The following is a 112,685-nucleotide window of genomic DNA, read 5'->3' on the forward strand; positions in this document are numbered from 1 at the left end:
AACAAAGTAGCCGCTACTTAGTAGCGGCTACACTAGATGAACGCCTGGAAAACCAGAGGTCCTCTTTAAGACGATAAAATTAGTAAAAAATCTTAACCTGACACTTGGTCCTTATGACAGTACCTTGCGCCAGATGCGACTGGTTCAAGTCTTCCGACCGAAGGGAGGGCGACTTGGACCTGTCTCTCTAATGGCAGTCTTCAGACTGGCGAGGCTCCCGCAGATGTAGTCGAAACAAGTCCCACCCATCTTGCATTGATCCAACTACGTTGCTGTTCCGGCGTGAGGAATGTCCAGGCTACGATGCGGCTTATCTTATTTCCGTGAGCCATGGGAATCGTTTTTACTTCAATAGCTTTCGCCTGTTTAAGGGCGGTATAAACGCTTTTAAGATTGGACGATTTAGAAATCAGCGTAGAAAACCAAAAAACGGACGATGAAAACTGTTTGCTTTCGCTGATCATTTTCTGTACGAACTTTTCCTCGCCGCCTTCACACCACAACTCGGTGTTCACACCGCCAAAGTTCAACGTTGGTTTAGTAATTCGTTTATTCTTCAGGTTGCTCAATTTACGAAGCGATCCTGATTGGGCTTCCTGCAAGGAGGCATGAAAGGGCGGATTACAAATGGTTAAGTCAAAGTACTCATCCTTTTGAATAATGCCCCGGAAAATATCCTTTGCATGCGGTTGTAAGCGAAGCTCCAGCGTCTCTTTCAGATGAAAGTTGTCCTCCACTATTTTATGAGCCGATAGAATGGCCGCCGACTCACTATCTGATCCGACAAAGGACCAGCCGTATTCCTTGTTTCCAATAATAGGATAAATACAATTTGCTCCGACGCCAACATCCAGGCATTTTACCTTGGGGCCCACTGGAACTGTTCCGCTATTGCAGCTTCCTAACAGATCGGCTATATGATGCATGTAATCGGCTCTTCCCGGAACGGGGGGGCACAAATAACCCGACGGAAGATCGTAGCGATCGATGTCATAGTAATGTTTCAACAACGCTTTATTCAGCATGATTACCGCAGCTGGATTTGAAAAGTCAATCGACTCATCCTGATACTCATTCAACCGGACGAATGGACGCAATGCAGGAAAGGTAGAAATGAGCTCGGCGAAATTATAACGCTGGCGATGCCTGTTGCGCGGATGTAAACCGGGCTTTTCGGTTGGATGTTCTTTCTTTGGTTGATTTTTCAAAACATACCAAGATAGTCACCAATCACGTCGTATACTTCTACGGGCATCAGCTCTTTCTTTGACAGGGCCTTGTCGGTGATCAGCACAGGGCGCGCAGAGACAGGAGTATTTACGCGGCCGTGCGAGCCTTTGATGAGCGTGGCATCCAGGGGAATGACGTCCATGACGTAACGAAGCGCCGCTTTTTTACGCAGCAGCTTGTAGGCCGCGCGTAGCTTGGAGGACATAAACATCTCGACGGGGTCATAGCCGGGTTTCTTGAAGATATCGACAGACCGTGCGAAATCCGGTGCTTTGCTGTCGTCCATCCAGTAGTAATAGCAGAACCAGCTGCGAGCGTCGGCCATGAGTACCAGGTCGCCGGAGCGTTCGTGATCGATGTGGTGAGCCTTTTGTTCCTGCTTGTCCAGCACGAGCTCTACGCCGGGTATTTTTTCTACCACGCTTTTTACCTTACTGACCAATGCAGGGTCTTTGATATAAATATGCGCGATCTGGTGATCGGCCACGGCAAAGGCTTTGGATGCCCCGGCATCGAGCAGCTCCAGGCCACGCTCGACGCGGATGCCCAGCCAGTTGTTTTCACGCAGCACCCGGTTGATGTACACGGGGCGATCGACATTGGTAATACCATACTCGGACAGCAGCATGATGCGCGCACCGGCGTTGGTATAATGTGTTACGAGTTGTTCCACGACACGGTCTATCTCTCCCAGCTCTTTCGCGATAAGGGTGAAGTCCTGCCCGAACTTCTGCAAGCAGTAGTCGAGGTGTGGCAGGTAGATCAGCGTGAGGGTGGGGTTATATTTTTTATCGGTGATCACCGAGGCATCGGCGATCCATTGCGTGGACTTGATGTTGGCACCGGGTCCCCAGAATTGAAACAGCGGGAAGGTGCCGAGTTCTTTTTGCAATTCATCGCGCAACGCGGCCGGCTCGGAATAGCAGTCGGGCATCTTACGGCCATCGGCCAGGTAGTTGGGCCGTGGTGTTACAGCGTAATCGGCGGTGGAGTACATATTATACCACCAGAACATTTTGGAGACGGTGAAGGTAGGATCGAGGCGTTTGGCTTTGTCCCAAATCTTCTCGGCCTGCACCAGCTTGTTGGACTGTTTCCAGAACTTGATCTCCGAGTCGGTGTGATCATACCAGCCGTTGCCCACAATGCCATGCTCGCTGGGCCATTTGCCGGTCACATACGTAGACTGCACCGCTGTGGTTACCGCGGGCAGCATGGGTGCGATGGTCTGTATGAACTTGTCTTGAGTGTATTTTTTGAGGAATGGGGTGTGGTCGCCGATCAAGCCGGTAGACAACCCCACGATATCGATCACTACGGTTTTCTGCATGTCTTTAGTCTTTCGTTATGGATGATTGATAAACCCAATCACCCACTCCATTTCGCGTATGATGGATTCGGACAACGGGACTTTAAGTGCTTCCGGCAATACTTCCCAGGTATAGGTTTCCACTTCCAGGTGGCCTGTGAACGGTGTCGTTCCCTGTATCTTCAGCACCTCCTGTATGTCTTCCTGCGTGGAGCGCAGCAGCCCATAGTCCTGAATGAACAGGGGTACGTGAAAGTGCGAGCGCCACGCGCGTGTATCGACGTTGTCGGCATCGGCCAGTGCTTCAGGCAGGTCGGGGTAGCGCTTGAGCGTTCCATCGTCCTGGCGGGCCACGACCTGGTGCAGGTAGGTCGATTCGTTAAACTGGCGGAATGCTTGCACTACAGCAGCGCGTTTGTCTTTGTCTGCGGGCATATCGGCTTTCAGCGCGGCGCTGATCTGGATCTTGCCGGTTTTTATTCTCTTTTCACGCAGCTGCCGTACAACGGTGGCATGGTCTTCATATCCTACAGCAAAATGGCACACGTCATAGCAGAGCTGCAGGTGGTCGCGTATGGAGGCTTCTGCCGCGGTGGCGTCCATGCCGGCGTGTTGCTGTAAATACGTCTTGCCCATCGGCAGCAGGTATTGCTCGTACCAGTCAAAAAACTCCGGACCGCTTTCCAGCAGTCCATCGGGCTCGGGCTCGATATCCAGGTGCAGCAGCTTGCCGGTGTCACGACGGATAGCCGCCAGGTGACGAATAACCTCCAGGATCTGCCCGGTGGTCTTTTTAAAGACTTCCGAATATTGCGTAGCGGGATGCCAGTATTTATACGACAGTGGCGAAGTAGAGATGCCACCTTCCATCCCGGTGGGTACGAGTACCTTTAGGATATCAAACAAACGTATCGTATAGGCCAGGCGTTCGGGGGTGGTCCAATCGGGCGCGTGTACCTGGTCTTTTACCTTGGTGTGGTGAAATCCTCCGTAGGGAAAACCATTCATGGTAAACACGTAACAATCTTCCTGTCGCAGCCAGTCCTGAAACGCGCGCAAGGCCTCGGGCGCTTGTAGTGTAAGGCTGGCCTGATGCGACAGGCGCAGACCGATGCCGAAGGGGGCGTCGGCGCTGATGCGTTTTTTTATGCCGGGTATATTCTGCCGGAGCGCTGCAAAGTGATCTTCCCAACTTTCGCCGGCGTGTATGTTGGTACAGTAAGTCAGATGTCCCCGGGGTGTCTGCATGGTCGTTACTTTTTATTCTTCAGCCATTCGCTGGCTTGTTGTATCAGAGCACCATCCATTTCGTGTACTTCTTCGCCGTGGCCGATGCCTTTGAGCAGTGTGATGGTGAGCTTGCCACCGAGGTGCTCACGAAACTCTTCGAGGCCTTTAAGCAGCGGACTGCCGGCGCCGGTCACTTCCAGTAGCGGGTGCGTAATGGGCAGGCCCAGGGTCTCAATCACCTGAAGGATCCGATCCATCGCCTCGCGGGTGAGTCGTCCGCTCAGGTGTGAGTATACCGTATCGAGGGCGATACCGATGGCGACGGCCTCGCCGTGGCGTATGTTGAACTTCGCCAGTTGCTCGAGCTTGTGCGCACTCCAGTGGCCGAAGTCGAGCGGCCGTGACGATCCCTGTTCAAACGGGTCGGCACTGCGGATGTGTTGCATGTGCAGGTCGGCGCAATGCTTCACCAGGTATTGCATAGCGGGCATATCACGCTGCGCGAGCTTCGCCGCATTGTCAACCAGCCACTGAAAGAAAGTAGCATCCTTGATGAGCGCCACCTTGATGGCTTCGGAGATGCCCGAACGCCAGTCTACCTCCTGAAGCGTGGTCAGAAAATGATAATCGTTAAAGACGGCGACGGGTGGTGCAAACGTGCCGAGGAAATTTTTCTTGGTGTAGAAGTTGATACCGTTTTTCACCCCTACCCCCGAATCATTTTGCGACAGCACCGTCGTGGGTATGCGGATGTGGCGGATGCCCCGGTGCGATACCGCGGCTGCGTAGCCGGCAAGGTCGAGGATGGAGCCGCCGCCGATGGCAACGAGGTAGGAATGGCGGTCGATCTTATAATCGTTTACAGCGTCGACGATCTTGTAAAACAATTTCTCGTCGTTCTTGGCCGCTTCACCGCCGGGAATGATCACTACGTCCTCCACCAGCTGCACGCCGGCTATAGTCTTGAAATAGGCCCTGATATCGTCGAGCAGGCGTGGGTGATGAGACACTACCTGGTCGTCGAGCACAAAGAGTACCTTGGGTGGTATTTCGGATCGTTTTTCAACAGTCAGAAACTCCCGGAACCCGGGATTTTCAGTGCTGAAAAGATGTGTGGTGAAAAATACTTTGTAATCAAACCGGACACTGAATGTCTGCTGCAAAAACTCCATAGATAGATCCCCTCCCTAATGCGGGGGCTAAAATTAGGAAAAATCACGATCCTCGGCCCTACCGTCCATGGCAAAATCCGGCGGCTGGCAGATGTCAGGTGACGGCGAACAATTTGGCCATTGCAATCGATACCGGCAACAGCAAAGCAATGATGATGGCCAGTAAAATGGCCCCCGTGGCGGCAGCCCAGGCGGCATTCATAATAATCAGTGCCAGTACTCCGGCTTTGACCGCCTTGCCGATATTGGGGCCGATGGGCGCGCGATAGGCACGAACCAGCGGCGGAAAGATCAATATGATCAACAGCACCAGGAATACGAGCGCATAATAGGCATGGTTGGCGATCGACCACGTGACGATGGCCAGAATAACAACTCCATATAACCCGCCTGCGGCGAGCATCGTATTACTTTTGCCGCCGTGTACTTCTCCCCGGCTGATCATGGTGATGGCAGCTATATAAAGTATTGGCGCGACAGCGAGGAAGCCAAACTGTGCTATCACTTCGGGTACCAGACTCATGCCCAGCAAGAGGTCGAGTCCACGACAGAGGCCCATGTTTACAGGGCCAAGAAAGCTGTGGTGTTTACCCCACTTGTCATACACCAACGCGGCGACGGCAATGGCCATGGCGATTGCCCCTGAAAGGGGTGAAAACATAAAAGCCGCTGCGATGCCTGCGAGAAGTAAGATGCTGCCCAGCAGTGCAGCTTCTGTCCCGGAGATCAACCCGCTGGGTATGGGGCGTTCCGGACGTTCCACCCGGTCGAGCGCGGCATCGAACACGTCGTTGAATACCACACCGCCACCGTATAACCCAACGGTGGAAAGTACCAACCAGTACAAGTATTGCGAAGAAGAAGGCTGTTCACCCACGACTGCAAATCCCGCGATCGCCGCACCGGCCAGAATATCCGACACAGCGGTAACAATATTGGCCGGGCGCATGAGGCGCAGATAGCCTATGAGTTTTTTCATGTTACCGGATAATGAGCGAATCTTTGTCTACACGGGGCTGCTGGCCTCCGCGCAATACCGTGTTACCCTCGAACTTCTGGCTCTGGTCGATCTGCTGCGCGCTGGTAAAATCAGCCTCGTTCAGCTGGCCGCTTTGGCCAAAGGCTGTGATGGCATTTTTGTATGTCACCAGGTGAATGGCTTCGTCGTTGATACCGTGTTGTTTCATGAGTGCCGCGGTCTTGGGCACGGCCAGCGGATCGCTGATGCCCCAGTCGGCGGCGGAGTTGATCATGATGCGGTCGGGGCCATATTTTTTCACGACCTCTACCATACGCTCGTTGCCCATCTTGGTAAAAGGGTAGATCGTAAATGCTGCCCAGAAGCCACGCTCCAGTACTTCCTGAACGGTCTCTTCATTGTTGTGATCGATGATCACCATACCGGCAGGAAGGCCACAGTCGAGCGCGATGTCCATGCTGCGTTGGGTGCCGCGCTTTTTATCGCGGTGTGGTGTATGTACCTGCACGGGCAACGATGCTTCTTTGGCAAGCAACAGTTGTGCGCGGTAGAATTTCTCCTCGGCTGCTGTCTGGTCGTCAAAGCCGATCTCCCCTACGCCCACCACACCTTCCTTGTAAATAAAAAGCGGTAGGATTTCCATGACCTGCTCGGCGAGTGGTTCATTGTTGGCTTCGCGTGAATTGAGGCCGATGGTGCAATAGTGTTTGATGCCGAACTGCGACGAGCGGAAACGCTCCCAGCCGATGAGACTGCTATAATAATCTTTAAAAGTAGCCACTCCGGTACGCGGCTGCCCCAGCCAGAATGCGGGCTCGATCAATCCTACCACGCCGGCGTCGGCCATGGCCTGGTAGTCGTCGGTTGTGCGCGAGGTCATGTGCACGTGCGGGTCGAAGAATTTCATGCCTTTGATGCTTTCGAGGTACAGGGGCATCTCGACGCGAGGCTCAAGATTTCTTTCGGTCAGTTCGTGGCTGCTGCACATAGTCGTATGTTTTAAAGATTCAAAGTTCAGGATTCAGGATCGAATATTCAAGGTCTCCCGGCGAGCTTATCCCACGTCATACCGCTGTCGAGGATGGCTTTGAGATCGACGGCTTTGTCCACGAGCTCACGGGCGGGTGTATAGTGGCTTTGCGCACAGGCCAGGGCCGCGGCTTCGCGCTCCGCGTTGATCTCGGAGTACGCGATGCGTTGTATGTCGGGAAAGATGCGATCGTCGATGAAGCTGCCGACGCAGCGCCACTGCATGGGAGGTACAGGCCGGTGGGCAGCCCAGCGTTCATGCGCAAAATCGGAAAGTGTATAGGCCAGTGTTTGATTGGCGCGCGCGTCGAGACCGATGATGCGGTGAATAGGTTTTTCGGTAAAGATGGCTTTCAGTACCAATTGATTCCAGGCGGGCTCGTCGAGGTTTTCGGCGGCATAGGGATTGTCGCACATGATCGACTCCAGCACATCGCCGATATTGTTGCGAATACCTTCGGCACAACGCGCACGCCACGCGGCAGGATAGGCCAACAACGGTAACGCCGAGTATAGCGCCACCAGCTCATTCATTTCGGCGGTCGGAAAAAGATGCTCGATAGCGGCTATATACTGATCACGGTTTGTGGCGTCCAGGAAGAGCATCAGCCACACGCGACTGAGGCGGTCGATCGTCCAGTGACGGATGATTAATCCGGGCCTGATCGTTTGCAGCGTTGTCTGTTCATCCTCGGAAAGCATCAGCGATTGTTTACCCGTCTTACGCGGCATGGCAGAAAAGCCAACGACAAATTGTTGGGTATTCGCGGGGGCTGAAACCAGCGAAGCACGTTCCTCCAACCAGGCCCATGCATCTGCGGACAACTGGCGGCGTAAATAGGTGGCCAGTGCGGCCTGCAGCTTTTTTACATCGTAGGTAAAAACACCGTGTTCTATCTTCTCTTCCTTCGCGGGCATGGCGCAAAGCTAAGAAAAGACGTTCATAACAAATACTGATAAATATCAACGTCCGGCGCTGTTTACGTAACTCGCTGGCTATCATCCATTCATCGTTCTGCGTGAACAAACCATGCAATATACTCCTCCAGTTTGAACGATAGATAATACGGGAGGTTAAGGAGCAAATACTCTTTGTTATTTTGTGTTTGTATTTTATCGACGCGCAATTGCCCTGGATAGCACCTGACGGCGAAATGATGATCGACACGGTCCATAAAAAGATGAAGGGAGCGTAATGCGCCTGTCGGAGTCGATTTCACTTCCACCGGAATCAACATATCTTCAAACTTAACGACATAATCGACTTCTGCCGCGCTCGCTGCTTTATCACGTACCCAAAAACTCAGTCCATGAAGTACTTCAAACCGCGAGGCCAGAATTTCCTGCCCAACGATATGCTCCGCTATCATACCCTTATAAACCACTTCAAGGTCAGTAGCCCCAAGCACAGATTTCTGGAGACCTGCAAAATGGTTTAGCATGCCGGTGTCCAGAACATGAAGGCGAGGAGACTTTTTTAAATCAGGGCGGATCGGCAATTCCGTGTGGACTGTCGGATAGACCAAATTAATGAGCATCGCCTTCTCGAGTGTTCGCAAAGCCTCTCCTACTTCCCGACGGCCATACATAGAATTTCCAAAACCCTGGAATTTTATTCGCGAACCCGCCTCGATATAGACGGCTGTAATAGCGTGGCGAATGATCTGAGTTAAGTTCACATTACGCGCATACTTCTCAACGTCGTTACTATAGGATACGATGAGAGATTCGTAAATTCTCGTCAAAGCTCCAAGATCTCTATTTTCCGCATAATGACTCACAACCTGAGGCATGCCACCAATCAACGCGTAGGTATGAAAAAGCTGCAACAACTTATCATGGGCGAAGTCATTTCGTGGCACGATGTCAAACTGGCTCGCGGCAGATGACTCGCCCATTGCACCCAGAAACTCATTGAATGACACCGGACGAATAACCAGATACTCAACACGCCCTACCGGCATATTGACCGATTCATCCAAAACGGTTTCGAGCAGCGATCCGGCAGCAATAACATATAAATCGGGGAACTCCTCGTAGAAATACCGGAGCAGTCCGATGGCCCTGGGCTCTTCCTGAATCTCATCTATAAAAATTAGCGTATCCTTAATGCTCCGATCCTTATCCTTCAAAAAGAAGAGTGCTTCCGTGAGTCTTTCGATGTTATCAAAATCACGGAACGGCTTGGCATCTTCCGACTTCTCGAGATTCAGGTAAATAAATTGTTTGAATGATTTGGCAAAAAGCCTAACCGCCGTAGTCTTTCCAACTTGACGAGCACCCCGTAAGATTAAAGGTTTCCGATAGGGACTCCCTTTCCAACTTCTGAGCTGATTTTGAATATTTCTAGAAAACATTGTTCGGAAACAGGCCCAATTTTTAGAGGGATTTGTTTGGTTTTAGGCCCAAGTTATGTCATTTTTTGTTCGATTTTAGGCCCAAGTTGGTAATTTTTTGTTCGATTTTAGGCCCAAGTTATGCCATTTTTTGTTCGGTTTTAGGCCCAAGTTGAGTCATTTTTTGTTTGGAAATAAGGGCAATTAGCGCAATTTTTTCAAAAAAGCCCCGTATTGATTCAATTTGGCCTGCCTATTAACAAAAAGCACGACATCATTTTCCTTCCGTTACCTGCCGAATCACGCGGAGCCAGTTTAAGCCAAGAATCTTTTTGATCCGCTGATCGCTATACCCCAGCTTTTGCATCGCGATGGTTATCTGCGGATAATCACTGATGTCTTTCATTTCGTGTGGCAGCTCAGGACCGCCATCTAAATCCGAGCCGAGCGCGATGTGATCTTCGCCCACTAATTTTACGCCATAGTCGATCACTTTCGCCAACTGATCGACATGCATCCAATATTCGTCAGGGATGGTCCCTCTGAAATTTAGCGGCACTTCCTTCGTCAGTTCCTTGTCTACGTCTTCAATGGTTTGGTCGGTAACCTGTGCCGTAAAGATTCTCGGGATGGCTGGTTGAGGAACAGGTTGTGCCTTGATGGGATTGTTCGGTTTCTGCCACTCCCAGTATTTGGGATTGTTAAACAGGCTGCCGAAGTGAACACCGATCACGCCGCCTTTCGCTGCGATAGCCTTTGCCGCTTCGTCTGTAATGCAGCGAGGATGATTGACTATTTTGTTGAAGCCGCCGTGGCTGTAGATCACGGGGTGGCGACTGGCCGCTACTGACTGAAGAATGGCGTCGTTGGATGCGTGCGCTACGTTGATCACCATGCCGAGGTCGTTCATTTCGTTGATCACCGCTTTTCCGTGATCGTTAATGCCACCCCAGGTATATACGTCGTTGCAGGCATCGATAAACGCGTTGGTGGTGTTGTGGGCGGTCAGCTGCATAGAGCGCAGGCCGAGTCTGTACAGGGCGCGCAGCAGGTTCAAGTCGCCATGAAGATCATAGCCGCCTTCCAAATCCAGGAACGCAGCGATTTTTCCTTTCTTGTTGATTCGTTGTATGTCGGATGCGGTTAGCGCCAACTCGATAGCATTGTTATTCTTCCTGATCTGATCCAGGGCCAGCTCCACCACACGAAAAGTATTCTTGATCTCAAACCTTCCGGGGTAATAGTGTTCGGGAGTATACACCGAAAAAAACATCGCGTCCACACCGCCTTCTTTCGCCCGTGGGAGATCGACATTCCCATCCGGGTATCGCTGGCCGATATCGGTTTTCAGCAGCAGCTCACGGGTCATGACGTGGATATGCCCGTCCATGACAAACGCTTCGCGATGCAGCGCGGGCATGGGCTTATCCTGCGGGATCAACGGAAGGCTATTTTCAGCGACAGGAGTAGATAACAATGATCGTATGGGAAAAACACCACCGGCTACCGGCAAAAGTGTTAAGCTCTTAATAACGTCTCTGCGTTTCATTCTTTATAGTGAAAGTTCTGTAATCATGCGAGGAAGCCTACTCCGCAAAGCCCCGGATATAGGGAGTATTCGGCGGCCGCTCGCCTTTGCTAAACTGAGCGCCGCGTGTGGAGTGGTAGCGCATATTCATAAACGGCGTCTCTATGCGGCGACCGATTGCGGAGTAACGACCGTTCTCCCAGTTTGATTCCATGTTGTAGGCCACAATCCCTGTGGACAGAAGCAACCGCTCCGCATTAAATGGTTCCTGTTTGGTCACCATCATCTCGGTAATCCAGTGTGGTTGGGAATTGGAGGCGTGATACTGCGAGAAGGGACCAGGCCAGCCAGGCATCGAGACGATCGTCGGGTCTTTACGCCCTTCGATTTCAGCAGCGTAGGTCCACGTCACATCCCTGCCTGAATAAACTGCCGCTTTCGTGCCATCATTATATTCAACGATGCAGACGTTCGGTGAGGCGATTTCCTGAAAGTGCCCGGGCTTGAGGTCAAAACTCGTCCGTACGGATTCTAGCAGCCTCGCCGCCCAGGGATTGCGTTCGGTCCATTTCCATGTTTCGGGGCCCCGAATACACTGCACCGACCTGACGCCCGTCTCACCCCCCTTACGGCGTTCTACAAACGCCTGTAACACGTCGACACAGTGGAATAGGGCTCCCTCGTCAGCAGCATCTCCCACCACGATCGATGCTTTTATGGGCGTATCTATAGCAAGCTCTATCTCGGGTTTCCGGAAGTAAGTGGGTATGGAGGAACCACCGGTCAGTGGAAAATTCAGCGCACGGGATTTGTCAAACATCCACTTCGCTTCGTCCCAACTGATGGAGAGGTGCTTGTCGTTAAACACCGGCACCGAGCGCTTGCTTTGCTCGAACACCCGGACAACCTGCTGGTAGATCCACCAGCGTGGCAACATCCACTGTCCTTTGAGATTGGTGGGGTATTCTCCGTGTTCTGCGACGATGACAACACCATCCACGGCAAGCTCCTTCTGCCCTAGCGTGACGGCTTCCCCGACGGTCTGGAAGATCGGAATGTTTTTCGATTTGCATATTTTCTGACCCAGGCCGCTTTCTTCAAGCTGATGGATATAAACGGACACAACGTCCACGCGCGAAGGCGTGTGAGCGCCCTCCCACCAATAACCGTCCAGCAGCTTGGTGATGATCCAGTCGGCATGAGATCGGGGAGCACCCCAGTAGGTAACGAGACAGGCGATACGCGGCCTTTTTTGCGCGGGCTGCGGAGACGCATCGGCTGCGATACCCGTTAACGATGCCAACCCGGCCATACCCGTCAGTCCGAGCATTTGACGGCGTGTCAATTTCTGAAATTCCATGAAGTAAATTAACGAAATCCTGGATTAAACCATTTCCTCCGAATTGCCATTCGTGAGATCCATTAATAGATGATTTTAACAGACAATTGATTTAGACAATCTTGCTATTAACAGCATACGAAAGCGCCTCTGCTATCGTACTTACATTCAAACGATCGAAAATCTGTCTGCGGTAGTACTTCACGGTATCGGGACTGACAGATACTTTTTCGGCGATCTCCTGGATTGACAAACCCTGCGCGTACAGATGCAGGACCTCTATTTCCCGCTTTGTAAGTTTGGGTTTTTCTGATGTACCCCAGACTTTATCTTTCAAATCCAACTCCCAGATTGTATCAGAGCCCTGTTTGTGGATGCAGACATTACCCGGACTTTTATGATGCGAAAGAGAAACCACACACATTGCCTTCCACATCTTCTTTTCCCGGGTAAGAAGCAACGGTGTAAGTTTATGATTGATCAGGATCTTTCTACCATCGCGATTGACCAGATAAAAATCGTACGTAATGCTGTATTGTATTTTTTCTTCGCCTGGCAGATTTTCAAAGAAATCAAATCCTGCTTCATTTATACTATGCAGCAACTTCAAATCGCTTTCAGGAACGTTCTTAAAATAAAAGTCATACCCCAGCGCCATAACTTCCGCAGATGAATATCCGCATAAAAACAACGGATTTTCTGAAACGTACTCAAACGTCATCGTTTCATAGTTAATGACATAGATGCTCTCGTAGGTTAATCGGGCAAAAGCTTTTACTACCTCCAAATAATCATTTTGTGCCAGGCGCTCATCATCCGTTACTTTTCCGAGGTGATTCCTGGTCAGCAGGGTTGAGTTATTACTATTTTTCATTAAAAACGGCAGGGTTCAAAACAAATCTACACTAAAGTGTAGGCTTTAAAAACCGTTTTGTGCGGACTTTTGGAATGAGAAGCGTCTCTACGCGGACAATCACGGTGGATCGCTAACCCCTATAACCTAATAACACGATGAATTGCAGGAATTGCAATGCTTCCATGACCGGCGATTTTTGCCATCAATGTGGTCGCCCGGTACAAATTGTCAGAGTTGACTGGCATTACATTGTGCATGAAATTCAGCACGTTTTACATTTCGAGAAAGGCATCTTGCATACCGTGCGGGAATTGCTGCATAACCCCGGGCCCAGTATTCATACATTTATCACGGTTGACAGAAGCAGGCTTGTGAAGCCGGTGCTGTTCATTATAGTAACCTCCTTGATCTATTCCATGATCGATCATTTCTTCCATATTGAACAGGGATATATTGACTATCACGACGCCAGGGATTCTGCCACCGGCCAAATTCTTAACTGGGCTCAGAATCATTACGGTTATGCCAATATCGTCATGTGCGTATTCATTGCCTTTTGGCTAAAACTCATTTATAAAGCGCATGACTACAATTTCTTTGAAATCTTAATTCTGTTATGTTTCATCATGGGAATGGGCATGCTGATATTTTCTATTTTCGCCATTTTCGAAGGGTTAACGGGACTACCCGTCATGAAAATATCGGGCGTAGTGGGAGTATCCTATTGCACCTGGGCTATCGGACATTTTTTTGATAGAAAGCGTGTAGTGGGCTATTTAAAGGCGCTCGCTTCCTACCTTTTAGGAATGGCTACTTTTTCTATTTCCTTGATGCTTTTAGGCTTTTTGGTTGATTTAATAATACGTTGAATGGATGGCAGCACGTCCGTAACGTAAACTATATTTTATCAATTTTGACTTATGTCAAATTAAAGACAACTGAAGAGAAATAGTTTTGTCAGCATGGTGGCCTGTATTTAACGGGTTATTCATTCAACCATTTTACAAGCCTAATCAATCTTTTCATTGACTACAGAAACCAGCAAAACCCATATCGACGCATTTGAATATCGAAAAAAGGTAAGACGAACACTCTATATTTCAGGATTAACGCTGGTTAATGCCATCATCGTCGGGTTTATTGCAAAAGGATTGGTGTTGCTGATCTCACTTTTCACACAACTCTTCTTCTTCGGTAACTTCTCCTTTCACGAGGTTTCGCCATCGGAAAACTCGTTGGGGTATTGGATCATCCTTATTCCGTCACTCGGCGGATTAATTGTCGGCCTAATGGCACGATTCGGTTCTCCCGCTATTCGCGGACACGGTATTCCGGAAGCGATGGAAAAAATAGCCAAAGGAGAAAGTAAAATCCATCCGCTGATCACCTTACTGAAGCCGCTTTCGGCCGCAGTCTCTATCGGCACAGGCGGACCCTTCGGTGCAGAGGGGCCTATTATTTCAACGGGGGGTGCCCTCGGTTCATTCTGTGGACAAACGCTTCATATCACCGCGCAAGAGAGAAAGGTTCTACTTGCTGCCGGGGCTACAGCAGGCATGACCGCCATTTTTGGAACTCCGTTTGCGGCAATCCTCCTGGCCATCGAATTACTTCTGTTTGAATTCTCATCGCGAAGTTTTATTCCGGTAATGATTGCCTGTGTCACGGGAGCATGCATGCACTTCCTGCTGTTTGATTTCACACCGACATTCCCGATGCCCGAGATAGGTCAGGTTTCAACAGGGTCAATCGTTGCCTACTCTATCATTGGTTTGATTATCGGTTTTGCTTCTGTAATCGTTACAAAAGCCATTTATTTCGTTGAAGATTTATTCGAACGCCTGCCCATACACTGGATGTGGTGGCCGGCCCTGGGCGGAATTGCTGTTGGAGCAATCGGAATATTTGCCCCCGATACACTCGGCGTAGGGTATCAAAATATAACACACTCACTCTCCGGTCAACTTCCCATTACCATCCTTATTTCCCTTTGCTTTTGGAAATTTGTTTCATGGGCGATTGCCCTGGGTAGCGGTACGTCGGGCGGTACGCTGGCGCCGTTGCTAACCATTGGAAGTTCCTTGGGATGCTTGTTGGGTATGCTCGGCCAACATTATTTCCCTGAGGCAAACATCACTCTTCCGCTTGCTGCACTGGTTGGTATGGCTGCGCTCTTTGCAGGTGCCGCCAGGGCGTTATTAACATCGATCGTATTTGCCATGGAAACGACCATGCAGGAGAGTACCTTGCTTCCGCTTATCGCAGGCTGTGTTGCATCGTACCTGGTTTCTTTCATATTGATGAAAACGACCATTATGACCGAGAAAATTCACCGAAGGGGCATTAAACTACCTGATAGCTATTACCCCGATCTCCTGGAAACGCAATGCATTCGCGATATCATGCCCATTGAAAATACGACACCCATAATAGCAGGGTCATTAACCGTTGGAAATGTTAAAGCGTGGTTACAGGAAAATAGAGCTGCGCATGCCCACAACGTATTTATAGTGGCCGACGATATAACAAAAGAAAAGATAGGTATCATTTCAAAAGAAGAACTATTTAAGCATACAGCCGATACAAATGCAGTGCAATCGTTGATCACACACAAGCTTCCTTCTTTATATAGCGATAATTCTTTGCAACTGGCGGTCGAGTTTATCCTAAAAACAGGTCAGGATACGCTATCGATCGAAGATCGCGCGTCTCGCAAGTTCCTTGGCGTTGTATCGAGCAGAGATATACTGCATGTTTTTGAGCAACGACTTAAAGAAGAGAATGACAAAGAGAAACACATCCATATGAGCGCAAAAGCCCGGGCGGTATTTCGCGATGGTATAAACCTGATCCGAAAGAAAAGCAGAAGATGATATGATTAAAACAGCCCATTCAACGACTTCTGAATCCTTTCTTCCTGAGCGGGGCCTTGTATAATAATGGTTCGTCCTCTTACCGAGATATACTTCTCATCTCTAAGAATTTTCAATAGCCTGGCAAGGGTCTCGTTTGAAGTTCCAATCAACGCAGCCAAATCAGCGCGTGACAACGTAATTTCCACGGGCCACTTTTTCTTTGCCCGATATTTTTCAGTCAATATCAATAGATTCAAAAACAACCTTTCCTTAACAGTTCGATGCTTCAAATTCGAAATGGTATTTACCCAAACGGTAAATTCATTGCTTAGAAATTTGAGAAGCATATTGGAAAGCCGGGAGGACTTATCGAGTGCCAGTAAAAATTGCTTTTTGGGAATAAAGGATATTCTACACTCCTCCATGGCAGTAGCGGTTACCGGATATCTGTCGCCGCATAAAAGCGGACGATACCCAATGATCTCACCTTGAACATGAATATTCATGATTTGCTGCGTTCCCTCAAAGGTTTCCTGATAAATCTTAATTTTCCCTTTGTCCAGGATAAAAACACCCTTAGGGTACACCCCTTCGCTATAGATATTGTCTCCTTTTGAATAGTGTTTTTGAACTATAGACTGTTTCAGAAAATCAATGTCATCTCCGCTGAGCAATTCCCCTATGGAATTGTTAATAAAATAGAATCTGGATAAGTCCATTGCAGCACAAAATATCCTCCAAGCTATTTTTGCCGGCTTAGAAAAGCAAACATTATCAATTAAACGCCAGGGTTTTTCCCTGTCGTTTGAAATCCCTACTGGATGAAATCCACGTAGCCTTGCCATGGAAAATGCCCCAGCGGGATTCCCAACTAAAACCGGGCGATTGATGATAATGAAAAATGTCTTATTTTCGCGCCCGCAATGAAGAGGATCATCGAATACAGGCGGCTTTTGGGTGTTGATAAATCCGCCGATTTAAAAGAATTGAAGGCCATTTACCGGAATTTCATGAAAGATTGGCATCCGGACAAATTTCAATCTGACGAAGAGAAAGCCGCCGCGGAGGAAAAAAGTAAAGCTTTTATTGAAGCTTATCATTTTTTAGTGAGCATAGCCCCCGAAACACAGGCACAGAAGCTGGAGGAATATACAGCATCTATCACGTCTTCCAGAATAACAGATCTTCAATACAAGGGCACGACACTTCAGATCTATTTCGCCGATGGCAGCGCGTACGAATACTTCGGCGTGCCCCGCAATATCTACCTGAAATTCGTGAACACCGATTCTCCCGATCGTTTTGCCCGAAGACACATCTACCACGCTTTCATCTACAGAAAAGCAACCAAGGCCGTGGAGGCTTAAGGTGTGATAGCGCAAGGCATAGCTTGCCCGCCAGCGGATGGTCTACGCCCGTTTCCGAACAAGCCGGTCGTGCGAAACATCGCTTACAGCTAAAAAACCGCCTATACCTGCGGTACGATTCTTGAATGTTCTTAGCAAAAACATGATCATGAAATCGTTTGTATCCCCCATGCTTGTCGCAGCGGCGTTGATCTTCGCCTGCACAAACCTATTGGCTCAGAACAAGAAAATCCTGGTGGACGTGGGACACGGCCAGCGGTTCTACAGCGACCCCGCCGACAATATCTCGACCGAGCTTGTCCCCACCGATAGACTGAAGTATATGACCGGAGAGCTCGCGAAGAATGGCGCAGCACACCATGCTTCGCTAGGCTACGTGAAGAAGACCATTTCTACGGATGCGCTCGCCAAAGGTGATCTGCTTTTTATCCATGCCCCTTCCGTGAAGTATTCCCCCGACGAATGCAAGGCTATCGAACAATTCATCAAGAAAGGCGGATCGTTGTTTATCGTAATGGAAGAGGACTATTGGGGCACGCTGGCACAGGTCAACCTCAACGACATTGTTACGCCCTTCGGTATCACGTTTAAATCCGACAACCCTAACAGAGCCTCCGGAGGACATTCCAACCCGGGAATAGTTACGAAAACGAAATATTCCATTCCCATGCACGGGGCACGTCTCGTGGAAGGTGGCAAACCTTTCGCCTATAGCGACGTGTCGGATGAGAACCCGTTTGGCGTCTGCGCAGAAATAACCGGCGGAGGCAAGATCGTCGCGATGGGCGAAGGAATGGTATCGTTATATATGACCAGCTGGCAGGGAGTCGATAATTACCAGTGCGCTGAATTTATGGGGGATACTATTGGGTGGTTGTTGAAGTAACGGAATCACCTGTCAAAACTTCCACCACGTCCATCACTGATTAATAATTCAACACGCCTGTTTTTCTTTCGTCCTTCATCCGAGGTGTTTACTGCCAGGGGTTTTGCACTACCCATCCCGAACGTCTCTACGCGATTGCTCTCAACGCCATTCCTGATCAGGTATTCTGCCACCACTTCCGCACGTCTTTTGGACAACGTAAGATTATGCCCTTCATTTCCGGTATTGTCGGTATGACCCGAGATTTTTACAGCTCGTGCAGGGTGCAAAACCAGGTAATCCACGATGGGCTTGAGTGTTGCAAAGTGCTCACTTCGCAGGGTTGACTTGTTTGTCTCAAACAGGAGCTCTGCCCCCAGCACGATGAGACTGTCCGCTTTGATTGCCGGAGCAGGCTCGGCGGAGACCGTATCCATAACGACGGGCCTTGCTTCACGCAATGCAGGTTTGCCTTTGTACGATGAATCGCTTTGGATCTTTTTGTAAAGACCTTTCTTCGCGTTCCGCGCCACCTTTTTCTTAAACTTCTTAAAACTAATAGGTCGCAGTGACGCAGAGTGTCCTGATTGTATCCGGCATAGCTTACGGAAACACAGTACCTTGCCGAAGATAGAGTGACGTGCGTTCTTGTTTGCCCGTTTCAGTCGCTCCTTATTCGCACCGGCAAGGTGAGATACCATCAGTGGCATCTTTGGATTGCCGTACTCTCGCCCAACATTTTTAGGCGGGCCAATATCCTGAGAATTCACATAAAAGAACCCGAATAACAAAAATGACAGGAGAAGTGCTTTCATGCAGGCAGTACGTGACAGTAAAAGAAGGCGCTAATACTTACCATGCCAATCACTCACTTATTCCAACGGGGCACCGGTATACTTTCGTGAAATTTAAACGTAAAAATCAGAGCTGTATTGTTACAGAGGTAAAAGGAGGCCCGCGCGTTTTGATTTCCCCATAATGTTAGTTTTCTTTAGAACCGATCCCTTCACCAGGAACCGTACGCATGGATTTTTCATCAGTAAGACTTGTCGCCTCCGATATGGATGGCACCCTTCTCAACACCAAACACGAACTAAGCCCCGATTTCTTCACAATATTCAATCGAATGCGGTCGAAGGAGATCTTATTCTCCGCTGCCAGCGGAAGGCAGTACCAAAACCTCTATAACTGCTTTCCGGGCATCCAGGACGAAATCATATTCATTGCCGAGAACGGCAGTTATGTGATGCACCAGGGCAAAGAGCTCCACATCCAGCCAATGGATCGGGATCTTACCCGGGATCTCCTGAAACGCATAAAAAAACTTCCGAATGTACTGGCGATCCTTTGCGGTAAGAAAAGCGCCTATATCGACAACGACGACCCTGCCTTTGTTGGACGTCTGTCGATGTATTATGACGAATACGCCATCGTAGACAACCTCGTAAACGTCGATGATGACGAGTTTCTCAAGATCGCTATCTGCGACCTATCCGGCGCCGAGCAGAACAGTTATCCTCACTTTTTGGAATACCAGCATGACCTGCAGATAAAAGTGTCTGGTAACGTATGGCTCGACCTTTCACATAAGCTGGCGCACAAAGGAAAGGCGCTCGACGTCGTACAGAAAAAATTCGGAATCGGCTGCGAGCACACCATGGTCTTCGGCGATTACCTCAACGATGTTGAAATGATGGGCGAGGCACACTTTAGCTTTGCCATGGAAAATGCGCACCCTGAAGTGAAGAATGTAGCCAGGTTTACCACACACAGCAACGACAATCGCGGCGTATTGAGCATTCTGGAACAGCTGTGATTTCTTTTGCCTTTCACCGCTATCGCAACAATGGCTTCAGATTGGTTTTGAAGTACCCGGCACTGTCCCGGATGCTCTGCATCGAGCTCACCGCGAAATTGCCACCCTGCTCCAGGAAATAGTACTGAAGCCCCGACAGGGAAGCATACGGAAGGATGGTTGTATAATCGATCGATCCGTTGCCAAGTTCCGTGTAGTCGCGTGTTTTTCGATCCATATCTTTGATGTGCCACATCACAAAGCGGCCGGGCTGTTTTTTAAACAACTCCGCAGGCGTAAGTCTGGACGAGTGCATAACCCAATACAAATCGAGCTGAAGTTTTACCAACGATGCATCCGTATCAGCCAGCAACACATCGTATCCATTCACGCCATGCTGGTCTGTAAACTCATAATCGTGGTTGTGGTATGCAAAGCCCAGGCCCGCCTTGTTTACCTGTTCGCCGACCTGATTCAGCTTTTGTGCCAGTAGCTTGAACTTGTCGATCGCCCGTGATTCCGGATCGAGCCATGGCCAGGTGATGTATTTTTGCCCCAGGGTCTTCGCCCCCTGGATGCACTGGTCAACGTAACGACGCAATGCGTCCTCTGACTGGTTGAAGTAACGATAGAAGTCATAATGCCCGCTACTGGTGGTCAGCTGCAAGCGATCCAGCATGCTTTTAAATGCCGACGCATCTATACCATAGTATTTAGCGGCCTCCGGCTCAAATCCGTAGGTTTCCAGGTCCTGGTATCCAAGGGACGCCACCGCTTTCAGCGTGCCATTCAGATCTTTGGCGAGTGCATCCCGGATGGTAAATAATTGCAAGCCCATTTTCAAGGGTTTGTTGGCTCCGACAAAGGCATGCGACAGCAAAGGCACACCTAAAGCCATGGATGAGTTAATGATAAAATTCCTGCGGTTCATAATAACAAGGGTTGTTCCTTAAAAATACAACGAGTTCATGACATAGCATTGTCAGACCTGCCGTTTAATAAATTGTTTCAGCCGCTCAATAATTCCACCCGCTCATCATGATAGTCCCGGACGGTTTCGACGCCGGTGCTGCTTTCCTTTACAATTACATCAACATTTATTGATCATGGACTCTACGTAGCATCATTCGGCGGCGACCTGTCTGTAGGCCTCCAGGTATACCTCATCTCTGCATCCAGTATAAAACGTTAAATCCGAACAACTATGATCAAACTCAATTTATATGTCAGGGGCATTGCCATGCTATTCTTCTGTTTTGCTCATGACAACACCGCCATAGCACAGATAACATGGCCGCAGGGGCAACTCCTCCCCTCCTTTCCGGCGACAGCCCCAACGCAGGATTTAATCAATTGGGGGCCAACCAGTGTTCTCGGCAACATGACCCGCTGGGAAGCCGAAGGTACTTCACTTGGTCACAAAACCGGACGCCTGGAAACCGACGGCTGGCTTTGCCAGACAGGAATTGATGCTCCGAATGAGCACATGATCTACGGGCCTTATGTCAACAATGTACCAGCAGGACCTAACATTGCCGAGTTTCGGATGAAGATCGATAACAATACTGCCAATAACGATCCGGTGGTTGATATCGATGTTAGAAATGCCACGACCGGGGCAAGCCTGGCGTTTCAAACGGTCACCCGCCAGCAATTTTCCATCGCGGCAAACTACACAAGTTTTAGATTGCCCTTTACAATGCCGGCCAATAATCAATCCATTGAATTACGTGTCTATTGGCGTGGGGGTGCCTATATAAAGGTAGATTGGGTTGGCGTACAGGCTGACAATACGGTGGGTGAGCAACTCCTGTTCACTTCATTGAAAGGAATTGTGAACCGTACCCAACCGCGTATTTTCTCGTACGAAGGTGATGCTTTTGCGGAAGGACCCTATACCTGGTTGCAATCACTGGGATTGACGTGGACTGAAGTCGCTAACAGATGGTCCTTGATTACGAAGTACCGTAGCGAATTAAATGGGTTGATTGTATACGATCCATCCCAGATACACACCGTCAACCTGGCAACGATGTTAGCGAAAGACAGAAAAGCACTCATTGTTTCTCCTGCATTCATATCGACGTTAACAGCCGCACCGTATAACCTACCCGTGCTCATGGACTTGCGCGGACAGTTTACCAGCAAGCTGCACGTGTACCAGACACTCTTCAATACCTACTGGCCAGGCATTGATCACCGGCTATTGGTTGGATTGAGTCCGGAAGCACATGTACTGGGCATGCGTGAATATGCCGTCGCATTAGGCGCCGCAACGATCTGGCTCGACCCAAATGTGGCCGGCGAAAGTGAATTACTGAACAGCTTTTTATCGTCCATGCCCGCGGGTGCCAATTTTATGGGCTGGTGGCCGGAAGAGGGTGCCGGTGTAACGCGGGCATCCCAGTATGGTATCGCTACGGTTGCAAGCGATTATGCTACTAATCTATCGGTTCACAGTGGCATGCCCAGGACCATTACTAGTAAACCCATTCCTCCGAAACCGGCCCTGCAAAACAAGATCTACGTAGCCTTCATCTTAAGTGACGGCGACAACCTGCAGTATGTCGAGCACCTGATGCGCAAGCTATGGGCCAATCCAGATCGCGGCTCCGTGCCGATTGGATGGACTGTTTCTCCAGCCATGGTAGATGCCATGCCCGGCGCACTAAACTTCTATCATCAAACGGCTACTAACAACGACAACCTCATTTCGGGGCCTTCCGGTTATGGCTACGCTTATCCAAACAATTTCCCAAACCAAAGCTCGCTCGATCAGTTTGTTGCCAAGACTGAAGAGTACAACCGCCGGGCCGGGCTGCGGGTGCTTACTGTTTGGAATACCATCACAGGGGGTATTAACCAAAACGTTGGACAAAGCTACGCTACGTATGCGCCATCACTCCTTGGCTTAACAGCGCAAAATACTGGCGGTCCACTTAGTATATACAATCAAAGTCTTCCCAGTTTTCCACTTTCGTGCAACTACTGTTGGAATGAACAAAACATACAGGAGCACATTGCCAATGCTGCTGCGGGATGGAATGGCTCCGAACCCCGGTTCATCATTATTCAGTCTCAGCCATGGCAGGACATGAAACCCAGCAATTTTAAGAACGTTGCCAATTCTCTTAGTGCTGATTATGTGGTGGTACGTCCGGACCATATCTTCCAGCTCATCCGGGAAAAGAATGGGCTCCCCACGGATCCAGGTCCCGCCAGGTTAGTTACCGTGTACAAAGATTGTAACTATGGCGGCACTTCTACGGGACTCGACGTAGGCGACTATAATTTGACGCGCCTGAGATCATTGGGCGTTCAGGATGATGATATTTCATCCATACGACTCACGCAAGGGTTTAACGTTATTTTATATCAAGATGATAATTTTACAGGCGGTTCCCTTGCCGTTAATTCCGACTTAAGTTGTTTTGATGGTACCTGGAATGACAAAGTTACTTCCATTCGAATACTTGCCAACACGCCCGCCTCCACGCTGATACAAGCCGAAAGCTACTCCAACATGAGCGGTGTCCAAACCGAAGCAACAACCGACACCGGTGGAGGACTGAATGTGGGCTATGCCGATACGGGCGATTGGATGGCCTATAGCAACATCAATTTCCCGACCACAGGTGCTTACTTACTAGAATACCGGGTGGCCAGTGCGGTAAACGGAGCACGAATCTCGGCTGACCTGAATGCGGGCACCACGCCGTTGGGCGCACTCGATGTGCCCAACACGGGGGGATGGCAAACCTGGCAGACGATATCGCACACGGTGAATGTGAATGCAGGAACGTACAATTTCGGCGTCTTCATCCAAAACACCGGCGTTAACCTCAACTGGATCAGGGTTACCAACGTAGGGACAGGAGCAACCGCGAGAGCAGCTTCACCCAACATAGAAAAAGAGGCGACGGCAACTTTCGGATTATATCCAAACCCTGTTGAAAACACGCTTTATTTCAGCACTGCTATGAAAGGAGCAAACGTGAGCGTTGCCAACCTTCAAACAACGGAGGTGCTGTCAGAAACACGGGTGGATGAAAATGGACTGGACGTCTCGGCATTGAAACCAGGACTTTACTTTGTTATTCTCAACAAGGATGGAAACAGAACAGTAAAGCGATTTGTCAAGAAATAATTAAAAGAAAGAGGCTGTCAAACGGACAGCCTCTTCAAAATACGAACGCCAAAATGGTTACACGTTCCTAAAAATGAGAGCTTAAAGGCTTCTTCCCAACCCAGCCCAGTCAAACCCGCTATCGGCACGATTATGCTTCAACGCAGGAATTTGCGTCGTAATAATCACGGTCGTGCCAGCGATATCGGTCCTGTGATGTTGAGGAATCTCTTGCTTCACCCCTTTTACCATGGTGAATTCAGCACGCTCAAAAAATTCCTGAAAGGATCGCTTCAACTGGTTAATATTGTTCATGCCGTAGAATAGAACTACCCGGGGGGTATGCTCCTGAATTCTACTCAGTATAGTTTGCACCCGTTGCTGATATACCTGTTCCTCGTATAGCTTTCGTGTTTTAAGCATGCTCTTCTGCGGAAGATCGAGCCAGCTATAGTACCAGGCATGGTTGTGTGGACTGGGTAATGGATACAATGCGATTAACGCCTCGGAAGCACGTGCGAAATCATTCTTTTGGTAGTGAAGAAGATCCGGAAGCTCTCTGCCCTGATAACCATGCGCAAACGCGATCAGGTTTTTCCAGATGCCATGCAATACTGCATGGTCACCGAACCTGTAATCGTGGAGGGTGGCGAACAAGTTCGCCCGTGGCCCGTCCGTCCGGAAGGCTACATGCCGGTATAGGTCACGAAGATCGCACAGCACGGGAGATTCAGCAGGTTTCAGGTTATAGAAATAGTCAAACTTCTCGGCAACCTCTTCCGGCAGATCACCGCCACCTTCCTCATAGCCTACAAACCACACCGGTGCGTCCCAGGATCCGAATCCATAAAAGCTCTCAAGCCAGTATTGGAGGGTGTGCTCTTTTATCAGCATACGGGTAAATCTTTAGTTCCTGCCGGTCATGGCTTTCCCTTGATTGCCCTTGCAATCGCCTCGAGATGCTCGTTAAACGAGCTCAACTGTATCAGCATCTGACCCGACGTGTCGCCTTCGCTCAGCATTCCAAATTTGTTATTCTTCACAAAGATCTCCTTAATTTGCCTCCAGCGCGCTCCTTCCTGATCGTTGAGGAAACCTGCAATTTCTTTTAGTCGAAGCAGGTTAGCTTCTGCATCCGATGTCAGCGTTTGAGATTCACCGTCGTAATGGGAAAGAATCAATGTATTCACTTCGTCAGGATTCATAAGCGGCACAATTTTACCCGCCATCTTATTCATATTCCGATATGACCCTTGTAACTTGAAAGCAGGCTCGGTACGGTATGCATCTTTCATGGCAGCGCTCGCAATATACTGTTGATTCACGAGCATCACCACATCCCGAATCCGGATGATGTTCCTGAGCACCGCGATGGCGTCGTCTATCTCCTGCCGGTTATAATTTCCTTCCAGTTCCGGCAACAGCTCACCGTTCGTTTCGACATAACTGATAAGCTTGTACAAATCATCAAAACTGCGACTACTGATATGCTGCAAATACCGATTCTCCGCCACGCAGTTTTCAATCAAACTCAATCTGAACAGTTGATCGGTATTGCCGATCACATCTCCCAGGTTATAGACATCGGCACGGTTCGCCAACATGTCCGGGATCTTAAACTGCTCGCCACTCTCTGTATATGGGTTGCCCGCCATCACCACGCAGAAACGTTTTCCGCGCAGATCATAGGTTTTGCTTTCGCCTTCAAAAATGCCATCCATTTTCCGCTGACCGTCGGCGAGGGATATGAACTTCTGTAGAAACTCCGGACTACAATGCTGGATGTCGTCGACATACAACATCACGTTATCGGCCATTTCAAAGGAAAGGTTTATTTTCTTGAGCTCTGCCCGCGCGCCTGAAGTCGTCGCTTCCTGCGGATCAATGGATGTGATACTGTGCCCGATGGTTGGACCATTGATTTTCACAAAGTGAAGCCCCATCGTTTTTGCCAGGTACTCCATCAACGTCGTTTTACCATAGCCCGGTGGCGATACCAGCAGCAACATTCCCATCCGCGCAGTGCGTTTATCGTCGCCTGCCGCACCGATCTGCTTGGCCAGGTTGGCGCCGATCAACGGAAAGTATACCTCGTTAATGAGACGATTACGCACAAACGAGCTCAATACTTTCGGCTCCAGCTCACTGATCTTCAATTGCTGGCGATATTCCCGTACCAATTGCTCTTTGAGCTGATTAAAAGAAGTAAATGCAGGAACAACCGCGTCAAAATAACTGCGCATCTTCCTCAGAAAGTGATGAAAGTTTAAGGTGTATTGACCATCACTTTGTATCACTGCGTGTGTGCCTTTTAAGGCAACAAGATCAATTGAGTCCGCCGCCGCTCTTTCGCGGTAGGCATGATCCTTAAAAAGAAGCAGGCAAGCTGCTTCATCGACATATTGCACGTCGCCGGCATCCGGTTGCGTTTGAAGAAATGCGTGCAGCCAGCTTTGGATTATATAAAATCGCTCTGCAGTATCGAAACCCGAGCTATTTACCTCTTGTAAGAACAATCCTGCCCTTTTCTGTGCGTGCAAATATCCTTCGAACGCTTTTTTGAGATGCAGCGCCTGTTGACTGCCCGTAAAAAACTTACCGGTTGAAAGCTCTAGATACAAATACTGCGCTACATCCTTTGCGCCTACTGATTCATACACAATTTTCGACTGCAAGAATCGCGATGATAATTCTTCTTCTACGAAACTTGCACGCTTGCTTTGAGGAAAACTCTCTTGTATGGAATAAGCAGCGGTAATCAATTGTTGAAGCTTATTCTGTGAAGCCTCGTCCAGGCCAAACCAGAACAGTTGAGCGGCCACACGAACGGCAGGAGAAAACTGCAGGATGCCTAATTCTGCCTGAAGTTTTTTAAGTCCCTGGTAGATAACCGCAGCATCGGTATTATGAACGCCTTTGAGATATGCGGCTGCATAATCACGTTCTGTCCGGTCATTCAGAAAAGTTTCATAGCTCCAGGGCTCATGATGCTGGAGACTTTCGAGATAAGTTTGATACGCAAGATATTCAGAACGATAGATCTCCCTGTTTTCAGATATCAATTCCTGCTCCCAGATGGCTCGATGCTGATAGAGCGATTCGGCGGCCACCTGCTTATAGAAGCTGGTCCCCAGGAGATGAAAATATAAGCTCTCATTTCTGCGAATGATTGTCAGATCCAGCACTTGCTTATTGACAACAAACTTGTAATTACCGAGTGCAATTATATTTTGGCCATCAACAAAAAGGTCCGTCTTGTCTTTGAGATTTCGCAAAGCAGTTTCCTGTGCGACTTTCACAAGATTCTCCAGGTTTTCTGCTTTCGCTACGTCGCCCAAATCTTTTAAATCGCCCATCAGGTTACGTACCTTGTCTACCATCAGGTCCGTAGAAAAGAATGCGTAGATACTTTCCTTATCGTTAAACGACTGGGCTTTATTCTCGATGTTTTTTAGCACCCGCAAGCCAACCTGTTCCAGTGCTGTTGTGCGCTTGTTCAGCTGCGCGATCAGCATCTCCTTCTTGCCATTGAAGGCTTTGATTACTTCGTCGCGCTTATCTGAAATTTTAAGAATAAATTCATCAAAGTCGGCAAACTTGCTCTCGAGGTCTTCCACCTGAATACTCACCTTCGTAAAATATTCTTCACACTTTTCAGGCGATGTCGAAAGATCAAGGAAATTTACAATGCTTTGATCCAGTAATGTAAGCTGCGCATAAAACTGACCTGTTGACTCCTGCGTTCTCAATGCGGTGGTGATACGTACCACTTCTGCTTTCACTTCGTTCAGTGATGCAAAAATCAGTGAGATCTTTTCAACGATGCGCGTGGTTTGCGTCGTGTCTTCAATTTTCAGGCTGTTCAGAATATCGATAAGCATTTCCAGTCCATTGGAAATCTCTTTTATCGCCAATTCTACGGGCTGAGCGTCTATCACTTTCGCAACACCGCTCGCGGCTTTCCTGAGCGCAGCAACTTTTGCCTCATACGGCGCCAGCGCCTCCTCTTTCAATAAAAAAGCAACGGTATCCTGTGAAAGTGAGCTATTATATTGCGCGAGCGTCTCTTTCAGTTCCTGAACCGCATTCGTGTCAATATACCGAACGTTCTGCAGATCGATAACAGCACCCTGCGTACTCCTCGTTGCCGCAAGCAGGTTTACAAGTTGATCCAGTGACGTGATGGTCGCCCCTTTTATGTCGACCACCAGCTGGTCCACTCGCTTTTGCGTCGCCACGAGATTGTCCTTCGCGTGCTGGCGCTGCGTTTGCACCTTGGCAAACTCATCTATCGCGGTGTTTGCAATATTCCGGATGTTGGTCAGTGGAGTCGCGAGATCGAATGTGCCTTCATCCTTTAACCAGAAATAGGAATCGACAATATCGTTCGCACGTTTATGTACGTCCTCGTAAAGATCTTCGTAGCTATCTTCCTTTTGTAAGAGCTGTATGATCTCCTGGCTTTCGCTCATCGCACTTACGATATCCTTATTGCCGATCTTATACAGCACATTATTGCTCATCGCTGTATTTTCCTGAAGCGTAGCGGTATACGGGGTTTGCCAGATTTGCACCTGGTGATGCCTTACCGCTTCATTCTCGGATCTAAAATATACAAGCATCCCATCATTAAATACCGTAAAGCCATTACAGATGATCGGCGTCTCCACCTTTTGCGCAATCATATTGTATGACATTAACACATAGGTATTTGTCTGCTTCTGATAGAATACATAGAGAAAGTCCTCACCATTAGGAGAAGCAACGCTACTATTAAATTCCAGCTCCGATACCTGTAGCTCGAATATTTTGTGTTCTCCATTTTGCAGGTAATAACCATTCGGAAAGATTATCCCCTGGTTGTCCGGCAGCAGAACGCCGGCGTCGAGCAGACTATTGATGGGAAGAACCTGTTTCGTCCGCACATTAAAAACGTAGGCGCGAAAGCCCTCCCCATAGGGCTTTATTTTGACAGGGATGAGATTCCCGAGGTCTGCATAGTGATATTCCGCATCATCCAGTTGCTGGTCTTTATTCGAGACGGGATCAGAATAAACTCCTTTCCCGGAATCTGTATTGTTTTCAACCTTAAACGTAATATCACCATGAAGCGCCTCTATGAAAACTTTGTCTAAAATCGAGATATGCGGATATAAACCCAGTCGGCGATTGTTGAGGTCGGTTTTAATCCAATCGAATTCATGTTGTGGCGCTTTTTTTACTTCATGAATACTTCTGTCGTCGACATAGACCAGCTTCTCGTCTTTGATCAACCATTTAAAAGCTTTTCGGTCGTCAGGGCTTTTGCTGGTTTGAAAAACCATGAACAGATGGTTCTCTGTCTTGACAAATTTGGCAAAGATTGAATCCCGGTAGTACTTGTAAAGATTGCTGAAGTCCGTGATAAAATTCTCGTCTTCAATTAATGTAAGCGGCTCCGGGCCGAAATGATCACCCGTGAATTTATAGATACTGAAAACATCGCTGAGCTTGATGTTTTCACGCAAACCAAAATGGACGTTGTAACCGAAGAGAGTAAGATCACCAAATGCCATAATACCACGCGGTACGCCGCTGTTGACAGTGGTAATACGTTGGTTGGCGATCAGCTGAAATCCCGTGGAATTGAATATAACCTTGCGGGCATCATTCAGCCTGGCCAGTCTTTCGATTAAATTCAACCGTTGCTCTTCCAGGCGCTTCCGGATGATCTCATATGTCCCGGAATCCAATCCAATATTTGTATTTTCAGTACCTGCCATTGCGAAAAAAGATAAACGTTACATCCGCGTAAATTGCTGCCGTTCGAATCGGCTGAACTGCGACCTCCACCGACTCCCGATTCATGCTTATTGATCCCCGGCTCAACAGAGACCCCCGATGATCGACGTACTACAACTTCCTGTTAGACAATCCCAAACTATTTGCCAGGTTGGCGAGGTTCAGCAGCGATGGACGATCCTCTTCCGAGCTGTTCTGTTGCATTTTCAGAATCAGACTTGAAATGGTCAGGTTTTTAATATCGTTCGTGGTGATATTGTACTTATCGGCAAAGTCGCGGATGCGACCTAACAGATCACCACCATTTCCTCCTTCACCCAACAGCGCAGTTTTGATCTGTGTTGCATTTTCACTTTCGTTGATCAACCGATCGAACCCTTTCGCGTTCGAAATCTGGTTGACAATATTCTGGAAAAACATCGTTTCACCACCCACAATATCAATCTTGGCAGACTTCAACGCTTCTCCCAATATCGTGGCCTGTGCATCGGCAATATGCTTCTGAATATCGATCTGCGCGAGCGCGATCTCCTTTTCTTTCGTGAGGAGCAACTTAAACTCTTCATGATCTTTTCCAACAGCATCCAGCTTCTTCATCGCTTCTGCTTTTTCCTGGATGCCGGCAGCTTCCGCCAGAGCCTTTTCTTTCGTCACTTCAGCTTCCGATAAACCTTCCTTCCGTTTCGCTTCTGCAATTTTCTCAATCACCGTCGCGTCAACGATACCTTGTCTTTCTACCGCTTCTGCTTTGGCTATCATAACTTCTGCTTCAGAAAGCCCCCTTGTTGCTTCCTCACGTGCCTGGGCGTCGGCCAGTATTTTACGTGCTTCTGCCTGTTTCACCGCGGCTTCTTTTTTAGCGTCCGCATCAATCACCAATTGTTTTGCTTTTTCCTCCGCGGCCTTCTTTTCAGCCTCTGCAGCCTTTACGGTATAGATCAGTTTTTCCTCGGCCTGTTGGCTGGCCTGTGTGATCCCTACTGTCTTATTACGTTCTACCTGACGGAAAGCCTCCAGGTCTTTTACCCCCTGTTGCTCTTCCACCACACCTTTTTCAAGGCGCACACGGTCGCGAATGACATCCTGGATGTTCTTACGTTCCACTTCCACTGTTTTCTCCTTTTCAATTTGAGCCAGTGTTACGATCTTTTCGCGCTCGGTAGCTTCCAATGCGCGATCCTTTTCTACACGCTCAGTTTCCACCGCCTCTGTGCGTTGCTTGTTCTTTTCCGCAATGATGATCTGACGTAACTTATTCTCCTCCTGTACGGCAAGAGATTCCTCCGTTTTGATCCGAACCGTCTCAGATTTTAGTCTTTCCTCTTCTCTTACCTTAATGATCTCGGCTTGTTCGCGTGAGCGCACATTATCAATTTCTCTACGCTGTTTCTCTTCTTTTTCGGCCATCTGGCGTTCCAATTCCAGGATGGATTCACGGGCCTCGACGTCTTGCTTCTTGATCACTCTTTCTTCCTCTCGTTTGATCAGATTGGCCTTTATGTTCTGCTCTGCTGTAAGCTCGGTGATCTTCTTAATACCCTGTGAATCGAGGATGTTTTGTGGGCTGAGAAATTTCATCTCTGTCTGCTCGAGGAAATCAATAGCGCAGTCGTCGAGGATATAACCGTTCAGGTCGGTTCCTATAATATTCAGGATTTCAGTTCTGAACTCGCGACGCGCTTCATACAACTCGATAAAATCGAACTTCTTACCTACCGTTTTTAACGCTTCCGAGAATTTCGCTTCGAAAAGATTGCGAAGTGTTTCCGTATCGCTGGCTCTTTCCGTACCGATAATCTGGGCTACGTTCAACACATCATCAGCGTTCTTATTTACGCGAACGAAAAATGCCACTTTGATATCAGCACGGATATTGTCTTTACAAATAAGACCATCTTGCTCCAGGCGGTCGATCTGCAGTTTCTTTACGGAGATATCCATGATCTCCATTTGGTGGAGAATAGGAATGACATACATTCCTTTATTAAAAGCAACGTGACCACCCCCCACGCCCGTGCGCACAATTGCTTTTCCTTGCGGAATCTTTTTATAGAAAGTCGCAAAGGCAAAGAGAACAATGAAAATAAAGAATACTATTCCACCAATAAATATTAAACTAATGCCGCCAAGTAGGTCCATAGATAGATTTTAAAGTTAGATTTTTGAGAAAGGTGTTTCTATATAGAGTAATGTCAATCAAACGATATTGGAGAGGTTGATCTCTGGGACCACCAGGTAAAATTTTTTATCGGCCGATTCGCCGGCAATCATCACTTCCGAATCATATTCGATCGAGTCGCCTGTTTTGCTTTGTACGTTGATGCGGATAATATCGTGCTCTATCTTTACTTCCGCTGCTCCGATCTTATCGCCGGAAATGGTACTTCGCATCCGGGCAATCCTTCCCAGAAGCTCCTGAGGTTCTTCACCATTATACCCCATAGCATGATAAACTTTGACCAACGGCCTGGTGGCATACCGCGTAATGACATACGCGACAAAAAAAGCAGGTATAAGAACGAATACAGATTTCCAGCCCCAGCTTCCCAAACCCAACGCCACCGATGACGTTAACGTAATGATCCAGGCAAGGAATTTAAAAACGGAATATACTACCATGAAGGGCACTTTCCCGATGTTCACAAATTCGAGTGCCTTCTGCAAAAAAGGCTTGTCTGCCACGGCATCATCCGTGTCAGTATCAACATCCGTATCTACATCTGCCCCGTGCACGGGAAAATCGCTATCAACTCCGGAATCTCCAAACAGATCTCCCGCGACGAATGTAGTTATCCAATAAATAGCGGTTATTCCCGTGAGAATGGTCATGATGGCATTACTCAACGGATGAAACAGCAGGTCTGTCATACTTGATATCGGTAGGTTGAATGTTAAGATTTTATGATATCCCTAATTTGTCTTTGATCGCCTGAAGGTCTTTCTCAATAGAGAATGAATCGTTTTTTAACAGGCTGTCCAATTCATCTTTCTTACTATTCTTATCACGGGATATTTCACCGTAGGCTTTCGAGAGTGCTTCCTGATCTTCTACCTTTGATTTCATACGCTCGAGCATGCCAATTATTCCGTTGCTATCGACATGGGCCAGTTGTTTGTTTACTTGTACCGTTGCATTGCTAACGTTCAACCTGGTCTTCAACGTCCGCAACTCTTTTTCCCACTTCTCCATATTCTCCTTCAGAATTTCGGCATTGCGCTGCATCTCCCTGGAAGATTGCTGCAACGCAACCGCTTGCAGCCCGAGCTCTTCTGACTCTACAGAATATCTTTTATAGAGCGACAACGCTTCACGGGCAAGCTCTTCCGCCTTGCCCAGGTCTACCTGCCCGGACTGTGCTTTTTGCATGATCAATATAGCTTTTTCGGCATAACTTTTCGACTCCTGCTGGCGGTGAAGCTGATCATTTTCTGTGCGAATAGCCAGGGCCTTTACTTTGGCATAGGCCTCCGTTGCTTCTGCAAGATCTGTGCGCAGCTCACGAAGGCCCTGCTCCGTCATTTTAATGGGATCCTCCATTTTATCGACAGCGGCGTGAATTTCCGCCTGTCCTATTCTGAAAAGCCTTTTGAAAATATTCATGACTGATAATTTTTAAGTTAAAAACAATCGTTGCGTCAAAATTATAGCTTCGAAAAATCGATGATCTGCTGAGAGAACTCGCTCAATAATAAACCAAGAGAGTTTAAAGCACTCTCAAATTCATTAAAGTCGATATTCTGAAGCTGCATGGTATAACGGAACAGCACCCGATCGCCTTCTTCGTTAATGACAAAGGCGCCGTGAATAGTGTCCCTGTTTTTTTGCAGCAGCCTTTTGAACATGTCCATGCTGTCTTCCCGAAAGGAGAAGAGAAACTGCTCCATAATAAGGATAGGAGGCGCGACGCCAAGGATCAAATTATGGATACCGTCGGATGGATTATCGATCTTGAGAATGCCATGCTGTTCATTCTTATACAGTATTCTGCAATTAAGCCTCCGTGCGAAATCTTCGATGGTCTCAAAATGGTTCATGAGCATAGTTTCTGCTGACTGAACAAATCTATCGACTAGTTTTCAGAATTGCAAAAAATATTAGCATTGTGATAATGAAAATTACAATTATCTTTGACAGGAATGACAAAGATTGGCGCCAATATCAAAAAGATCAGAACGACCAAAGGGCTTAGCCAGCAGGCGTTTGCGGACTTATTTGAATTAACCAGGGGTAACATCTCCTCCTATGAGGAAAACCGGGCGGAGCCGAAAATCGAAACCGTTATACAAATTGCCAATTATTTTAGCATCCCCCTGCATCAATTTATTACGGAGAATCTCTCCATACACGAAATATTGAAATATAACGGCGATAAGCTGATCGAGGATGAAAATCATATCATAAATCTTCAGCTCCGGCAGGTTCCATTCATGAATGATGCCATTTATATGAAATGCTGCTATCAGGAATTGCCATTTAATGATTGGAATAGTTTTCCGAAGCTGATCTTGCCGGAGGTAAACAATCACAATATGTTCGCCTTGAGCTTTAATCCCAACATCGCTCGCCACGAATCGCTCCCATCCTATCAAATGAACGACGTATTGATTTTCGAAGAGTTAACCCAACAGAATATCCACCTCTGTCAGCACAAAACCGGCCTTTTTACTGCCGAGCGCGAGATCATGATCGGCCAGTATGAAATGAAGGACGAAAAAGTTGACCTGGTCTTAAATGATTTCAAGCGGGAGCGATTCGATTTCAAGTCCGCACGGCGATTCTGGAAATTGTTTGCAACCTATCAGCATGAGAAATAAGACATTCGCAACGAGTTTGAGGCGCTGAGCCCTTTCGTTTTCACATATAACTTCCTGCGGTTATATTTGTCTGTATACGAAGTCAACAATGACACAGGCAACAAAAATTTCAGTAGCATCTCTTCTTCTGACACTGGTCCTTCATACCACGGGCTTGTTTGCACAGTCCGGTGGCACCTATCAAAACCCTTTGCGGGTGACATTTGGAGATCCCTATGTACTGCAAACAAAAGGTAGATATTACATGTATGGTACCGGCGGTGGTGCTAAAAATGGATTTGCCGCCTATTCCTCAGCCGACCTGGTAAACTGGAAAGACGAGGGTCAGGTGTTTTATGCAAGCAATCACCATGGCTGGAGCGACTCCACCGCTGCCTGGGACGGGGCATACTGGGCGCCTGAAGTATACGAATACAATGGAAAGTTCTACATGTTTTACAGCGCGCAATGGAAGCAGAACCCCAACAACGAGCTGGAGAATTTTCGCATCGGAGTGGCCGTGGCCGATAGCCCGACGGGACCGTTCATCGACCTGACCAATAAGCCTGTTTTTGATCCGGGCTATCCTGTCATCGACGCCAATGTACTGTTCGACAAAAGCGGCAAAATTTACCTGTACTATTCCCGTTGTTGCTATAAGCACTCCGTGGAAAGCGAAGTCGCTGCCTGGGCCAAACAAAAGGGATGGTTCGATACCATAGAGGAAAGCTGGGTCTATGGCGTTGAGCTGAAACCCGACTTCAGCGGCGTGATCGGCGAGCCCGTGCTGCAATTACGTCCGCCCGTAAAGATGGACGATAAGCAGGCTGACTGGGAAAGTCGCTCCGTGACTTCAAAAGAAGTGAACCGCCGCTGGACAGAGGGCTCGGTCATTTTCAAAAAAGGAGATACCTATTACATGATGTATTCCGCCAATTATTTCGGGGGAAAGAACTACGCCGTGGGATATGCCACGTCGAAAAGCCCGCTGGGCCCGTTCACCAAAGCAACCAACAATCCGGTATTGCAGAAAGACACAGAAAACGGCGGCGTGGTGACCGGGACGGGGCATAACAGTGTGACGTACTCACCCGACGGAAAAGAGATGTTTTGTGTATATCATGCCCGCACGTTGGCGACAGGCGAGGAAAGGGTCGTTTTTATCGATCGTATGAAGATCTTAAACAACGGAACGCTTGTTGTGGACGGGCCTACCACCATACCGCAGACGGCGCCGGGAAGCAGATAGCTGATTCGCTCTTTTTCACTGCGAGCTATCTTCAAGAAGGGACATTGCTTTTTCTTCCGTTACTTCAAAGTTCCATTCGTTTTTCGGCATCACAGCCACCACCGGCCCCCGTTTGCAGTGATCTGTACAACCGGTCTTGATGACCTGTACTTTTCTTCTCAAACGTTGCTCTTTCACTGTACTCTTCAACCGCTTATAGAGGTGCTTGCTGCCACGTTTTTTGCATTTGCTTCCGCAGCATACATAGAAGACGCAATTCGGGGTACGAGAAAATTCCTTCGACACGTGCCGAAGTTAAGAACTGGGCAATGTCTTCTCCAAATTTTGCATCCGGAAATACGGCTTCAACGCCGAGGGTAGGACCGCGGAATCCGCTCCAACTCGCCTCCTCCAAATACCTCGTCCAGCTTAAGCTCAGGCATGTGCACATAACCGATATGACACCCGCATGTCTGATTCGAACAATCCCTTGGAAATAGATTGCCCGTGAAATCGCCTTCGTAAATATTACCGATCTTCTCTTTGATAAAGTGACAACGATACATATTTCCATCGCCATCAAGGCTAAATACACTTTCACCGGTACGGCATGGCCTCCCCAGACTTGCGTGGCGTTTCACATTATAACCAAACAACGGGTCGATCTGTTGAAGAAGATCGATGTCTACAGCGTTATAGTAGTAGTCCCTTTGCTTGTACGCATTCACCCAAAGATATATGTCTTGCACCAATTCATTACGGAGGTGGCGAATTTCATCCAACGACTCTTTGAATCCGACCACGCCCACACTATACTGCACCCCCAGGGCATCGAGCTCCCGGCATTTGGCGACAAAGTCGGCCCGCGAGATCTGCGTTGGATGATAGGTGGTCCACAATGCCACAGTCGACTTGTTTGCCTTCTCCAGCCAACGCGTGCTGCACGTGAGATTCGTTTGGATCGCTACTTTTCGAATATTCTCCAGATGGCTCAGCTCCAGGATAGCCCGCTGATAGTAATCACGGATTAACGCTTCCCCCCACGGCGTGAACAGAACATGGAACGTATGCTCGGGATGCTGACGGACCCATGCAATAAACCGGCCGAGCTTGCGCGCGTCATCGGCTAGTTCGGCCCGAGTATTTTTAGTTTTGGCAAACGGACAATAGTCACACCCATAGTTGCAGCTGGATAACGGACCACGATATAATATCGAGAAATTCATCGCAGCTCGTATTGGTTCATCAAGGCCTGTATGCCGGGTGAATACAGCCACGGACCAATGCTGTCTGACAGCTCCATGCCTACCTTCGTAAGCCGCAGCCTGCCCTCGGCATTGACGGCCATCCCAGCATCGAGAAGTTGACAAAGCTCCGGGAACTCCGCAAGGGCATTCGCACCAAACCGGCGATTATACCGCGCCAGGTCCAGACCGTCACCATGCAGAATCGATTTAATAACATCGCGTCGCTTCTGCTCGTCTTCCGGCAGCGATATACCATACCGTACTTGCCCAAACTCATCACTTGTTTCCTGGAGATAGCTGCCGATGATATTCTTCACACCTTTACGACCGACGGCATACTCCGTGGAATAGTGAACAGATTGTGTATACGACCGTGCGCCGGAACCGAGGCCCACCATGCCGTCTTCCTGGCAACAATAGGTAACAGCATTGACAAGGCTCGATGCTGTCTTCTTTCGAAACATGCGCATAGAAACTTGATCATAGCCGTGTTCCAGCAGATAGTCACGCCCCTGGCGATAGCGTTCCAGCCGAAAATTGTCCCAGCTTAATCCCATCTTATCCAGGCCGGTAAGGGGGCGCACGTAGAGTGGGTAAAGATAAATCTCTTCGGGTTCATATTCCAGTGCGGTCTGTAAGTTGATCTGCCACGACTCCGGCGTCTGCCCCGCCCCGCCGTAGATCATGTCTATATTCATCGTCTCGAACCCTTCCTTCTTAATAGATGTGAGCGCCCGGTGTACCTCGTCACGGTGCTGTGGGCGACCAAGAAGTTTAGTCTCGTTGTCGAAAAAACTTTGCACGCCCATACTAATGCGGTCAACGCCTTTGGCGTGCAGGTAACGCAGCTTATCCGGTGTAATCGTTTTGGGCGAGACTTCAAACGATACAGGTATACGTTGCGTATCCGCGCGCATGGTATTCTCAATAATTGCAAAAAGCTTTTCCAACTCGTGCTCGTGTAAAAAGCTCGGTGTACCTCCTCCTATGGCCAGTTGAGCATACGTAGCTTCGCCGAGGGCTGCGCTGACGACCGTTGCCTGCCGTTCGAGCGACTGAAGGTAGGCAGCAACCTGATCCTGCTCCGGATTAGCCATCGTGAAAAGGTTGCAGAAACCGCAGCGCATTTCGCAAAACGGTATGTGTACATAGAGAAACAGCGATGATTTATCTTCGCGAGCCCATACATCGCTGAGGGAACGGGCCGGCGAAAACTCGCGATAGGCCGTCTTGTGCGGATAGGAATACGCATATCCCGCATAAGGATTGGTTGTTATAGTATCTGCTTGAGCGATCATGCACGTTTCTTTAACACTATATGGGCGTATGGCACCGTCAATACCGACGGGTGTGATAACCGGTGGCCGGTATAGCCATCTTCACCATACGCCGTGCCATGGTCTGCGCACAAGATGGTAAAGGTGTCACCCCGCGCACGCAAGGCATCGACGAGCACCGGAAGTTGACTGTCTACATAACGGAGCGCGGCGGCATGCGTCGTCAACGAATCCGTTGCCGGGCCGGGCTCGTAAAAGTAGTTGGGCTGATGGATCGCCGAAATATTGATGAACAGGAAAAATTTTTCATTGGCCGCCAACTGCTTTAGCCACCGCGCCGCAAAGGTAAATTGATTTCTGGTAGAATTGGGGTCTGTTACACCAAACTGCGGTTCCCAGTAGCTTTCTTCAAACAGCGACGGCAGCACCTGCCCCAGCGGTGTCTTTTTATTAAAAAAACCAACGCCGCCAATACACGCTGTGCGATAGCCGCCGGCCCGAAAACCCGATACGATGTCGGGTGTGTCAAATACAAAGGTATTGGCTGTTGTGGTCTCGCTTCCTTCGAAACGCGCGGCAAACAAGCGCTCGTGCCTGCCCGGGCGCGCGGGTGTGGGCAGGAAACCGGCGAAGAAGGCCTGGTGCGCAGCAAAGGTGAAGGTGCCGGGCGTATGTCGCTCCTCCCACCCGTGTGGTATCCACGCCGCCAGGTGCGGTGTAAGCCCCGCGTGGAACGACTTCACGGCGATATCATAGCGCAGGCTATCAAAGGTCAAAAACAGCACAGAAGGGTTTCCCGTGAGATCTTTCATGCCTGGCATACGGGTGACAGAGTAAATAATTTATCAATAGATACCAGGGTCATATCGGGCGGTGTGGACAGCACCGAAGCCGGTAAGGAATGGCTCACCCAGCAGGTCTTCATGCCTACCGCCTGCGCACCGGCCACGTCATTTAGTGGATGATCTCCAATGAAAAGAATATCATGGGCCGCCAGACCAAGATTGTGCACCACCAGGTCAAAGATCCGGCGTTCGGGTTTTTCATACCCGCATTCTCCACCGATGTATATAGTATCGGGTAAGAAACTGCCGCTGAGTCCAGCCGCCACCAGTTTGGCCCGCTGTGTTCCGCCCTGACCGTTGGAGATCAGTCCGGTGCGGTAGGAACGCCGCAGCGATGCCAGGAAGTATACCACAGCCTCGTTGCGCGTGATACACGCCGCGATAGCCGCGGCCAAATCGTTCGCAATATCCCCCGTTGTACCGGCCAGGCCATACGTACTTTGTAACCCCGAGCAAAACGTCACGCGGTCCAAATGTCCGCTATTGTCCCGCGTCAGGATCTGCGGAATATGTGTGGCATATTGACTCTCCGGAAGATCGGGCACACGGGCACGCAGCCAACCTGGCAACGCCTGGCCTAACGCTGTATCGCGATCGATCAACGTATTGTCCAGATCAAAATAGATCGCCTTCACGGTATGAAATAACTCAGGCAGCATACATCCATTCTTTTAGCGTGGCCGTATAGGTGTCGTGGCCATGGACATTGGTCAGTCCGGGCAGCAGGTCGCCAAAGGCGTTGATCTCCAGGACGCGGGGCTGCCCAAAGCCTGCCGGGATCAGCACATCCACCCCCGCATAGAACGCCCCGTTCAGGCTGCGTACGGCTGCCTCCGCGCAATGCATCGCCTGATCATAGCATTGGCTCCCCAGGCGCTCGCGCAAATTAGATACCGGGCCACGTTGATTCCCCAGGTGCAGGTTAGTGATCGGACCGGCGCTAAGCCTCGGCAAGGTAAACTGCGCCCGGCCATTGATGACCACCACGCGCAAGTCAAAAATCTTGCCCTGCAAGGAAGCTTTAGGAATCCATTCCTCCACCACCGCGCCCTCGCGCAGGATAAAATCGACCAGTATTCGAATATCGGTACGATCGGTATAGCGACGTACTTTCAAAGAATTGTACAATTTCACTTCTCCCGCTACCCGCTCCAGGGCGATTGGCGCAAAGATTTCCTCCCGATGCCCTTGTGCGCGGTAGGCGAGTACACCCGAAGCAGAAGAGGCATGCGATGGCTTGATAAACAGACGCCGTCCCCGCTCCTCCTGTATCTGCTCCCGCAGGGCATGATAACTGACCAGTTCCGGCAACAAACGTGGAATTGGAATCTGCCGATCCTGCAGGTGGCGTTGACAACATCGCTTATCAAACATCAGGCGTATAGCGTCAGGGGTATTCAGCATGCTACAACCACTGGTCACGGCAGACTGCTGTATTTGCCTTAACACATGGCCAAAACCCAGGAACCATTGTCTTAAAAAACGTATCCGGCCATGATCGGGACGGAGGTTGCGCGCATCCACTTCGGAAATGCGTCCGGCATTCCCTGTATGTACAATATCGGCACCGCGTGCGATAATCCGACGCTCTACTTCAAAATTCTCTCCCGGAGACTCGATGCGCAGCAAAGTATTCGGCCCCAGGGCGTCATCTAGTACATGTTCATTTTCCAGAATGGATGTATATGCAATACGTTGTGGCGCGGCAAGACCAAGGCCACGAGCAGCATTGCAAAACAGGTCTGCTCGCCGGTTTTCAGGATTGCACACGACCACGATATTCATCACAGCAGGTATTACTCGGCTACTTGTATATAACGATGGCCTTCATCATCCTGCTGGCGATCCTTCAGATTGACCGCAATCCCAAGTTTCTCCAGCTGGTTGCAAACTTCTTCTGAAATAAAATGATAATGAAGATCGAGCAATTTCAGTTTGCCGATGGCAGGGCTTTGCAGCAGCGCTTTGGCACCATCGTCCCCCAGCGTACCCATCGATAAATCGAGCACGTCCAATTGATTGACGATCGGCGCCGTACTGAGCGCCCTGGCAAGGTCATCTGCGATCACGCTGTCGCGCAGCCCGAGGTAGCGCAGCCTGGTGAAATTAGCGCCCTGGAATACGGAATCAAAATCGGCTGCCGTGGAACCAAAACCATATTCATCAGAACCGAGCCATAGCTCCAGGTGCTCCAGATTAGGCAGATGGGCGCTCACCACTTCCGTGACAACGCCGGGCGGTAGGCCACCCGTTTCAATAATCAGATGTCGTAAGCCTGTATGTTGTAGCGATTTTCCCAGACTCAGCTCATTGCCGCCGCGTACGCGGAAATACTCCAGGGCAGGATAAGCCTTCAACACTGCGCTAAGGTCGCACTGGTTGATCCAGGAGATCTCATATTCTTCATACGTAATATCGCCAATAAACAAGGACTTCAATTTGGGAAGCTTCGGCGCCGCGTCGACAAGCGCCTGGGCGATCGCCGACGTATCCCCACCTTCAAAATCGAATGCACCAATGATGAGCTCTTCCACCTGGCCAGCGTTGGCATCCTGGATGAAGTCACCAATCATGTCGGGGATGTTTTTTCCGTCTTCGAAGCCGTCATAATCTAACCGCAGGCGGTATACGGTAGATTCCAGGTTGCTAATGCCGGTCTGGGCATCGAAATCCTTCACGGACTTGCCGTTCAGGGTGGTAAGGTTATCAGAAATCATAGACAAAATTAAGTAGCTCGTAATATACTAAAATCCAAACTTCTTTTGCTTCAACCGATTTTTTCAAAACGTTCCGGCACACCGTTGTGAACCCTGCCGGTCACCAGGCATTTGAAGGCTCTGTCGTACTTTCTAGGCGGGCTCAAACAATTCAATCTTGTTCCCCTCTATATCCAGAATGTGAACAAACTTCCCATAGTCATACGTTTCTACCGTATCCAGGATCATCACACCTTCTTTTTTTAATTCTTCTACGAGTGCTTCCAGGTTCTCAACCCGGTAATTAATCATAAAATCTCCGGACGAGGGCTCAAAGTATTTGGTCTTGTCTGAAAAAGGGCTCCATAGCGTATATCCTTCCTTTGTAGAATCCGCCTCCTCCCGCCAATCAAACTTCGTTCCGTATTGTTCAGCACCAAAACCGAGATGAGTTTGATACCATTGTTTCATTTTCTCCGGATCTTTACATTTGAAGAAAAATGCCCCCGATGCCTGTTACTCGTTTCATTTTTTAATTGTTCTTTAGTGTTGTTAGCCAAAATTGAATTGAATGCGAAACCAAAACCGAAATGATGTCGCCAAACAAATTCACTGCATTTCGATCCGGTCTTACCATTGATTCCTTAAATTTAAACGTTCTAAAACAATATCCAACGGAACCTAAACATCCCCAAACGAACAAATCCAAACAGATTGAAACCTCCCATGAACACCAGGCTTCAACGATTCGCCCAGCTGGTTTTTTACGGTAATTATTTTTACGGAGTTTGTGCCGTCTCCTTAATTCTGGAAACTTCAGCACTCCTAAAAATTCCGTTTCAAGGATCCCTGTTCTATGCGATCGCGTTTGTCGCCACCGTGCTTTTTTATAATTATCCATACGCCCGGAATTACTCCTCCCCCAGCACAAATCCTCGAACAGCATGGTATATCGCCAATCATAGTCTGATCGTTAAAACACAAATAGCACTGACTCTGCTTTTGATTATCCTTATTGCCTCGGTGCTGATCAATTACTTCCACGAATTTGAGAACATGAGTAATCTGCAATGGCTTCTATTTCTCATTTTTCCCATGATCGGAGCAATGTATTATGGTGCCAACTTCTTTTCCGCCCGGTATAATCTTCGAAGCATCGGTTGGCTCAAACCTTTTCTGATCGGGTTTGTGTGGGCGGGGGTAACAACAATCTACCCGTTCGAATACCACGATGTACTAAATTCCACGCACCATCCGGTAACAATTTTAGAAATATTGTTATTCCTGAAGAATCTCATGTTTATATCGATGGTTGCCATCTTGTTCGACATTAAAGACTACGCATCCGATAGCAGCAGCCATTTGAACACAATGGTGGTAAAAATCGGGTTACGAAAAACAATCCTCTTCGTTGTGTTTCCATTAACGATCCTGGGCGTGCTTACCTTTCTATCCTATGCCCTTGTTCATCAGTTCAGCCTCCTCAAAATGATCCTGATTATGATCCCGTTTTTCCTGTTGATCATCGTGGCACGATCGTTAAAACGAAGAAGGTCGCTGATGTATTACCTCGTGGCGATTGATGGCCTTTTGGTTGTAAAAGCCGCTTTTGGAATTCTTGCCGCGATGGTTACTTCATAATAATATTAAATATCGGCCAGGGTGGCTTTTATAAATCCCCGATCTCCCGATCAGCTCGCCTGTATGAACCCAAACTGCGTATAGAATGACGCGAGGTAATCACCCGCAAGAAGACCGACAATGGCCTTCGGATGAGCATTTGCTTTCAGCCAGTCAATAAGTCCTTGCACCACGGCCGTATTATTATACACTATAAATATACTATAATAACAACACCGTCAGTCGCTTCCGGTGATCCCGGGCCAGGAGTCAGCGTGAGCATGAGAGCAAGAGCGAGAAAAATGGCGCGTTCGCTCTCACACTCACACTCACACTCGCGCTGATTCAACGTCCCGCCTAAACACATCTCGCGAGCTCAGAAAAACGACCGAATCGTCCCCAAGCCCCCCGGGAATCTCTCCTGGAAGTGAAATCTTTCCTGGTTCTTTCACATGTAAAGGGATAATCGCGTCTCGAAGCCAAAAATAGACGTAACACATTGTCAATCAGCATATATAAGACATTAAACGGAAAAATCGTCATCCTTGCGTTACTTCTACTCTAAATCGCCGCAAAATCCAAAACAACAAATTGACAATCAATTCATTAACAGGAAAAATAAGCACGCTATTAGGGACTTCGCATGACTTGTTGCACTATAGTGTGTACCGTGTCAAACGACCTCAACGACCCTCCGAACAAAGCCAGAACAAGAACGGAAATGATCCTTTTTTTTTATTTTGTCTCCAAAACCATCGAGTAAGGACCCAAAGAATGACAGAGCAAAGAGGCGAAGGAAGTTTCTTTCGGAATTTTAAAGCTATGCTTTCACTGATAAAATCATACTGCTATATATTTCTGGTATTTGGTTTTATGCCACTGCAAGCCACCTCGCTGGGCGGCTTAAAGTTTCATGGCAGTGAACAATCGATCGATCAGCGCACGTCCTACAATGTATTTGGCGATAAGGCGGTCGAATTTTCAGACAACATGATCATTGAATTTGATCTGTCACTGTACACCACCACCCGCATCGGATACATCATCCGGATCAAAAACAATGAAAGCAACCGAATCTATAACCTGTTCTACGACGCGCAGGGCGACAACCTCGTCTTCAAATTCAATGAAGAAGGCAAATATAGCCTGATCGTTGCCACCCTCAACGAAGAAGAATTGCTAAACCTCCCCTGGTTTAAAATGAAAATCGCATTCGACCTCAAAAGCGATTCCATCTACCTGACGATCCATAACCAAACGTTCAGCGCCGCCAACGAGCTGCCCGATACCTATCATCCTACGATTCTCTTCGGCAAAAGCGATCACATTATTGATGTGCCGTCCTTTGCCATTAAAGACCTTTCCGTCGGCGATAAAGAACGGTACTTCTTTCCACTAAAAGAAAGCAAAGGCGACGTGGTGCACGACGCCAATGGCAAAGTCTTTGGCCAGGTCTCTAACCCGGAATGGTTGATGAACGATGCCTACCACTGGCGCTATAAAACCGGCTTTAAATCAAAATCAGTCGCGGGCGCCAACTATAATCCGGAAGAGAAAGAAATATACTACTTCAACCGCGACTCCCTGTGGCTCTACAACGTGCGCTCCGGAGAAACGAACATACAGGTCTTTGGAGAAAAATGCCCGGTGGAGCTGGTCCTGGGAACCAACTTTATCGACACGAAGAAAAACAGGCTATATTCCTACGAAACCTACTATGCGCCTCCCCGCGACAATTACACCGGCCCCACGGTAGCCAGCCTCGACCTGACTACCTACCAATGGACTGCCGAAGATTCCGGCCAGCTCATTAGCCCACTCCACCATCACGGCGCGTACTTCGACTCTACTACCGCGCAATACACCATCTTCGGAGGCTTTGGCAAGATGCATTACAGCAATACATTCTTTGCCTACGATCTGAACAAACAGGCGTGGGACACCCTGGACGCCTTTTCGGGAGACTTTTTATCGCCGCGTTATTTTTCCTCTGTCGGATACCTCAAAAAGAACAACTCCATTTACGTCTTTGGCGGCATGGGCAACGACTCCGGCGAACAGACTGTCGGAAGAAAATATTATTACGACCTCTATAAAATAGACCTGACCACCCGCCGCGTCTCCAGGCTTTGGGAGATTCCCTGGGAACAGGATAATGTCGTGCCGGTACGAGGCATGGTTGTACTCGACGACTCCTCCTTTTATACCCTCTGCTATCCTGAACATTTTTCTGAATCGTTCCTCAGGCTCTATCAATTCTCATTAAAAGACGGAAGCTATAAAATACTGGGCGACTCTATCCCGATATATTCTGACAAGATCACAACAAACGCCAACCTTTATTACGATGGCAGCCTGAACAACCTGTATGCGGTCGTCCAGGAATTTGACGACGATATCTCTTCCGACCTGAAGATATATTCCCTGGCGTTCCCTCCTATTACGGCCGACGAGCTGGCCAGCTATTCACGCGAAAAAAATAATTACGCAGTCATTCTTGCGCTTGTGTCATTATTAGCCGTTGGCGGCGCCTATGTTCTCTTCAAAAAGCAGCAATCCAGGCTCAGCAATACGGAGGATGAAACCCAAAATCTATACATTGATACGGACAAGCCCGAACCGGTAACGACGCAGCCGAACGCTATTTATCTCTTTGGAGAATTCACCGTACGCGACCGAAACAATCGTGACATCACCTATATGTTCAGCGCGCAACTGAAGCAGATCTTCTGTCTTATACTACAGTACACTATAACTGAAGACGGCATCGCGTCACAGCGACTCAGCAACATACTCTGGCCTGACAAGCCGGCGGATAAAGTAAAGAACTCCCGCGGCGTTTCCATCAATCACTTACGCAAAGCGCTAAGCGAATTGGATGGAATAGAGCTCCTCTATGACAAAGGCTTTTTCAAAATAGAGCAAACCGGAAGCTTCTACTGCGACTACACGCGATGCATCGAAATCATCTCCGCCAACGAAGTGGACACACGCCGTGACGAGCTGATTGAAATCATTTCCCGTGGCAAGTTCCTGCAACTTTCCGATCACGCCTTATATGATTCCTTTAAAGAAGAAGTAGAAAAGAAACTGGAACCGGTACTATCACTGGAAATGGAAAAGAGCTTCGACGCCGAGCTTTATCTCACAACGATCGCTTTTGCCGAGGCCATCACCAATATCGATCCGTTAAATGACGCCGCGCTGACTTTCCAGATCAAAGCGATGCAACGATTAAAAATGAACGATGAAGCGCGAATCCGGTACCAGGCTTTTGTGATCGACTATAAAAAGGCGATGGGGAATGATTATCCCCACCCCTTTAAAAGCCTAACGTAAACTTACCCAAGCAAAACGCTAAACTTAACAACTTACCTAACCTAAACTTCTTATCTAAAATCACCAACTCAGCTTCACGTGAACGCCGTCGGGATTGTTTTCAAAACTCAGGAAACAGGTCTTACTCGCAGCATCCCAGGATGTCTTTGATTCAACCAATTTTCCAGCGGCATCCGTTACCTTTATTTCCTTTGCCTTCGCCGGTAAAAGCACCCGCATCACATTGGTTGTGTTCAACGGGCTCATGGCAACAAAAGTATAGGAGCTCCTGGTAATCTTTTCGTCGTAAACACGTGCGGCTGCGGCCAGTACCTGCGGTGTCTTCGGATTCTTGATACTGCCTATATTAAACAAAAGTGCCTGCTCACCCGGGTTCACCTGCTTTTGATCTAAAACAGGGATTTCCGGATCGAACAGATCGATCAGCTTGCCTTTCAGGGTATACGGAGATTGATCGGCATTTTCATCTACCACGGAAATAATTTCGTAAGGCCCGCGCGTCAGGGCGAAGTGGTTTTTATACTTCAGCACGCCACCACCCGCTTGTGTTTCGTATAGCTTCTTAACCGTATTGACAAACGCGTCATCGCTGTTTGCCTTCAAAACAAACTCTTTCGGGTCGTTGCGCAGAATAACAACCTTTCCCTTTCCGTAGGTATATTCTCCCGCCGGGAAAGGCTCTTTCAAACCGAGTGTTTTAAATAAATGCTCGGACGGCGCTTTGAAGGTATTCCCATCCGTATTCCACCACTCTTGTACACGTTGAAAAGGATCCTCATCTCTGCCACTGTATAGCAAGACCCCACCATTCTTCACCCACTCGGCAATATGACCATGCGCATTCTTGTCCATGGGCTTCATATTGGAGTAAGACATGATCAGGATCTTGACGTCCTTCCAGGTTTGAGGGAACGACACATTCTCGATGTGTACCGTTTTAACCGGAACACCCCGCTTCAATAACGGAAGCGCCTGTCCATAAAAATTGGCCAGCTGTGGATCTTCATAGCCACTGTGTGTGGGAAACCGCTGAAACATCAGCGAGTTGCTCATCAGAATACCGATACCTTGCGAACCGTTCACCTTGTTCTGCGACAACGGCATGTTGTTCAGGGTATTGATCATAACCTGCATTTGCGTAGAATAGAAACGAGGGATCTGCTCCTTTTTATCGCTGTTTGCGCTGGTGCGATAAAGGCCCTGGTATATCCGGTCCGGCCAGGGCATTACTTCATAATCGGCAATCATCGGGTACAGCAGCTGTGCCGTAAATGTGGCCTGGTAATTTTTCTTGTAGTCCGCCCAGTCGCGTGGCCAGTCTTCAATCGGATCCGTCAGGAAAAACATCTTTCTGCCGGTAGGCGCCGTCATAGATTCCATGGAGCCATACTCCAGGAATGCCGTTTCAAATACACGCTCTTTTTCACGACCATTAAAATAATTGGGCTCGCGCGACGTGCCCGTCCATACCTGTGCAATGTAGCCGTCCACGCAGGGCAACGATGCCAGGCTCGCTTCGGGACTCACGATCATCCACTGCGAATAATTTACCAGCGAATGGGTCGGCACGTAACAGCGCACATTCATGCCTTTGGTTTTACCATACTCCTTGGCGTAGGTGAAACATTCGTTCAACGCCCGGTAGTACAGGTGATATTTTAACTTGTTAGACAAGTAGGTGTTTTCCGGCGACTCGTGCTGTGGTCTCCAGTCAAACCCGTAATATTCTTTCCATTCTTTTTTGAACGCAGTGCTGTAGCCCGATCGGGCCCAGAACTCCGGCTCCTCCAGGAAGATCGCGTCGATCCCCGCATCGATCACGCGCTTGATTACCGCCTCCTTCATATACTTGATGAAGTTCAGCGACGGCACGATGTACGGCACCAGCCGACCGTGCCACAGGGTATCGCCCTTTTGAGTAACCTGGCCTTCATCGAGATGCCATTTGCCATCCCACTTGCCGGTAAAATAATCCTGGTATTCACCCCAGGCTATGCCGGTCATAAAATGTGTCTTGTAACCTTTGTCGCGCCAGCTTTGTACGCGCTCCTCAAAGGTCATGCTGCCTTTACCATGATGCTCCTTCACGCTGTAAACAATCGCAACATCGGCCCGCACGTCGGTCACGGGCTTCCAGGGATTGGAAGTTTGAAATACGGTCTTTTCGCCGGGCAGACTGGCAGGCCGCTGCTCCGGTTGCTGAGACTGAGAAAACGCTTGAACAGAAAACGTTACGAAAAGATAAAATAGAATCGACTTACGCATGGGACTATATACTCTTTGTTAAAGGAAAGAAGGTCATGACTGTCGGCAAGCCGTCTAAACAGCTTACTATACCATGACCTTCTTATTATCATTCCAGAGAGGGTCGAATCTTACGGAACCAGCACTTGCTTGGCTTCATTATAGTTCCATCTTCTCGTGCCGCTACCTTTGGGCGTATCATAGTTGATCCGCGCCGCAGCCCGAACAAAGACAGCCCTTCCCGAAGGAATCGCACCGACCGATTCAATGGTTACGATCTCGCCTAACAACCCGCTAAAAGCCGACCCTGCGTATTCGATCTTGCTGGACCAACGCTCATCACGTGCACGATATCCTACGCTGGAAGAATAGCTGACGAATAGCTGAATATCCGTTACATCTTGAAAGTTCGAATTATAACCGCCCATCGGCTCGATCTTCGCACGAAAATCATCTTCCGATACGCCACGCGTAACGCGCACTTGCGCTCTAACCTTACCGTTGATTATTTGAGGCTCTCCCACCCACTCTATGTTCAGGAAAGGCTGCACCTCAAAGGTTACCTTCGTCAGGTCGCTGATCTCCTTCGTTTGGGTTTCGTCGGCCAGTGGCGTGCCGCGGTCGTCCTCGCGAAGCAAGGGAATAAACGGACCATCGACACGGATGTTATACGTACCACCAAAGATCTTGGTATTTTGGAAGGTACCGTCGGGCTTGCAGAAGAAGTCAGGGTTTGGCTGTACGTTTTCGCCGTAGCTGAGCTCCAACAGGCGCACGCGAATACCTTCGCTTCCCTGGTCGGTCAGCACCGGCGCGCCGCTTTCGGCGTCAATCACTTCGCCTTGAATCGTGGCCGAAGGCTCGTCTTTGTTATCCAGCTCAAACAGCCCGCAGGAGCTGAGCGAGAGCAGTGCGAACGACACGATGTATAATGATATCTTTTTCATGTTCGTAATTCTTAAGTATTGGCAATTCATGATTCCCTATCGGTTTGGTTGCTGGTCAATGACCGCACTCTTCGATACCTCACCGCTCGGGATCGCAAAGTAATAATCCACGACGTTATACTCGAACGTCTTCTGGGCCACCCATTGGAAGTGAGCATCGAAGAAATATTTGCCGGTTTGAGAAGAGAGGAACGGATACAAACCACGGAATTTATAGCGCGAGTTGTTGCTGAACAATTCTTTCTCCCGCTCTTCGCCCCAGAAAAGATCGCGCGCTTCGTAGTGATTCACTCTCCAACGACGCAGATCCCATTTGGCTTTGTGCTCCATCGCCAGTTCTTTGCGCCGTTCTTTCCGAACAATGTTACGACCTTCGTCACTACCCGCGACACTTCCAACTAACGGATTCGCTCCCGCGCGCTCACGAATGGCAGCAATCGCCTCCGTAGCAGTTTGCAGCATGTCCGATCCGTCCGGCGAAGGCTCGCCCGCCAGGGTCAGCTCCACGCCGGCTTCTGCCGCGTTCAACAATACCTCTGCATAACGCATCAGGACGTAGGGTTGTGCTGACTTGCCTTCCGCCGGTACAAACGCAGGATCCGGATTCAGCCATTTGCGGCCCAGAAGACCAGTGAGACATCCTTCGCCGTTGTTGTAGAATGGGCCATTCTCGCCGGCAGCCGTCGTGGGCACACCGCTGACGGGCACGATCTCCTGGTCGGTTAATTCCCGCGGGCTGAGGTACAGCGACTTGGGAGTTCCCGTGTATTGAGTCAGCTGTTGATAATGTCTTTCAGCATTGCCATAGGAATAATCCGTAAACAGGGGGTTGATCGGTGCAGCACCGGTATAGATTCCCGCGCGGATTTCAATATCCCGGCTCTTAAACTGATCACCCGGAAAGATTACATAAGCACGCAGACGTGGCTCGGCATTTTTGAAGAAATCCATCGGCGTATCGTACAGCACATACGTTCCTTCGTTGTTCCTATCACCCGTAGTAACCTTGATCGTACCGTTGGGATAACGGGGAAAACCGTCAAACAGCTCGACAAAATCCAGTGTCGGACAGGTGCCCGATGCCAGCGGCGATTTGAAGATATACGGTGAGTTGTACGCGTCATAGGCGTGTGTAGAGATCGGATACGTATACTCCCGTGCATAGATCGTCTCTGTGCTGCTCAGGTCCGAGAACATATCCACCATGTTCTGATATTGTGCTGCTTTGTCGTTGGCAGCCCACTTTTTCTTGTACAAAGAGTATTTGTTGCTTTTAATCACTTCCTGGGCGGCCAGATACGCTTCGCGGAAATACTTGCGCGAGGCCGATTGCCAGGTATTCGGATCAAAGCCCATAACCCGCACGTTGGTTTTCAAACCCATACCGGTAAGGCGGCCGGGAACAGTCTCATTGTACTTCGCCACGCTCCCCGCATACAACATCGCTTCCGACTTGAAAGCCAATGCCACATATTTATTAGAGTACCCTCTTTCAATGTCAGGGTTTGTCGTGCGCAGCAAAGAGATTGCCTGATCGTAGTCGGCAAGCACCTGGTCCCAGGTCTCTTCCTCCGTCGAACGCGCTATCTCCGGATTCTCATCATTCGGATATTTGATCACGCGTGTCACAAGGGGGACACCGCCGAAGCGGCGGGCCATCGCATAGAACGCGGTAGCGCGTGCGTAGTAGGCCTCTCCCAGATAATGATTGTACGTGATCTCCGGGAATGATCCCTTGTACTCCGGCAATGTCTCGATCAGGTAGTTCGCATCGCGGATCAACACAAAAGCATCTTTCCAGTACGCAGTCCGCTCACTGGTAAACGCGCGGCAGATACCATCGCGGTTCACAGCTTCACCGGTACCTTCGATACCCGAGGCGTTCAACCAGCCGTTGTACTCCATGCCCCACTCACCCATATACTTGAAGTCCTCGAACGGCATCCGGCTATACATCCGCGCCAGATACACTTTCATACCCGACTCATTCGTCAGCAGGGTCTCGTCGCCTATCACATTTTTCGGCGGAATGTCCAGTTCCGTACATGCGGACACACAGAACGCTCCGATCAATAGTAATATATATATCCTATTCATATATAATTCAGATTATAACTCGTAAGTCTTTAACATTAAAATTTGGCCGATAAACCTACCGTATACGTTTTGTTTAGCGGGTACAACCGTCCCAGGTCGCTATCCGGGTGCTCCGGATCGACAAACTTGACATCCGTGATCGTAAACACGTTGTAAGCGTTGGCAAACACACGCACGTCCAGTGATGACAATATCCGCTTCGGCAATGTATAGCCGAGCTCAATGCTCTTCAGACGCAGGTAGGCGGTGCTCACACGGTTGAATTCCGAGTTATCACGCGGATAGTGCCCGGTGTAACCATAGTAGCCACTAGCCCATTCCGTGCTGGGATTATACGGATCAGCCTTCGGGTCAACCGGGTGCCAGCGATCGAGGTATTGCTCCAGCGCACCACCACCATTGCTACCCCAGATGCGGTAAAGCGGTTCTTGATACGCCATCGATCCCATCGCTGTACCCTGGAAAAGGAAGTTCAAATCGAAGCTCTTGTAGTTAAAGTCAGCCCCTAAGCTGAAGTTCAACCAGGGTGTCTGGTCAAATGCAAACGGGTGTTGGTCCTGATCGTTGATCTCGCCATCGCCATTCCAATCTTCGTATTTGTAGTCCCCGGGCAAAATGTCGCGGTCTTTGTAAATCGGGTAGTTCCAGATATCCTCCCAGTTCTGATAACGTCCGGCAGACTCGAAGCCGAACTGTACACCTTGATAGCGGTTGTTCAGGTTGTCGTTACGCCATTTATCATACGAGTTTGCATAGGGCCCATTGGCGGCTCCAAACAGCCACTCTCTACGCGTAATGGTAGCAATAGCCCGTACCTTGTAGGAGAGGTCACCAATCTTGTTACGGTGATTGAGCTCCAGATCCAAACCGTATTGACGCTCTCTGTCCAGGTTTTCAACCGGCGCGTCGGTACCTACGATAGTAGGAATTTCGCTGGAAAGTTTCGTATGGAGTCCGGTCCGTTTACGTTGGAAATAATCTAACGAAAAACCGAACAAACCGTTCCAGCCTTCATAATCCACACCTACGTTGAAAGTTTGTGCTTCCCACCAGGTTAACTCACTATTATTCACGATTACGTCTGCACCGTTAATAAACTGGCCACCGAACACATTGCCAGGAGCCCATTGATTATAATAGCCGTTCGCCGCGTTCGAGTTGGTGGACGGATATTTATACCCCGGATACCAATCATATCCCAATGTACCGTCATTCGATGTTACACCGTAGCTTGTACGAAATTTCAACTGGTCAACAAACGACAGTGCCGAAATATTTTGGAAGAAGGGTTCTTCCGATATACGCCAGGCAACCGATCCTGAAGGGAAGAAACCCCACTGATTATCTTCGACAAATTTCGAAGAACCGTCATACCGGAACTGGAACTCGGCAATGTAGCGATCCTTGTGCGTAACGTTCACCCGTCCAAGCGCAGCGGCATTGGCAATCTCATAAAGGTCGCCGGTAGTAGAGCCCATCCCGCTGACCATGCCCGCGTCATTTACACCCGCGAGCAAATACGGCAGCCCAAAGGCAAGGTTCCGACGTGCGAAGAAATTGTCACCGGTTTTATTCTGGCTCTCCCAGCCTAAAAGGCCTACGAACTTCGTTTCACCGAATGTGCGGCTATAATTCACCAGGAATTGACCTAACCACTGCCGTCTCTCCGACATATCACGCTGCAGCTGATTGGGCGAGCTCAGGTTATACAACTTGGAAACATACTCACCCGATAAAGGGTCCATCGCATACTGAAAGTACTCACGCCGATAGGCCGTATTGTTGTTTTGACGGTAGTCATAGCTAAACATACCTTTCACAGACAAACCTTCCAGCGCGGGTGATACCGTGCCAAGATCAAAATTGAGCGATGCAGACGACTGAAAGTCCTTCTGTTGAAACTTCCGGTATCCCGAGATATCGGACGACATCATCGCCACCGTGTTTTGTTCCAGCGCAAGGCCTTCGTAGTTCAGCATGGTGCCTTCCGGATCTGCATACGCCGGAAATAAGACACCTTGCGCCCAATAGTTCCGGATTATATCCACCGAGCTCGCGTACGGTGTATTACGTTCGTCGGATACTCCCGCCAGGTTGATATTCAGCGACAGGCCCTTGTAAAGCTCCGTGGTAATATTGGTGCGCAGGTTATACTTCTTGTAGTTCAGGTCACCCGATTTGAATATACCCTCCTGATAGAGATATCCTCCGCCAATATAATATTGCGTATTGTCGTTTCCACCGGTGATACTGAGATCGTGTTGCGTTTGAGGCGCCGTATTCGCGATGATCAGCTTGTTCCAGTCCGTCGTCGGACGCTGTCCCGTACGGAATGCTTCGAAATCAGCCTCATCGTAGATGATGTTGCCACCGTTGACCTGATTCATGGCCTGCTCGTTGTAGAGCGTCATGGTTCCATAGGCATCTGCAAGCTTAGGCATATTCGACGGCTTCTGTATCGTAACAGAACCGTTGTACGTAATAATCGGCTTTCCTTTTGTACCCTTTTTAGTGGTCACCAGCATCACGCCACTCGCCGCACGCACACCGTAGATAGCCGCCGACGCATCTTTCAGCACCGAAATATCATCGATATCGCTTGGATTCAAGCGCTGAAAGTCTTCCATCGTGCGGGGCACACCGTCGATTACGACCAGTGGATCACCCTCCATACCACGGATGTCAAAGGTCGTGTTATAGGTACCTGGTTCAGCGCTTTTCTGCCAGATCCGCACACCCGCCACACGACCGGTAAGCATGTTCTGCGGGTTTTCATTTTTGGTCCGGCGCAGCTCGTCACCTTTAATCGCGGCCACAGAGCCGGTCAGGTTAACTTTTTGCTGTGTACCATACGCCACGACCACAACCTCGCCCAGTTGCGTAATATCAGAAACCAGGGCCACGCTGATGTTGGTTTGTGCACCCACCGTAACCTCCTGCTGGACATAGCCGATAAACGACAGGACCAGCACGTCTTCGCCGCTCGCAACATTGATCACAAACTTGCCATCGGCATCCGTGGTGGTACCACGGTTTGTGCCTTTGACAACCACGCTCACACCCGGTAAGCCTGTTCCGTCATCCGACGACGTGATGGTACCCGTTACGGTAATGCCCTGAAACGGCAAAGTCGTTGTCACGGCGGTTGCATGTATATTTTTTACGTCGTTTGCTTCCGATGCAAAAACAGAAGCAACAAGAACGCACTGAGCGGCTATTCCGAAGGCGGAATACTTCAGTAGTTTCTTTGATAATGATTTGTAGTTATTCTGCATATGCTAAAGATCTTAAATTCATTTTTCCAGTTGATAGCGTGCTAATACAGCGTATTCAGCGGCGTAGGTAAAATTGAACATACCCTCCGCCTGGTTTTTGCTGTTTTCACGATTCCATCCAACCAGCAAATTGGTGGGCAGATACCCCTTGTAAAAGAAGTTGTCGTAACCGTGGTCCAGGTTCTTTTGGAAAGACTCGGCATACGTACCGGACGTGGCATAGTGCGCTGCAGTCTCTACGAAAGCGCGCATCAGCACACCGTTAAACCACGTGCTAAAACCACCGATATCATAGGTATAATAGCCGGTCTTCGTCTGGTCCAGTTTGGCAAAGTACTTGAAGCTGTCGTCCGACAATTTCTTGGCATCTTCCAGGTATGCATTATCGGTAGTTACCCGGTACAAATCGGCTGCGCCGGAAAGCATCGAGCCGCTGTTGTACGAGTACGCAGGGCCTACGCGATCCCTGCACGTAATGCCTTTGCGATAGGTTCCGCCACCGACAGACTCTGTCTCCGGTCCGCCCGGTGTGCATCCACCCAGAAAATCATCGTATACACCTTCGCCGCGTACCAACGCTTTCTTCTGCCAGGCATATATCTTCTTGGCAAAATCCAGGTAATAGTCGCTCTTCGTTACCTCTTCGGTCAGGCGTGTTTGTTTGTCGGTAGCGTCGATGTACCGGTGGGTGATCACGTCGGCTTTGCCTTTGTATACCTCGTGCAGCCATACCAGCGGGCTGATCATGGGGCCGTTGCTGCAAGCGTGCTTGGTGACGTAACCCGGTCCCCAGGTAATACCACCAATCTCCGCGCCATTGGCATCCAGGGTACAATCCCAGCCATCCAGTACATACTCTGTCAAATACTCCGCTTTGTCCAGGTATTTCTGCTCGCCTGTTAGTTTATAGGCTTCGATCATTTCGCGTACGAACCACATCTGGTCATCATACACGTTGTGAATACCATCTACCTGGGCAGAGCCCTTGTCGCCGCCGCGGTCCACGCCGTACACAGACCAACTTTTGGTTTGCGTGTAAGACGTCAACTGAAACGTTCCCTTGTAGAAATCCGCATTCTCGTATAAATTAGAAAGCAGGTCCTTGTACTTGCTAAAGTTGGCATCGTACAGCGCGGAATTTCCATCGTCTTTCTGCGCTTTAAGGCCATGAAGAATAGCGTTCACCGCTTCGATGCCGGCGGTATACATCCACACACTGCCCTTTTCATCTGAACGAGCGCTGGTATACGGATTGTAGAAACGGGCCATTGCCATGCCGTCGCCCGTAAAGTGGGCGGCGACCGTAGCGTCGGTAAGTTCCATCGCACGCTTCAGGTTTTGCTCCGGCACGTTTACATCGCCGTCCGGGTCTGTATCCGGTCCGTCATCAGATGATGTATCACTACACGCGGCGATAATCAACAGCAATACCAGGCAGCAGGTAGTAAAAAAATTACGAAATAGTATCATGATATAATCCCCTCTTTCTTTTATTTTATTTCGATCTGGCGGATAGACAATTTATTCTCGCCAGAGTTTTCAACAACATTGTATACCCCCAAAACAAGGGTTACATCTTCGCCATTGAATTGTGACAAGTCGTATTCGAATTTGGCATAATCAACCAGTGCGTTATCACCGGCTTCATGTTTGAATTTCCAAAGTCCATCGGCCTCAGCGCTGGCGTCATCGCCATTCACAGCAAACGAGGAAGGTTCAAGATGTGTAACCGTACCGTTGTTTTGTACTGCGCTGACCTTAAAGTATGTATAGCTGCCGTCGTAGGTGCGTGCATGCAACGTCAGTAAATTACTACCGGAGGCGATGGAAAACTTTGCATAGAGGTGAGCGTCCGGAACCACCGTGCTCGTGGTATTGTCGCTAACGGTCTTGATGACATAAACTTGTCCTCTAAACGGTTCGGCATCCTTCCTGACCGGGACCAGAGACCAGTTTGCTCCCAGGTGATTTGTCTCGCGCCATTCGCGGTATCCAGCAATATAATGATCACGGTTCTGATCAGCAGTAGCGGTGCGTCCTGTAAAAACCTTTTTCGTTTGGGGCATCGTAGAGCGAACAGCCTCTAGAGGTAACTTCCATCCAGGAACAACATCAGCACCCGGCAGCCATTCCCAGCTAACGAGCTTGCGGGTAGAAAAACGAATCGCCCGAAGAACAAATTGTTTCCAATAATCGCCCGTAGCCGCACGATAAGTTCCAATGGCAATAACGACCTCTTTCCCTACATAAGCACTCAGGTCGAAGTCGAAGTCCTGATAGGCTTCCGAATTCAATCCTTTGGTTTCACCGATTTTGACAGCGACAGGTTCTGCGGCTGAAAGGTCGATCACTTGTACACCCCACACAGTTGGAGCCGCATCCGAGGCACTGTGCGTACGTACGCGCAACGACATGATTTTATTATCGTCGGTAATCATTTTGCTACCGAATACAAACGAGTCGAATACATCCAAATCAGCCGGATTCGCGCGCTCCGCGTCACTGTTGCGGATTTGTAGTGTCGTACCCTCGTTCTGCTCTTCCCAGGCACCGCGGAAGTCAAGCGTTCCCATGTAGTTGGTCGACCAGTCCCAGTGTGGGTAAGAGTCGCCGTTACGGCCGCCACGATATTCGTTGTAGTACCATTTGTCAGCCGATCTCAAATCGTCAGCCGTCAACCCGCGCAACACATCTCTCCCGCCCATCCGGATGTCAGCTGTAGCGATGCCGGTAGCAACATCAAAGTCCGCTTTCGCAACGGCCTTTGTCACGGATACATAATTTGCTTTGCTGTAGGTTACCGTGTAATTGTCGGCAATCAGGTTCTCGATGGTGAATTTGCCATCACTACCGCTGGTAGCTGTACCGGCAACACCTACCGTAACCGTTACTCCTTCCAGCGGAGCATCGTTATTACGGGCATCGGTAATCGTACCGGTAATCACCTTCGACGCGTCCAGCATCATCACGTCCACGGTCGCCCGTTTGTTTTCGTCAAAGTCGCCGGCATCAACGCTCACGCTGGTGCGCAACAGTTTCGTCTTGGAGAACGTCACAGCATGCAGTTTCATCGACACGCCGTCTACGCTGAATTTTCCGTTGGCATCGGTCGTCAGGACGATATCCTCCTCCTTAATGCCGGAAATGGTCACCGTAACGTCGGGAATGGTTTGCCCATTCTCACCCGTAACGGTGCCGGAAATGGTCCCTAAAGAGGTTGTTGGGGCATCGTCATCCTTACAGGAGCCGAACGACACAGCGAATGCCCCCAGCAAAACAACGTACCGTAAGAATTGTAAAGCTTTACTCATTGGTTTTTAGGTTTAGATGAAAAACTGGTCCAGTAGCTTTTTAAAAGTGTTAGACTTTGCCAATTATCGATTGCGGGATGGTTGCTATCGATTGCAAATTGTACCGAGTTTACCAGTCAGGTGGTTAAAGAATGGGTTAAAACCGGGTTAATGGAGGGAAAAAAATCGTTAATCTGCGATTTTGGCCACTTTTGCTGTTTGCGGTTGAAGAAATATTTTTGAGCCTAACAAGGGAAATTAAGCGCCGTACACAGCGGCGCACACAGAGACAGATATCTTCAGCTAAACCGATTTATGAAGCGTTCAGCAAACGTTTGGGAAGGCGCTCCCGACAAGCGTGTTGGAGCAAGGTTATTAACCCGGTTTTCAACGCCAGCTAATACGCTGAAAATCAAAAAGTAAAACCACATTAACCCGTAGTTAATGGCCATTTTAAGGCCTTCCAAAGAATATGGATGTTTACGTGACATCCGTTGCGGAAATGTATGCGGGGCGCGTACGGATGACGGCGGGCACCGTCTCGGGCACATTGACGAACTTGCAGATCACATCGCCACCGGCATTCTTCATGATCTTTTGTACAACCCCCAAATCCAGGGTCTTCAACGTCCGAGTTAGTGCGGAATCTTCGTCAGCCACCGTAATAGCGGAATGCACCTGATATCTTGCCAGCAAGGCCTCGATTAACCGCTGCAGATCGGCTTCGCATCCAGCAGCATGATAGATTCCTTCCAACGCCAGAAACGCGTACCGATGTCCCATGACGCGATTGAGCGATGGCAAATGTGACACAAGGGATAACAGGAATTTGCCATAACGCCCCGGCAACGAGCGAACCTGCCAGCAGTCCGGTGTTGCCTGAACACCCGCTACGACCTCCCCTTTCGAGTTGCGTAGCACAAAGTACTGCCCGTCACGAAACAAGTTTTCGGTACTGAACATCGTATAATCGGCGTAGAAGCACGCCAGCCGTTGCTTCATATCAGCCAACGCATCGTGCCCCTGAAGCGATTCGGGCCGTGCATCGCTTCGGAGGGTAAATCGTGTGAAAATAAAAGTGGAATAACGCCGGACCTGCTCGAAACCAAACGCACGACATAACCGGACCGACCGCACGTTCCGGGGGTCCACGTACGCATAATGAAAATAGCCGCCGCTCGACCGCGCCCAGGTGTCTGTCTCCAGCAGCATGGCAATCTCCTGCCGCAAAGCACTCGTACGCTGTCCAACCCTATGCGCACGCGGCATGCGCTTAAACTGATCCAGGAAAGCAAAATACCGGATGTAAAATGCCGGGGTCCAATCACCCGCCGCCGAAACTCTCCGGAAACAAAAACAGCACGTGCCCACCGTCTGGTCGCCGCGCTTCAGGCTGATGAAATAAGGATCGGCAATCCCCTCGATCTTTCGCGCTACCTGCGTATGCTGATAACACATACTCAATCCCGGGGTACCGATAACGTTGTAGGCCAGGATCTGCCGCACCTGGGCGGATGGCGAGGGATGTATAGTTAAATACCTAAAATGTGTCATAACGAACCCGGTACATCCTTTTCCAGAGAGCTGTTGAGGTGACCAAGATAGAGCCCTCCTCCCGGAAAATCAATCCGCTGATTCCCTCCCCTACTTTCTATTTCTGCCTCGCCGAAGAATATTCGTGTAGTCCACACCCCGTCTTACCAGTCTCCCTTTTTGCTTTCAGCAAGCATTTGAAATGGCCGGATAGATTTGTCGATACCCAAGAAGGTCACTCGATAAACAGTCTTTTTAAACGATTGAAATGTCGATTTTGAATTTAATATATTATTGACATTGATTCCTGCAGACCTTTTGTCATCTTTGAAATGCGATTTGTCTTTATTTAATCTACCATGAAGTTGTCTACCTGCGGTGCCATGTGCCTTATCATGGCTGTGCTTTTACTAATCTATTCATCTCCACGTTCTCGGAAGATGTCAAGCGATTTAACTAGTCTTTTCTACTACCGCTTACAGACGTAGCGTTGCGTGCTCACATGATTGTGTCTTGAACTTGCTGTGCGCATTCGGCTGTCCCAAGCTCAGTTTGGGAATGGTAAATAGAGTTAAATTTTGAATAGTGTATCGGAAAAATAAAAAGTAATATGAGAGTTCTCTATCTGTTGGTCGTTCTATTAATAGTCTGCACCGGCCTGTACGGCCAGCCACCTAGTGAAGTGAGTCTTTTGTCACCTAAAGCTGCTTCAATCCTTAAATACGGCGATTACCCGCCCACAATGTATAACGGCATGATCGATATAACGGTACCGATATATACGATCGAGGCGCACGGTTTTAAGGTGCCCATCGAATTTAAATACCACGCTTCGGGAATCAAATACGATGATACCAGTAACGAAGTGGGGCTGGGATGGTCATTGATCTCCGGTGGCGTCATTAGCCGCTCGGTCAATGGCGCGCTAGATGGCTCGGTTGCCGGAACCTTTTCGAGGGATGTGTCAACATTCGTGACATGCCCTGATATTAACTCCGAGTTGGATAACGATTATGTACGAATCCAACAAGTTGCGGCCGGAAGCAGCGGACAAAATACCGGGAACGGTTTGCAATTGGATGGTGAAATGGATACATACTCTTTTTCCTTTCTGGGCCACAGTGGTAGTTTTAGCTTCCCATTTTTGAATTCGGAGGTTGAAGCCGCAACGCATCCAACAGGTGGCAATGCGCTTTTTACACCCGCCAACGGAATGAGGGTAATTAGTTGCACGGGGCAAAAAATTGAAATACTCGATACGGAAGGCGTCTATTACAAATTCGAAGTGAAAGATGAGGATCAAAACCTGCGGTTTAAAGAGTTTTACCTGACGCAAATCATATCTGTGGACAAGGCGGATACGGTGGACTTTACTTACGAGGTTGTATCGCAGTTCGTTAACTATATGCGGCGCCCCTATATAACATATACTGGCTCAGTTTTAACAAAAAGCGCGCAGGGAGGCCCCTCGGGCACCGAGGTCTCGCTCGAGTTTATTGAGGACGGAGGCGTATATATCCAGTATATGCGGCCACCCCGGCTTAAGCGTATCGACTTTCCGGGGGGATATGCAACGTTCGACTACGCCGTAAAGAACGAAGTAAAAACATGGGATTTGCAGCAGGTCAAGATTTATAACCAAACAGGAAGCACCCCTTTTCGAACCGTTAACCTGACAAAGACGGCGTTCACCAACGGTGAGCAGCGACTAGATAAAGTTACGTTTAATCTGGGCACGTCGAACTCCTTTGATTATCAGTTTGGATATAACGGTAGTCCATGGGGCATGTTTGCCCTTGGGCCCAAAGGAATAGATTATTGGGGCTACTTCAATGGAGCCATCGTTCCGTATGAAAAACAATACACACCCTATTTCCCGGAATTGCCCTACCTAATACGCGGCAGCACCACCGATCGTCTGCCAAACGTATCGGTTATCCAACAAGGTGTGCTGAATAAAATAACATATCCTACCAAGGGATATTCAGAATTTACCTACGAACAGCATAGAGGCCGGTATTCTCTAAGTCAGCCGGTGGTAGCCTGCGGCGGTCTTCGTCTTGCAGAGATCCGCAATTATCTACCCGACGGTACGCTGGCAGAAAAGAAATGGTATAAATACGGAGCAGATGAATCTGGAATAGGGGTAACCAATACTATGCCGCCCAGTCCCACCGATTTTCGACGGACGACAACATCACTTCATACGGTTCGTAACGGTCACGGTACGCAGTACTTAGCCAAAGTGAGCTATAAGGATACATATTTGCCATTTCCACGAGTTAGCTATTTTCTGATGGGAAGTGCTGCCGTCTATCCGCAGGTGACGGAGTACGCGGGCAATGCTACGGGGGCGTACGGTAAAACTGTGTATGAGTACGAAGTATTTGCAGATCAACAGATGTATTCAGAAGGATATACATACCGCTTGACAGCAGCGAGGCAATATGCCCGGACAAATCAGTGGAAGTCCGGTAACTTATCTGCGAAAACGGTATATAAGAAGAAAGACGACGAAACTTACGAGAAGGTATACTCCATTCGAAATGCATACATCGATATTAATAAAGCCGAATTCCGAAACGTGGCTGTGCTGCCTAATATAGAATTTACGTATGAGTGGGTAGGTTCAGGTTCAGCCATTCCGGATTATTTGACAAATTTTTGTGGTGTCCCTGAAGCATACCGTGGATACTTTCGCGAAAGACCGACCTTATGCCCGTATGATTATTATAATTATTACACCACTACGGGACTGCGGGTGCTGGCGTCCACCACAGAGGAGTCTGATGGCGTGTCGACGGTTACCTATTATAATGCTCACAACGTAAATGGCTTGCCGGCTAACGTCACGCGAACTTCCAGCGAAGGTGATAACGTCGTTACCGCATTCAAGTATTCGACAGATTTTGCCTATTCACCGTATGCGGACATGAAATCCGCCAATATTCTAACGCCTGTTATTGAAAAGACCATCTCGAAAAATGGATTCATTATGCGAAGGGAAGCTACCAGCTATGGATACTGGCATTCCCGATTTTTTGCTCCCTCGTTCTATTCGGAGGGTAATCTGAACGAAAGCCCGGTGACCCGCATGGAGTATAAGTACGATCTGACGGGAAGCTTGCGGCAAATCTCCAAAGACGGCGCGGTAAAGAATGTTTACCTATGGGGCTATAACGCTCGGTATCCGATTGCCCAGATTCAGAATGCTACGTACGACCAAATCCAGGCGATCCTGGGACAACCATTGATCGAGCGGGTGGCAAGTGCTGCAGTGCCCGCTTCCGCCGATCTCACCGCGATCAACAACCTGCGTACCAACGCAGCATTGCCGGGTGCCCTGGTGACGACCTATTCCTACCAGCCTTTAATTGGAATGATCTCTCAGACGGACCCGAATGGAAATACATCGTCCTATGGCCTCGATTCGTTCGGAAGACTGGTGTCGATCAAAAATAGTGACGGCGTTTTCGTTCAAACGTACGAGTACATATACAAGAAATAACGGGGTGTTTGCCAAACTTATCATGAAACTATATAACAGCGCTCGTTTTGTTTTATTCAGTATCTTTTTAGTTGGAAGCCTGCAAAATGCGATTGCACGGTCATATACCGTACCCCTGATAGGAAGCTCCGCAGCAGCACTGGGCGCAACAGACTGCCCGCCAGCACCTGCTTCCGCGACCGACGTCCATATGATCACCAACGCTTCGCAGCAGGTCACCCTGTCCGTTGCGATGGTGGCCGGTGCGAGCGGATATGCCTGGTACACTGTTCCAACAGGCGGTACGCCGCTGGCAGGCGTTTCCTCTAATAGCTATACCGTTAGTCTGGCTGCGACTACAACCTATTATGTTGCTACATTAGGCAATGTTTGCCCTAGCACTAGCCGTACGCCGGTAACGTTTTATAAATATCCAGAGCCGTACATCGTCGCTACAAACGGCGGCTGGATATCGCCAGAATCGCCGACTACGCTGTCGGTTACGGACTTCAATGGTCAGCCGGTAAGCTACGACACCTATCAATGGTTGGATGGCTCCGGAGTCCCCATCGCCGGAGCAACTGAGCCGACGCTTTTAGTTGCATTTCCAGGACGGTTTCGAGTACGGGTTACAAAAGGCATGTCGGCACCCGTAGTGAGTCAGTACGAATCTCCAGTTCGGCTCGGCCCGCGGCTTACGGATTATAACCATATTGTCATTAATACTATCCAAGTTCCGGGTGTGACGGATGGTTGGCCTGTTGATCGCCCGATAGAAGAAAACCAGGTGACCACGCAGTTTTTCGATGGGCTTGGGCGGCCCATGCAGACCGTGGTGATGCAGGGATCGCCTCAGCATCAGGACTTAGTCACGCCGGTTGTATACGACAATTTTGGAAGATCAACCCGGACCTACCTGCCGACGGCTACCGGAAACAACGGTTATTACAAGGCCAACACCGGTTTGATCGACGCGGCAACAGGCAATTACAAAGACGCCGCTGGTGCCACCTATGGTATAGGGTCCGCGAATAAGATCGCCGACGATAATCGCCCCTTCGGAGAAGTGGTACTGGAGTCTTCCTTGCTTAACCGGCCGCTCAAAGAGTTTGGCCCCGGACAGGAATGGACAGCCAATAACAAATTTACGCAATATGATTACCGGGCGAACACGGTCAACGACAACGTGATTTGTTGGACAATCAATGCGTCCGGTATGCCCGTGCCCCGTGCTGCGCCCGCGGGGCCAGCCGTATATGAAGCAGCAAAACTTCATGTGAAAGTAACGACGGATGAGCGCGGCAATCCGGTGCAGGAATATACCAATACGGACAAGCAGCTTATTCTAAGACGCGTATACGCAGGGGACCTGACTGCCAATCCGCCCGTCGTATGGGCGGAAACCTATTACATTTACGATGACCTTGACCTGTTGCGTTACGTGCTGCCACCGGAACTGGTCAGTCAACTGACCGGCACGACGACGCAAGCTCCTACCACAACGCAGCTGGCGAATTGGGCTTTTCAATACCGCTATGACACGCGCAAGCGCATGACGCAAAAGCAAGTCCCTGGCGCGGAACCAGTATACATGGTATATGACTTGCGGGATCGGCTCGTCTTGACACAAGACGGTGTTCAGCGGGCTGGTAACTATTGGTCTTTTACCAAGTATGACATGCTGGACCGTCCTATTCTCACAGGTGTAAAGGACACCACGACAGCCGTTTCACAGGAACTGATGCAATCGTCGGTGAACACACACTATTACAAGTCCTGGACCAGGCTCGGGGAATCTTTTGTAGGCTATGAGCAGGATAATATTCACGGGTATAGTAATCGATCATACCCGGTTTGTACGTCAGGCGCGTTGGTGGACGAGAACCATTATCTTACGGTCACGTATTACGACAACTACATTTTTATACCGGCATGGCTTCAGACAACCTACCAATACGAGAGTGCTGGGTTGACACAGCCTGTAAGCTATGGTGGTCCTTACACATCGCCCGCTTCGGCATTCGGAAAGGTATTGGGGCAGGTCACCGGGATGAAAACCAAAGTACTGGATGAGGGCGTGCGCGGCGGATATATGTGGCTGAGGACCGTAACCTATTATGACAAGCAGTATCGCGCCGTTCAAACAGTGGCTGATAATTTTAAAGGCGGAGTAGACCGGCAGTCGATGTTGTACTCGTTTACCGGGCAGGTTTTACAATCACGGCTTGTCCATTCGGAACGTGACGTCGCCTGGACGGGTTTTGTAGGAACGCGGGTAATAGGCAATAAGCTGTATCGCAATATCGGAAACAATTCCAGGGGACAGGCAGGCGCCGTGTCGCGGCAGATTCTCCCGGCTGGTCAGGATGGGTGGCTGGAATTCACAGCTTCAGAGCAAAACAAATCGCGGATGCTGGGATTTTCGGACCAGAATTTAGACGCGGACTATACTTCACTCGACTACGCTTTTTACTTGCGTGATGATGGCGTATTGCAGGTTCGGGAAGATGGCGGCAAGGAAAAGCCGAGTACGGGGGCGAATATGTGGACGTATAAACCTGGTGATGTATTGCGTATTGCCCGGATAGGCACGGCCGTCAAGTATTATAAAAATGGTGCCGAAATATATCCCGCAGAGATGTCCGTCACACAGACGAGCTCAACCACACCGTTGATGGTGGATGTGGCATTTTCCCAATCCCAGGGATCCCTTGTCGGCGTGCGGTCGTCTTTTTCCGGATCGACGCATACTGTCGGCCGTCGGTTTGTATACGACCATACAGGGCGGTTGACAGAAACGTATCATACCCTGGGACGTTCCGCGACCTGGAAAGACCGGGTCGGTACAGCGGTGCTCAGCGACGGTCTGACAAAGACCCTGACTACTTCATCGTGGGACGCAGGGGCCGTTTCGAACGAATCGATCCCGGCAAATACGGACGGATGGATCGAGTTCCGGGCAGTGGAGCGTAATGTAGCGCGCATGGTCGGTTTTACGGATCAGAACACAACAGCGAATTACAGTGATATGGACTACGCCGTCTACCTGCGTAACAACGGGGTTTTGTGGATCTATGAGAGCGGCCAGGATAAGGGTGTTTCCTTGTCCTACGCAGTCAATGATATTTTGCGAATTGAACGAAAGAACGGAACCGTTTATTACAAACTAAACGGCGAGACGATCTATACCAGTGCGACATCTTCAGCAAATGAGCTTCGTGCGGACTGCTCGATTTATACTCCGGGAGCCAAAATTGCATATGTATTCATGGGGACCAGCCCGGGAACATCGGAAGTGTTACTGACCCGTAATACCTACAACGAAGTTGGGCAACTGATAGGTAAAGATCTTCACAGCGCGAACGGTGCAACCGCCCAACAATCGATAGATTACCGGTATAACATTCGTGGTTGGATGACGTCTATCAATAACGCGTCGCTGACAAACGACGGGGCCATGAACGAAGACGTCGCTGGTAATGGAGATAAGGACTATTTCGGCATGAATCTGCTGTACAATACGGTCGATGCGGGACTCGGCAATACCGCGCAGTACGATGGCAATATTACCGGTATGACCTGGAGCCATAACCAGGGGCTCGGCGCGATCAAACAAAATGGGTACGTCTATGGTTATGATGCGATGAATCGAATTCAAAGTTCGCAGTTCAAGCAGCGTAACGCTACCACGTGGTCCGCGTTGGCAAACAACGGCTTTGCGGAGACAGGGTTTCGTTATGACCTGAATGGCAATCTCCTGAATCTTACGCGCAACGATAATCGTGTAACCGGCCTCACTATGGACGTATTGAATTATGACTATGGCACGGGTACGACGCGAAGCAACAAGCTGTTAAAAGTTATTGATACCGGAGACAAGGCAACGGGTTTTGTCGACGGTGCGAATACAAGCAATGACTATAACTACGATGCAAACGGAAACATGTTACATGATCTGAATAAAGGCATCGGGTTCAGCCTGACGGATCCGGCAAATATGATCTCCTATAATATCCTTAATCTTCCTCAGGTTGTCACCAAGGGAGATAACAGCATTCGATATATCTATGATGCCGCCGGCCGAAAGTTATCGCAGCAGGTAGGCTTCGCCTATGGCATGAAGAAGACCGATTATACAGGAGACTTCGTTTACGAAAACGATGTATTGCAATTCGTCCATCACGAAGAAGGTCGGGCTGTGATCGCTAATTCCGAGCTGGTGTACGCGAACACCTGTGACGTAGTATCACCTGATGTCACGGCGAAAGATGTGACCATCTCAGCAGTAACGATTGGCACGGAGAAGTACATCAAAGCGAAGACCAATGCGGCGGCACGCGCAGGAATCTTCCCGATCGGTTCCGGGGTGAACGTATTGCCGGGAGAGCGATATAAGATACGGGCAAAGGTGTACTGGACGAAAGGTACTGCCACTAGCAACCATCCTGCCAACATCCTGGTGACGCTTAACGGAAATGATATGGTGTGGCCAGGAGCGCTTATACCGCTTTCATCGACCATCAGGACAGAATCGTGGATTGAGCAGATCGTGACGATACCGTCGTCCGCGCCCGCCGACGCGTTGTTGGAAGTTGGTATTGTAGCCAATGGTACTACCTTCGCAGGCGAGGAGCTGTATTTGAATGAGTTTGAGATTGCCCGGTTGGCCGACGATATCCCCGAGTACCAATATTTCATGAAGGACCATCTCGGCAACGTCCGTCTGACGTTCACGACTAAACATGAGTCGGACACGGATATAGCAACGATGGAAGATGCCGCAGCGGACCAGGAGCGGACGCAGTTTATCGATTATGATGAGGCGGTAACGGTGAATGAGACGATTTTTGATCACACGCACATTAACAATTCAGCGCAGTCAACGTTCCGCTCTGTTCGTTTAACGGGTGGAGCCAACGATACGTATGGATTAGCAAAATCAGTCAGTGTGATGCCGGGAGATGTTATAGAAGCAGAAGTGTGGGGCAAGTATGTCGATCCTGACAATACAACGCCGGAGCTGCAGGGTATTCTGACGTCGATGATTCCTGGATCAGGCGCAGGGGGTGCAGTGGTCGACGGTGGCACGGCAGTAACCCTGGGAGCATCTGCATTTCCGTTTGTGGCGTTGATTTCGCGTTCTGGGGATACGGGAAGTGGCCCTCGCGCGTATCTGAACTACTTGCTTTTTGACCGCAACGATCAGATAATCAGTCAGGGGTATCGTCGGATGACAACGGCTGCGCGAGAAGATGGCGCTACAGGAAGTCATGAGCGACTTCAATTCGCCGGAAGTAACAAGATTGCGATTACGGAGCCGGGGTATATTTATTTCTTTTTTAGTTATGAGCCTAATGGCGTAACAGGAGATATTATGACAGAGGTGTATTTCGATGATTTTAAAGTAACCCATACGAAGTCGCCGGTGATTGAGACGGATGATTATTATCCGTTTGGGCTTACGTTCAATTCCTATCAGCGGCAAAATTCTATTCATAATCGCTGGAAATTCCAGGGGCAGGAGCACATTGATGACTTGAATCTAGGATGGGATTCGTTCAAGTGGAGAAACCATCAGCCGGAGATAGGAAGATTTTTCAATGTAGATCTGTTATCTGAGAAATACTACTTCAACTCTCCCTATGCCTTTAGCGAAAATAAGGTTGTTGCTGATGTCGAGTTGGAAGGGTTGGAGTCGGTTAAAGCTAAGACAGTATATACTAACAATGCTAATGGAACCATCACGGCAACGTCGAGTACAATTGCAACTACTGAGAAATTGCAGGCTACGGTGGCAATAACTTCGGGTACAGTGATGGTAAGCGGTAAAATGGCTGGCATCGAGGTTGGGGCAGGTATTAAAACAGAAGAGACGGATTTAATTGGTTTTAGAGATAATGGATTTGTGTTTGGTGGATATAATGAAAGTGGTGATTACGTTGATCGCACGGGAGCGAGCGGAGGTGTCGGGTTGTTTTCTCTTGGAACTGAGGGTACGCGGATCAATGGTGTAGGAACGTCTTCGGATGTTTCTTTCTCAGTCGGCGGTTTAAAAAACACCGTGACTACAGACGCGGCCACCGGCACTCAAACGTATCAGCAAAGCTTTGATATTGGAGGCCTTACTTTAGGTATTGGAGTTGTTGGGGTTGATATTGGCCTTTCATATAAAACAGAGCAAACCGTGACGCAAACGACAACCACGTATAAAGGTGATATGGGGATTAAACCTTCCGGAGGTAGCAGTACATCAAAGCCAGCTACTGCGCCTAAACTCACCTGGCATTATGTCCCCGGAGTAGATGCTTCGAAAATTAAAGAAATCATAAAGTAGATGAAGTAATATGAAAAGTGAGGAGATAAGTAATCTGCTATTGGTACTTGTTGCCATAGCGTGGTACACCAAGATTTGGCTTCATTTTAACTATCTCAGGGTTAGTAAGGCGGAATTTAATGGATTAAACTTGGTGTCATTTCTTACTAACCCAGCGAATTTTTTTAAGATTATTGCCGTGGTTTCGCCAATTTTCTTCCCGACTGGTGACAGCGATGTATCCAATACAAAGGTTGAAAAACGGAAGGTTTGGATTAGTATTCTATTTTTATGGGTGGTATTTGGGGTAGGCCTTTTCTATTTATACAAGCATCCGCCTTCTCGCGGAGTTAAGAAAATAGAATATGACTTTACTAAAAGCCCTACTGAATGACTTTGTCGACATTATTATTAAAAAATATGAAACAAGTGTTTATTGTTGCTTTGATGTTGTGGTCGCTTAATATGAGCGCGCAAGATGTGCCTCAGAAATTTGTGGATCAGTTCTTTAGTATATATCAGACGAAGGGAGCAAACGATGCGATTGATTACATTTTCTCGACCAACAGGTGGATGAATGAGTCGAAAGACCAGATTGAAAATGTAAAATTCAAGCTTAATGGTACCATAAAGCTAATCGGTAAGTATGAAGGCCATGACTTAATCACAAAAAAGACTGTTGGTGAGCATCTTTTAGTGTATACATTTCTGGTGCGATATGATCGGCAGCCACTCAGGTTTACCATGATGTTTTATAATCCCTCAAAGGAATGGCGATTGTACAACTTCAGTTATGACGACTCCCTGGACGAAGAGTTGCAAGAAGCAGCGAAGGCTTATCGACTTAAAGAAAATCTGCAAAACTAGCTTTAGTCCACTTCTTGTCTTCGTGGATATGGCGACTAACGTACCAGTGTCCCCACGACCTTCAACACATTCTCCGTGACAATCTTATGCCCGGCCGGGTTAGGATGAATGCCATCGGCGATATTTAACTTCTCATCACCCGCTACGTCCTGTAGCAGGAAAGTATCAATGAGGTGTTATTTCCCTGGTCAATTCCGGATCGATCTTTTGAAAGCTTGATGTATAAACGGCTACGAGTTTGGTGACACCATTACGCCGGCGATGACGAACTTTACGTTGGATTCTTGGCTTTTACCTCACCAATTAGATCTACCAGTTTCCCCACATGTTGCCGCAGAAACCGTCATGGGCACCGAATCCCAGAGCGAAGATCTGAACGAGTTGACTATTTCCCACTACCTTGCCAGTAAGTCAGAGGCAATGCTTAAATATCTGTAAGACAGTGCCTTCTTATTAAAAAATCAATTAGCCGCCTTCTTCCGGTTAACTCCAAAGAATGCCCCGAGCGCCGAAAACGTCCCAACAGCGACTTCGTTAAACGCTTCGCTCACCTTCAAGTCAAGAAGGTTCAAACCCAACACGTAATACGCCGCGGCACACAACAACCCAATCAACGCTGCATACAGGAAAGGCTTAAGACTGAATTTCTTACCACCTTTTAAAAACGTTAGCAAGGCGCCAAACAGACCACCTCCCAACGCTGCCACCAGGAATACCCAGGGAAACGTATAGGCTACAGTTATCTCGCTACGCTGCGTATTATCCTCGACCGAAATGGTCACATCGCCGATTCCCTCCGAGCGCAACATCACCGTCACCGGCTCATTATATTTTACCTCAATGGCTGAAGGCGTAATCGTTCCGCGCTCCGCCTGCAAAATTACCTTTCTCGACTTGCCGGAGTTTGAGCCGATATATCGGATGGTCACGGGTACTTCCTGTATCCCCAGGCCTTGCATCGATTTTCGCTCGATGGATAGTTGTAACGCGGGCTTGACGGGTACAAACACGTCATAGCCGTTCGGGTTGAAATTGGTCACGAGCTTTACCAACGCCGAATCCTGAACGTCGCGCTCCATGAGCTCCACGTCGGATAACGGCAGGAAAAGGTGAGAAAGCTCAAGGCTCTTGGGAGTAATAGTACGAATCGTGTTGGACGTAATCTGCAGCGGGATCGGTTTATCCAACGCCGCGGCGTCTCCCGACTCGTCTACCAATAAAAAGCTAATGGCTCCCGTAAACACGTCCTTCTCGGCATTAAACTCCAGCGGCACATTCGAAGCAAACGCAATGCGATACGTCCTGCTGGTGCCGTCGCTGGAAGATTTTTCAAAATGCAGCTCCGGAATAATTTTCAACTGCGACACATCAATCTTCGACGCCAGCGAGTCTTCCATTTTACCGACTACCATCCGGGTTTCTTTTTCATCCAGCTTGCCAAGAGCACTACTATACTGAATCGTCTGACGTCCGTCCTCTACTTTAATCTCATCGCGGCGCAGCAGCTCCTTCGACCCATCCGCTTGTAGGACTTCGACCTTTTCCGTTGGACGTATATACTCCCGTACGGCAGGCGACACGCGTTGCAACTGGGGTTCCTGCTGCCGGGGAAGGACTTGTGCAGAAACACTGGCATTGTTCAGGGTGGCCGATCGGCGGCGCTGGCTCGCGGCCGGCAACGCCACCGTCAGCAACACAACGAGTAAATAAAAAACGGTTAGTTTCTTCATGTGCAGAGATTAAATATAAAAACCCACCATACGTCAGGTATATTGACGCACGATGGGCTCCCGTCTATAAAGATAAGAAGATTTAGTTAACCACCGCATACCCTAAAAGTGTCAAAATAGACCTGAAACACAGCCTCTTTGGGGGATTACTTATGCCAATCTTACCGTATTAAACAGCGTCTATATAACCGATTGCGCCATCCATGTCACGTGCATTAAACCAGGAGTTTCTGCAAATTCTGCATACGCTCAACAACAGCTCGGACAACCTCTATATTACGGGCCGCGCCGGCACGGGCAAATCCACGCTGCTGAAATATTTCATCCGTACCACCTCAAAAAAGCACGTTGTACTCGCCCCCACGGGCACGGCGGCGCTAAATATCGGCGGTCAAACGATACATTCCTTTTTTCGCTTTGAACCGGAAATCATTCATCCGGCCACCATTAAGATAGACCACAAAAGAGCAGACTTATTTCGAACACTGGAAATGATTATCATCGACGAGGTCTCCATGGTCCGTGCTGACCTGATGGACGGAATCGATATCGCCTTGCGCAAAAACTGCCGAAAGCCCCATACTCCCTTCGGGGGAACAAATGGTTTTTGTGGGCGACTTATTTCAGCTCCCACCAGTGCTGCACGATAAAGACGAGGAAGTGATCTATACCCGCTATGGCGGAGAATACTTCTTTCACGCGCCGGTATTCCAGAATTTTAATCTCCCGGTCCGTGAGCTTACGACAGTGGTGCGTCAGTCACCGCAGCAGATAAAATTCAAAGCCCTGCTGGACAACATCCGCGTCAACCGCGTGCGCGACACAGACTTGAAGCTCCTCCAATCGCGCTGCAAGAAGCCAACGGCAGCCCACAAGCACGCCCTATACCTGACAACAACCCGCAAAGCCGCGAATGGCTTCAATAAAAAGAAGCTGGATGAGATCGATTCGGCGCCCTTCCAATTTGAAGGCACCTTACTGGGCGAATACGAAAAGCTTCAGGACTTGAGCCACCATAAGCTAAACAATAAATTTCCGGCACCCTATATACTCGAGCTTAAAAAAGGCGCTCAAATCATGATGGTCAAAAATGATCCGCAGAAACGCTGGGCCAACGGTAGCATCGGAAAAATCAGTAAAGTAGGCCGTCGCGGTATCGCGGTAATAATCGACGACAAAGAATATAAAGTAGCGCCCGAGCAATGGTCGGAAATCCAATACGAACTGGACAGAGATACCGGTGCCATCGAGCCCAGGGTAGTCGCAGCGTTCGTTCAATACCCCTTGCAGCTGGCGTTTGCCATGACCATCCACAAAAGCCAGGGGAAAACATTTAGCAAGATCACCATCGATACCGGCACTGGCGCGTTTGCGCACGGGCAGATGTATGTCGCGCTCAGTCGGTGTACAACGTTACAGGGGATTACGCTGGTCAATCCGGTAGACAAACGCGACATCATTGTCGACCCGCGCGTCATTGACTTTTATACCGGGGGAAAGATCACCCGTACAAAATTTCAGAAACAATCACCTGCTGTTAAAAAGGCGCTGCTGGAGGCTATCTCCCGCGGCAACCCTATCACCATCGAATACCGTAAAACCAGGGACGAGATCAGCAAACGCACCATCAGCCGTGTGGAAATTTGCAACGACTACCAGGACAACGGCTATGAAGACGCCCACATCCGAGCCTATTGTCACCTCCGAAAAGCTGAGCGCACGTTCAAGATCGATCGAATCATAACGATCAAGACACTTCGCTCGCTGGGCCGCGTATCAGCCTGAAAAACAACGAAACCTGACGTCGGTCAATAGATACCGACAGTAGTGATTTTGCATTAAAACCACCGCTCACTATCTTGTAATACAGTTGCAAAAAATATGAAAACCCATACCACCAATTATTTCGATACGTTTATCGAGGTAGCCGAAGATACAAAGGCCAGCAGTGGCACAAAACCACCGTCGAAAGGCGACGCTAAAACCGTGGCCGAAATGCAGTATGCTTTAGTCGCCAGAAGCCCGTACAAATATACCTCGGACGACGTACTCTTCCGGGTATACGCGGAGCGGAACGACATTCCCAAAGATGAGCACAAAATAGCCCGGGAGCAATTCTTCTCAAAAGGACAGGCCTGTCTTCGCGCCTCTCCACTCACAAAAACGTATGGCTTCGGGGTCCACAGCAACAGCGAAGGCAAGATCGCCCTCTATGGCATGGAAACTCCGGAGTACGAGAAACTGACAAAAGACACAAAGGTCAAAAAAGTCAAGGCCATGAAGTCGGCCCGATAAGGCCTCGCCCAACAGCATGACCATAGTAGGCCGTCAGGACCAAAACCCGTTCGCAAATACCTTCGCACGAAATCCCGGAACAGCCTTCAAAGCCTTCCGCACTGTCTGCACCATGGGAATGTGCCCCGCGACATACACCGCGCTATAGCGGGTCAAATCTTTCCCTTGAATAGCCTTCAGCAACAGCTCCGCCGCATCGGCGTCTTTTCTCATCATAAAATTAAAACCGCCGTGCTCCGCCACCAGCGACGCGGGCAGCGTGTATACTTCGTTTAGATAGACAAAGGCATCCAATGGCTGGCGCCCGGGGGAAATCATTTGCTTCAACGTCATAAAGTGCCCCAGTGCACTCCCATCCCCCAGCCCCAGCACATGGCCATCCGACGAAGGTAACGATGCCGTGCTCGCAGGCGAAAACTGTATCGTGTCGCCTACCCGCAGTTGCTGGGCCCACGCGCTACCAAACCCTTTGTGCCCCGTCTCAATCAGTACGGTACATTGATGCTTCCCGGCATTCCAGGTTGCAGGGCTGTAATCGCGGTATTCAAACTCGCCTACCTTGCACTTTATCCGGGGGATAGACTTCCATTTAGTCATATCGACTGTGGGAAGATAGACGACCAGCTCCACCATGGCCGCCGGTTCCCAGTGCCTGACTTCCAGGACCTCCCCTTCATCGATGAGGGCCTTCTCTATCAGATTGAATACTGCCTTCTTAATGCCATTCGCCATACTCTGTCGCTGCGATTAATACTACACAACGCAAAGGACGGGCAACCGCCACCCGGCAACAATGACCGATCCATGGCAATGATAGGACAAATCACGGTAACTTGATTTTTTGCCGGAACTGCAGCGGTGTCTGCCCGGTCATCTTCCGAAACAAACGATTAAAATAGCCCGGGTCAGCATACCCAAGCTTGAAAGCGATCTCCTTTACCGATTGCGTTGTATAGAAAAGCGTGCGCTTAGCCTCCAAGATAATTTCATGATGGATCCAATGACTAACAGGATATCCGGTGGTCTCCTTCACTACTTCGTTCAAATAGGCGGGTGAAATATGCAACGACGACGCATACTGCGCCGGACTTTTCATCACCCGAAAATTGGCCAGGACCAATTTCCGGAATTGCTCGGTGATCAGCGCCGGACGCGAATGGTGACGTGCTTGCAGGTCCAGGTTCTGTTGAATCGCGGACGAAAATAAATTGAGACAAACGTCCAGCATCGAGCGCAACGTAGGCTCTAAACGAGGGTCTTGTTGCCAACGAGCGTCCAACCGTTGCAGCAACCCAAAGCTCTCCTGAAAAAAAGAGACCTGCGAAGGCTCAACAGCAATAGGTCTGTTTCGAACAGCACTTTCCATCAACACCGAACGGAACGAATGATGGATCCAATCAGCATCCACCGCGATAAACCAGAACACGGCATTTTTTACATACACACCATGATGCACCTGTCCGGGCAGAATACACAAAGCAGCGCACCCCTTCGCCTCCACTTCCCGAAAATCAATCATCACCCGACTCACGCCACGCTCTTGAAAAATCAGGATATAATTCTCATCCCGGTGCGGCTTGTTGTTTTGCAAAAGCAGCGGATCAGAGACCTTCGCGATCTCAAACATCTCCTTCCCCCGCCCCCGAAGATTAAAGGTCGGAATCCCACTCCGCTTTTTCATAGCATCAAAATTGACGAAAGTCTGGCCGTAAAGAAAAGAAATCCCGTCATCCGGCGAAATAAAATTCACGGAATCCATGGGACAAATCGCGGGTCTCCGGATCCCTGGTTCCGCCCACCATCTTTGTCCAACACGGCCGTGCCGGCCGATATGCCAGTCTAAGACTGGCGCGGGCCCTTGCTTAAAACGACTGTCTAAACTCCAATGGTGAAAGATTCGTCTTCGCCTTAAACAATTTACTAAACGACTGCGGATGTGAAAAGCCTAATTGATAGGCAATCTCACTCACTGTAAGATCCGTCGTCGACAGCTTCTCCTTTGCCCTATCGATCAGCCTATCGTGAATATGCTGCTGTGTATTCTTCCCCGTGAGCATCCGTAACATACTCCCCAAATACCCCGGCGACACATTCAGCTCACTCGCCAGATACGTCACCGTCGGTACACCTTTTTCCGTCAGCGCATCACTTGCCAAATACGCCGCCAGCAGATCCTCCATACGCGCCAGCAACGTATGATTGCTGACCTTTCGCGTAAGAAACTGACGATTATAAAAACGATCCGCGTAGTTCAACAACACTTCCAGCTGCGAAATGACAATTGCCTGGCTAAACTGATCCATGTTCGCGCGGTACTCATGTATAATGCCTTGCATAACTCCGATCACAATCGCCTCTTCCTTCTCCGACAGGAAGAGTGCCTCGTGCACCGAGTAATCAAAGAAGGCGTACTGTTTAATAGACTTTGCCAACGGCGTATTCCAGAGAAAATCGGGATGAATCAGCAACATCCATCCCGTATGTTCAACTTCCTTGTCTGGCTCCCACTCGATGCGAAGCACTTGCCCCGGCGCCATAAACGTCATGATCCCCTCGTCGAAGTCATACACCTGCTGACCGTATTTCATCTTCCCGCCAAAGTTCCGCTTCAACGCAATCGAGTAGTGGTTCAATACCATCGTAAGCGCGTCGCTCGTGTCAGGATGACGGACGTCCTCAAACCGAACCACGCTAATGAGCGGATGTTCCGGCTTACCGAGCTGCATCAGGCGATGATATTCGCTGATGGAGCGGATGTGCTGCGGCTGACTTTGACTCATACGACAAAGGTATCAGCTTTGATGATAGACTGCTGCAAACTCCTTCGCAAAATCAGTCAGCTTTACCTTGCCAAAAACGGGCTTATGCTTGTTATAATCCTCCGCCAGCTTGCCCGTGTGAAGGCTGTCATACAAGTCCACGTACAGCCGGGCCGTATGCGGATTAAAACCCGCCTGTAGTGCGCGTGCCAACATTTCTTCGTTGGAGATCACCTCCCATCGCAGCCCAGGTTTGCCGATGGCATTGCCCAGGATACGCGCGATCTCATTCGCCGTCAGCTCCTCGCTGGCTACATACCGTATCTTCCGACCCGGGGTGGGATGTTCTATTTCGTCCGCAATCGCATCTGCAATATCCAGCGGCGAAACAATGGCCACCACATCCTCCGCCCCGTAATTGGAGACGATCTTTCCCGTCGCTTTGATCTGCCCGATAAAGCTCAACAGGTTATAATGAAATGACGTAGGCCGCAGGGTGGTAATGTTTATCTCCGCCGGCAACGCATTGAAGACCTCCTCCACCGCGTGCGCCCCTAAAATAAATCCCGTCCCGGCGTCCAGGTCCGCGCCAAAGCTGCTCAGGTGAATCACACGCTGCACGCCCGAAGCAACAATAGCCTGTGCGTAACATTCACCCAACTGCCGGGTATACGAAATGGGCTCCAGCGACTGATCATAATAATAATTAGGCGGCGTCATACAATATACTACATCGGCGCCTTTGAACGTCTCTGTCAAAAAGGAAACATCCTCCAACGATCCAATCGCGGCCACGGCGCCCAGTGATTCAATAGCTGCCTGCTTATCAGCCTTACTGCTGATCACGATCACCTGGTGCCGGTTGGCAACGATTGTTTGGGTAAGCGGCTTGCTGATATTACCCAGCGAGCCCGTAATAACAATTCTCATATGCGTTGATTTTTATACCACAAATCTCCGCCAGAAATTGTCACGCATGTTAGTCGAATCGACTGACGTTGTAGCCATTCCGAATGCTTTACATCGATCGCACGTACACACGGCCCATCAGGACTTCACCGGGTAGTGCCTGAACCAAAGTATACCCCTGTATACTAATTAATTATAGTTCCTCCCTTGGATATTCTGGTATGGTAGCTACCTTCGCAACGCAATTATTAGTATCATAAAATATAGTGAGGCTCTCCTGGAGCTATTGGCCAAATTTTAAATGTATCAGAAATAAGTATAGTCTAATCTCAAATTATTAAAGCTGTGTTAATGAAAAAAGTACAACTCCTGTTTGTTCAGGCTACCGTGTGTCTGTCACTTCTTGTTGCGTGTGGTGGGGACAACGACGACCTCTCCACCAATCCTGATGATGTTGCTTTTTTGGACTTTTCGCCGGAGACGGCTTTCATCGGCGATGAGATCACGATCCATGGCAGGAACCTGGGCACGAACCCGCATGCACTCATCGTTACCTTCGGCGATATTATTGCTAACGTCGTGACGGTGGACGGAACGTTCGCCAGGGTGATTGTGCCCGATGATATAGAGACAGCTTCCGTCGGGTTAGAGCTCCGGATAAGCCTGGCATCTTTAAAATCTGGTAAAGCCTTTACCCTGAAAGCGCCGGTGATAGAATCTATCTCGCCGACGTCGGTACTTCCCGGACAGGAAGTCGTCATCAAAGGCAATGGGTTTAGAAACTCCCAAAGGTTTGAGCAGGTAAAGTTTGGGAACACTATGTTGAAAGGTGAATCAGTCGACCCCGGCAATACCGAGCTTCACCTATATGTTCCCGCCGATGCGACGCCGGGTAAATATGCTGTTAGCGTAACGGTCGCCGGGTTGACCACCACGGCAACCGACCTGGTGGAAGTCACGGGGCCTCCCGTATTCTCAGGCTTCTTGCCGGCGACAGCTTTTATCGGCGATGAGATTACCCTGACGGGTGAAAACCTGGGTACTGATCCCGACCGGTTGGCCGTCAGCTTTGGAGGCGTCGATGCCACGGTGGTGAGCGTCGACAAGACGTCGGCGAAGGTCATTGTGCCGGATGATATAGAAGCGTCTTCGGTACAGATTCGAATCAGTATACCGGGTGAAGAGCTTCTGAGCTCGGCCAACAATTTTATACTGAAAGCTCCTGTCGTCGAGTCGCTTTCGCTTATCCGCGGATACTCCGGGCAGTTGGTGAAGCTCATTGGTAAGGGTTTCAGAGACTCTTACCGGTTCGAGCAGGTGGCCTTTGGCAGCAAGGTCATCGAGCGGGGTTCCGTTGCCAGGCCCGGACATAATGAGCTGCTCGTCAGCGTGCCCGACAGGCTCGCGGCGGGAAAGTATCCCGTGTCTGTTACAGTCGCAGGCATGACCGCCACGGCGCCAGAGTCCTTTGAGGTCATCGTGCCATCCGTTACGTCGTTTACACCAGCCTCGGGATCCCGATACGCTACCATGACCATCACGGGAACAAACTTTATCGATACAAACTATACCGGCAATAAGGGCGGAAATACCAGTGTCAGTTTTGCTGATTTTGCTACAGGCCTCAATTCACGATCAGGCCTTGTAACGTCGATCACGGATACGCAAATAACGGTCTTGGTACCGCAGCTGTGGCCGGGGACGTATAAAGTGACGGTCGGGGTGCAGGCGTCGTATGTTTCCGCGGAAGCGACTTTTACATACGAAGAGTAGCCAAAAAAAACAGCGTGCGTGTGCGCGCGAGAGCGGATACAGGTGTTCTGTTCGCTCTCACACTCACACTCTTTCATCACTCTCCTATATATCCACTCGTAATCGACCCTTCCGCGTGTAGCAACTCCTCCGGCGTTCCCTCAAACACAACTCGTCCGCCCTTGTGCCCGCCATCGGGGCCCATGTCTATGATCCAGTCTGCGTGGCGCATTACGCTTACGTTGTGCTCGATCACAATCACGGTGTTGCCAGCGTCTACCAGGCGGTTCATGATGCTCAGCAGATGATCGATGTCCGACATGTGTAAACCCGTGGTGGGCTCATCCAGCACATAGATACTGCCTTTCTTGTGCAGCTCGCTGGCCAGCTTGATGCGCTGGCACTCCCCGCCCGACAATGTGCTGAGCGGCTGCCCCAGTGTCAGGTAATCCAATCCTACGTCGCGCAAGGCCTGCAGTTTCTTCTGGATCTCCTTTTGCTGAAAGAACTCACTGGCTTCCGTCATCGTCATATCCAGTACATCGGCAATCGACCTGCCGTCGAAGGTATACTGCAGCACCTCCTCTTTAAACCGCTTCCCTTCGCAAACATCACAGGGAACCTTCACGCCGTCCAGGAACGCCAGGTCGGTATAGAGCACACCGGCGCCCTGACAATTTTCACACGCTCCTGCGGAGTTGAAACTAAAGAGCGAAGCGCTTACACCGTTCTTCGCGGCAAAAACCTTCCGCACATCATCCATAATACCCGTATAGGTCGCGGGGTTGGAGCGCGTCGACGTACCCACGGCTGATTGGTCAATGACCACGGCGTCGGCATGCTGCTTTAAAAAGACATGGTGAATCAACGAGCTTTTGCCAGAACCCGCGACACCCGTCACCACGGTCAGGATACCGGTGGGGATCTGGACGCTCACGTCGTGGAGATTGTTGACGCGGGCGTGCTGAACGGCCAACGACCCCGTCGCCCGGCGAAATGTACTCTTGATCGGCGACGCCTGCCGCATGTGCCGTCCCGTCAGTGTGCCCGACGTCAACAGCGCGTCAAACGTCCCTTCAAACATAATGGTGCCGCCACGATTACCGGCGTGCGGCCCTACATCCACAATGTGGTCGGCGACTTTAATCACATCCGGGTCGTGCTCGACGACGATTACCGTATTGCCCTTGTCCCGCAACTTCTTCAACAAATCATTCAACCGGTGCACATCGCGCGGGTGCAGCCCCACGCTCGGCTCGTCAAAGATATACATCACATCCACCAGGCTGCTGCTCAGGTGCTTCACCATTTTAATACGTTGCGACTCTCCGCCCGACAAACTGCTCGTCTCACGGTCGAGGCTCAGGTAATCCAGTCCGATGTCCACCAGGTGTTGCAGTCTTTCTTTCAGGGTCACCAGCATGGGGCCTGCGACGGGCGCATCGATCGCTTCGAGAATATTGATCAACTCGGTAATTTCCAGCGCGGAAAGCTCCGCAATATTCTTACCGCCAATCTTGCAGTGCAACGCCGCCTGACTCAACCGCGCGCCTTTACACAACGGGCACCGCTGCAGGCCGATGTAGGGCTCGACACGCTTTTGTGTTCGCTCCGACATCGTCTTCAGGTCGCGCTTGATAAAGGCCTTCGTAAATTTCTCGATCACGCCCTGGAAGGTAATATTCATCTCGCCACCACCAAACTGCATCTTCACCTTGCGCGGTTTGCTGTGCAGCAGCAGGTCCATCTCTTCGGGCGAGAAATCGCGCAGCTTCTTGTCGTTATCAAAGAGCCCCGAACCCTGATACATCGCATTCTCCCAGGTCGCAAACACCGGCACCTGTACCGCGCCTTCGTTTAAGGACTTGTCCAGGTCTACGAACGAGTCCGCCAGCACACCCATTTTTTTCCCCAGCCCATGGCATTCCGGGCACATGCCCTGCGGATCGTTAAAGGAAAACGCATTGGAGTTGCCCGCATACGGCTGGCCTACGCGGGAATAGAGCAACCGCAACACCGGGGCGATATCCGTGATCGTCCCTACCGTAGAGTGTGACCCACCACCCAGGCGCTTTTGGTCCACGACAACGGGCATACTCAGATTTTCGATGGCATCGGCTTGCGGGGGTGCATACCGCGGCAGGAAGTTGCGCACAAACATCGTGAAGTTCTCGTACAGTTGCCGTTGCGCCTCCGTGGCAATCGTGTCGAAGACGATCGACGACTTGCCGGAACCCGAAACACCGGTGAAGATCGTGATCTTCCGTTTCGGTACGCGGAGAGAAATGTCTTTCAGGTTGTTTTCGCGTGCGCCGCGGATCTCAATATACTCTTGCATCATAACATTTGGGGGTTCGTGAATCTGACTTTAACGGAAAACCAGCCTCAGAGGTTACGACGCTGCAAACTTCACGATGTAGCGCCCGGAAAAAGAAAGCCCACCCTGCGTCATAGGCCATGACGCAGGGTGGGCAAATGTATGGGCAACACGCTTATGCTACGGGTCCAGCGGATCCAGGGGATCCATATGCAAACACTCCATGACGGGGTAAAACTCGATGACGTGATTCGTCAGCTGCTTTTTCCGTGTGTACGGCGTATATCCCAGCTCCCGGATGTTCCGCGCATCAAAACTATCGGCGGCGGAATATTTGGTTTGTGACATCGATGTTACAAACAACGATGGGCCCGTGACCGGCATTCCATACCGGACCATCAACCGCACCGCATTGCGAATGTTGGTCGTCGTGTGCCGCGCCTGCGGCTCGACAATAATGGCCGATGCAGGAATGTTATACTTCTCCATCAGGTACTTCTTCATTTCCACGGCCTCGTTATACGGTCCCTGAAACGGGTAACAATACCCACCGGAAGGAATAATGAACGGCGCATCCCCTGCCAGGTACCGGCGCGCGGCCATATCGCAATGAATTTTTCCATTCGGACTCACCGGCGTCGTTGTCAGCGTCGGCCCCGCGCCCGGCAACACAATGGCGGCATACCGGTATTTCTTCCAATCGGTTTTTTTAATTTGATCGAAGGCCGCCTTGTTAATACCTTCTTCCAAAGGTTCCAGACGCGCCGGCTCATCCCGGTCGTTCGCCTGCATCAGCTGCATGGCCACCGCAAGCGATGGCTTGTAAAATACATCGAAGCCTTCACTCACCTCCGCCAGAGACGACATCATATCTTTCAACGTCGTGCGGTACATACGTGAGGTCACCACATAACTAACGGAGTCGATATGCGGGTAGCGCATGCGTTTGCCCAGGCCATACTGGTTAATGATATAATCCATACCATAAAAACACTGATTCCACGCCTTGCCCAGCAATACACCGTTTGCCATACCCGCAAAGCGCTGGTAATAACCCGACGGCCGTAAATGCGCATCGATCATTTTGTCAAACGCCCTTTTATTGGCCGCGTAAACACTGTTTAATTCCCGGGCGAGCGACGCTGTATCGTTCTTCCAGAAAAAGTCAGGCATCAGGCTGGCAGGATACGAGCACGTATCCGTAACGTGTGCTTTCAGTATTCCAACCTTTGCCTGTAGAAAAGATTTCAAGGCAACGTTTCCCGCCAGAACGGCTTTTACATCCGGTGTCTTGTCGATCACGGTGAGTAAATAAAAATTCTTATCCACCGTCAGGTCGCCCGAAGACAGCCTGCGGTAATTTTTATCATACCCCTGCGCTGCCGCACATCCGGCAATCAGCATCAAAACAATAATTGCATGTACTCTCTTCATGGCATGTTAATTATATCCATCGTTCTGATACATTTTCTCAGGATCGAGCTTGTATTCATCGAACGGTATCGGAAAATAAACATCTTTGGCAGACACGTTGTTCAGGTCTGAGATCCCATAATCCGCCTGATTCTTACCCTTGATATAGTCGACAAACGCCTGAGGTTCCGCGCCAAACGTACGGAGAAGATCAAACAGGCGATGATTTTCAAACGCCAGCTCTACCCGTCGCTCATGCAGGATCGCCAACTGCAACGTCGGGTATTTTGCGTGATACACCGGATCTGCATTGGCCACGGCATATAACGGCAACCCAGCCCGCGTGCGCGCCTGATCCAGGTAATCAATAGCCTCCGCGGTGTTTCCAAGACGCTCGTTCACTTCGGCAAGCATCAGGACGATATCGGCAAAACGCATCAGGATAAAATCGTTGCCCCCATAAGCGTTGACACCCGCAGTGCTGCTGGCATCGCGATACTTGGTAATAAACCAGGCCTTTGCTTTCGCATTGTCAGCCCACTTCACCGAAAAATCCTTCCGCAGATCGTTTGCCTCATAGTCATTCACCAGGTCGGGGTTAACATAGGTTCCCTGACCAGTGCCCGGCTTCAATGAGTTGATGTTCTCACCGATGGATTGATTGCGCGCGGCCAAACCTGACGAGTAGTTCAGATCACCTTGCTTGTAAACAATCTGGAAAATAATTTCCGGACAGCTGTTCTTCTTCGTCACATCGAACACATCCGCATACGGAACATCAGGCAGTTGACCAAAGCTGCGCATCCCATACGCCGTCTCCAGGTACGTCCTGGCGTTCGTGAGATTCTCCTGGCTGCCCTCGGCAAAGAGCTCACCCAGCGTCAGGTACACCTGGCCAAGCAGACCATTGATCGCTGCCTTACACGTACGTCCCTTTCCTGCGGCCACCTGAAGGTTCGGGATCTCGGAATCCAACGCCGCTTTCAGATCAGTAACAATCTGCGCATATACTTCCGCCTGCGGCACCCGGTAGGTATGCTCCACAATAGCATCATACGACGTCAGGTTCTCCGTCACCATCGGCACGTCACCCCACTTGCGCACCAGGTGAAAATACGTGAGCGCACGCAAGAAAAGCACCTCTGATTTATAGATCTTACGCGTCTCCTCATCCGCAAATTTAATAGAAGGATCATCGATATACGACAACACATAATTGGCACGCGACACCGTCACATACAGCGCGCTCCAGTGTGACTTCAAATTGGTATTGCCCGGCAGCAACGAAAAATTGGTAAACTGAAAAGGTTCCCCTGCGCTCGACTGGTTGTCAAGGCGCCCGGCATTATCCGAACGCTCCTCGTTAAATAAGTCGCTGCTTTCGCCCAGGCAGTTGTTACTCCGAATGGCATTGTAGATCCCCGCCACAGCCTTGTCCACGTCGATCTCCGAAGAGAAATAACGATCGCTGGGTACCGCATTCGGGTTCGGTACATCCAGATAATCACTGCACGATGCCAGCACCAGCGCAACGATCACGAATAGAAAACTTATATTTTTCATGGTAAAAAGTCTGTTTAGAATTGAACTCTGATTCCTGCGTTATACGATCTCATCAGCGGATACTTGCCGTAATCCACGCCGGGCGTCAGGTTGCCGCCGTTGGCATAGTCCACTTCAGGATTGTAGCCTCTGTATTTCTGGAATGTGTGCAGGTTGTCCGACGATACATAGAACCGTACGTTCGAGATCGTATTCGATGTCAACGCCGCCGTGTTCCACGTATAGCCAATCGTCACGTTGGTAATCCGCAGGAATGAACCATCATTGAGATAAAAGCTGGACAAGCGCGTGCTGTTACTTTGTGTACCCCCGCGCGAAGCGCGATACACCTCTCCGCCGCCGGGATTCGCCGGCGTACGGAAACGCTCGTCCACAATAGCATACTGGTTACCCGAACCTTCCATATTCAGGTTGTAATAATTTTGTCCGTCCAGCACCTTATTGCCATACGTACCATTTGCCGACGCCGAAATATCAAAGCGTTTGTACCGTCCCGACAAATTGAAACCATAAATAAACTTAGGGTGCGGGCTGCCAATGATCGTCTTGTCGTTGTCGTTGATGATCCCGTCGGGCTTCACATCGACAAAGTACAAATCACCCGGTTGCACCTTGGTGCTCTGCGACGACGACGGCGCATGCCCCGTGCCATTGTTCATAGCATCGGCCTCCTCCTGCGTCATCACCATGCCGGCCACCTGAAAACCATAGAACATACCGATGGGTTGTCCTTCCTCCGTAATGTGTGTCATATATGAGCGCTCTGCACCGTTAGTGATAATCGTCGAAGCGCCACCCAGGTCAAGCACCTTGTTGCGGTTCAGCGAGAAATTTCCACCCGCGCGAATCTCATAATCAGTCGACGAAGCAATCAGCCCATCGAGCTGAAGGTCGATGCCCCGATTGTTGATCTTCGAGTCCGGCAAATTCGTGAGCATGGACGTAGTACCCGACACTGCCGTGATCGGCTTCGAGAACAGCAGGTTGTACGTATAGCTGTCGTAGTAGTTGGCGATGACCGACAGGCGCCCGCCGAACAAGCCCACATCCACACCAAGATTTGTCTGCGAAGTAGATTCCCACCCCAGCTCGTTATCGCGGAAAGGACCGGGGTACATCGCTGTGACAACGTTATTCCCGATCACCACGCCACCTTTGCTCATCGTCTGCTGAAAATTGTAGGCGCCGATACCATTGTTACCGCTCAATCCCCAGCTGGCGCGAATTTTTAAAGAGCTTTGCTCACCCGCCAAATTCTTGTAGAAGGATTCATCCGAAACAGTCCAGCCGCCGGAAACAGAAGGGAAATAAGCCCAGCGGTTTTCCGGACCAAACAGCGAGCTGCCATCACCGCGGAATGTCGCGGTCAAATGATAACGATCGAGGTAATTCAGGTTCACACGGCCGAAAGCCGATGCCATCGTATACTCCGTAATCCCGGTTCCACTGTTCCGCGTAAAGTTGCTCGGATCTGCACCACCGCCGGTAACGTAAGGCACTTTGTCGTCCGTAAATCCATTGGCTGTAACATCGATCACATCCGTATAGTGTGATTGCGCAGAAGCACCCAGCACACCACTCACGCCGAGCTTGTCGAACTTCTTGTTATAATTCAGAGTAAACTCCGTCAAGTAGTCTCGCTCGTCCGATCGCGTGTTGCGCGCATTGGCCGCGGCAATGGCCTGGGGCGAATACGGAGCAAAAGTACTGGAGGTAATGCTCGTGGGGCGGTAATACTCCCAGTTCTCAGTATAGTTATAGGTACCGAACGACAGTCTTGCGACCAACGGCTCGATGATTTTATATTGCCCGTAGACGTTGTACGTAGCACGCGTGGTTTTACGGAAGTTCCGTACCTTCTCCATATACGCTACAGGGTTCTCGATGTCGTTTTGAAAAGCATAGTCCGCAGATTGCGACGACATGCCATACTGCGCCGGTGTTCCGTCCTCATTGTACGCCGGCAAAAAGGGAAGATAGATCAACGCCGCCATGACCGGGCTTTGCTGGAAACGTCCCTCTGTCACCTCGTTCGATTCCGTATCCGTATACGCCAGGCTCGCGCCCACCGTCATGCGCTTCGAAATATCGATATCCAGGTTGGAGCGCAGGTTGTATTTCTTCAAACCGGTATTGACAATGATCCCTTCCTGGTCCTGGTATCCACCCGAAACCGCGTAACGCACACCGTTGCGTCCACCGACAACCGACAAATTATGGCGGCTGTTGATCGCATTCCGGTAAAGCTCATCCTGCCAGTCGGTATCATACTCCGGATCTTTGATCGTACCCGAGCCGAAGTCATACATATACTCGGGAATTCTGATCGTGTTGGCGTTGGTGTTGTTGGTATAGGCCGTCCGCGTGGCGTTATCGTCACGCACCATGTCGTCGTTCCACACCTTGCCTTGTGAGGTCACCAGGTCTTTATAGGTTTTGTTGTGCGCGTCGACAAAGAGATCGTAGAATTGCCGGGCGTTCAAAACATCCACCTTGCGGGCAAGCTGATTGACACCGAACTGATAATCATACGTGATGGTCGGCTTCTCTTCCTTACCCCGCTTCGTGGTGATCAGGATCACACCGCCGGATGCCCGCGATCCATAGATGGCAGCCGAAGCCGCATCCTTCAATACCTCGATGGATTCGACGTCTTCCATGTTAATGAAAGGATCGCCGTTCTGCGGATAGCCATCGATTACGTACAGGGGATCGGAGCTCGCGTTGATCGAGCTTGTACCCCGCACGCGGATCTTCGTGCTTTTGTAGGGAGCTCCCGTTACCTGTGAGATTTGCACGCCGGCAACTTTTCCCACCAGCGCCTGCCCCAGGGTTGGCGATGTACGATTGAGCTCACCGGCTTTCACGCTGGCAATGGCACCCGTAACATCGCTCTTGCGCATCGTTTGATAGCCTACCACCACAAATTCGTCCAGCGCTTGTGTGTCGCTCTCCAGCGCTATTTGTAACATCGTGCTGGTGCCGATCGTTTGCTCAACCGTTTTATAGCCCAGGAAAGAAACGACAAGGGTCGTGGCATCATCCGGCACACTCAGCGAAAACACCCCGGCAGCATCCGTGATCGCGCCGAGCGATGTCCCCTTTATCTGGACAGTCGCGCCGGGTATAGGCTCACCCGTCTCGGTGTCGGTAATTTTACCGCTTACTTCTTTTCGTTGTTGAAGAAAAGCGGGGGAGCCTGTCTCGCCCGCAGCATGCAGGTGCGCGTAACAAAACACGACCAACAGCAGACACGCGATCGCGTGTAACAATTTGTTTGTAAATATTCTACTCATGTACATAAAATTTTAAGCGCTGTGAATGTTAGGGAGCTGACCACGCTCATTGGAACCTTTCAGAGGCGGCAAAATTGACAAAATCATCGGATGACCTCCGCTCAATTTTATTAAGCAATCATTACGATTGATCGATTCTTTTTAAAGGCGTGTTAAGACGCACGAGTGGCAATGATTGTGATTTCGTTAGCGAAGACCTCCGTGGCAGCCTGACAATGACCATCCTCTCTAGCAGATGTTGCTCATACTTCACATAGACATAACGTTGTGTCGTCGCCGGTCATGCACGTAGCGCCCGTCACAGCGTTCGCGAATCCTATCGCCGTGGTCGCGAAAACGAATGTATCCCCTAACGTGCCGATCATCTTGCCCCGGGGCGCACAGACTTGCGTCGGTTTAAATATTATCCCAAAAAGAAAATCCACGCGCTTCCCACCGCCCGCGCCGAAAACCTAACCATTTTGATTTTTCCCCAAAAAGAAATAATTTCATCATAACAAACGATGGAAAACCATTCGTACCATAGAGAAGTGAGCATCTTTCTGTCTGCGAAGAAGGAAGAGACAGAGCGTACGGCTGACAAGGCCAGTGACCTGGAGCTTTGGAGCGCCTTTCGGCAAGGCGACGAAGCCGCCTTTGTGGACATCTACAAAACCTACGTCAACAAGCTCTATAATTATGGAACCAGGTTTTGCGGTGACCGCGAGCTGGTAAAAGACTGCCTGCAAGACTTTTTTATCTACCTCCGCAAAAACCGCGAGACCCTCGGCGACACCACGTCCATCAAATTTTACTTATTCAAGGCCTTCCGCCGGCGCGTCGTAGACTACATAAAAGCACAGGAAACCGAGCAAAAGAAAAATCAGCTGGCCGACATCTTCCAGCTGCAGATTGAGGTCTCCGACGAAGTAAAGTTTATCGACCGCCAGCTCCACGAGCAACAGCTCATGCGGCTCAACAACGCCATCGCAGCCCTGACAGAAAAAGAACGCGAGGCCATCTTCTATTACTTCTATGAGGGACTCAGCTACCAAGACATAGCCAAAATCCTGAATTTCACCCACATCGCCTCCGCTCGCCGGCTGATCTACCGCTCCCTGTCTAATATTAAAGACATGCTCATCATCCTATCCTGCCTGGTCGCCCCCGGCCTCCTGTCATTCCTTCGCTAACCCAGCCCTGAAAAGCCGCCACACATCACCCCAGGCTGCCGGCCCAAAAGCCGCTTCCCGCCCCGATTTTGGTCCACTTTAAAAAAAAATCAACTTTCTCGGTATCATTCCAACGTTTGCACCCTTATAGGGATAAATAGTCAGAAAATGTCTGTAAACGATCCGGAAGAAGATGTTGTCGTCACACTGTTGTCTAATAAGGACTTCAAGGATTGGGTATTAAACCCTTCCGGAGATAGAGACTTTTATTGGCAAAACTGGATAAAATCCAACCCCGACAAGCTCCCGGCGCTAAACAAGGCCCGCGAGCTGGTGCTACAGCTCAAATTTAAAGAAGATCACCTCATACCCCAGGAAGTGGACCAGCTGCTGAGCGATATCATCTCCGACAAGGCCTCCGCCCGCGCTGGCAAAATCGTCAGCTTCCGGCGGCATACCTATACGCGGTGGATAAAAATCGCGGCGTCCTTCCTGTTGATTCTCTCCAGCAGCATATACCTGTACCGCTATGTTGCAACCGCATTCAAAACCGAGATAGTCTTCAAAAAAGTGCAAACCCGAAAAGGACAGCGCCTCCGCATCGACCTGCCGGACGGAAGCGTCGCCTTCCTCAACGCCGGCAGCACATTAACCTTCCCCGAAGCATTTTCCGATACACTGAGAAGCGTCGCGCTAACCGGCGAGGCGTTCTTCGAAGTCGTTAAAAATCCGGAAAAACCCTTTGTGGTCAAGACTGCAGACATTCAAACGCGGGTGCTTGGTACCTCCTTTAATGTGCGGTCGTTTGAATCCGACAGCGCCACCGCGGTATCACTGGTTACAGGAAAAGTGCGGGTCGCCCCGGAGCATCCGTCACGCGAAAAACAAGAACACGTGCTCGCCCCCGGCGAACGCCTGGTATACCGTCAGACGGATCACACCTTTGAGAAAGCAACCTTTGAAATAGCCGATATAACCGGTTGGAAAGACGGTGTGCTGGTATTTAGTGATACCGACTTTGCGGCCACCATCCAACGCCTGGAGCAATGGTATGGCGTGGAGATCACGGTGCAACATCCGCCTTCAAAGGACTGGCACGTCAACGGGCATTTCGAAAACGAACCCCTGTCGGAAGTGCTCGCCAGTATCCAGTTTGTATACGATATCAACTATAACATAAAAGATAGTAACGTAGTCCTAATATGTAACTAACCCATGAAACAACAGACAAACCAAAGCCCCTAAAAAAAAACGGAAGATCAGCACGTGACCTTCCGCATTCCTTCGCTCCGGTTACACCAGCCGATCTCGACAATCACAGGTATACCGGAACTGCGATAAATAGTAACTATTTACCCAAACTCAAACTTATGGAAAAAAGCTTACGCAATTTGCTTTTCCGACTGGCCCGTGGCCTTTTTTTTAGTATCATCCTACAATCGATTCCGATGACGTTGCTCTTCGCCCACGAAGGCGGAGCCCAGGTCAACGAAGTCTCTCAGGATCTGAAAAAGGTCTCCATTCAGATCGATGTACAAAACGCCTCCCTCGAACAGCTCTTTAAGCTCATCGAGCAAAAAACAGAGTTCAGGTTCTTCTACGACAAAAAGGCACTTGCTTCCGACAGCAAGTTCACGCTCAACAAAGAGCTCTCGCTGTTTGAGCTGTTATCGTGGATCACCGAGCGCACCAGCCTCCAGTTCAAGCAGGTAAAGAAGAACATCAACGTTCGCTCCGTACCTGTGAAGGCCACCGCCATCGTTGGCCCGACGGAGGACGTTACCGTCAGCGGCCGCGTTCTTTCGGCCGACGATGAACAGGGACTGCCTGGTGTAAACGTAGTGGAAAAAGGCACGTCTAACGGCACCATCACAGACTCCGACGGAAACTATAGCCTTCGTGTGCCTGACGATGCGGTCCTGGTCTTTTCTTTTGTAGGGTATAGCCAACAAGAGATTGCCGTGGGCGGTAAAACCATCATTAATATATCGCTACAACCCGATATACAAGCGCTGGGCGAAGTCGTGGTTGTGGGGTATGGTACGGTGTTGCGTAAGGACCTCGTGGGCGCGGTAGACCAGGTTAAGGCCGATGCCATCCAGAACCGTCCCGTGGCCAACATCACCCAGGCGCTGCAAGGCCTTTCGCCCGCCCTTGTCATCCAGCAACGAAGCATGAACCCCAATGATAATACGATGAATATCAACATCCGGGGTATAAACAGTTTCAATAACAACGAACCACTGGTGGTAATCGATGGGATGATCATGGAAGACGTGGGCAGCATGAACCTGCTCAACCCCAATGATGTGGAAAGTATCTCCGTGCTGAAAGATGCCGGCGCATCCGCCATTTACGGTTCACGTTCAGCCAACGGCGTGATCTTGATCACGACCAAAAAAGGAAAAATCGATATGCGGCCCGTCGTGAGCTTCAATGCCTCGGTGGGAACTCAAAATCCGAAAGTTTTACTCAAGCCCGTCAAGGGGTATCAGAATGCGCTGCTACGCAATGACTCCTACGTCAACGCCGGCCTCGATCCCATCTATACCCCCGAGCAGATCGCCAATTTTGCTAAAGGTGACAGCGAGTGGGGCATGGACGCGATTATGCAAAACGCCTTGCAGCAGAATTATAACATCGGTGTACAGGGTGGTTCCAAGACCGGCTCGTATAATTTATCCTTTGGTTACTTCGATCAGAAGAGCAATTTCAAAGGACCGGACTACGGTCTGAAGCGGTATAATATCCGTGGCAACTTTGTCAACGAAATCGGCAAGGTAAAGGTTACGACCGTCCTCGCCTACAATCGGCAGGCAGGTTTCTCCGACCGCGGCGGGCTTTTCCTGGCCGACGTTATGCGGGTACCTACGTATAACACCTACAACCTGTATCCCGATGAAAACGGGCATTATTATAACAACGATATCACGACCGGTGGTAACATGTTGGCCACACTATACCACGGCGGCAGTACGACCAACGACAACGACCAGTTTCAGGGAATCGTGACCGGCGAGCTCGATATCTGGAAAGGCCTGAAGGCCCGGGCCGTACTCGGCTATGACCTCAAGTCCGAGCACCGCGTCATCAGAAGGCGGTATTACCCGGTGTATGACTTCATCAACCGCAACAATATTGCAAACGCGGGCAGTGCCACAGACTTCCAGATCGAAGATTACAATGCCAAAATGACGACGCTCAACAGCCAATTCCTGTTGGATTACAGGAGAACGTTCAACGAGCAGCACACCATCACAGGTCTCTTCGGCTACACCAACGAATCGTGGCGGCGCGAACGCAATGAAATAAAAAAGACGTTTGTTGACGAATTGTATCAGAACACTGACAATACCATCATCGGGGCCGACAGCTACAACACGCCCAGCGGTACGGCCGAACGGGGCCTCCACTCCTGGCTGGGACGTCTGAACTACGCCTACGGCGACAAATATTACGCAGAAGTAAGCGGCCGCTACGATGGTTCATCACGCTTCCTGAGCGAACGCCGTTGGGGATTCTTCCCGGCGGTCTCCGCCGGCTGGCGTGTCTCCGAAGAACCCTTCTTCGAACCGGCCAAGTCGATCCTTGATGAGTTCCGTCTCCGTTCGACTTACGGTGTACTCGGCGCTCAAACTGTCGATGATTATGAATTCATGACCACCTACGACATCTATACCAACCAGTATGCATTTGACAAAAAGGGCGTGACTGGTACCGGCTATACTCTCGGTAACGACCAGCTGACGTGGGAGAAAACCGCCACGTTCAACGTGGGCTTCGACGCGGCCGTATTGAACAACAGTCTGGCATTCTCCGTCGATTACTTCGACAAACATACCTCCGATATATTAATGGCACCTCCGGTACCGAAAACGCTGGGCGGCGCCCAGGCCCAGAGGAATATAGGTGAGATGCGAAACCGCGGTTTTGAGCTCAATGTAAGCTATCGCCTCAACCACGGCGACTTCAAGCACGTGATCAGCGCTAACCTCGGCGACTCGTACAACGAAGTTGTGAAGTTTGGTCCCCAGGCCATTTCTAAAGCTGACGAAGTGGAGCGCATCGTGCGCGAAGGTGTACCGCTGTACAGTTACTATGGTTACAAAACCGCCGGCTTGTTTCAAAACACCGCCGAGATCGAGAACTCCGCCGTCTGGGTGGGCGCCAACGTGCAACCCGGCGATGTCAAGTATGTCGACCGCAACAAAGACGGTGTGATCGACGACAACGACCGGTTTATTCTCGGCAACGCCTTTCCCCGGTATACTTTCGGCTTTACCTATAACATGACCTGGAGAGGATTCGACTTCAGCATGATGTGGCAAGGGGTGGGCAAACGCGACATGGCGTTGCGCGGCGAAATGATCGAGCCGTTTCACGGCAGCTACTACTACGTCATGTTCGAGCACCAGCTCGACTACTGGCGCCCCGGCAACACCGACGCCGAGTATCCTCGTCTGGTCAACAGCGCGTCACCGTCATACTCCAACAACTACGGCCACGGGTCGGACCGGAATATCTACAACGCGGCCTACCTGCGTCTGAAGAATATCCAGATCGGCTATACCGTGCCCCGCGCCATAACGCAAAAAGCGCGCATCAACAAGCTACGCCTGTATGCTACTGGCCAGAACTTGCTGACGTTCTCCAAAAACAGCTTTATCGATCCGGAATCCTCCGAATTCGGTAGCAGTATGAACGCCGGCGGTGCCAACAGCGGGCGTAACTACCCGACCTTATTGTATTACGGCGGCGGTATTGAGGTTGAATTTTAACAGCGAACGCATGAGAACCAAAAATATGAAACCGAGCATCAATTACCTGTCAGGGTGCCTGACTGCCTGCATCTTGTTGCTGGCCGGATGCGTCGAGCTCGACGTGGTGCCCACGAATAAATTTACCGACGACACCTACTGGACGTCCGTCGAGAAGGCCTCGTCCCTACTTAACATGGGCTATCGCCAAATGAACGACGCAGGGCGGATTTTCCGCGACGAGCGGCTTAGCGACAACCTGTATAACAGCTACGGCAACGACGACGTGCGCGTCACCGCCAACGGACAGGCAAACACCTCCACGGCCATGTTCGACAATTACTGGGGCGATCTGTACGGCGGCCTGAAAACTACGCACACGTTCCTGGCCAATGTCGACCGGGTGGAAGGCATGGACGAAGCCCTCCGGAATCGCATGAAGGCGGAAGCCCGCTTCATTCGCGCATTCCTGTTCTTCCAGCTCACCAACTGGTATGGTGATGTCCCCTTCTTTACGGAAGACATCACCCTGGAGATCGCCACCACCATCGCGCCGACGCCGCAGGCTACCATCGTCGACTTTATTCACAGCGAGCTCGAAGAAATCGCCGAGATCCTGCCGACCAGCTATGGCCCTGGCGACCGGGGTAGAATTACCGCCGGCGCGGCGATGGCTTTTAATGCCCGTGTAGCCCTCAATTTCAACGACTGGGAGCGTGTCAAGACATATACCGACAAGCTCATCAACAGCACGCAATACGGCACGTACACACTCTTTCAAAATTACGAGGGTATCTTCCACTTCGCCAACCAGTATAATTCAGAGATCATCCTCGATATACAATATGCACCGGAAGTGCGTACCTGGAATGAGATTTTCACCTACGTTCCGTTCAGCCTGACCGGTGTGCAGTATATCCAGGCCAGCCCAACGCAAGACCTGGTGGACACCTACCTCATGAAAGACGGTAGCAAATGGGATGAAAACAAAGACCCCTACGCCGATCGCGATCCGCGCCTGGACATGACCATCTATCGCCACGGCAGCGCTATCCAACAAAGAGGCAACCCCGGAAGCGTCTTCAATGTCAACGTCGATCCGAATGATGTCGACAACGACACCAACGATAAGATCGGCCGCGAAAACGGTACCCAAACAGGTTATTTCTACCGCAAGTTTTATGACCCCAACCCGGCCGCATGGACCGGCGGCACGTCGTGGGATTGCAACATCAACTTCGTCGTGCTACGCTTTGCCGATGTGCTGCTAATGTATGCCGAAGCGATGAACGAGCTGGACCAAATGGATGCCGCCGTGTGGGATAAAACCATCCGGCTCCTGCGCGAACGCGCCGGCTTTGACAATACGGCCCTCGCCCTCGATTTTCCTGGCGGCGGCAAAGACGCTCTTCGCCCTATTATTCGCGACGAGCGTCGCGTAGAGCTGGCGTTGGAAGGTACCCGCGTGTATGACATCCGCCGCTGGCGCATTGCCGAGACCGTCATGAATGCGCCCCGTCGCGGAGCGAAATTCGATCTGAGCACCGGCACGCTGAAGTATTACGAATACCGCAACAACACCTTCAACGAAAACCGCGACTACCTGTGGGCCATTCCGCGCCAACAGTGGCTGATCAACAAGAACCTGGGACAAAATGATGGATACTAACATTAACCGAACAAACATGAATACGCTCTATAAAAACATACTGGCCCCCGCCACGCTATTCGTCCTGATCATGACCGTGCTGATCGGTTGTAAAGACGATGAAGGTTCCTTCAACGATGTAACCGTCACATCCGTCGAGCAATTTTACGAACCTGCCAACGCCAAGCATATCACATTGCAGTCTGCCGGCAGTACTTATTTCGAGTGGGAGAAAGCCACCGCGGCCGACAACAGCATCGTGTATTACGACGTGCTGTTCGATAAAGCCGACGGCGACTTCACCAACCCGGTGTATGTTGTCAGCTCCGACAACAAAGGCACGTCGACCGGCGCCACCGTCACGCACAAAACACTCAACAAGATTGCCATGATGGCTGGCATCGAGCTGGCTGAAGAAGGCGCCTTGAAGTGGACAGTGCGCTCGAGCCGCGGCCTGAATTTCAATCTCGCCAACGAGAATCGCAGCATTTCGGTCATCCGCATCAACAATGTCGATGATCTCGAAGGTGCAACCCTGTATATCAACGGCGAAGGTTCAGAAGACGGCCAGCAGGTGAAAGCCAGTGGCGCGATCGGCGAATATGATATCTATACTAAACTCGAAGCAAACAAACCGTACTACTTTACCTCCAGCAGCCAGCGAACGTTCATGCTCAACCCCGATCAAACATCGTTCAAAGAAACCCTGGACGCTCCCGAAGGTGCTACCGTAAGTGAAACCGGCGTATACCACATTCACCTGGATTTCGGCGCGGCTGCCGCCACGATCGAAAAAATCGACAAGGCTGAGATCGTGGTAAGCTGGACACAGCGTCGTAATGCCTTTACGTACAAAGAAAAAGGCGAATGGGAAATAAAAGATTACAACGTCCAGCTGGCCGCTGCACCCTGGGGCTTTGACGAACGCTACAAGATCGTCTTCACCATGGCCAACGGCAGCGAACAACACTGGGGACAAAAAGGACCGCACTTCGACGACAGACCGTCCATTAACAGACCGGGCTATCGCGACATGGCGCCTACCGAAGGCGGCCAATGGGGTGGTTCACAATTCAAATTCCCGAGCGAGCTGGCCGATGGCAATGACCTCGACAAGTACACGGTTGACGCGACCATGTCCCTAACGGCCGACAAGAACTATACACACGACTTCACCAACGTACGTCCGTAACAGGCGCCATGTATAACGCTAAAAGCTATTAAACATGAAGAAACTATTTTTAGAAACACTTTGCGTGGCACTGCTGCTCGTCTCGTGTGATTCGTACGAAGACGAATATATACCGGTGAACAAGTTTCCCACGTTTGCCTGGCAACCTGCTGCCGACAGCAGCACCAGCGCGTTTGTGAGCCGCTACTTCAACGCCACGTACCACGTCTTTAACAATACGTACGACGGCCAGATTACCTGGAACGACTACTGGCCCGAAGCGCACGGTCTGGATGTCTTGGTCGATTCCTATGCCCGCACCGGCAACGCTGTCTATAAACAAGCCATCTACGACTTCTACGAAGGTGTGCGCCAAAAGAACTGGTATAGCGACAACTGGAAGAACGAATATTACGATGACATGGGCTGGCACGGGCTGGCGCACCTCCGCGCGTTCGAAGCCACGGGCGACGCCCGCTACGAAGAGTCCGCACGTAATCTGTGGCACTGGATCACCGAAGGATGGACCGAATTCGACGGCGGCGGCATTAAGTGGCGCGACACCGACGACGAGGCCGGAAACTCCAAAGGCATTCCGGCGAACGGCCCCGCGGCCATCATCGCGGCCCGCCGCTACCAGAAGTATCCCGACGAAGTCATTGACGGCCTGAATAATTTACAATGGGCGCAGCGCATCTACGACTGGATGAAATACAACCGCACCGTACTGGCGACAGGCCGCGTCTACGAGACCTTCAACGACACCAACGGCGATTACTCCTACGACGTGGGCACCTTCATCGGCGCCGCCCTCGAGCTATACAACATCACCAAGGAACGGGTATACCTCAACGACGCCATCAAAGTCGCAAACTACCACATCGCCGCGAACATCAACACCAACAATCGCGTCATGACCGATTTTGGTGAACAGTCCGGCAACGGCGGTGGCCACGACGTAAACCTGTTCAAAGGCATCTTCGTGCGCTACTTCACCTTGCTGATCCAGCACCCCGATCTGCCCGAAACAGCCAAGACCCGGTACATCTCGTTTCTGCAAAACAACGCCAACTATTTGTGGGCCCATGGCACCGACAAGTCCGCCGGCATAAAATTCAGCTACTCCTGGTGGGAAACCCCAACCGGCGACACCAAGTGGGGCGACCTCCGCTCCGCCATCAGCGGCGCCACAACCATGGAAGCCATGGCCTTGCTAGAGAAAGAAGGCTATTTCACAAAAGAATAATCGCAGTCCAAAAACAGAGCGAGTGTGGCGCGAGAGCGAACATACTCACTCTGTTTTTTTATTCGTTCGGGCACCCCAGGCAGTAGCCGCCAGCGCAACAACAAATACCATCCCCTGCAACACCAGTCCAAGTGTTTCCGCCCCGGCGCGATCCGACGGTGAGGCGGTCGATAAAAACGAAAGCTTCCAGATAGAGTCATCTCGCTTCATCCCCACCAGCATCTGCCCGACATTCAGCGCAACATGTATTCCCGTCGGCACGGCAATACCCCGCGACAGCACCGCCCCCAGCCCAAAAACAAAAGACCATACAAAAGGCCCCGAAAAAGCCGCGGCCACAGACCAGCCTCCGGCAACATGGTATAAAGCAAAAACAACGGCCGTAACAATCTGCACGACCCACAACCCATAAGTGGTATTGAGCAAACGGAAAGGGTACCCGCGAAACGCCAGCTCTTCCATAAACGCCAGCGGCACCAACATAACGCACCCGAGAAAGACCGCCTCATAGTTTACCGTTGCCGCCGGCGAGATTTCCAACATTGTGAAACCAATCAGCGTGAACAGTATCGCGGCAAAGACGAGCGCGCCTACGACCAACCCCGTGAAAAATCCCGGCAAGGTAGTACGTGACCAAACCAAACCGGCATTGTGAAAGGTCACTTGCTGCCATCGTAAAAATACGGCGGTCGTTCCCAGCGCGAGCAGCGTGCCCGTAATACCATGCCGCACACCCCACCAGGGCGACGCGATGGGCGGAAAAAAAGAAAATGATCGCGATACGACGACGAATACGCCGACAAAAACGGCCCAGAATACTAGTGCAGTGACAACGGCACGGTATCGGGAATGAGTATAAAGCTGTTTCCCCATAGTCTCAAAAGAATAGCCCAAAACTATTACCTTTAAACATTCGCCGCCTTACGTCAAATGCGTATGACGTAAGAATGACGCATGTGGCACAATGCAAGGCGCTATGAATCAATACACAAAAAAACAGCTGGCTGACGCCGTCAGAACCGCGCGAAGCCAAAAAGGATACACCCAGCAGGAGCTTTCCGACCGGACCGGCCTCAGCCTCCGGTCCATTCAGCGCATCGAAAAAGAAGAAGCGCTGCCCCGCGCCTATACCCTGCGCATCCTGGCCGCACACCTGGGCATCGCAGAAGAACCCGAAGTAGCCAGCCATCGCACCCGTTGCCGCCGATCACGCGTTTGCCCTACCCTTAGCATCTATGCCACCTCGCCTCAACAGACCCCGCAAAATCATTCTGACGACAGGCATCGGCATACTCTTGATCCTTGGTGGCCTGGCGTTCATCGCCCAGGCCACCCGCTTCCCCGAAACAACCTTTGAAGCACTGTTATTTTGGATGGGCATCAGCGGTGCTTATATGCTCATTCAATACAACCTGTGGCGGTAGGAAAAGACAACCAGCCCCACAAATCTCTCGCCGCCAATCCCATCAAAATCGAACCAAAACGCTAAGGAGTGATTCATTCACTTTTAATTAAAAGTTCTTTAGTAAATTTGTAACCAACAGAAAGCAACACCGAATCAGGTGTTATATGGCGACAGCTGGCGAGTCTTAGACCCGCCTCGGGCCATTTCAAGCACCGAGCGCCAGCGATGGTGCTTGACTACAAAGCTGCTCCCCACATCAAACCCTCACTGAATCCCCCTTCAAAATTCGGCTTAGATCAAATGAAAACCGCGCCACACGCGGAATCCAGTATAAAACCAACGCACTGTCATCCGGGAAGTTCGATAAACTAACCACACGCTTGACCTTCACCAGAAACACCCGGTATGAATTGTCGATATCCTTTTCCGCCAAAAGCTCATCGATAATCGTCTGTAAGGCCTTTTCTCGTAACTCCCGTCGGATCGTCGGGAAAAACTTGAGCGCCTGCTCCGTGGCTCCGCTCATAAGCGCGAGCAATAACATCGGCGCCTGAAATTCTCCCGGCAACTCGGCCTGTCCTTCAAACGCCTGCAAATTTGCTTTCGGCACTCCCGCCTTCAACAACCGGTAAGCATTCGAGAAACGTGTAGCCGCCCGTGGCGACGCAATAAACTCATACAACTGTCCGGAGAAACCGATTTCCCACGCATGTATCCGCATGGACTCCTCGTCGATAGTATACTTCTCTTTATTTTCAGCATGCGTACTCCCTATCCGGGCATTGTCGCTATCCGGATCCTTATTGCCGGCACGACGCCCATTCGCATCCTGCGGATCGGCATTACCCTGATCGCTGTTACGCTGATCTGTGGTATTGCTATTTGTGGTATTCTCTTCTCGGGTATCTGCCTCGACGCCCGGGTCTTTTTCCTTCGGACGTTCGGCGTCTCGATCCGTCACGCGTTCCGCAGAAGGACTCGACGTACCTTTAGTCTCCGCGTCCCCGGATCCCGCTTCGTCCGATGCTCCCGCGCCAAACGAATCAGCATCTTCTTTCACCCCGTCGCCGTTACCACGTCCATCCGTATTCTTAAAAAGGTTTCCCATCATTGTCGTGTAGCCCTCCGATGTCATCGGGCTCAAACAAAATTGGATCTGGAAAATCTTCTCCAGGAAATGCTGCGGCGTGGTCAACCAATCAGCCGTGGCCTTATCGCCACCAAAGTTTTTTCCTGCGTTCTGAAAAGCCGAAAACTGCGACCCCAGCGAATGCAGTAGCCACCGCGGGTCAACCCCTACAATCACAACAAACAATTTGAACGCCAGCAACAAATGAACTGCTTGCAGCACTTCCATGACTTTGTCCACCGGGCACCGATCTAGATCGTCTATATATAACACAATACGATCTACACGTCTATAGCCCGCCCCCGGCTCATCTTTATAGGCATTCGCAAGCTTCTGCGTAAGCGACGTAAAGTCCTCCCGGATAACCGAAATAATCCCCAGATGCTTGCGATAATCTTCCGACTGCGTGCGTGTCGTCAGGAAGCGATTCAGGCTACGCTCTTCTTTCAATATTCGGATCTTCTCCTCCAAATCGGCCAGTTCCTTCTCTTTCGAAGATATCTCCTGAGCGACGGCGGTTTCACGCGCCTGCAAGTCGATGATTTCTCTTTGTATCCCCTCCTCCGCCGCCGAAGGTTGGCTCCGCTGCCGATCAAAAATATGCTGTGCATTATTCTTGATGGACTCCAACTGCGAAACACCGGCATGAAACTTATCCAATCCTTTGCGAACGACACCATAGACCGTACAAATGCCTGCTACAAACTGGGCGACCTTCGCGCCAAACCTCGCGATAAAAGCATTCTCAGCATCCTTCGTCGTGATGAAGTCTATAAGAATAGGCACTGCAAAAAACACAAAAACAAAGGCCAGGATCAGCCAAAACTTATCGCGTGATTCCAAAATTGACTTGACGAGCGATCGTACCTTTCCCGTGGTCGACGATGCCTCCGTAGCAAGTCGTCGTAAATCAGAAAAACTTTCAATCACCGCCGGAAAGCCTAACCTATCGGCAATCCTTTCTATTTCCTCCTTCTGTCCAGAGGTAAGTACGTCATACACATCCTTCAGTCGCAAATTCTTTAATTCGACCTCCTTCTCCTGCCGCTGTTTTTTAGCCGCCTCCAGTTCGCCTTGTTTGTCGACGAGGGCGTTACTGACAGTCTGCTTTGCCTGAATAGCCTCTCCAATCTGGCTCTTCGTGGTACTGATTTTATTGAGTATCGCCTGCTGCTTCTCCTCGTCCGTCGCCTCCGGTGACACAAACTTTAAAAGCTGCACCAGGATGTGGTTTACCAAACTTGCCCAGAGACTCGTGTCCGCATAATGCCAGGCATTAAATTCAATGGGCACTACGTGCGTGTGAAAAGCCTTGGGACTATAGTATCGGTGAGCCTCCGAAATCTCCTTGCGGACAGCTCCCATAAAAAAACTCTTACCGTGTCCCCAGTCTCCGAAAAGTCCGATAGCAAGTGGCAACGGAGTATTCTTGGCAAGAATAACCGACGTGAGCGTCTTCACATCCCGGGTGATATCGAGCAAGTCTTCCGCATCTTCGTTAAAATCGCCATAGATGCCGGCATGGGATACTTCCTCAACATCATCCAGATCCTGATAGAAATCCTTCAGAATCAACCGCACATGCGTAGCGACGATGGCATATTCACCTTGTGCTATAATTTCAAGAAGTGCGCCGTCGACTGCCTTTCGATCAAAATCGACCAAAATTCGGGTTAGGTTCACACGGGTCATATCACGAGCATCAAAAAGTATAGATGCAAGGCGGTGAACAACCACGGTTATTCCTGGATCTTCTGCCAATGATCGCGTAGCTTTCTGAATCACCCCTGGATTCACCAGTGCATAAAAAGCGTCATACTCTAACACCCGATCATCCAGTCGACGCAATACGTTACAAACATCCTCTACCACGGATTCGACCGGCAGAACTCGTAAAACCCGCAAGGCCCTCAGAATTTTTTCTTTATCCTTAGATGTCAAATACTCCCGCAACCTGGATAGAAAGAACTCCAGTTGAGGAGCCAAAATACCAAATCCCAAAAACGCTATCGAAGCATGACGATGATCTTCGCCCGCAATTTTGGCAGCCTCCGCCAGGTAAGGAACGTTCTTCTGATAAAGTCCACTCAACACCCAATATTTTACATGCTCCTGCGTCTCAAATTCGCTACTCACATGTCGAAGCAATACTTGCCGATTTTCAGAACCAACGGCATCACATTGTATAAGGCAACTGAGCAACCACGACCGGATAGAAGGAATTCGGTCAACAGGACGGGCCGCCCGCGACAGCTCTTTCTCCGAAGATGGCTCAAAGCGTTCAATCTCACGCCGCAACCTGGCAGAAAGCACAGTACGATTATAATTCTTAGCGCGTGCGATCTGATTCAGAACTGCCAGTCGCTCTTCTTCCTCACCATCCATGATCTTTAAAACGAGCGCATCGAAACCGTCCTCCTGGCGAGGGTCATTCGCATCTTTGTTTTCCACTTGCTCCAGGCTGCGACGCAAGTCGGCCAGTGATTGATCATTAATCATCGCCATCTCGACATAACGAACCTGCACAAACAGACCGTTGGCTTGTCTTCGAAAGTCTGCGCGAAGCGTTCCCAGTAGTACAGGTATAATCCGTTTGTTCAGTCGTTGAGCCTCCTGTGTAAGCTGTAAATGAAAAGTTCCCCAACCATTTTCACCCAGAAACACAAGCACCGTCTTCGCACCCCGCAAAACACGGAATTCTTTTTCCAGCCAGTTGTCGCCGTAGCGCATATCCCGTCCCCAAAAGTATGTACTGATGCCCCACGACCGGATCGCCTCGTTAATCAGCCGTACCTTCTCATTGTCAATCTCTTTATAGACAATAAATACCTCCGGCGGTTCTTCTTCCTCCATAGGTCCGGTGTCCGCGCTGCTGCTTATGTCCGCCATCACATTATTCGGTGCCTCTCCCGGCACCAAAAGCCCTGCATCTCGCCACCATACCCTCCAACCCTCAGGCCCCCGATGGTCATCGTGCGATGCCATCAAAAACTCAAACCACGCACGACGCAAGTCATCCAATTTTACGCCCCGCTCCAACAGAAACAATTCGAGATCTTTGTCGTCGTGAACCAACAAAATCAGCATAATGAGATCCCGGCCCCAGAAGTTCTTCTCTTGACGGAGTAATTTTTCTGCTCTAGTGTACGATTCATATAGAGATCCCGAAACGGGATACGATTTCAGAACAGACTCCGGCCCAATGCCAATAGTCTTGTCTTCCGTGTCCTTGAAATCGGGAAATAGGCGTTGGATCAATTCATAGGAAGGACTCTCCGTACCGCGTTGTTTCAAAATGCCTTCCAGTATCGCACGGGAATCTACGGGCTTGCCGCTGGTGAGGTTAAAAGCAATCAGCAGCGTCCGTCTCACGTAGCTGGCCGGAGTCAAATTGAGAAAGTTGATAGAGCTCATAACATGCAATCAGGTAAATAAAAAGGCCCACCACAGTTCCTTCCGAAACAGCGATGGGCTCATACAACCAAGATAACCAATTTATCTAAATCAACCCAATTCCCCAAAGAATCATTCTTTTTACTTTTAATTACAAAGTTCTTTAATAATTTTACAACCAACGGAAAACAACCCCGTTTTAACTCCAATGTTCAAATTCAACAAAACCTACTTCACCCTCACCCTCCTCATCCTGGCAATAGAGATTCTCATCGCCCTCTACATCCACGACACCATCATCCGCCCATACATTGGCGACGTCCTCGTCGTCATACTTCTATATTGCTTCATCCGCGCGTTCCTCCGCACTCCCATACCCCCAACAGCCATTGCCGTCCTACTCTTCTCCTGCCTGATAGAAACCCTCCAATACTTCAACATCGTAGACCTCCTCGGCTGGGGTGAATCCAAAGTTGCCCGCATCGTCATCGGCAGCTTATTCTCCTGGCTTGATATACTCTCGTACATCGCCGGCATCGCCATCCTTCTGCTAGCAGAAAAGTATGCGCTAAAAAAACAACTTCGCACAAGCCCCGAATAAAGACATGGTCGCACGCATCCATCAAATCCCGCACGACAGAAGTATAGCATACTTCGTAGACGAACACTCCATCGTACGAAAGATCTGGGGCAAAAGCGATACAATCCTGTTCATCTTCGCTGGCGCCTCCGCGGAGTTCGCGCTCAACAAAGCTGTAGACTGGCTCTACTTCACCGGCCGCCTCCCGGCCGATCCCCTCGGCCGACTGTTCTCCACCGTATCCTATGCACAGGCGATAGTATTCTCTGAAAAGCAAGCTGCCCTCCGCGCCATCGACGCCATGGCCCACATTCACGCCGACGTAGAGACCAAACGCGGCGCAAAGATTCCCGACTGGGCCTACCGCGATGTATTGTTCATGCTCATCGACTATTCCATCCGGTCGTTTGAAGTCCTCGAACGCATGCTAAGCATTGCCGAGAAAAGAGAAATATTTGACGTCTTCTACCGCATGGGAAGTCGCATGGGAATAAAAGACCTACCCGGTACGTTGGAAGCCTGGGAATCCATGCGCCGTGAGCACCTGCACCAAAACATGCACCGCTCCCACTACACAAACGACCTGTTCCAGCAATACCGGAAACACCTCGGCACCATACGCTATAAAATTCTCCTCGAAGCACAAACCCTCGTCGCTCCCGAACAGGTGCGCAAACTCCTGGCCTTCCGAAAAACCTCGCTCCTACACCCCGTCGTCCTCCTATACAAGATCAGCCGAACCCTACACCTCGACGGACTCCTCAAAGCACTGATCCTACCATCAAAGTATAAAAAAGAAATCGACGCGCTAAACCATACGTGGAAACAGCGAGCACGCACCTGGCGCAAGTCTTAGCCCGTCTCGGGCGGAGACTTGTGCCTCGCTAATGGCAGTCTTCAGACTGCCATCGAGGTCACGTCGTACCCCAAACAACCACAAACCCACCCACCCCCATCGCCCACCAAAAAACCCAAACACCATACAAAAGATACTCTCCCCAAACTCTTCCCCAATATTCATTTCACAATCAGCCAACTCCACTCGACAAAAAGCCTCCACCGTAGTTTTTTGGGGAAACCTTAGAAATCCACGACATAACGCTGTGGAAGAACCTCCATATACACTATATTATATACCAATTCCCCGCCCAATGAAAAAGGATGACATCACTACGCTCAAAATCCCGTCACCTGATCCAGGGACGGAATTAGAAGTTGCCTTCCTCAAACTCCACCAGGACCAGGCACAAAAGATCCGCTTCCGCTTCCCCCCGTTCGCCGGCATCGTCGTCAACCATTCCGGCTACTGCACCCTCGACCACGGCATCAACACCACCGCTATTCTGGAAGACACCTACCAGGTCCTCCACACCCTCGGCGGCTGGGCAACGATAACGCTGGGCGTCGGCAACCATAGTATATTATTCATCAAGATCCCCGCCGGCTTCCTCACCCCTTTCGAAACTACCTACCCCGACGCCGTCCTCGAATTCCGCAACGCCACCACTAACAGCAAAGCCTACGGCGCCTTCCCCGAACCACGCCCCCTCCCCACCGGCATGAAAAACATCGCCACCATGCTCTTCACCATGCGCTTACCGAACGACCCAAGCCGCGCCCCGTTCCTCCGCGAGCTCGTCACCTCCCTGGTCATGCTTCACTTACACCAGATTCCCCGCAAATTCAAGCTCACCCCACCCAAAACGCATATCGACACCGTGGCCCACGCCGCCCAGGAGTTATTAACCACCCAATACGACCGTCCCTGGACCGTCGACCTCCTCGCCGACACCCTCGGCGTCCGCAAACGGAACCTCAGCTTCAGGTTTAAAACCGCCTTCAACACCACCCCCATGCAGTACCTCGCCGACGTACGCCTCACCACCGCCCACAAGATGCTCATGTCCACCGACACTACTATAGCGATTGTCGCAAAACGCGTCGGCTATAAATTCAGCAACGACTTCACGCGCGCCTTCCACAAGAAGTTCGGTCACCCCCCGATCCAAGCCAAGCAACGCTTTTTCCCAAATTCATAAACCTGTTTGCTAAGAAAAGAATACTCCATACGTAAAACGCATCGAAGTAACGGAGGTTTGTGATACGATTGTTAATGTTATCTTTGAATGCACGAAATGAATAAAATGACCATCGTTGTTACCCATATACTCGGAAAATCGTCTGCCATTCTGCACGCCGACGGCTTAACGTTGTTTGAAGCAATCCGCAGCTCAGATTCAAATGCCACGATTTCGTTCGCCGACATTACACATTGCACTACTGCGTTTAAACGCATCGATTGGAAAAGCTATGATCACTGACGAAACCCGTCATATAGCACTATCCTTCGTCGACGTTTCAGCCGACATCCAAAACAAGATAAACCTTGTTCAGGATAACGCTCGCGACGAAAAAAAAAGGATAGGGCTTGATGAGGCCACCCGCCAGCTGTTCTATGCCTAAACCCAATTTCTTGTGTAGCGACTAAGTACCCTCGCTCCATAGAACGAATACTCACGCTGTATTCCCGCAACCCACGCTCTATTCTTCCCGTTACCTTCCTATGAAAATCCTCGTCACCGGCAGCGCCGGCCACCTGGGTGAAGCCCTGGTCCGCACGCTGCAGCAACTGAACCGCGATGTGATCGGCCTGGACATCAAGCCCTCGCCCTTTACCACCTATGTCGGCTCCATCACCAACCGCGCCTTTGTCCAGCGCTGCCTGGCCGGCGTCACCACCGTCTTCCACACCGCCACCCTGCACAAACCCCACGTCGATACCCACAGCCGCCAGGAGTTCATCGACGTCAACCTCACGGGCACGCTCACCCTGCTGGAAGAATCCGCTGCGGCGGACGTACAGCAATTCATCTATACCAGCACTACAAGCGCCTTCGGCGACGCCCTGGTCCCACCTGTCGGCCAACCCGCCGCGTGGATCACCGAGTCCGTAGCCAGCGTGCCCAAGAATATCTATGGTGTGACCAAAGAAGCCGCGGAGAACCTCTGCCAGCTCTTCTGGCGCAACCACAAGCTGCCCTGCATCGTGTTGCGCACGTCGCGCTTCTTTCCGGAAGAAGATGACGATGCGGCGAAGCGCACTGCCTACAGCGGCGACAATGCCAAAGCCAATGAGTTCCTGTTCCGCCGCGTGGAGATCGGCGACGCCGTACAGGCTCACCTGCTGGCGGCGGCGAAGGCGCGGGAGATTGGGTTTAGCCGGTATATCATTAGTGCCACCAGTCCGTTTACGATGGCGGATTTGCAGGGGCTACGGAGTGATGCGCCGGGGATTGTACGGAGGGTAGCGCCGGGTTATGTCGGCCTGTATGACCGGCTTGGATGGAAGATGTTTCCGGAAATTGATCGCGTGTATGTTAATGAGAAGGCCCGCCGGGAGCTGGGCTGGGATCCGTTGTATGACTTTGGATATGTGTTGAAGCAGCTGGAGGCGGGGCTGGAATTGCAGAGTCCGCTGGCGCGGGTCATTGGGGTGAAAGGATACCATGAGTCAGTGTGAGTGTGGAGTGTGAGAGCGAAACTTGCCAGTCATTCAGACTCACACCAGTAGACAATACAGTGTCCGCGGGGTGGCCTCATGATGCCACTTTAACCTGGGCTCGTGCCTTCCTGGTCTCGCACTTGACCCAGGCATGTTCTACTCCTGTATAGCGTAGATCATCCGTGGTTCATGTGTGGAACATCTATGGGGAAACCCTGTGACAGACTCGAAGGATCCCCGGCGAAGAATGCCTTTTTTTCGTCCCGGCTCCGAATCGGCCCGCAACTCCTCACCCCTTCGCGGGACCTCCTGGTTCCATTTTTTCAAACTAACGAAAATTGTTTTAAAACAATCTTTCAAAGCTGATGCAACAGGTGACTAACACGTGATCATCAAAATGCGCTCTGACGCTTGTTTTTTATGACAGTACCTCGCGCCAGACGTCGGCGTAGTATTAACCTTTCACCTTCTTGTTAACATACAATATATACCCCACGACTGTAAAAACAACAAAATACGCTACCGCGATCAAATGAAAATTAAACCCCGGCACAATAGCCTTTCCGCGTTCACTCGCGCCTAAGAAATTAAAGATCGTGTAGCTATACGGCATAATATAACTATACTTCCACCGCAGCACGCCGATCGATCCCACCCACAGCAGGAAGCCCGCGCCCACCGGCACCAGAAAGTTCCGGTAATTCAAGCTGATCAAATACTGTAACGCCACAATCGGCAGGCAATCCAAAAAGTAATACGCATTCCCTTTCAGAAAAAACAACACATCCGGGTATCCCGGAAACGGAACATTCCCGAGCACCAACGGTGGCACCAGCGCAGCGATCACCATCCCAACATTAAACAGCACGAAGAACGCCACGACCAGCGTGAGGATTACCGCGAGCTTGGAGAAGTAAATCGTGGTATAGGTCATCGGCGTTGTATGCACCTGCTTCCAGGTATTGTTCTTATACTCCAGCTGCGTAATCAAGCTGACCGACAGCATCACTCCCATCGGCAACAGAAAGACCGCCATCGACTCCCACGACGTGCTCCAATGGTTCATCCAGAATCCGTCGGAAGCATATACTTTGGGAAGGCCCGAAGCATGCGCCAGCCGTGCTACCACTACCACGGCGGGAGTAAAGAACGCGCCGATCACCACCAGCCACGACGCCAGGCTCCTGCGCCGCTTGATCCATTCGCTTCTATAGCTATCAATAAATGTCAACTGCATAATTAGCCGCTGATTAAATCCATGAATAAAGTTTCGAGATCACGTTTGTGTGTCGTGATGCTATAAATGCCGACACCCTGGCTGACCAGGTGCGCGGCCATCGACGGTATATCTTGTTTCATCAGGCCGCCCACCGTCAGCTTCTCCCCGGCCTGCAGGCTTGTCACGCCCAGCTCGTGAAAGGTCCGCGCGGCGTTTGGCAGATCGTTTACTTCGAAGGTTACTGTGCCGTCCAGGTCCGCCAGCCGGTTCAGTGCGGAGAGCGTACCCTGAAACCGCAGCGTGCCGCGGTGGATGACGCCAACATGGCTCACCAGCTTTTCAATCTCCGCCAGCAAGTGACTGGAGATGACAATGACGATGCGATGCTCTTCGTTCAGGCGCTTGAGCAGGGCACGCATCTCGATGATGCCGTTGGGGTCGAGGCCGTTGGTGGGCTCGTCGAGAATGAGCAACGAGGGACTGTGAAGCAGTGCCGCCGCAATGCCGAGGCGTTGCTTCATGCCCAGGGAAAACTGGCTGACATACTTGCGGCCGGTGCCGGCAAGGCCCACCAGGTCGAGCACTTCGTGAATCCGTGAAGACGGACACCGGTATAGCACGCGCAGTATTTCCAGGTTCTCGTGCGCGGTGAGATGGCCATACAACGAAGGGGTTTCGATCAGGGCGCCTACACGCCGGAGTATCTCGATGCGATGCCGCCGCAGGTCCATTCCGAAGATCGACACGCTGCCTTGCTGTAAGGTCAGAAGGCCGAGCACAAGGCGTAGGGTGGTGGTTTTGCCGGCGCCGTTGGGGCCGAGGAATCCATAGATGCTGCCGGCTTCCACCTGGAGGTTGATGTTTTCCAACGTCTGCTCGGTGTTGCCGTAACGGTGTGTGAGACCGGTCGTCTCAAGACAATAGGTTGATGCCTGCATGCCGCTAATTTTCGGACAAGACGGCGCATCGCGGCGAATGTTACAATCTATACCAGAATGGGTGAGAAATATTTCAACACGGCTCGCTACCTTAGCCTAAACCTAATGCTATGAACATGAAGAATCACATCGTTATCCTCGTCCTGGTTGTCGCCCTCGCGGCATGTTCCAAACCCAAAGCCGACGAAAGCGCGCAAGACGACACGCTTCGGAAAGTCTTACTCCAACAGCTCAAGAACAGCCACGCCCACGAAGAGTGGTTCGTACCCTTTGTCCCGGCGCTCGACGGCGTCACCGCCGAACAAGCTGCCTGGATCGACTCCACCGACAACCACTCCATCGGCCAGCTGGCTTCGCACCTTGCCTTCTGGAACGGTCGCATCCTCCAGTCCCTCCAGGGCAACACTCCACCCGAGTTCAAAGACGACAACAAAACCACCTTCCGCCAGCTCAACGAGCAAGAGTGGACGGCCGTCACCAAACAACTCGACAGCATTCAAACCGAAATCGAGAAGCTCGTCGAGAACGGCACCGACGCACAAGTAAAAGAATGGAGCCCCACCATCGCGAACCTGTCCATGCACAATGCGTACCACACCGGGCAGATCCTCTACATCCGGAAGAAAAACGGCTGGTGGAAAAAATAAGAGTTGTAAAATCTTAACAGGTTTCCTACCTTCATACGGAAGCCCATCTATAATGTCACTTTACCCGAAGTGCCGTATAGATGGGCTTTTGCTTTTACGATAGCGCCTGACGCATACCATGACTTTCGTGTTGTACATGCTATTGCTCGCGGCCAATGCCGCCGGACAAGGGGCCGGTGATGTTCCGGCCACCAATGACAGTTATGTAAAGAGCATCGCGCTCTTTGCGTTGCTTCCGATTGTGATTGTGTTCTCCTTCCTGGTGTTTATCATCTATCGAAAAAAACGGGAGGCACATTTCCGGCAGATAGAAGCCGAGTTGAACCTGAAGGTAGCGCAGGAAGCTATCCGGGCAGTAAAGGCGCAGATCAGTCCACATTTTATATTTAATTGTATGAACTCGATTCACCACTACATGAATCGGAACGATGTAAAAAAAGCCGGCGACTACCTGATCAAGTTCTCCCAGCTGATCCGCATCGTGCTGGAAAATGCGTCCCAAAACACGATTACTATAAAAGAAGAAGTGCGGTCCCTGGAGCTATACATACAGTTGGAGCAAATGCGTCTGAACCACGACTTCACCTACGACATACAGGTAACGGCCGGTATACCGGGCGACGCCGAGATCCCTAACTTCATGATCCAGCCATTTGTCGAAAACGCCATCTGGCACGGATTGACAAAGCTCGCGGAAGGCAAACTGCTGATCGCCCTAACGCCCCACCATAGCCGCATAGACTGCATGATCGAAAGCACCGGCAGCGGCGTGAAACCCGGCCTCGACAACCCCGGATTGGAAACCCTTGTCTCCAAACGGTCCATGGGCCTGAGCTTAATGCAGGAACGTGTCGACCTCATCAATAAAACAAATGCCGAAAAGGCCCACTTCACCCTGGACGACAACTCGGTACCCGGAACATACCAGTACCGCGTCCACCTCTCCCTTGCCCTCTATACCGACGCCTA

81 protein-coding genes and 1 pseudogene are annotated in these 112,685 nt (G+C 50.2%); 34 read left to right on the top strand and 48 right to left on the bottom strand.

Annotated elements, in window-relative coordinates:
• Positions 1-200: 200 nt before the first annotated feature.
• The 11 genes from rlmF to KK062_RS20700 all read right to left on the bottom strand — a co-directional run bounded on the left by rlmF (position 201) and on the right by KK062_RS20700 (position 13,026).
• On the bottom strand, positions 201-1,208 hold the full coding sequence (rlmF, locus tag KK062_RS20650) for a 23S rRNA (adenine(1618)-N(6))-methyltransferase RlmF (protein ID WP_254086246.1): 1,008 nt from the start codon (positions 1,206-1,208) through the stop codon (positions 201-203).
• The gene (locus KK062_RS20655) at positions 1,205-2,560 is read right to left on the bottom strand and encodes an alkaline phosphatase family protein (protein WP_254086247.1); all 1,356 of its coding nucleotides are present in this window, start codon (positions 2,558-2,560) and stop codon (positions 1,205-1,207) included. The genes rlmF and KK062_RS20655 overlap by 4 nt, the downstream gene beginning before the upstream one ends.
• A 15-nt stretch (positions 2,561-2,575) precedes the next feature.
• Positions 2,576-3,787, bottom strand: a complete 1,212-nt coding sequence (gene eboE, locus KK062_RS20660; RefSeq protein ID WP_254086248.1) for a metabolite traffic protein EboE — start codon at positions 3,785-3,787, stop codon at positions 2,576-2,578.
• Between the two features lie 5 nt (positions 3,788-3,792).
• On the bottom strand, positions 3,793-4,941 hold the full coding sequence (locus tag KK062_RS20665) for a 3-dehydroquinate synthase (RefSeq protein WP_254086249.1): 1,149 nt from the start codon (positions 4,939-4,941) through the stop codon (positions 3,793-3,795).
• 94 nt (positions 4,942-5,035) lie between these two features.
• Entirely contained in the window at positions 5,036-5,920 is an 885-nt protein-coding gene (eboC, locus tag KK062_RS20670; protein ID WP_254086250.1) for a UbiA-like protein EboC, read from the bottom strand.
• Position 5,921: 1 nt separating this feature from the next.
• Positions 5,922-6,857 (bottom strand): TatD family hydrolase, encoded by a 936-nt coding sequence (locus tag KK062_RS20675; protein WP_254086325.1) that lies wholly within the window; start codon positions 6,855-6,857, stop codon positions 5,922-5,924.
• Between the two features lie 98 nt (positions 6,858-6,955).
• Positions 6,956-7,867 carry an EboA domain-containing protein gene (locus tag KK062_RS20680; protein ID WP_254086251.1) on the bottom strand — a complete coding sequence of 304 codons (912 nt, stop codon included), beginning with the start codon at positions 7,865-7,867 and terminating at the stop codon, positions 6,956-6,958.
• Between the two features lie 89 nt (positions 7,868-7,956).
• Entirely contained in the window at positions 7,957-9,306 is a 1,350-nt protein-coding gene (locus KK062_RS20685; protein ID WP_254086252.1) for an ATP-binding protein, read from the bottom strand.
• A 253-nt stretch (positions 9,307-9,559) separates the two neighbouring features.
• The gene (locus tag KK062_RS20690) at positions 9,560-10,834 is read right to left on the bottom strand and encodes a dipeptidase (protein ID WP_254086253.1); all 1,275 of its coding nucleotides are present in this window, start codon (positions 10,832-10,834) and stop codon (positions 9,560-9,562) included.
• Between the two features lie 37 nt (positions 10,835-10,871).
• Positions 10,872-12,143, bottom strand: a complete 1,272-nt coding sequence (locus tag KK062_RS20695; RefSeq protein WP_254086254.1) for a hypothetical protein — start codon at positions 12,141-12,143, stop codon at positions 10,872-10,874.
• A gap of 121 nt (positions 12,144-12,264) precedes the next feature.
• A complete protein-coding gene (locus KK062_RS20700) occupies positions 12,265-13,026 on the bottom strand; it encodes a response regulator transcription factor (protein WP_254086255.1) in 762 nt (253 codons plus the stop codon).
• Between the two features lie 164 nt (positions 13,027-13,190).
• Between KK062_RS20700 and KK062_RS20705 the strand changes: the two genes are divergently transcribed.
• Positions 13,191-13,877 carry a DUF3667 domain-containing protein gene (locus KK062_RS20705; RefSeq protein ID WP_254086256.1) on the top strand — a complete coding sequence of 229 codons (687 nt, stop codon included), beginning with the start codon at positions 13,191-13,193 and terminating at the stop codon, positions 13,875-13,877.
• A 156-nt stretch (positions 13,878-14,033) separates the two neighbouring features.
• Positions 14,034-15,881, top strand: a complete 1,848-nt coding sequence (locus KK062_RS20710) for a chloride channel protein (protein WP_254086257.1) — start codon at positions 14,034-14,036, stop codon at positions 15,879-15,881.
• Between the two features lie 5 nt (positions 15,882-15,886).
• Here KK062_RS20710 and KK062_RS20715 read toward each other — a convergent pair whose 3' ends face one another.
• On the bottom strand, positions 15,887-16,708 hold the full coding sequence (locus tag KK062_RS20715; protein ID WP_254086258.1) for a Crp/Fnr family transcriptional regulator: 822 nt from the start codon (positions 16,706-16,708) through the stop codon (positions 15,887-15,889).
• A 78-nt stretch (positions 16,709-16,786) separates the two neighbouring features.
• Here KK062_RS20715 and KK062_RS20720 point away from each other — a divergent pair, with 78 nt between their 5' ends.
• Positions 16,787-17,230 (top strand): KTSC domain-containing protein, encoded by a 444-nt coding sequence (locus KK062_RS20720; protein ID WP_254086259.1) that lies wholly within the window; start codon positions 16,787-16,789, stop codon positions 17,228-17,230.
• 148 nt (positions 17,231-17,378) lie between these two features.
• Positions 17,379-18,116, top strand: a complete 738-nt coding sequence (locus tag KK062_RS20725) for a motility-associated ABC transporter substrate-binding family protein (RefSeq protein ID WP_254086260.1) — start codon at positions 17,379-17,381, stop codon at positions 18,114-18,116.
• Positions 18,117-18,121: 5 nt separating this feature from the next.
• On the opposite strand, the gene KK062_RS20730 is transcribed toward KK062_RS20725, so the two are convergent.
• The gene (locus tag KK062_RS20730) at positions 18,122-18,910 is read right to left on the bottom strand and encodes an OmpA family protein (RefSeq protein ID WP_254086261.1); all 789 of its coding nucleotides are present in this window, start codon (positions 18,908-18,910) and stop codon (positions 18,122-18,124) included.
• Positions 18,911-19,119: 209 nt separating this feature from the next.
• On the opposite strand from KK062_RS20730, the gene KK062_RS20735 reads away from it, so the two are divergent.
• Entirely contained in the window at positions 19,120-19,911 is a 792-nt protein-coding gene (locus KK062_RS20735) for an HAD family hydrolase (RefSeq protein ID WP_254086262.1), read from the top strand.
• A 19-nt stretch (positions 19,912-19,930) separates the two neighbouring features.
• Here the strand turns inward: KK062_RS20735 and KK062_RS20740 are convergent, their stop codons facing one another.
• The gene (locus KK062_RS20740) at positions 19,931-20,821 is read right to left on the bottom strand and encodes a sugar phosphate isomerase/epimerase family protein (protein WP_254086263.1); all 891 of its coding nucleotides are present in this window, start codon (positions 20,819-20,821) and stop codon (positions 19,931-19,933) included.
• Between the two features lie 273 nt (positions 20,822-21,094).
• Between KK062_RS20740 and KK062_RS20745 the strand changes: the two genes are divergently transcribed.
• Complete coding sequence (locus KK062_RS20745) at positions 21,095-24,037, top strand: carbohydrate-binding protein (RefSeq protein ID WP_254086264.1); 2,943 nt, start codon at positions 21,095-21,097, stop codon at positions 24,035-24,037.
• 81 nt (positions 24,038-24,118) lie between these two features.
• Here the strand turns inward: KK062_RS20745 and KK062_RS20750 are convergent, their stop codons facing one another.
• The 6 genes from KK062_RS20750 to KK062_RS20775 form a co-directional block, all read right to left on the bottom strand.
• Positions 24,119-24,910, bottom strand: a complete 792-nt coding sequence (locus KK062_RS20750) for a hypothetical protein (RefSeq protein WP_254086265.1) — start codon at positions 24,908-24,910, stop codon at positions 24,119-24,121.
• A 26-nt stretch (positions 24,911-24,936) separates the two neighbouring features.
• The gene (locus KK062_RS20755; protein ID WP_254086266.1) at positions 24,937-29,778 is read right to left on the bottom strand and encodes a DNA repair ATPase; all 4,842 of its coding nucleotides are present in this window, start codon (positions 29,776-29,778) and stop codon (positions 24,937-24,939) included.
• Positions 29,779-29,908: 130 nt separating this feature from the next.
• Positions 29,909-31,936, bottom strand: coding sequence for a flotillin family protein (locus KK062_RS20760; protein ID WP_254086267.1), 2,028 nt, complete (start codon positions 31,934-31,936; stop codon positions 29,909-29,911).
• Positions 31,937-31,993: 57 nt separating this feature from the next.
• Positions 31,994-32,665, bottom strand: a complete 672-nt coding sequence (locus KK062_RS20765; RefSeq protein ID WP_254086268.1) for an OB-fold-containig protein — start codon at positions 32,663-32,665, stop codon at positions 31,994-31,996.
• A 31-nt stretch (positions 32,666-32,696) separates the two neighbouring features.
• Positions 32,697-33,398 (bottom strand): PspA/IM30 family protein, encoded by a 702-nt coding sequence (locus KK062_RS20770; RefSeq protein WP_254086269.1) that lies wholly within the window; start codon positions 33,396-33,398, stop codon positions 32,697-32,699.
• 41 nt (positions 33,399-33,439) lie between these two features.
• Positions 33,440-33,832: a YbjN domain-containing protein gene (locus KK062_RS20775; RefSeq protein ID WP_254086270.1), complete on the bottom strand. Its 393-nt coding sequence runs from the start codon at positions 33,830-33,832 to the stop codon at positions 33,440-33,442.
• 102 nt (positions 33,833-33,934) lie between these two features.
• Between KK062_RS20775 and KK062_RS20780 the strand changes: the two genes are divergently transcribed.
• Positions 33,935-34,612: a helix-turn-helix domain-containing protein gene (locus tag KK062_RS20780; RefSeq protein WP_254086271.1), complete on the top strand. Its 678-nt coding sequence runs from the start codon at positions 33,935-33,937 to the stop codon at positions 34,610-34,612.
• An 88-nt stretch (positions 34,613-34,700) separates the two neighbouring features.
• On the top strand, positions 34,701-35,840 hold the full coding sequence (locus KK062_RS20785) for a glycoside hydrolase family 43 protein (protein ID WP_254086272.1): 1,140 nt from the start codon (positions 34,701-34,703) through the stop codon (positions 35,838-35,840).
• A 15-nt stretch (positions 35,841-35,855) separates the two neighbouring features.
• Here the strand turns inward: KK062_RS20785 and KK062_RS20790 are convergent, their stop codons facing one another.
• The 8 genes from KK062_RS20790 to KK062_RS20825 all read right to left on the bottom strand — a co-directional run bounded on the left by KK062_RS20790 (position 35,856) and on the right by KK062_RS20825 (position 42,355).
• A complete protein-coding gene (locus KK062_RS20790) occupies positions 35,856-36,125 on the bottom strand; it encodes a (2Fe-2S) ferredoxin domain-containing protein (RefSeq protein ID WP_254086273.1) in 270 nt (89 codons plus the stop codon).
• Between the two features lie 59 nt (positions 36,126-36,184).
• The gene (locus tag KK062_RS20795) at positions 36,185-37,045 is read right to left on the bottom strand and encodes an STM4011 family radical SAM protein (protein WP_254086274.1); all 861 of its coding nucleotides are present in this window, start codon (positions 37,043-37,045) and stop codon (positions 36,185-36,187) included.
• Positions 37,042-38,364, bottom strand: a complete 1,323-nt coding sequence (locus tag KK062_RS20800) for an STM4012 family radical SAM protein (RefSeq protein ID WP_254086275.1) — start codon at positions 38,362-38,364, stop codon at positions 37,042-37,044. The genes KK062_RS20795 and KK062_RS20800 overlap by 4 nt, the downstream gene beginning before the upstream one ends.
• Positions 38,361-39,155: an STM4013/SEN3800 family hydrolase gene (locus tag KK062_RS20805; RefSeq protein WP_254086276.1), complete on the bottom strand. Its 795-nt coding sequence runs from the start codon at positions 39,153-39,155 to the stop codon at positions 38,361-38,363. Before KK062_RS20805 ends, KK062_RS20800 begins: the two co-directional genes overlap by 4 nt.
• Positions 39,152-39,847: an HAD family hydrolase gene (locus KK062_RS20810; RefSeq protein ID WP_254086277.1), complete on the bottom strand. Its 696-nt coding sequence runs from the start codon at positions 39,845-39,847 to the stop codon at positions 39,152-39,154. The genes KK062_RS20805 and KK062_RS20810 overlap by 4 nt, the downstream gene beginning before the upstream one ends.
• Positions 39,837-40,973, bottom strand: coding sequence for an STM4014 family protein (locus KK062_RS20815; protein WP_254086278.1), 1,137 nt, complete (start codon positions 40,971-40,973; stop codon positions 39,837-39,839). Before KK062_RS20815 ends, KK062_RS20810 begins: the two co-directional genes overlap by 11 nt.
• An 11-nt stretch (positions 40,974-40,984) precedes the next feature.
• A complete protein-coding gene (locus KK062_RS20820; protein ID WP_254086279.1) occupies positions 40,985-41,905 on the bottom strand; it encodes an STM4015 family protein in 921 nt (306 codons plus the stop codon).
• Positions 41,906-42,037: 132 nt separating this feature from the next.
• A complete protein-coding gene (locus KK062_RS20825) occupies positions 42,038-42,355 on the bottom strand; it encodes a VOC family protein (protein ID WP_317195800.1) in 318 nt (105 codons plus the stop codon).
• 531 nt (positions 42,356-42,886) lie between these two features.
• Here KK062_RS20825 and KK062_RS20830 point away from each other — a divergent pair.
• Both KK062_RS20830 and KK062_RS20835 read left to right on the top strand, forming a co-directional pair.
• Positions 42,887-43,525, top strand: coding sequence for a UbiA prenyltransferase family protein (locus KK062_RS20830; RefSeq protein WP_254086280.1), 639 nt, complete (start codon positions 42,887-42,889; stop codon positions 43,523-43,525).
• Positions 43,526-44,326: 801 nt separating this feature from the next.
• Positions 44,327-46,843, top strand: coding sequence for a Kelch repeat-containing protein (locus KK062_RS20835; protein ID WP_254086281.1), 2,517 nt, complete (start codon positions 44,327-44,329; stop codon positions 46,841-46,843).
• A gap of 60 nt (positions 46,844-46,903) precedes the next feature.
• On the opposite strand, the gene KK062_RS20840 is transcribed toward KK062_RS20835, so the two are convergent.
• The 7 genes from KK062_RS20840 to KK062_RS20870 form a co-directional block, all read right to left on the bottom strand.
• Positions 46,904-49,108, bottom strand: a complete 2,205-nt coding sequence (locus tag KK062_RS20840; RefSeq protein ID WP_254086282.1) for a hypothetical protein — start codon at positions 49,106-49,108, stop codon at positions 46,904-46,906.
• Between the two features lie 110 nt (positions 49,109-49,218).
• A complete protein-coding gene (locus KK062_RS20845; protein ID WP_254086283.1) occupies positions 49,219-50,034 on the bottom strand; it encodes a DUF3823 domain-containing protein in 816 nt (271 codons plus the stop codon).
• 36 nt (positions 50,035-50,070) lie between these two features.
• On the bottom strand, positions 50,071-52,131 hold the full coding sequence (locus KK062_RS20850) for a RagB/SusD family nutrient uptake outer membrane protein (protein ID WP_254086284.1): 2,061 nt from the start codon (positions 52,129-52,131) through the stop codon (positions 50,071-50,073).
• Between the two features lie 35 nt (positions 52,132-52,166).
• Complete coding sequence (locus tag KK062_RS20855; protein ID WP_254086285.1) at positions 52,167-55,271, bottom strand: SusC/RagA family TonB-linked outer membrane protein; 3,105 nt, start codon at positions 55,269-55,271, stop codon at positions 52,167-52,169.
• Positions 55,272-55,424: 153 nt separating this feature from the next.
• A complete protein-coding gene (locus KK062_RS20860; protein ID WP_254086286.1) occupies positions 55,425-56,876 on the bottom strand; it encodes a glycoside hydrolase family 76 protein in 1,452 nt (483 codons plus the stop codon).
• A 20-nt stretch (positions 56,877-56,896) separates the two neighbouring features.
• Entirely contained in the window at positions 56,897-58,717 is a 1,821-nt protein-coding gene (locus KK062_RS20865) for a carboxypeptidase-like regulatory domain-containing protein (RefSeq protein WP_254086287.1), read from the bottom strand.
• 459 nt (positions 58,718-59,176) lie between these two features.
• On the bottom strand, positions 59,177-60,250 hold the full coding sequence (locus tag KK062_RS20870) for a hypothetical protein (RefSeq protein WP_254086288.1): 1,074 nt from the start codon (positions 60,248-60,250) through the stop codon (positions 59,177-59,179).
• A 733-nt stretch (positions 60,251-60,983) separates the two neighbouring features.
• Between KK062_RS20870 and KK062_RS20875 the strand changes: the two genes are divergently transcribed.
• The 4 genes from KK062_RS20875 to KK062_RS20890 are packed head-to-tail and all read left to right on the top strand — an operon-like array spanning position 60,984 to position 70,896.
• Positions 60,984-63,737 carry an RHS repeat domain-containing protein gene (locus tag KK062_RS20875; RefSeq protein ID WP_254086289.1) on the top strand — a complete coding sequence of 918 codons (2,754 nt, stop codon included), beginning with the start codon at positions 60,984-60,986 and terminating at the stop codon, positions 63,735-63,737.
• Positions 63,738-63,759: 22 nt separating this feature from the next.
• On the top strand, positions 63,760-70,050 hold the full coding sequence (locus tag KK062_RS20880) for a DUF6443 domain-containing protein (RefSeq protein WP_254086290.1): 6,291 nt from the start codon (positions 63,760-63,762) through the stop codon (positions 70,048-70,050).
• 10 nt (positions 70,051-70,060) lie between these two features.
• Positions 70,061-70,423, top strand: a complete 363-nt coding sequence (locus KK062_RS20885) for a hypothetical protein (protein WP_254086291.1) — start codon at positions 70,061-70,063, stop codon at positions 70,421-70,423.
• Between the two features lie 26 nt (positions 70,424-70,449).
• Positions 70,450-70,896, top strand: coding sequence for a hypothetical protein (locus KK062_RS20890; RefSeq protein WP_254086292.1), 447 nt, complete (start codon positions 70,450-70,452; stop codon positions 70,894-70,896).
• A 461-nt stretch (positions 70,897-71,357) separates the two neighbouring features.
• Here KK062_RS20890 and KK062_RS20895 read toward each other — a convergent pair whose 3' ends face one another.
• A complete protein-coding gene (locus KK062_RS20895) occupies positions 71,358-72,626 on the bottom strand; it encodes a hypothetical protein (protein ID WP_254086293.1) in 1,269 nt (422 codons plus the stop codon).
• A 203-nt stretch (positions 72,627-72,829) separates the two neighbouring features.
• Between KK062_RS20895 and KK062_RS20900 the strand changes: the two genes are divergently transcribed.
• The 3 genes from KK062_RS20900 (at position 72,830) to KK062_RS20910 (ending at position 74,921) form a co-directional block, all read left to right on the top strand.
• Positions 72,830-73,276, top strand: a complete 447-nt coding sequence (locus KK062_RS20900) for an AAA family ATPase (protein WP_254086294.1) — start codon at positions 72,830-72,832, stop codon at positions 73,274-73,276.
• A complete protein-coding gene (locus KK062_RS30960; protein WP_254086295.1) occupies positions 73,236-74,411 on the top strand; it encodes a WYL domain-containing protein in 1,176 nt (391 codons plus the stop codon). Before KK062_RS20900 ends, KK062_RS30960 begins: the two co-directional genes overlap by 41 nt.
• Before the next feature lie 96 nt (positions 74,412-74,507).
• Positions 74,508-74,921: a DUF6157 family protein gene (locus tag KK062_RS20910; RefSeq protein ID WP_254086296.1), complete on the top strand. Its 414-nt coding sequence runs from the start codon at positions 74,508-74,510 to the stop codon at positions 74,919-74,921.
• A 33-nt stretch (positions 74,922-74,954) separates the two neighbouring features.
• Here the strand turns inward: KK062_RS20910 and KK062_RS20915 are convergent, their stop codons facing one another.
• From KK062_RS20915 to KK062_RS20930, 4 genes are all read right to left on the bottom strand, one after another.
• Entirely contained in the window at positions 74,955-75,653 is a 699-nt protein-coding gene (locus tag KK062_RS20915; RefSeq protein WP_254086297.1) for an SIP domain-containing protein, read from the bottom strand.
• A 91-nt stretch (positions 75,654-75,744) separates the two neighbouring features.
• The gene (locus KK062_RS20920; protein ID WP_254086298.1) at positions 75,745-76,602 is read right to left on the bottom strand and encodes a helix-turn-helix domain-containing protein; all 858 of its coding nucleotides are present in this window, start codon (positions 76,600-76,602) and stop codon (positions 75,745-75,747) included.
• A 181-nt stretch (positions 76,603-76,783) separates the two neighbouring features.
• Entirely contained in the window at positions 76,784-77,701 is a 918-nt protein-coding gene (locus KK062_RS20925; RefSeq protein WP_254086299.1) for a helix-turn-helix domain-containing protein, read from the bottom strand.
• Between the two features lie 12 nt (positions 77,702-77,713).
• On the bottom strand, positions 77,714-78,610 hold the full coding sequence (locus tag KK062_RS20930) for an NmrA family NAD(P)-binding protein (protein ID WP_254086300.1): 897 nt from the start codon (positions 78,608-78,610) through the stop codon (positions 77,714-77,716).
• 330 nt (positions 78,611-78,940) lie between these two features.
• On the opposite strand from KK062_RS20930, the gene KK062_RS20935 reads away from it, so the two are divergent.
• A complete protein-coding gene (locus KK062_RS20935; RefSeq protein ID WP_254086301.1) occupies positions 78,941-80,362 on the top strand; it encodes an IPT/TIG domain-containing protein in 1,422 nt (473 codons plus the stop codon).
• 76 nt (positions 80,363-80,438) lie between these two features.
• Here KK062_RS20935 and KK062_RS20940 read toward each other — a convergent pair whose 3' ends face one another.
• The 4 genes from KK062_RS20940 to KK062_RS20955 all read right to left on the bottom strand — a co-directional run bounded on the left by KK062_RS20940 (position 80,439) and on the right by KK062_RS20955 (position 88,930).
• Positions 80,439-82,682 carry an ATP-binding cassette domain-containing protein gene (locus KK062_RS20940; protein ID WP_254086302.1) on the bottom strand — a complete coding sequence of 748 codons (2,244 nt, stop codon included), beginning with the start codon at positions 82,680-82,682 and terminating at the stop codon, positions 80,439-80,441.
• A gap of 156 nt (positions 82,683-82,838) precedes the next feature.
• Positions 82,839-84,092 carry a YdcF family protein gene (locus KK062_RS20945; protein ID WP_254086303.1) on the bottom strand — a complete coding sequence of 418 codons (1,254 nt, stop codon included), beginning with the start codon at positions 84,090-84,092 and terminating at the stop codon, positions 82,839-82,841.
• Between the two features lie 6 nt (positions 84,093-84,098).
• Positions 84,099-85,634 carry a RagB/SusD family nutrient uptake outer membrane protein gene (locus tag KK062_RS20950; RefSeq protein ID WP_254086304.1) on the bottom strand — a complete coding sequence of 512 codons (1,536 nt, stop codon included), beginning with the start codon at positions 85,632-85,634 and terminating at the stop codon, positions 84,099-84,101.
• 14 nt (positions 85,635-85,648) lie between these two features.
• Positions 85,649-88,930 carry a SusC/RagA family TonB-linked outer membrane protein gene (locus KK062_RS20955; RefSeq protein WP_254086305.1) on the bottom strand — a complete coding sequence of 1,094 codons (3,282 nt, stop codon included), beginning with the start codon at positions 88,928-88,930 and terminating at the stop codon, positions 85,649-85,651.
• A 503-nt stretch (positions 88,931-89,433) separates the two neighbouring features.
• Here KK062_RS20955 and KK062_RS20960 point away from each other — a divergent pair.
• From KK062_RS20960 to KK062_RS20985, 6 genes are all read left to right on the top strand, one after another.
• Complete coding sequence (locus tag KK062_RS20960) at positions 89,434-90,102, top strand: RNA polymerase sigma factor (protein ID WP_254086306.1); 669 nt, start codon at positions 89,434-89,436, stop codon at positions 90,100-90,102.
• Positions 90,103-90,249: 147 nt separating this feature from the next.
• Positions 90,250-91,293 (top strand): FecR family protein, encoded by a 1,044-nt coding sequence (locus KK062_RS20965; protein WP_254086307.1) that lies wholly within the window; start codon positions 90,250-90,252, stop codon positions 91,291-91,293.
• A 158-nt stretch (positions 91,294-91,451) separates the two neighbouring features.
• Complete coding sequence (locus KK062_RS20970; RefSeq protein WP_254086308.1) at positions 91,452-94,859, top strand: SusC/RagA family TonB-linked outer membrane protein; 3,408 nt, start codon at positions 91,452-91,454, stop codon at positions 94,857-94,859.
• A 10-nt stretch (positions 94,860-94,869) separates the two neighbouring features.
• The gene (locus KK062_RS20975; protein ID WP_254086309.1) at positions 94,870-96,507 is read left to right on the top strand and encodes a RagB/SusD family nutrient uptake outer membrane protein; all 1,638 of its coding nucleotides are present in this window, start codon (positions 94,870-94,872) and stop codon (positions 96,505-96,507) included.
• Positions 96,508-96,523: 16 nt separating this feature from the next.
• Complete coding sequence (locus KK062_RS20980; protein ID WP_254086310.1) at positions 96,524-97,678, top strand: SusE domain-containing protein; 1,155 nt, start codon at positions 96,524-96,526, stop codon at positions 97,676-97,678.
• A 34-nt stretch (positions 97,679-97,712) separates the two neighbouring features.
• A complete protein-coding gene (locus tag KK062_RS20985) occupies positions 97,713-98,903 on the top strand; it encodes a glycoside hydrolase family 76 protein (protein ID WP_254086311.1) in 1,191 nt (396 codons plus the stop codon).
• Positions 98,904-98,948: 45 nt separating this feature from the next.
• Here KK062_RS20985 and KK062_RS20990 read toward each other — a convergent pair whose 3' ends face one another.
• The gene (locus tag KK062_RS20990) at positions 98,949-99,776 is read right to left on the bottom strand and encodes a CPBP family intramembrane glutamic endopeptidase (RefSeq protein WP_254086312.1); all 828 of its coding nucleotides are present in this window, start codon (positions 99,774-99,776) and stop codon (positions 98,949-98,951) included.
• Between the two features lie 103 nt (positions 99,777-99,879).
• On the opposite strand from KK062_RS20990, the pseudogene KK062_RS31075 reads away from it, so the two are divergent.
• Positions 99,880-100,062 (top strand): annotated as a pseudogene (locus tag KK062_RS31075) (helix-turn-helix domain-containing protein); the annotation flags it as partial.
• A gap of 76 nt (positions 100,063-100,138) precedes the next feature.
• Positions 100,139-100,327: a hypothetical protein gene (locus KK062_RS20995; RefSeq protein ID WP_254086313.1), complete on the top strand. Its 189-nt coding sequence runs from the start codon at positions 100,139-100,141 to the stop codon at positions 100,325-100,327.
• 237 nt (positions 100,328-100,564) lie between these two features.
• Here the strand turns inward: KK062_RS20995 and KK062_RS21000 are convergent, their stop codons facing one another.
• A complete protein-coding gene (locus KK062_RS21000) occupies positions 100,565-104,851 on the bottom strand; it encodes a P-loop NTPase fold protein (RefSeq protein ID WP_254086314.1) in 4,287 nt (1,428 codons plus the stop codon).
• Between the two features lie 187 nt (positions 104,852-105,038).
• On the opposite strand from KK062_RS21000, the gene KK062_RS21005 reads away from it, so the two are divergent.
• The 6 genes from KK062_RS21005 (at position 105,039) to KK062_RS21030 (ending at position 108,930) form a co-directional block, all read left to right on the top strand.
• A complete protein-coding gene (locus KK062_RS21005) occupies positions 105,039-105,431 on the top strand; it encodes a ribosomal maturation YjgA family protein (protein WP_254086315.1) in 393 nt (130 codons plus the stop codon).
• A gap of 4 nt (positions 105,432-105,435) precedes the next feature.
• Positions 105,436-106,266, top strand: a complete 831-nt coding sequence (locus KK062_RS21010; RefSeq protein WP_254086316.1) for an oxygenase MpaB family protein — start codon at positions 105,436-105,438, stop codon at positions 106,264-106,266.
• Between the two features lie 247 nt (positions 106,267-106,513).
• A complete protein-coding gene (locus KK062_RS30965) occupies positions 106,514-107,449 on the top strand; it encodes a helix-turn-helix domain-containing protein (RefSeq protein ID WP_254086317.1) in 936 nt (311 codons plus the stop codon).
• Between the two features lie 87 nt (positions 107,450-107,536).
• Positions 107,537-107,731, top strand: coding sequence for a hypothetical protein (locus KK062_RS21020; protein ID WP_254086318.1), 195 nt, complete (start codon positions 107,537-107,539; stop codon positions 107,729-107,731).
• Positions 107,721-107,873, top strand: a complete 153-nt coding sequence (locus tag KK062_RS21025; RefSeq protein ID WP_254086319.1) for a hypothetical protein — start codon at positions 107,721-107,723, stop codon at positions 107,871-107,873. Before KK062_RS21020 ends, KK062_RS21025 begins: the two co-directional genes overlap by 11 nt.
• A 100-nt stretch (positions 107,874-107,973) precedes the next feature.
• Positions 107,974-108,930, top strand: a complete 957-nt coding sequence (locus tag KK062_RS21030; RefSeq protein ID WP_254086320.1) for an NAD-dependent epimerase/dehydratase family protein — start codon at positions 107,974-107,976, stop codon at positions 108,928-108,930.
• A 436-nt stretch (positions 108,931-109,366) separates the two neighbouring features.
• Here KK062_RS21030 and KK062_RS21035 read toward each other — a convergent pair whose 3' ends face one another.
• Positions 109,367-110,149: an ABC transporter permease gene (locus tag KK062_RS21035; RefSeq protein WP_254086321.1), complete on the bottom strand. Its 783-nt coding sequence runs from the start codon at positions 110,147-110,149 to the stop codon at positions 109,367-109,369.
• Positions 110,150-110,151: 2 nt separating this feature from the next.
• Positions 110,152-111,069: an ABC transporter ATP-binding protein gene (locus KK062_RS21040; RefSeq protein ID WP_254086322.1), complete on the bottom strand. Its 918-nt coding sequence runs from the start codon at positions 111,067-111,069 to the stop codon at positions 110,152-110,154.
• A 110-nt stretch (positions 111,070-111,179) separates the two neighbouring features.
• Here KK062_RS21040 and KK062_RS21045 point away from each other — a divergent pair, with 110 nt between their 5' ends.
• Together KK062_RS21045 and KK062_RS21050 are read left to right on the top strand one after the other, a co-directional pair.
• Positions 111,180-111,716, top strand: a complete 537-nt coding sequence (locus KK062_RS21045; protein ID WP_254086323.1) for a DinB family protein — start codon at positions 111,180-111,182, stop codon at positions 111,714-111,716.
• 118 nt (positions 111,717-111,834) lie between these two features.
• On the top strand, positions 111,835-112,685 hold an 851-nt coding region (locus KK062_RS21050), incomplete at its 3' end, for a sensor histidine kinase (RefSeq protein ID WP_254086324.1).

Origin of the sequence: Dawidia cretensis, assembly GCF_018598175.1 — a bacterium.
Taxonomy (GTDB): Bacteria; Bacteroidota; Bacteroidia; order Cytophagales; family Cyclobacteriaceae; genus Ohtaekwangia; species Ohtaekwangia cretensis.

Bases quoted from the DNA above. Each gene is read 5' to 3' on its own strand.
- KK062_RS20655 (WP_254086247.1), bottom strand. From the start codon at position 2,560: ATGCAGAAAACCGTAGTGATCGATATCGTGGGGTTGTCTACCGGCTTG.
- eboE (WP_254086248.1), bottom strand. From the start codon at position 3,787: ATGCAGACACCCCGGGGACATCTGACTTACTGTACCAACATACACGCC.
- KK062_RS20665 (WP_254086249.1), bottom strand. From the start codon at position 4,941: ATGGAGTTTTTGCAGCAGACATTCAGTGTCCGGTTTGATTACAAAGTA.
- eboC (WP_254086250.1), bottom strand. From the start codon at position 5,920: ATGAAAAAACTCATAGGCTATCTGCGCCTCATGCGCCCGGCCAATATT.
- KK062_RS20675 (WP_254086325.1), bottom strand. From the start codon at position 6,857: ATGCCCCTGTACCTCGAAAGCATCAAAGGCATGAAATTCTTCGACCCG.
- KK062_RS20680 (WP_254086251.1), bottom strand. From the start codon at position 7,867: ATGCCCGCGAAGGAAGAGAAGATAGAACACGGTGTTTTTACCTACGAT.
- KK062_RS20685 (WP_254086252.1), bottom strand. From the start codon at position 9,306: ATGTTTTCTAGAAATATTCAAAATCAGCTCAGAAGTTGGAAAGGGAGT.
- KK062_RS20690 (WP_254086253.1), bottom strand. From the start codon at position 10,834: ATGAAACGCAGAGACGTTATTAAGAGCTTAACACTTTTGCCGGTAGCC.
- KK062_RS20695 (WP_254086254.1), bottom strand. From the start codon at position 12,143: ATGCTCGGACTGACGGGTATGGCCGGGTTGGCATCGTTAACGGGTATC.
- KK062_RS20700 (WP_254086255.1), bottom strand. From the start codon at position 13,026: ATGAAAAATAGTAATAACTCAACCCTGCTGACCAGGAATCACCTCGGA.
- KK062_RS20705 (WP_254086256.1), top strand. From the start codon at position 13,191: ATGACCGGCGATTTTTGCCATCAATGTGGTCGCCCGGTACAAATTGTC.
- KK062_RS20715 (WP_254086258.1), bottom strand. From the start codon at position 16,708: ATGGCAAGGCTACGTGGATTTCATCCAGTAGGGATTTCAAACGACAGG.
- KK062_RS20720 (WP_254086259.1), top strand. From the start codon at position 16,787: ATGAAGAGGATCATCGAATACAGGCGGCTTTTGGGTGTTGATAAATCC.
- KK062_RS20725 (WP_254086260.1), top strand. From the start codon at position 17,379: ATGAAATCGTTTGTATCCCCCATGCTTGTCGCAGCGGCGTTGATCTTC.
- KK062_RS20730 (WP_254086261.1), bottom strand. From the start codon at position 18,910: ATGAAAGCACTTCTCCTGTCATTTTTGTTATTCGGGTTCTTTTATGTG.
- KK062_RS20735 (WP_254086262.1), top strand. From the start codon at position 19,120: ATGGATTTTTCATCAGTAAGACTTGTCGCCTCCGATATGGATGGCACC.
- KK062_RS20740 (WP_254086263.1), bottom strand. From the start codon at position 20,821: ATGAACCGCAGGAATTTTATCATTAACTCATCCATGGCTTTAGGTGTG.
- KK062_RS20745 (WP_254086264.1), top strand. From the start codon at position 21,095: ATGATCAAACTCAATTTATATGTCAGGGGCATTGCCATGCTATTCTTC.
- KK062_RS20750 (WP_254086265.1), bottom strand. From the start codon at position 24,910: ATGCTGATAAAAGAGCACACCCTCCAATACTGGCTTGAGAGCTTTTAT.
- KK062_RS20755 (WP_254086266.1), bottom strand. From the start codon at position 29,778: ATGGCAGGTACTGAAAATACAAATATTGGATTGGATTCCGGGACATAT.
- KK062_RS20760 (WP_254086267.1), bottom strand. From the start codon at position 31,936: ATGGACCTACTTGGCGGCATTAGTTTAATATTTATTGGTGGAATAGTA.
- KK062_RS20765 (WP_254086268.1), bottom strand. From the start codon at position 32,665: ATGACAGACCTGCTGTTTCATCCGTTGAGTAATGCCATCATGACCATT.
- KK062_RS20770 (WP_254086269.1), bottom strand. From the start codon at position 33,398: ATGAATATTTTCAAAAGGCTTTTCAGAATAGGACAGGCGGAAATTCAC.
- KK062_RS20775 (WP_254086270.1), bottom strand. From the start codon at position 33,832: ATGAACCATTTTGAGACCATCGAAGATTTCGCACGGAGGCTTAATTGC.
- KK062_RS20780 (WP_254086271.1), top strand. From the start codon at position 33,935: ATGACAAAGATTGGCGCCAATATCAAAAAGATCAGAACGACCAAAGGG.
- KK062_RS20785 (WP_254086272.1), top strand. From the start codon at position 34,701: ATGACACAGGCAACAAAAATTTCAGTAGCATCTCTTCTTCTGACACTG.
- KK062_RS20795 (WP_254086274.1), bottom strand. From the start codon at position 37,045: ATGAATTTCTCGATATTATATCGTGGTCCGTTATCCAGCTGCAACTAT.
- KK062_RS20800 (WP_254086275.1), bottom strand. From the start codon at position 38,364: ATGATCGCTCAAGCAGATACTATAACAACCAATCCTTATGCGGGATAT.
- KK062_RS20805 (WP_254086276.1), bottom strand. From the start codon at position 39,155: ATGAAAGATCTCACGGGAAACCCTTCTGTGCTGTTTTTGACCTTTGAT.
- KK062_RS20810 (WP_254086277.1), bottom strand. From the start codon at position 39,847: ATGCTGCCTGAGTTATTTCATACCGTGAAGGCGATCTATTTTGATCTG.
- KK062_RS20815 (WP_254086278.1), bottom strand. From the start codon at position 40,973: ATGAATATCGTGGTCGTGTGCAATCCTGAAAACCGGCGAGCAGACCTG.
- KK062_RS20820 (WP_254086279.1), bottom strand. From the start codon at position 41,905: ATGATTTCTGATAACCTTACCACCCTGAACGGCAAGTCCGTGAAGGAT.
- KK062_RS20825 (WP_317195800.1), bottom strand. From the start codon at position 42,355: ATGAAACAATGGTATCAAACTCATCTCGGTTTTGGTGCTGAACAATAC.
- KK062_RS20835 (WP_254086281.1), top strand. From the start codon at position 44,327: ATGCTTTCACTGATAAAATCATACTGCTATATATTTCTGGTATTTGGT.
- KK062_RS20840 (WP_254086282.1), bottom strand. From the start codon at position 49,108: ATGCGTAAGTCGATTCTATTTTATCTTTTCGTAACGTTTTCTGTTCAA.
- KK062_RS20845 (WP_254086283.1), bottom strand. From the start codon at position 50,034: ATGAAAAAGATATCATTATACATCGTGTCGTTCGCACTGCTCTCGCTC.
- KK062_RS20850 (WP_254086284.1), bottom strand. From the start codon at position 52,131: ATGAATAGGATATATATATTACTATTGATCGGAGCGTTCTGTGTGTCC.
- KK062_RS20860 (WP_254086286.1), bottom strand. From the start codon at position 56,876: ATGATACTATTTCGTAATTTTTTTACTACCTGCTGCCTGGTATTGCTG.
- KK062_RS20865 (WP_254086287.1), bottom strand. From the start codon at position 58,717: ATGAGTAAAGCTTTACAATTCTTACGGTACGTTGTTTTGCTGGGGGCA.
- KK062_RS20870 (WP_254086288.1), bottom strand. From the start codon at position 60,250: ATGACACATTTTAGGTATTTAACTATACATCCCTCGCCATCCGCCCAG.
- KK062_RS20875 (WP_254086289.1), top strand. From the start codon at position 60,984: ATGATCGATATAACGGTACCGATATATACGATCGAGGCGCACGGTTTT.
- KK062_RS20880 (WP_254086290.1), top strand. From the start codon at position 63,760: ATGAAACTATATAACAGCGCTCGTTTTGTTTTATTCAGTATCTTTTTA.
- KK062_RS20885 (WP_254086291.1), top strand. From the start codon at position 70,061: ATGAAAAGTGAGGAGATAAGTAATCTGCTATTGGTACTTGTTGCCATA.
- KK062_RS20890 (WP_254086292.1), top strand. From the start codon at position 70,450: ATGAAACAAGTGTTTATTGTTGCTTTGATGTTGTGGTCGCTTAATATG.
- KK062_RS20895 (WP_254086293.1), bottom strand. From the start codon at position 72,626: ATGAAGAAACTAACCGTTTTTTATTTACTCGTTGTGTTGCTGACGGTG.
- KK062_RS20900 (WP_254086294.1), top strand. From the start codon at position 72,830: ATGTCACGTGCATTAAACCAGGAGTTTCTGCAAATTCTGCATACGCTC.
- KK062_RS20910 (WP_254086296.1), top strand. From the start codon at position 74,508: ATGAAAACCCATACCACCAATTATTTCGATACGTTTATCGAGGTAGCC.
- KK062_RS20915 (WP_254086297.1), bottom strand. From the start codon at position 75,653: ATGGCGAATGGCATTAAGAAGGCAGTATTCAATCTGATAGAGAAGGCC.
- KK062_RS20920 (WP_254086298.1), bottom strand. From the start codon at position 76,602: ATGAAAAAGCGGAGTGGGATTCCGACCTTTAATCTTCGGGGGCGGGGG.
- KK062_RS20925 (WP_254086299.1), bottom strand. From the start codon at position 77,701: ATGAGTCAAAGTCAGCCGCAGCACATCCGCTCCATCAGCGAATATCAT.
- KK062_RS20930 (WP_254086300.1), bottom strand. From the start codon at position 78,610: ATGAGAATTGTTATTACGGGCTCGCTGGGTAATATCAGCAAGCCGCTT.
- KK062_RS20935 (WP_254086301.1), top strand. From the start codon at position 78,941: ATGAAAAAAGTACAACTCCTGTTTGTTCAGGCTACCGTGTGTCTGTCA.
- KK062_RS20940 (WP_254086302.1), bottom strand. From the start codon at position 82,682: ATGATGCAAGAGTATATTGAGATCCGCGGCGCACGCGAAAACAACCTG.
- KK062_RS20945 (WP_254086303.1), bottom strand. From the start codon at position 84,092: ATGAAGAGAGTACATGCAATTATTGTTTTGATGCTGATTGCCGGATGT.
- KK062_RS20950 (WP_254086304.1), bottom strand. From the start codon at position 85,634: ATGAAAAATATAAGTTTTCTATTCGTGATCGTTGCGCTGGTGCTGGCA.
- KK062_RS20955 (WP_254086305.1), bottom strand. From the start codon at position 88,930: ATGAGTAGAATATTTACAAACAAATTGTTACACGCGATCGCGTGTCTG.
- KK062_RS20960 (WP_254086306.1), top strand. From the start codon at position 89,434: ATGGAAAACCATTCGTACCATAGAGAAGTGAGCATCTTTCTGTCTGCG.
- KK062_RS20965 (WP_254086307.1), top strand. From the start codon at position 90,250: ATGTCTGTAAACGATCCGGAAGAAGATGTTGTCGTCACACTGTTGTCT.
- KK062_RS20970 (WP_254086308.1), top strand. From the start codon at position 91,452: ATGGAAAAAAGCTTACGCAATTTGCTTTTCCGACTGGCCCGTGGCCTT.
- KK062_RS20975 (WP_254086309.1), top strand. From the start codon at position 94,870: ATGAGAACCAAAAATATGAAACCGAGCATCAATTACCTGTCAGGGTGC.
- KK062_RS20980 (WP_254086310.1), top strand. From the start codon at position 96,524: ATGAATACGCTCTATAAAAACATACTGGCCCCCGCCACGCTATTCGTC.
- KK062_RS20985 (WP_254086311.1), top strand. From the start codon at position 97,713: ATGAAGAAACTATTTTTAGAAACACTTTGCGTGGCACTGCTGCTCGTC.
- KK062_RS20990 (WP_254086312.1), bottom strand. From the start codon at position 99,776: ATGGGGAAACAGCTTTATACTCATTCCCGATACCGTGCCGTTGTCACT.
- KK062_RS20995 (WP_254086313.1), top strand. From the start codon at position 100,139: ATGCCACCTCGCCTCAACAGACCCCGCAAAATCATTCTGACGACAGGC.
- KK062_RS21000 (WP_254086314.1), bottom strand. From the start codon at position 104,851: ATGAGCTCTATCAACTTTCTCAATTTGACTCCGGCCAGCTACGTGAGA.
- KK062_RS21005 (WP_254086315.1), top strand. From the start codon at position 105,039: ATGTTCAAATTCAACAAAACCTACTTCACCCTCACCCTCCTCATCCTG.
- KK062_RS21010 (WP_254086316.1), top strand. From the start codon at position 105,436: ATGGTCGCACGCATCCATCAAATCCCGCACGACAGAAGTATAGCATAC.
- KK062_RS21020 (WP_254086318.1), top strand. From the start codon at position 107,537: ATGCACGAAATGAATAAAATGACCATCGTTGTTACCCATATACTCGGA.
- KK062_RS21025 (WP_254086319.1), top strand. From the start codon at position 107,721: ATGATCACTGACGAAACCCGTCATATAGCACTATCCTTCGTCGACGTT.
- KK062_RS21030 (WP_254086320.1), top strand. From the start codon at position 107,974: ATGAAAATCCTCGTCACCGGCAGCGCCGGCCACCTGGGTGAAGCCCTG.
- KK062_RS21035 (WP_254086321.1), bottom strand. From the start codon at position 110,149: ATGCAGTTGACATTTATTGATAGCTATAGAAGCGAATGGATCAAGCGG.
- KK062_RS21040 (WP_254086322.1), bottom strand. From the start codon at position 111,069: ATGCAGGCATCAACCTATTGTCTTGAGACGACCGGTCTCACACACCGT.
- KK062_RS21045 (WP_254086323.1), top strand. From the start codon at position 111,180: ATGAACATGAAGAATCACATCGTTATCCTCGTCCTGGTTGTCGCCCTC.